The 114300-nt window shown below is 62.3% G+C and carries 99 protein-coding genes and 2 tRNA genes (2 of these 101 running past the window's edge); 39 read left to right on the forward strand and 62 right to left on the reverse strand.

Features of this window, described 5'->3' with window-relative positions; all coding sequences use genetic code 11:
* Positions 1-1185, reverse strand: the 5' portion of a protein-coding gene (locus RVY79_RS10800; RefSeq protein ID WP_317464140.1) for an MFS transporter. It extends 171 nt beyond the left edge of the window; 1185 of the gene's 1356 nt are visible here — the first part of the coding sequence; the start codon lies at positions 1183-1185; the stop codon falls past the left edge of the window.
* A 364-nt stretch (positions 1186-1549) separates the two neighbouring features.
* On the opposite strand from RVY79_RS10800, the gene RVY79_RS10805 reads away from it, so the two are divergent.
* Positions 1550-2128, forward strand: a complete 579-nt coding sequence (locus RVY79_RS10805) for an ANTAR domain-containing response regulator (RefSeq protein WP_317464141.1) — start codon at positions 1550-1552, stop codon at positions 2126-2128.
* Positions 2129-2137: 9 nt separating this feature from the next.
* Positions 2138-3358: a CmpA/NrtA family ABC transporter substrate-binding protein gene (locus tag RVY79_RS10810; protein WP_317464142.1), complete on the forward strand. Its 1221-nt coding sequence runs from the start codon at positions 2138-2140 to the stop codon at positions 3356-3358.
* A 74-nt stretch (positions 3359-3432) separates the two neighbouring features.
* On the opposite strand, the gene RVY79_RS10815 is transcribed toward RVY79_RS10810, so the two are convergent.
* Entirely contained in the window at positions 3433-5031 is a 1599-nt protein-coding gene (locus RVY79_RS10815; RefSeq protein WP_317464143.1) for a peptidoglycan DD-metalloendopeptidase family protein, read from the reverse strand.
* Between the two features lie 267 nt (positions 5032-5298).
* Positions 5299-6147, reverse strand: a complete 849-nt coding sequence (locus RVY79_RS10820; RefSeq protein WP_317464144.1) for a pirin family protein — start codon at positions 6145-6147, stop codon at positions 5299-5301.
* 93 nt (positions 6148-6240) lie between these two features.
* Here RVY79_RS10820 and RVY79_RS10825 point away from each other — a divergent pair, with 93 nt between their 5' ends.
* Both RVY79_RS10825 and RVY79_RS10830 read left to right on the forward strand, forming a co-directional pair.
* The gene (locus tag RVY79_RS10825; protein WP_317464145.1) at positions 6241-7155 is read left to right on the forward strand and encodes a LysR family transcriptional regulator; all 915 of its coding nucleotides are present in this window, start codon (positions 6241-6243) and stop codon (positions 7153-7155) included.
* Between the two features lie 114 nt (positions 7156-7269).
* Positions 7270-8274: a glutathione S-transferase family protein gene (locus RVY79_RS10830; RefSeq protein ID WP_317464146.1), complete on the forward strand. Its 1005-nt coding sequence runs from the start codon at positions 7270-7272 to the stop codon at positions 8272-8274.
* Positions 8275-8301: 27 nt separating this feature from the next.
* On the opposite strand, the gene RVY79_RS10835 is transcribed toward RVY79_RS10830, so the two are convergent.
* A complete protein-coding gene (locus RVY79_RS10835; protein ID WP_317464147.1) occupies positions 8302-8760 on the reverse strand; it encodes a YaiI/YqxD family protein in 459 nt (152 codons plus the stop codon).
* Positions 8761-9155: 395 nt separating this feature from the next.
* On the opposite strand from RVY79_RS10835, the gene RVY79_RS10840 reads away from it, so the two are divergent.
* Positions 9156-10859, forward strand: a complete 1704-nt coding sequence (locus RVY79_RS10840; RefSeq protein ID WP_317464148.1) for a DEAD/DEAH box helicase — start codon at positions 9156-9158, stop codon at positions 10857-10859.
* A gap of 140 nt (positions 10860-10999) precedes the next feature.
* Here RVY79_RS10840 and RVY79_RS10845 read toward each other — a convergent pair whose 3' ends face one another.
* The 3 genes from RVY79_RS10845 to RVY79_RS10855 form a co-directional block, all read right to left on the reverse strand.
* Positions 11000-12577, reverse strand: a complete 1578-nt coding sequence (locus tag RVY79_RS10845; RefSeq protein ID WP_317464149.1) for an aldehyde dehydrogenase (NADP(+)) — start codon at positions 12575-12577, stop codon at positions 11000-11002.
* Positions 12578-12749: 172 nt separating this feature from the next.
* Positions 12750-13769 (reverse strand): TRAP transporter substrate-binding protein, encoded by a 1020-nt coding sequence (locus RVY79_RS10850; protein WP_317464150.1) that lies wholly within the window; start codon positions 13767-13769, stop codon positions 12750-12752.
* Between the two features lie 163 nt (positions 13770-13932).
* Positions 13933-15093, reverse strand: a complete 1161-nt coding sequence (locus tag RVY79_RS10855) for a fumarylacetoacetate hydrolase family protein (RefSeq protein WP_317464151.1) — start codon at positions 15091-15093, stop codon at positions 13933-13935.
* Between the two features lie 367 nt (positions 15094-15460).
* Here RVY79_RS10855 and RVY79_RS10860 point away from each other — a divergent pair, with 367 nt between their 5' ends.
* Positions 15461-17206, forward strand: a complete 1746-nt coding sequence (locus tag RVY79_RS10860; protein ID WP_317464152.1) for an IlvD/Edd family dehydratase — start codon at positions 15461-15463, stop codon at positions 17204-17206.
* 187 nt (positions 17207-17393) lie between these two features.
* On the forward strand, positions 17394-19202 hold the full coding sequence (locus tag RVY79_RS10865) for an IlvD/Edd family dehydratase (protein ID WP_317464153.1): 1809 nt from the start codon (positions 17394-17396) through the stop codon (positions 19200-19202).
* A 128-nt stretch (positions 19203-19330) separates the two neighbouring features.
* On the opposite strand, the gene RVY79_RS10870 is transcribed toward RVY79_RS10865, so the two are convergent.
* Both RVY79_RS10870 and argE read right to left on the reverse strand, forming a co-directional pair.
* Positions 19331-20146, reverse strand: coding sequence for a FadR/GntR family transcriptional regulator (locus RVY79_RS10870; RefSeq protein ID WP_317464154.1), 816 nt, complete (start codon positions 20144-20146; stop codon positions 19331-19333).
* A gap of 68 nt (positions 20147-20214) precedes the next feature.
* Complete coding sequence (argE, locus tag RVY79_RS10875; protein WP_317464155.1) at positions 20215-21375, reverse strand: acetylornithine deacetylase; 1161 nt, start codon at positions 21373-21375, stop codon at positions 20215-20217.
* A gap of 126 nt (positions 21376-21501) precedes the next feature.
* Between argE and wrbA the strand changes: the two genes are divergently transcribed.
* The gene (gene wrbA, locus RVY79_RS10880) at positions 21502-22107 is read left to right on the forward strand and encodes an NAD(P)H:quinone oxidoreductase (protein WP_317464156.1); all 606 of its coding nucleotides are present in this window, start codon (positions 21502-21504) and stop codon (positions 22105-22107) included.
* Between the two features lie 124 nt (positions 22108-22231).
* Here wrbA and RVY79_RS10885 read toward each other — a convergent pair whose 3' ends face one another.
* Genes RVY79_RS10885 through RVY79_RS10895 form a run of 3 tightly spaced genes read right to left on the reverse strand, consistent with a single transcriptional unit; the run spans position 22232 to position 27848 of the window.
* Complete coding sequence (locus RVY79_RS10885; RefSeq protein WP_317464157.1) at positions 22232-23212, reverse strand: alpha/beta hydrolase; 981 nt, start codon at positions 23210-23212, stop codon at positions 22232-22234.
* A gap of 50 nt (positions 23213-23262) precedes the next feature.
* Positions 23263-26568 (reverse strand): AAA family ATPase, encoded by a 3306-nt coding sequence (locus tag RVY79_RS10890; RefSeq protein WP_317464158.1) that lies wholly within the window; start codon positions 26566-26568, stop codon positions 23263-23265.
* A complete protein-coding gene (locus RVY79_RS10895; protein WP_317464159.1) occupies positions 26565-27848 on the reverse strand; it encodes an exonuclease SbcCD subunit D C-terminal domain-containing protein in 1284 nt (427 codons plus the stop codon). Before RVY79_RS10895 ends, RVY79_RS10890 begins: the two co-directional genes overlap by 4 nt.
* A gap of 94 nt (positions 27849-27942) precedes the next feature.
* Between RVY79_RS10895 and nfi the strand changes: the two genes are divergently transcribed.
* Positions 27943-28689, forward strand: a complete 747-nt coding sequence (nfi, locus tag RVY79_RS10900) for a deoxyribonuclease V (RefSeq protein WP_317464160.1) — start codon at positions 27943-27945, stop codon at positions 28687-28689.
* A gap of 53 nt (positions 28690-28742) precedes the next feature.
* On the opposite strand, the gene RVY79_RS10905 is transcribed toward nfi, so the two are convergent.
* From RVY79_RS10905 to RVY79_RS10915, 3 genes are all read right to left on the reverse strand, one after another.
* Positions 28743-29474 (reverse strand): DUF2182 domain-containing protein, encoded by a 732-nt coding sequence (locus RVY79_RS10905; protein WP_317464161.1) that lies wholly within the window; start codon positions 29472-29474, stop codon positions 28743-28745.
* Positions 29475-29495: 21 nt separating this feature from the next.
* On the reverse strand, positions 29496-30101 hold the full coding sequence (locus tag RVY79_RS10910; protein ID WP_317464162.1) for a DUF1326 domain-containing protein: 606 nt from the start codon (positions 30099-30101) through the stop codon (positions 29496-29498).
* Between the two features lie 228 nt (positions 30102-30329).
* On the reverse strand, positions 30330-31805 hold the full coding sequence (locus tag RVY79_RS10915; RefSeq protein WP_317464163.1) for a PLP-dependent aminotransferase family protein: 1476 nt from the start codon (positions 31803-31805) through the stop codon (positions 30330-30332).
* A 91-nt stretch (positions 31806-31896) separates the two neighbouring features.
* Here RVY79_RS10915 and RVY79_RS10920 point away from each other — a divergent pair, with 91 nt between their 5' ends.
* Positions 31897-32640, forward strand: a complete 744-nt coding sequence (locus tag RVY79_RS10920) for a GNAT family protein (protein ID WP_317464164.1) — start codon at positions 31897-31899, stop codon at positions 32638-32640.
* A 10-nt stretch (positions 32641-32650) separates the two neighbouring features.
* Positions 32651-33322, forward strand: coding sequence for an FMN-binding negative transcriptional regulator (locus RVY79_RS10925; protein ID WP_317464165.1), 672 nt, complete (start codon positions 32651-32653; stop codon positions 33320-33322).
* Between the two features lie 182 nt (positions 33323-33504).
* On the opposite strand, the gene RVY79_RS10930 is transcribed toward RVY79_RS10925, so the two are convergent.
* Positions 33505-34410, reverse strand: a complete 906-nt coding sequence (locus tag RVY79_RS10930) for an aldo/keto reductase (RefSeq protein ID WP_317464166.1) — start codon at positions 34408-34410, stop codon at positions 33505-33507.
* Between the two features lie 124 nt (positions 34411-34534).
* Here RVY79_RS10930 and RVY79_RS10935 point away from each other — a divergent pair, with 124 nt between their 5' ends.
* The 3 genes from RVY79_RS10935 (at position 34535) to RVY79_RS10945 (ending at position 37184) form a co-directional block, all read left to right on the forward strand.
* Entirely contained in the window at positions 34535-35104 is a 570-nt protein-coding gene (locus RVY79_RS10935) for a DUF1415 domain-containing protein (protein ID WP_317464167.1), read from the forward strand.
* Positions 35105-35188: 84 nt separating this feature from the next.
* A complete protein-coding gene (locus tag RVY79_RS10940) occupies positions 35189-35620 on the forward strand; it encodes an OsmC family protein (protein WP_246896889.1) in 432 nt (143 codons plus the stop codon).
* 256 nt (positions 35621-35876) lie between these two features.
* A complete protein-coding gene (locus tag RVY79_RS10945; RefSeq protein WP_317464168.1) occupies positions 35877-37184 on the forward strand; it encodes an MFS transporter in 1308 nt (435 codons plus the stop codon).
* 98 nt (positions 37185-37282) lie between these two features.
* Here the strand turns inward: RVY79_RS10945 and RVY79_RS10950 are convergent, their stop codons facing one another.
* From RVY79_RS10950 to bioB, 8 genes are all read right to left on the reverse strand, one after another.
* Positions 37283-37954 (reverse strand): type 1 glutamine amidotransferase, encoded by a 672-nt coding sequence (locus RVY79_RS10950; RefSeq protein ID WP_317464169.1) that lies wholly within the window; start codon positions 37952-37954, stop codon positions 37283-37285.
* Positions 37951-38955 (reverse strand): amidoligase family protein, encoded by a 1005-nt coding sequence (locus RVY79_RS10955; protein ID WP_317464170.1) that lies wholly within the window; start codon positions 38953-38955, stop codon positions 37951-37953. Before RVY79_RS10955 ends, RVY79_RS10950 begins: the two co-directional genes overlap by 4 nt.
* Before the next feature lie 133 nt (positions 38956-39088).
* Positions 39089-40381 (reverse strand): adenosylmethionine--8-amino-7-oxononanoate transaminase, encoded by a 1293-nt coding sequence (gene bioA / locus RVY79_RS10960; protein WP_317464171.1) that lies wholly within the window; start codon positions 40379-40381, stop codon positions 39089-39091.
* 62 nt (positions 40382-40443) lie between these two features.
* Entirely contained in the window at positions 40444-41157 is a 714-nt protein-coding gene (gene bioD, locus RVY79_RS10965; RefSeq protein WP_317464172.1) for a dethiobiotin synthase, read from the reverse strand.
* Positions 41158-41958: a methyltransferase domain-containing protein gene (locus RVY79_RS10970; RefSeq protein ID WP_317464173.1), complete on the reverse strand. Its 801-nt coding sequence runs from the start codon at positions 41956-41958 to the stop codon at positions 41158-41160.
* Complete coding sequence (locus tag RVY79_RS10975; protein WP_317464174.1) at positions 41955-42689, reverse strand: alpha/beta fold hydrolase; 735 nt, start codon at positions 42687-42689, stop codon at positions 41955-41957. The genes RVY79_RS10970 and RVY79_RS10975 overlap by 4 nt, the downstream gene beginning before the upstream one ends.
* Positions 42686-43846 (reverse strand): 8-amino-7-oxononanoate synthase, encoded by a 1161-nt coding sequence (bioF, locus tag RVY79_RS10980; RefSeq protein ID WP_317464175.1) that lies wholly within the window; start codon positions 43844-43846, stop codon positions 42686-42688. The genes RVY79_RS10975 and bioF overlap by 4 nt, the downstream gene beginning before the upstream one ends.
* Positions 43847-43849: 3 nt before the next feature.
* A complete protein-coding gene (gene bioB, locus RVY79_RS10985) occupies positions 43850-44962 on the reverse strand; it encodes a biotin synthase BioB (protein WP_317464176.1) in 1113 nt (370 codons plus the stop codon).
* Between the two features lie 233 nt (positions 44963-45195).
* Between bioB and recC the strand changes: the two genes are divergently transcribed.
* The 4 genes from recC to RVY79_RS11005 are packed head-to-tail and all read left to right on the forward strand — an operon-like array spanning position 45196 to position 55401.
* Complete coding sequence (gene recC / locus RVY79_RS10990) at positions 45196-48828, forward strand: exodeoxyribonuclease V subunit gamma (RefSeq protein ID WP_317464177.1); 3633 nt, start codon at positions 45196-45198, stop codon at positions 48826-48828.
* Positions 48825-52607, forward strand: a complete 3783-nt coding sequence (recB, locus tag RVY79_RS10995) for an exodeoxyribonuclease V subunit beta (protein ID WP_317464178.1) — start codon at positions 48825-48827, stop codon at positions 52605-52607. The genes recC and recB overlap by 4 nt, the downstream gene beginning before the upstream one ends.
* Positions 52604-54571, forward strand: coding sequence for an exodeoxyribonuclease V subunit alpha (recD, locus tag RVY79_RS11000; protein ID WP_317464179.1), 1968 nt, complete (start codon positions 52604-52606; stop codon positions 54569-54571). Before recB ends, recD begins: the two co-directional genes overlap by 4 nt.
* Positions 54568-55401, forward strand: a complete 834-nt coding sequence (locus RVY79_RS11005; RefSeq protein ID WP_317464180.1) for a creatininase family protein — start codon at positions 54568-54570, stop codon at positions 55399-55401. Before recD ends, RVY79_RS11005 begins: the two co-directional genes overlap by 4 nt.
* A gap of 15 nt (positions 55402-55416) precedes the next feature.
* On the opposite strand, the gene RVY79_RS11010 is transcribed toward RVY79_RS11005, so the two are convergent.
* Positions 55417-56571 carry a GTP cyclohydrolase II gene (locus RVY79_RS11010; protein ID WP_317464181.1) on the reverse strand — a complete coding sequence of 385 codons (1155 nt, stop codon included), beginning with the start codon at positions 56569-56571 and terminating at the stop codon, positions 55417-55419.
* A gap of 83 nt (positions 56572-56654) precedes the next feature.
* On the opposite strand from RVY79_RS11010, the gene RVY79_RS11015 reads away from it, so the two are divergent.
* Positions 56655-57500, forward strand: coding sequence for a RibD family protein (locus RVY79_RS11015; protein ID WP_317464182.1), 846 nt, complete (start codon positions 56655-56657; stop codon positions 57498-57500).
* A gap of 4 nt (positions 57501-57504) precedes the next feature.
* Here RVY79_RS11015 and RVY79_RS11020 read toward each other — a convergent pair whose 3' ends face one another.
* The 5 genes from RVY79_RS11020 to RVY79_RS11040 form a co-directional block, all read right to left on the reverse strand.
* On the reverse strand, positions 57505-58485 hold the full coding sequence (locus tag RVY79_RS11020; protein WP_317464183.1) for a lysylphosphatidylglycerol synthase transmembrane domain-containing protein: 981 nt from the start codon (positions 58483-58485) through the stop codon (positions 57505-57507).
* Positions 58472-59338: a methyltransferase domain-containing protein gene (locus tag RVY79_RS11025; protein WP_317464184.1), complete on the reverse strand. Its 867-nt coding sequence runs from the start codon at positions 59336-59338 to the stop codon at positions 58472-58474. The genes RVY79_RS11020 and RVY79_RS11025 overlap by 14 nt, the downstream gene beginning before the upstream one ends.
* Complete coding sequence (locus tag RVY79_RS11030) at positions 59335-60384, reverse strand: glycosyltransferase family 4 protein (RefSeq protein ID WP_317464185.1); 1050 nt, start codon at positions 60382-60384, stop codon at positions 59335-59337. The genes RVY79_RS11025 and RVY79_RS11030 overlap by 4 nt, the downstream gene beginning before the upstream one ends.
* Positions 60381-60779, reverse strand: coding sequence for a 6-carboxytetrahydropterin synthase (locus RVY79_RS11035; RefSeq protein ID WP_317464186.1), 399 nt, complete (start codon positions 60777-60779; stop codon positions 60381-60383). Before RVY79_RS11035 ends, RVY79_RS11030 begins: the two co-directional genes overlap by 4 nt.
* Before the next feature lie 80 nt (positions 60780-60859).
* On the reverse strand, positions 60860-61837 hold the full coding sequence (locus RVY79_RS11040; RefSeq protein ID WP_317464187.1) for a zinc-binding alcohol dehydrogenase: 978 nt from the start codon (positions 61835-61837) through the stop codon (positions 60860-60862).
* A 181-nt stretch (positions 61838-62018) separates the two neighbouring features.
* Here RVY79_RS11040 and RVY79_RS11045 point away from each other — a divergent pair, with 181 nt between their 5' ends.
* Positions 62019-62771: a CDP-alcohol phosphatidyltransferase family protein gene (locus tag RVY79_RS11045; protein WP_317464188.1), complete on the forward strand. Its 753-nt coding sequence runs from the start codon at positions 62019-62021 to the stop codon at positions 62769-62771.
* 68 nt (positions 62772-62839) lie between these two features.
* Here RVY79_RS11045 and RVY79_RS11050 read toward each other — a convergent pair whose 3' ends face one another.
* Positions 62840-63652, reverse strand: a complete 813-nt coding sequence (locus tag RVY79_RS11050) for a helix-turn-helix transcriptional regulator (protein ID WP_317464189.1) — start codon at positions 63650-63652, stop codon at positions 62840-62842.
* Between the two features lie 229 nt (positions 63653-63881).
* Between RVY79_RS11050 and RVY79_RS11055 the strand changes: the two genes are divergently transcribed.
* Both RVY79_RS11055 and RVY79_RS11060 read left to right on the forward strand, forming a co-directional pair.
* Positions 63882-65231, forward strand: a complete 1350-nt coding sequence (locus tag RVY79_RS11055) for a glutamine synthetase family protein (protein WP_317464190.1) — start codon at positions 63882-63884, stop codon at positions 65229-65231.
* A 54-nt stretch (positions 65232-65285) separates the two neighbouring features.
* The gene (locus RVY79_RS11060) at positions 65286-66023 is read left to right on the forward strand and encodes a glutamine amidotransferase-related protein (protein WP_317464191.1); all 738 of its coding nucleotides are present in this window, start codon (positions 65286-65288) and stop codon (positions 66021-66023) included.
* A gap of 69 nt (positions 66024-66092) precedes the next feature.
* Here RVY79_RS11060 and aguA read toward each other — a convergent pair whose 3' ends face one another.
* The 3 genes from aguA to RVY79_RS11075 all read right to left on the reverse strand — a co-directional run bounded on the left by aguA (position 66093) and on the right by RVY79_RS11075 (position 70119).
* Complete coding sequence (aguA, locus tag RVY79_RS11065; protein ID WP_317464192.1) at positions 66093-67205, reverse strand: agmatine deiminase; 1113 nt, start codon at positions 67203-67205, stop codon at positions 66093-66095.
* A gap of 8 nt (positions 67206-67213) precedes the next feature.
* Positions 67214-68635, reverse strand: a complete 1422-nt coding sequence (locus tag RVY79_RS11070; protein WP_317464193.1) for a Na+/H+ antiporter NhaC family protein — start codon at positions 68633-68635, stop codon at positions 67214-67216.
* A gap of 86 nt (positions 68636-68721) precedes the next feature.
* The gene (locus tag RVY79_RS11075) at positions 68722-70119 is read right to left on the reverse strand and encodes an aminotransferase (protein ID WP_317464194.1); all 1398 of its coding nucleotides are present in this window, start codon (positions 70117-70119) and stop codon (positions 68722-68724) included.
* 191 nt (positions 70120-70310) lie between these two features.
* Between RVY79_RS11075 and RVY79_RS11080 the strand changes: the two genes are divergently transcribed.
* The gene (locus RVY79_RS11080; RefSeq protein WP_317464195.1) at positions 70311-71549 is read left to right on the forward strand and encodes a Zn-dependent hydrolase; all 1239 of its coding nucleotides are present in this window, start codon (positions 70311-70313) and stop codon (positions 71547-71549) included.
* Between the two features lie 15 nt (positions 71550-71564).
* Positions 71565-73106 (forward strand): aldehyde dehydrogenase, encoded by a 1542-nt coding sequence (locus RVY79_RS11085; protein ID WP_317464196.1) that lies wholly within the window; start codon positions 71565-71567, stop codon positions 73104-73106.
* A gap of 83 nt (positions 73107-73189) precedes the next feature.
* Here the strand turns inward: RVY79_RS11085 and RVY79_RS11090 are convergent, their stop codons facing one another.
* From RVY79_RS11090 to RVY79_RS11125, 8 genes are all read right to left on the reverse strand, one after another.
* Positions 73190-74020, reverse strand: coding sequence for a helix-turn-helix transcriptional regulator (locus RVY79_RS11090; protein WP_317464197.1), 831 nt, complete (start codon positions 74018-74020; stop codon positions 73190-73192).
* A gap of 6 nt (positions 74021-74026) precedes the next feature.
* Entirely contained in the window at positions 74027-75394 is a 1368-nt protein-coding gene (locus tag RVY79_RS11095) for a glutamine synthetase family protein (protein WP_317464198.1), read from the reverse strand.
* A 55-nt stretch (positions 75395-75449) separates the two neighbouring features.
* The gene (locus tag RVY79_RS11100) at positions 75450-76517 is read right to left on the reverse strand and encodes a spermidine/putrescine ABC transporter substrate-binding protein (protein ID WP_317464199.1); all 1068 of its coding nucleotides are present in this window, start codon (positions 76515-76517) and stop codon (positions 75450-75452) included.
* 44 nt (positions 76518-76561) lie between these two features.
* Entirely contained in the window at positions 76562-77359 is a 798-nt protein-coding gene (locus RVY79_RS11105; protein ID WP_317464200.1) for an ABC transporter permease, read from the reverse strand.
* Entirely contained in the window at positions 77356-78279 is a 924-nt protein-coding gene (locus RVY79_RS11110; protein WP_317464201.1) for an ABC transporter permease, read from the reverse strand. The genes RVY79_RS11105 and RVY79_RS11110 overlap by 4 nt, the downstream gene beginning before the upstream one ends.
* A 10-nt stretch (positions 78280-78289) precedes the next feature.
* Positions 78290-79414, reverse strand: a complete 1125-nt coding sequence (locus RVY79_RS11115; protein WP_317464202.1) for an ABC transporter ATP-binding protein — start codon at positions 79412-79414, stop codon at positions 78290-78292.
* 28 nt (positions 79415-79442) lie between these two features.
* Positions 79443-80732, reverse strand: coding sequence for an FAD-binding oxidoreductase (locus tag RVY79_RS11120; RefSeq protein ID WP_317464203.1), 1290 nt, complete (start codon positions 80730-80732; stop codon positions 79443-79445).
* A 92-nt stretch (positions 80733-80824) separates the two neighbouring features.
* Positions 80825-82051, reverse strand: coding sequence for an NAD(P)/FAD-dependent oxidoreductase (locus RVY79_RS11125; protein ID WP_411161725.1), 1227 nt, complete (start codon positions 82049-82051; stop codon positions 80825-80827).
* 392 nt (positions 82052-82443) lie between these two features.
* Between RVY79_RS11125 and RVY79_RS11130 the strand changes: the two genes are divergently transcribed.
* A complete protein-coding gene (locus RVY79_RS11130; protein ID WP_317464205.1) occupies positions 82444-83469 on the forward strand; it encodes a succinylglutamate desuccinylase/aspartoacylase family protein in 1026 nt (341 codons plus the stop codon).
* A 19-nt stretch (positions 83470-83488) separates the two neighbouring features.
* On the opposite strand, the gene dusA is transcribed toward RVY79_RS11130, so the two are convergent.
* Positions 83489-84505, reverse strand: a complete 1017-nt coding sequence (gene dusA, locus RVY79_RS11135; RefSeq protein WP_317464206.1) for a tRNA dihydrouridine(20/20a) synthase DusA — start codon at positions 84503-84505, stop codon at positions 83489-83491.
* Between the two features lie 250 nt (positions 84506-84755).
* Here dusA and RVY79_RS11140 point away from each other — a divergent pair, with 250 nt between their 5' ends.
* Positions 84756-85733 (forward strand): site-specific integrase, encoded by a 978-nt coding sequence (locus tag RVY79_RS11140; RefSeq protein ID WP_317464207.1) that lies wholly within the window; start codon positions 84756-84758, stop codon positions 85731-85733.
* Positions 85734-86111: 378 nt separating this feature from the next.
* On the opposite strand, the gene RVY79_RS11145 is transcribed toward RVY79_RS11140, so the two are convergent.
* From RVY79_RS11145 to RVY79_RS11210, 14 genes are all read right to left on the reverse strand, one after another.
* On the reverse strand, positions 86112-89276 hold the full coding sequence (locus RVY79_RS11145; protein WP_317464208.1) for a phage tail tape measure protein: 3165 nt from the start codon (positions 89274-89276) through the stop codon (positions 86112-86114).
* Between the two features lies 1 nt (position 89277).
* Complete coding sequence (locus RVY79_RS11150; RefSeq protein WP_317464209.1) at positions 89278-89640, reverse strand: hypothetical protein; 363 nt, start codon at positions 89638-89640, stop codon at positions 89278-89280.
* Between the two features lie 61 nt (positions 89641-89701).
* Complete coding sequence (locus RVY79_RS11155; protein ID WP_317464210.1) at positions 89702-90511, reverse strand: hypothetical protein; 810 nt, start codon at positions 90509-90511, stop codon at positions 89702-89704.
* A 29-nt stretch (positions 90512-90540) separates the two neighbouring features.
* Positions 90541-92994, reverse strand: a complete 2454-nt coding sequence (locus RVY79_RS11160) for a replication endonuclease (protein ID WP_317464211.1) — start codon at positions 92992-92994, stop codon at positions 90541-90543.
* A 154-nt stretch (positions 92995-93148) separates the two neighbouring features.
* On the reverse strand, positions 93149-93355 hold the full coding sequence (locus RVY79_RS11165; protein ID WP_317464212.1) for a hypothetical protein: 207 nt from the start codon (positions 93353-93355) through the stop codon (positions 93149-93151).
* 25 nt (positions 93356-93380) lie between these two features.
* Positions 93381-93662 carry a hypothetical protein gene (locus RVY79_RS11170; protein ID WP_317464213.1) on the reverse strand — a complete coding sequence of 94 codons (282 nt, stop codon included), beginning with the start codon at positions 93660-93662 and terminating at the stop codon, positions 93381-93383.
* 10 nt (positions 93663-93672) lie between these two features.
* Positions 93673-93885: a hypothetical protein gene (locus RVY79_RS11175; RefSeq protein WP_317464214.1), complete on the reverse strand. Its 213-nt coding sequence runs from the start codon at positions 93883-93885 to the stop codon at positions 93673-93675.
* A gap of 12 nt (positions 93886-93897) precedes the next feature.
* Positions 93898-94179, reverse strand: a complete 282-nt coding sequence (locus RVY79_RS11180) for a helix-turn-helix transcriptional regulator (RefSeq protein ID WP_317464215.1) — start codon at positions 94177-94179, stop codon at positions 93898-93900.
* 597 nt (positions 94180-94776) lie between these two features.
* Positions 94777-95046, reverse strand: coding sequence for a hypothetical protein (locus RVY79_RS11185; protein ID WP_317464216.1), 270 nt, complete (start codon positions 95044-95046; stop codon positions 94777-94779).
* Positions 95043-95330, reverse strand: a complete 288-nt coding sequence (locus RVY79_RS11190) for a hypothetical protein (protein WP_317464217.1) — start codon at positions 95328-95330, stop codon at positions 95043-95045. The genes RVY79_RS11185 and RVY79_RS11190 overlap by 4 nt, the downstream gene beginning before the upstream one ends.
* A 12-nt stretch (positions 95331-95342) precedes the next feature.
* On the reverse strand, positions 95343-95603 hold the full coding sequence (locus RVY79_RS11195; RefSeq protein ID WP_317464305.1) for a pyocin activator PrtN family protein: 261 nt from the start codon (positions 95601-95603) through the stop codon (positions 95343-95345).
* Positions 95603-95833: a hypothetical protein gene (locus RVY79_RS11200; RefSeq protein WP_317464218.1), complete on the reverse strand. Its 231-nt coding sequence runs from the start codon at positions 95831-95833 to the stop codon at positions 95603-95605. Before RVY79_RS11200 ends, RVY79_RS11195 begins: the two co-directional genes overlap by 1 nt.
* Positions 95833-96141 (reverse strand): hypothetical protein, encoded by a 309-nt coding sequence (locus tag RVY79_RS11205; protein WP_317464219.1) that lies wholly within the window; start codon positions 96139-96141, stop codon positions 95833-95835. The genes RVY79_RS11200 and RVY79_RS11205 overlap by 1 nt, the downstream gene beginning before the upstream one ends.
* Before the next feature lie 73 nt (positions 96142-96214).
* Positions 96215-96370 (reverse strand): hypothetical protein, encoded by a 156-nt coding sequence (locus RVY79_RS11210; protein ID WP_317464220.1) that lies wholly within the window; start codon positions 96368-96370, stop codon positions 96215-96217.
* 68 nt (positions 96371-96438) lie between these two features.
* Here RVY79_RS11210 and RVY79_RS11215 point away from each other — a divergent pair, with 68 nt between their 5' ends.
* Positions 96439-96789: an Arc family DNA-binding protein gene (locus RVY79_RS11215; RefSeq protein ID WP_317464221.1), complete on the forward strand. Its 351-nt coding sequence runs from the start codon at positions 96439-96441 to the stop codon at positions 96787-96789.
* Positions 96790-96913: 124 nt separating this feature from the next.
* The gene (locus RVY79_RS11220) at positions 96914-97117 is read left to right on the forward strand and encodes a hypothetical protein (protein WP_317464222.1); all 204 of its coding nucleotides are present in this window, start codon (positions 96914-96916) and stop codon (positions 97115-97117) included.
* Positions 97118-97233: 116 nt separating this feature from the next.
* On the opposite strand, the gene RVY79_RS11225 is transcribed toward RVY79_RS11220, so the two are convergent.
* From RVY79_RS11225 to RVY79_RS11240, 4 genes are all read right to left on the reverse strand, one after another.
* Positions 97234-97536 (reverse strand): helix-turn-helix domain-containing protein, encoded by a 303-nt coding sequence (locus tag RVY79_RS11225; protein ID WP_246920768.1) that lies wholly within the window; start codon positions 97534-97536, stop codon positions 97234-97236.
* 10 nt (positions 97537-97546) lie between these two features.
* Positions 97547-97888 (reverse strand): type II toxin-antitoxin system RelE/ParE family toxin, encoded by a 342-nt coding sequence (locus RVY79_RS11230; protein WP_246920771.1) that lies wholly within the window; start codon positions 97886-97888, stop codon positions 97547-97549.
* A 696-nt stretch (positions 97889-98584) separates the two neighbouring features.
* Positions 98585-98878 (reverse strand): hypothetical protein, encoded by a 294-nt coding sequence (locus RVY79_RS11235; protein ID WP_317464224.1) that lies wholly within the window; start codon positions 98876-98878, stop codon positions 98585-98587.
* 91 nt (positions 98879-98969) lie between these two features.
* The gene (locus tag RVY79_RS11240) at positions 98970-99614 is read right to left on the reverse strand and encodes a helix-turn-helix transcriptional regulator (protein WP_317464225.1); all 645 of its coding nucleotides are present in this window, start codon (positions 99612-99614) and stop codon (positions 98970-98972) included.
* Positions 99615-100023: 409 nt separating this feature from the next.
* Here RVY79_RS11240 and RVY79_RS11245 point away from each other — a divergent pair, with 409 nt between their 5' ends.
* From RVY79_RS11245 to RVY79_RS11260, 4 genes are all read left to right on the forward strand, one after another.
* The gene (locus RVY79_RS11245) at positions 100024-100920 is read left to right on the forward strand and encodes a LysR family transcriptional regulator (protein WP_317464227.1); all 897 of its coding nucleotides are present in this window, start codon (positions 100024-100026) and stop codon (positions 100918-100920) included.
* Positions 100921-101001: 81 nt separating this feature from the next.
* Complete coding sequence (gene gltX, locus RVY79_RS11250) at positions 101002-102480, forward strand: glutamate--tRNA ligase (protein WP_317464229.1); 1479 nt, start codon at positions 101002-101004, stop codon at positions 102478-102480.
* A gap of 176 nt (positions 102481-102656) precedes the next feature.
* Positions 102657-102732, forward strand: a tRNA-Ala gene (locus RVY79_RS11255).
* A gap of 15 nt (positions 102733-102747) precedes the next feature.
* Positions 102748-102823, forward strand: a tRNA-Glu gene (locus RVY79_RS11260).
* A 501-nt stretch (positions 102824-103324) separates the two neighbouring features.
* On the opposite strand, the gene gltA is transcribed toward RVY79_RS11260, so the two are convergent.
* On the reverse strand, positions 103325-104611 hold the full coding sequence (gene gltA, locus RVY79_RS11265) for a citrate synthase (RefSeq protein ID WP_317464230.1): 1287 nt from the start codon (positions 104609-104611) through the stop codon (positions 103325-103327).
* Positions 104612-105004: 393 nt separating this feature from the next.
* On the opposite strand from gltA, the gene sdhC reads away from it, so the two are divergent.
* The 7 genes from sdhC to lpdA all read left to right on the forward strand — a co-directional run.
* Positions 105005-105382: a succinate dehydrogenase, cytochrome b556 subunit gene (gene sdhC / locus RVY79_RS11270; RefSeq protein WP_317464231.1), complete on the forward strand. Its 378-nt coding sequence runs from the start codon at positions 105005-105007 to the stop codon at positions 105380-105382.
* Entirely contained in the window at positions 105376-105723 is a 348-nt protein-coding gene (sdhD, locus tag RVY79_RS11275) for a succinate dehydrogenase, hydrophobic membrane anchor protein (protein WP_040244087.1), read from the forward strand. Before sdhC ends, sdhD begins: the two co-directional genes overlap by 7 nt.
* A 3-nt stretch (positions 105724-105726) precedes the next feature.
* A complete protein-coding gene (gene sdhA, locus RVY79_RS11280; protein ID WP_317464234.1) occupies positions 105727-107499 on the forward strand; it encodes a succinate dehydrogenase flavoprotein subunit in 1773 nt (590 codons plus the stop codon).
* A 19-nt stretch (positions 107500-107518) separates the two neighbouring features.
* Complete coding sequence (locus tag RVY79_RS11285) at positions 107519-108223, forward strand: succinate dehydrogenase iron-sulfur subunit (protein WP_317464235.1); 705 nt, start codon at positions 107519-107521, stop codon at positions 108221-108223.
* A 231-nt stretch (positions 108224-108454) separates the two neighbouring features.
* Positions 108455-111289, forward strand: coding sequence for a 2-oxoglutarate dehydrogenase E1 component (locus RVY79_RS11290; protein WP_317464236.1), 2835 nt, complete (start codon positions 108455-108457; stop codon positions 111287-111289).
* Between the two features lie 43 nt (positions 111290-111332).
* Positions 111333-112934, forward strand: coding sequence for a 2-oxoglutarate dehydrogenase complex dihydrolipoyllysine-residue succinyltransferase (gene odhB / locus RVY79_RS11295; RefSeq protein ID WP_317464237.1), 1602 nt, complete (start codon positions 111333-111335; stop codon positions 112932-112934).
* Positions 112935-112992: 58 nt separating this feature from the next.
* On the forward strand, positions 112993-114300 hold the 5' portion of the coding sequence (gene lpdA, locus RVY79_RS11300; protein WP_317464238.1) for a dihydrolipoyl dehydrogenase. 132 nt of this gene lie beyond the right edge of the window; only the first 1308 of its 1440 coding nucleotides appear in the window; the start codon lies at positions 112993-112995; its stop codon lies off the right edge, out of view.

Consider the following 114300-nt stretch of genomic DNA (forward strand, 5'->3'; position numbering starts at 1 on the left):
TTCGCTGCGAAACAGGAAGCCGGCTGCCACGGCGCCGGCATTGCCGCCTGCGCCGACGATGCCGGCGACAGCACCGAGGGCCTTCTTGTTGATGAAGGGGACGACGCCGAAGGTGGCACCTTCGGCCATTTGAGTGAAAAGGCTGAAGACCAGCATGATGCCGATGGCGAGCGCCAGCGTTTGCATCTGGGCGAAGCCCATCAGGGCGACACTTTCACAGAGCATGGCGATGAAAAGCCAGCGTACGCGGCCCTTGAGGCCGCCATGGCGGGCAAAAAGATCCGAGAATATCCCACCCAGGGTGCGCGCGAACAGGTTCATCAGTCCGAATAGCCCGGCGATGAGTCCGGCGGTGGCCAGGTCGAGTTCGAAGTTGTCGAAGAAATAAATGGCCGCGATGTTGTTGATGGTCAGTTCGACACCGAAGCATGCCGCGTAGACGATGAACAGCGCCCAGACACGTACATCCTTCATGGCGGCGCCGAAGCTTTGCGCCATGCCGTGCTCTTTCTCGGCATAGGGGAGTTCTCCGCGCGCCCGCAGCGCATCGAAGTTGCCGTTCGGTGCGTCCTGCGTGAAGAAATAGTAGGCGATGCCGGTCGCGAATAGCACGATACCGGGCACGACCATGGCCAGACGCCAGCCGAGCGCCTCGTTGACGCCGAGCATCAGGACGCCGGCGAAGATCAGCGGCATGAGGATCTGCGTGGTGCCGCCACCCAGGTTTCCCCAGCCCGCCGTGGTGGCGTTGGCGGTGCCGACCACGTTGGGCGCGAACATCACCGAGGTGTGGTACTGGGTGATGACGAAGGAGGCGCCGATCGCGCCAATGGCCAGCCGTGCCAGCAGGAAGGTTTCGAAGTTGTCGGCGAGGCCGATTAGCATCACCGGCAGGGAACCGAGGCACAACAGCCAGGTGTACGCCTTGCGGGGGCCGATTTTGTCGCAGAGAAGCCCGATCACTAGGCGTACCAGGACAGTGATGGCGACCGAGGCAATGATGGTATTACCGATCTGGGTCTTGCTCAGGTCGAGGTCTTCACGCACGACGGCCATCAAGGGGGCGATGCCGAACCAGCCGAAAAAGCAGACGTGGAACGCGAACCACGACATGTGGAAGACACGCATCTGCGGTGTCTTGAGGCTGAAAAGCCGTATCTTGTTGGCTTTGTTGCGGATTTCCATGGCTCATCCTCTAACGTTGGAGTAGCGGAGATCGAACGCGACATCGGCGACCTTCGTCGTGAAGGGCCGGGTCTTGGGGTTCGACGCACTCGTACTCACTTGGCGAGCCTGGTCCACGTCCTGATGTCTCATGAAAAGCAAGAGGTGTGCCAATGAAGCGTGATGTCGTCAAAGGCGTTTTCTGGGGGCGGGTGTCGCGTCTTTGGGCATGCTTTTGGTGCGCCATGAGAGGCGGTCGCACCGTTGTGATGCATCGAAATCGCACCGCCAATGTGCAAGCGCCGTGTGACGTGGCCCGTCAAGGGGCACGTCCTGGCATGTAACCTGCATTGAAAGTCGACAAGCACCCAGCAGAGGAAAGCGCATGACCGTCAAGGTGCTGATCGTGGATGCGCGGCAGGAACGCTCGCGGGCGCTGGAACGAGCGCTGCATGAGGCGGGGTTCGACGTGGTGACACGTGCCGACGAGCATGACGATCTCTACGCCATCATGATGCGCGTCAAGCCGGATGCGGTGATCATTGATGCGGCGCTGCCCAGTCGCGATACCCTGGAGCACATGGGGCAACTGGGTCGCCGCTTTCCCAAGCCGATGATCATGCTTGCCGAGGAAGAAACGCCGAATTTGACGCGCGAAGCGACGAGTGTGGGCGTCAGCGCCTATGTGGTCGAGGACGTGCAGCCGGCGCTGGTGCGTTCGATGGTCAATGTGGCGATTGCCAGCTTCGAAGCGCATCGCGCCCTTAAGGGCGAACTGACCAAGACACAGACCACGCTGGCGCAGCGGCGCACTATCGAGCGCGCCAAGAGCCGATTGATGGAAACGCATGCGTTCAGCGAAGACGCCGCCTATCAGTGGCTACGCAAGCACGCCATGAATCGTCGCTTGACCATTCACGAGGTGGCTCAGGCCGTCTTGGCCAGCGACGATTCCGAGTCGTAGGAGACAATGATGAATGACCCCCAAGCGTCTCGAGACGAGTGGCCCTCGCCCGAGCGCGATACGCTGATCCTGGGCATGTTACCACTCAACGATGCCGCGCCGTTGGTGGTCGCGCGTGAGTGTGGCTTTTTCGCGGCGCATGGGTTGGATGTGACGCTGCAAGTGGAATCGTCGTGGGCCGGTTTACGGGATGCTATGCAGCTTGGGCTCCTCGATGGCGCGCAGATGTTGCCGCTGATGCCGCTGGCCTCGACATTGGGGCTCGATGGACGCCCTACGCCGATGCTCTCGGCGCTGACGCTGAGTCTCGGTGGTAATGCCATCACCGTATCCAATGCGCTGTATGCCAGCATGCGCTCGGCGGATCCCGATGCCATGGCGCGGACGCCGATATCAGCCCGCGCCTTGGGAGCTGTGGTGCGTCAACGACGTGTCGCGGGCGAACCGGCGTTGCGTTTCGCCAGCGTGTATCCGTTTTCCTCGCACCACTATCAATTGCGTTACTGGCTGGCGGAAGGCGGCGTCGATCCCGATCGCGATCTCGATCTGCGCGTAGTGCCCCCGCCCTTGGTGGCGAAGCAACTCGAGGCTGGTTGGCTGGATGGTTACTGTGTCGGCGAGCCCTGGAATACACTCGCGGCACGTCGTGAAAGCGGCCGCGTGCTGATCGGCAGTCATGACATCTGGCAGCACGGGCAGGAAAAGGTCTTCGCGGTGCGCGAGGCATGGGCCGAGGCTTATCCGGCGACGCACCGTGCGGTGCTGCGGGCGCTGCTCGAGGCCTGCGCCTGGCTGGATGCCCCGGCGCAGCGTAACGAGGCGGCTCGCTTGATGTGCGAAAAAGGCTACCTGGACGTGCCGCCTACCGTGGTGGAGGAGAGCATGGCAGCGGAGAGTGGTTCGGTGCCGCATGGCGTGAGTGTCTTCCATCGCCATGCGGCGAATTTCCCCTGGCGATCGCATTTGCGATGGTATGCCGAGCAGATGCGGCGTTGGCAACATCTGGACGTCGCTACGCCGGCGCTAGAGGACTGCTTGTCGCGTTGCGTGCGGCCGGACCTTTTCCGCGAAGCGGCCGATGACCTGGGCCTCAGTTATCCGCTCGTCGATGCCAAAAGCGAAGGCGAACATGCAACTGAATGGTCGCTGGAAGGAAGTCGTGGTGCCATCGCCATGGGCAGCGATCAACTGCTGGGCGGTGGGTGTTTTTCGGGCCGAGACCGAGGCTGAGGAGGGTGAAACGCAAATCGCCCCACCGCTATGGTGGGGCGATTTGTGAGAAGTTGGCGTCCAGGAGGGGCCTCCTAGCCTTCGTCGCCCGGATTCTCGTTGAGAGTACGCACGCTGGCGATGGCCGGCGTATCGCTGTCGCTTTCCAGCTTGGCGAGCAATGGCTTGGACTCTTTCTTGAACGCCGCCAACTGCTTGCCTTCTAGACTCGTGTTCTCGGGCAGCTTGACGCGCATGGCGTCGACCTGGCTATTGTTGACCATGACTTCATAGTGCAGGTGGGGGCCGGTACTGCGCCCGGTGTTACCCGACAGCCCGACCTTCTGGCCCATCGTCACCCGATCGCCTTCCTCGACCAGGCGCTTTGAGAGATGCATGTAGCGGGTCTTGTAGCCATTGTCGTGGCGGATGACCAGGTAATTGCCGGCACCGTTTTTCTGATAGGCTGACTTGATCACGCGACCTGCTGCCGGAGACTCAATCGCTGTGCCGGTGCGTACGGCGAAATCCGTGCCGCGGTGGGGGCTGATTCGCCCGGTGACTGGGTGCTTGCGGCGCAGGTTGAACGACGAACTGATGCGCGGGCGGCCCTCGAACGGGTAACGGTTGAAAGCCGGGTCCAGGCTTTGGCCGTCGGGTGTATAGAAGCGGTCATTGGCACTGTTGCGCACCACGGTCAGGTCCATGCGTTCGCCTTGATACTGGGCGGCGAGAATGCGTGAGTCGAGGCTTTCGCCTTCCAGCATGTCGGACTCGACGAGTACCTGAAAGCGGTCGCCGGCACGCGTGTTGCGGCGGAAATCCAGTTTCTTCGAGAGCAGGTTCGTCAACTGGGCTACTTCGGCGCTGGAAAGGCCGGTGGACTGCGCCGAGAGGGTAAAGCTACCGTTGACCGTACCGGCGAATAGACGCTGGGTGGCTTCGGTTGCCTTGGTGACATTGGAAACGTTGAAGTCGTCTGCGGGGGATTTGCGCTTGATCAGATATCCCTTGCGGGCATTCTTCATGACGCGCAATGCCAGCAGGTCGCCGTCCTCGTCGAGCTTGTAATCGAACGAGCGACCCACTCGCCAGCGTGTCAGGACTTTCTTGTCAGGCATGCTGTCGAGGATATTCATGACCGTGCCGTAGCCTAGCCCAAGCGTGCGTTCGGCAGTGACGGCGAAGGTGTCGCCAGGCTGAACGGTATAGGTTTGCCACTCCGGCACGAAATCCTGCTGTGCGGCGATCTCTCGATCGAGCTCTGGTGAGCCGTCTGGATCGTGCAGCTCTTCGGGATCGATGGAAAAATCTCCGTAGGACGTACCTCCCAAGGTACCATCGTCAGGTTCGTCTTCGGAGAACGATCCCAGCAGTTGCATGGCTGATTCCAGTGCGCTGGTCGCAAGTGAGGAGGAAGCCTGCGTTTCGAAGGCCGGCGCATCGGAGACAGTGTTGTCAGCGGCGTGCGCCTTGTCGATGAAGTCGACATCGACGATCTCCTGGGCCTTGAGCTCACTCAGCGGGATATCGCGAGTGGTCACAGTCTCCAGGGTATCGAGGGCATTGCCCGCCAGCGAGGGCGACGACGAATGAGAATCGCCGACGTCTTGAGTGATCTGGTGAGTGGCTGAGTTGCCACCATTGTCGTCGATGACGGTAACGATTTTGTGCGCGCCCAGCACGGTCACCATGGTGGCGACCGGTAACAAAATTAACTTATGTGTGCGGGGCAGCGAATGAAGAATCCGCAACATGATAAATAGAAGCCATATACGTGAACGTTGAATAGATAAAAGGCATTGAAACGATAACCTATACTAAACGAAATGCCTATCCTGTTCATGTATACAGGTCATGCATACAGCAACGGCAAGCCGGTATTAGCGGCTTGCCTTGTATGCGTGGCTATGTGAGTAATCCCTTACCGGCGCCACGCGATGTACACTAATTGCACAATTTCAGTCGGTCAAGCTGCCGTCTTTATAGGCCTGCATGGCGGCCTCCAGCTCGCTGCGTGAGTTCATCACGAAAGGGCCGTAATGGGCGATCGGTTCGCGATGCGGTGTGCCTCGCAGGAGCAGGGCGCCAGCCTGGCCGTCCGCTTCCAGGGTGAGCGCGTCGCCCGCTTCGAGCACCGCCAGATTGCCAGCGGTTACCGCTTGGTTGCCAATTTTTACCGTTCCCATATAGGTATATACCAGCACGGTCTCATCATCTAGCTGTTTTAGTGACAATATGCCCGAGTCAAGGTGGACATCGGCGACACCGGCATTGCCGGCCAAGGCATCGAGAGGGCCGTCGATGCTGGCTGTGGCGCTTTGCCAGTGACCGCCGAGGGCGACCAGGTGGCTGCCTTGCCCTTCGAGGCGTGGCATTTCCTGCGCGCGTATATCGCGGTATGTGGCCGTGCTCAGCTTGTCGCTTGCCGGCAGGTTGATCCACAACTGAAAGGCGTGGAGACCTTGGTTGTCGGTCAGTGGCATTTCGGAGTGGATCATCCCGCGTCCGGTGTGCATCCATTGCGCATCGCCGGCATGGATGGTGCTGCTGTGTCCAAGATGATCCTCGTGCGTCAGCCCCCCGTGAATGACATAGGTGAGTGTCTGCATGCCCCGGTGTGGGTGTGGCGGAAAGCCGCCGATATAGTCATCGGGCTGATCGGACCCCAGTTCGTCGAGCATCAGGAAGGGATCGAGTCCGCCCTCGAAGTCGTGGAGGCGTTTGATCTTGACACCATCGCCGTCCTGGCTGGGGTGGCTGGAGCGAATGTGCTTGATCTGGCGGTGAGTCTGCGTTGCCTGTGTCATGGTGAATCCTCTTGATGACAATGACTGGTATTTTAGTTCGTATTTTTCGAAAATTAATCGCATATTTTTGCTCTTAACCTTCGAGGAAATCGAATGGCCAACGTCACGTTAGCGCAATGGCGAATGCTCGCCGCCGTGGTCGATCATGGTGGATTCGCGCGTGCCGCCGACGCCGTGCACAAGAGTCCTTCCACACTCAATCACGCGGTTCACAAGCTCGAAGAGCAACTCGGCGTCCAGGTCCTGGAGCCCGTGGGACGCCAGGTGCGCTTGACCGAGGCGGGCGATATGTTGCTACGCCGTGCCCGGCAGTTGCTGGAAAGCGCCGATGCACTGGAAGATGTCGCCGAGCGCTTGGGGGAGGGGCTCGAAGCCGAGGTGGTGATTGCCGTCGATCAGCTCTTTCCGCCGGATGCCCTGGCACAGGCGCTGGACAGTGTGTCGCGGCACTATCCTCATGTTCGTGTTCAACTGCATGAGACCGTGCTCAACGGCGGTGTCGAGATGCTCTACGATGGGCGCGCCGACCTGGTCGTGTCCGGCATCGCCGCCCAGGGTTTCCTGGGCGAGCCGCTGGTCAACGTGGCGTTTCTGGCCGTATCGCATCCGGCGCATCCCTTGCAGCATCTGGGACGTGAACTCGACCTGCGCGATCTGGAGCAGCATCGTCAGTTGGTGGTGCGCGATTCGGCGCTGCGCCAGTCGATGGATGCGGGGTGGCTCAAGGCCGAGCAGCGCTGGACCTTGAGCCATCTGGTGACGTCGGTGGATATGCTGTGCCGTGGACTGGGGTTCGCCTGGATGCCGACGACACGCATTCGCGAGGCGCTGCGGACGGGCAGTCTTGTACCGTTGCCCCTAGCGGTAGGCGGGCGTCGTGAGGCGTCGATGCAGCTTATCTTTCGCGATCGGGATCGTGCTGGTCCGGCCACGCGGGCGCTAGCGGCGGCGTTGCATGCAGCCGTGGCCGATTGCTGCGATGAGCATTCGATAGAAACGAACGGTTAGGCCGCTTTAATGCGCTTGAGCGTCGAATCAATCGATTTATGCTGAGCGGCATCGAGGGTGATCGAGCATCGGTCATCCGCTCATCAAGCATCAGGTCGCGCGCAGGAGGCAAGTATGGGGTTGTTGATCGAGGGTCGTTGGCACGACCAGTGGTATGACACCAAGAAGCACGGCGGTGAATTCGTTCGCGAGTCCGCCCAGTTACGCGACTGGGTGACGCCGGACGGGTCGCCGGGGCCGCAAGGTCAGCCCGGCATCGCGGCCGAGGCAGGGCGTTTTCATCTATATGTGTCGTTGGCCTGCCCGTGGGCGCATCGCACCCTGATCGTGCGTAAGCTCAAGGGGCTCGAGGATTTGGTCGGCGTGTCGCATACCAGTCCGTTGATGCTGGAACAGGGCTGGTCCTATGCCATCGACGAGGGCTCGAGTGGCGATCCACTCAATGGTGTCGATTACCACCATCAGCTCTATACGCTGACCGACGCAGATTATACCGGGCGCGTGACGGTGCCGGCGCTGTGGGATAGGCGTGAAGGGCGTATCGTCAACAACGAGTCTGCTGACTTGGTACGCATGCTGGGCGGGGCGTTCGATGATTTGACTGGCAACCGGCTGGATCTTTACCCGGCGGATCTCCGCGAGACCATCGATGCCGTCAACGCCGACGTCTACGATCACATCAACAACGGCGTTTACAAGGCCGGCTTCGCCACGCAACAGGCGGTCTACGAAAAGCACGTCACGGCGTTGTTCGCGGCACTCGAGCGGCTCGAGGCTCGGCTCGACACGCAGCGCTACCTTGCCGGCGAGTGGTTTACCGAGGCGGACATTCGGCTTTTCACCACGCTAGTTCGCTTCGATGCCGTCTATCACGGGCACTTCAAGTGCAATCTGCGGCGCATCGAGGACTACCCCAACCTGTCGAACTACCTGCGCGAACTGTACCAGTGGCCGGGCATTGCCGAGACGGTGAATTTCGATCATATAAAGCGTCACTATTATTATAGCCACGACACCATCAACCCGACACGCATCGTCCCCCAGGGGCCGTTGCTGGATCTGGAGCGTCCCCATGACCGTGAACGGTTGCCGGGGCAGGGCATTCGCGACGCTCGGTGAAGCCCGACAGACTGCGAGGGCGATGTATCAGCGTCGCTGCTGGGCACGTGTCAGCCAGCGATCGAGCGCATTGGCGAAGGTGCGCCGTTCGACATCGCCATAGGGCGAGGGGCCGCCGGTGTGCTCGCCGCTGGCGCGTAGGGTTTCCATGAAGTCACGCATCTGCACCTGGGCACGGATGCTGTCGCGGGTCAGCGTTTCGCCACGATTGGTGATGACCTCGGCGCCGCGTGCCAGCGCGGCTTCCGCCAGGGGGAGGTCGGCGGTGACGACGAGATCGCCCGGCGCCACTCGGTCGACGATGGCGTCGTCGGCGGCATCGAACCCCCCGGGAACGGCCAGCGCGCTGACCCAGGCCGAGGGCGGCAGGGGCAGGCGGTGATTGGCGACGAAGCGTGTCGGGGTCTGGGTACGTTCGGCGGCACGCACGATGATCTCGCGGGCGTGACGGGGGCACGCGTCGGCATCGATCCACAGCGTCGGCATGGGGAACTCTCTCGATAAGCGAATAGGCTTGATGGATGAATTAAGATTGGGCAAAGCCATTAGTCGATGGTAGTATGCCATTTCCTCGCATGTGTTGACCCCTCCATCCTGTATTCGTCCCTGTGCGATGTGCCTTCCACTCATAATGTGGTTGGGCCTTGAGGACGTTTCTGCGCAAGGCGCATTGCCCGCTCGCTTCGAGCCGGCCGTGAGAGCGCTTGCCGCATCGATGGCGCGCAATGACGCGTAAGGTCGCCACAGCTGTCGCGTATGCGACAGGACGCAGGTGCTGCGACCGGCGCCTTTTGTTTCGATGCCCCAGGCCGAGCGGCCGATGGGCAATGAAGGCGCCTTGAATTTTTCCGCCGGTTCGCTCCGGCTATCCAAGGTGTGACATGACCACGACTCCCGCTGCCTCGTCGACTTTCGCCGAGCTTTCGCTGCCGTCTGTTCTTCTTTCTACGCTCGAATCACTGGGATATGAGACGCCCTCCCTGATTCAGACTAAAACCATTCCTGCGCTACTCGAAGGGCGCGATGTGCTGGGCCAGGCTCAGACCGGTACGGGCAAGACCGCTGCCTTTGCCTTGCCGCTGTTGTCGCGTCTTGACCTCAAGCGTCGTCAGCCACAAGTGCTGGTGCTTGCGCCTACACGTGAGCTGGCGCAGCAGGTTGCCGCTTCTTTCGTCCAGTACGGCCGTGACCTCAAGGGTCTCGAGGTTCTTAGCCTGTGCGGCGGCCAGGAATATCGTGAACAGCTCAGTGGGTTGCGTCGCGGCGCCCAGGTCGTCGTCGGCACACCGGGACGTGTAATTGACCACCTCGACCGTGGCAGCCTCAAGCTCGACGGCCTCAATGCGCTGGTACTCGACGAAGCCGACGAAATGCTGCGCATGGGCTTCATCGATGACGTCAAGCGCGTGGTCTCCGATACGCCGCAAGATGCACAGCGTGTGTTCTTCTCCGCGACCTTGCCTAATGAGATCTCACGCATCGTCGATCATTACCTGGTCGATCCGCTGAGGATCATGATCGAGACCAAGACCAAGACCGCCGAAGGTATCGAGCAGCGGCTGGTACGTATCGAAGGTGGTGCCAAGCTTGAGGCGCTATCGCGCCTGCTCGAGGTCGAGCCGGTAGACGCCGCTATCGCCTTCGTGCGTACGCGTGCTGCCTGCACCACCTTGGTCGAACAGCTATTGCTGCGCGGCGTGAACGCGGCGGCGCTGTCCGGCGACCTTGACCAGAGTCTGCGCGAGCGTACCGTCGAGCGCCTCAAGCGTGGCAAGGTCGATGTCCTCATCGCCACTGACGTTGCCGCGCGCGGTCTCGACGTGCCGCGTATTACGCACGTTTTCAATTATGACCTGCCGCAAGACGGTGAAGCGTATACTCACCGCATCGGGCGGACGGGGCGTGCTGGACGCAAGGGCGTGGCGATCACCTTCGCCGGTGGCCGCGAGCAGCGTCGCGTACGTGACATGGAGCGTGTCACCGGCCAGCCGATGAAGGAAGTCGAGTTGCCCGATGAGTCTGTCATCCGCGCGCATCGTGACGAGTTGTTCCGCAAGCGCGTTCTGGAGACGCTGGAGAGCGGTAGCGACTATCAGCGTGAGCTGATCGAAGGCTTGGTCGATGACGGTTATGATGCCGTCGATCTGGCTTGTGCCATGGCCAGCATGGCGCGTTCGGGCGAAGCTCCCATCGGCCGCTTGCCGAAGCCTGGCGAGCGTCGTTCTCCCCGCCAGGGCGGCGGCCGCGACGACAAACCCAATCGCCGTGATCGTGGGCCAAGTGCCGGCATGACCCGTTACCGTGTATCGGTGGGGCACAAGGATGGCGTCAAGCCCGGTCAACTGGTCGGTGCCTTGGCCAACGAAGGCGGCATCGATGGTGGCAAGATCGGTCGCATCGACATTCGCAACGCCTTCTCCGTGGTCGAATTGCCGAATACGCTGCCGGCAGCCGTGCTCTCACGCATCGGTCAGGCGCGTGTCGCCGGCCGCCCGCTTGAAATCGCCGAGGATCGCGGTGGCCAGGAGCGCGCGCCGCGCCGTAATCGTGATGATGACGACTCCAAGAATCGCTCGCAGGCGTAATCTAGCCACCAACGGCTCACGTATGCCGCCCGTTACCTGACGGGCGGCCATGAAAAATGCCCCATGGCACATTGCTGCCATGGGGCATTTGCGTTGGATAAGGCGCTTCGCCCGGAAGGGCGAAGGCCTACCGAGTGACGTTACCCTTCGCGCTTGCCGTCGACGAGGCGCTTCAGGTTCAAGCCGTTCGCTTCCTTGAGTGCTTCGGGTAGCAGCGAATCGGAGAGGTTCTGATAGCACACCGGACGCAGGAAGCGGAAGATTGCGGCGCTACCCACGGAGGTGGAGCGTGCATCGGACGTGGCCGGGAAGGGGCCACCGTGCACCATGGCATGGCAGACCTCGACACCGGTCGGCCAGCCGTTGGCCATGATGCGGCCGGCCTTGCGTTCCAGTGTGGGTAACAGCTGTGCCGCATCCTGAGTATCGTCTTCGTCCATCTGCAGAGTGGCGGTCAACTGGCCTTCCAGAGCTTCGGCAACGCGTTTCATTTCGTCCAGATCGTTGCAGATCACGACCAATGACGTGGCGCCGAAGACTTCGTCCTGTAGCGATTCGTCGGCTAGAAGGTCCGCCCCTTGCGTGGTGAAGAGACCGGCCTGGCACTGGTTCTCACCTTCGCCGGTTAGGCCACGGCCCACTTCAGTGACCTTGGCGTTACCTGCCAGCTTGGCGACGCCTTGCTCATAGGCTGAATGAATGCCCGGCGTCAGCATGGTGCTTGCGGGCGTGTCCTTGAGCGCCTTGCCAGCCTCCTCGATGAAATTATCCAGCGCCGGACTCTTGACGCCGATCACCAGGCCGGGGTTTGTGCAGAACTGGCCCGCGCCCATGGAAACGGAGCCGACGAAGGATTGCGCGAGGTCGGTACCGCGTGCTTCGAGCGCCTTGGGCATCAGGAAGACGGGGTTGATGCTGCTCATCTCGGCGTAGACCGGGATCGGCTCGGGGCGCGATTGCGCGGCTTGTTGCAGTGCCAGGCCACCTTTGCGTGAACCGGTGAAGCCGACTGCCTTGATGTTGGGATGCTTGACCAGCGCAGTGCCTACCTCGTAACCGGCATCGAAGAGCATGGAGAACACGCCTTCGGGCATGTTGCACTTCTGAGCGGCTTTCTGAATGGCGCGCGCTACCAGCTCGGATGTGCCAGGATGCGCCGCGTGTGCCTTGACGATTACCGGGCAGCCTGCCGCCAGTGCGGAGGCGGTATCACCGCCCGCCACAGAGAAGGCCAGCGGGAAGTTGCTGGCGCCGAAGACCGTGACCGGGCCCAGAGCGATGTGGCGCTGGCGCAAGTCGGGGCGTGGCATCGGCGTGCGCTCGGGCAGGGCCGGGTCGACACGGACGTCGAGCCATTCGCCGGCACGGACGACACTCGCGAAAAGGCGCAACTGGTTACAGGTACGGCCTCGCTCGCCTTCGATACGCGCGACTGGCAGGCCGCTTTCGCTCATGGCGCGCTCGATCAGACCGCCACCCAAGTGCTCGATTTCCTCGGCGATGGTTTCCAGAAACTTGGCTCTTTCTTCCAGTGAGGTTTCCCGATACGCATCGAAGGCATCCCAGGCAAGCTGACAGGCGCGCTCGACCTGCTGGCTATCGGCACTGGTAAACTCGGGCGGCAGGTTCTCGCCACTGGCGGGATCGACTGCCTGAAAGCTGGCGCCGGGGCCGGCTGCAATGTCTTGTCCGATGATCTGCTTGCCTTCCAATATCATTCTTGCCTCCTGGCAGGGTGAACAGGTTAGAAATGGAGATGGTGCGTTCGGAATTCAACAGCGGCATGTCGCCGCCACTCCTTGACAAGAGTGAACGCCAGCCGTCAGGACGCCTGGTGATATCACCAAGCGTCCATGAGACGGTGGCGTTCATCTCTTTTGCCGTTGGGGGTTACAAGAGGCCACGCGTCTTGAGGAATTGGGTCACTGAATCATAGTACTTCTGTGTGATCTCGTTCTTGTCAGCCCAGACTTTCCATTCTTTCTCGGCGGCCTGACGGAACTTCTTGCGTTCTTCGGCGGACAGGTCGACCGGATGAACATCAGGGTCTTGCTTGAGTTTCTCCAGCGTCTTGATATCGGCTTCCTTGAGCTGGGCGATCAGGTCATAGGCCATGGCATCAAAAGCGGTTTCCAGGGTGGTCTTTAGATCCTCCGACAGGCCATCCCAGATCTGCTTGTTGATTGAAACGGCGATCATGGGCATGGAGTGGAAGCCGGGGTACAACGGATACGATGCGAAGTCATGAATACCCTGGGCATCGTTATTGGAGAGCACCGTCGAGTCGGCGGCGTCAATCACACCTTTTTCCAGTGCGGTATAGACTTCAGACCCCGGCAAATTGACGGGGGTCGCACCGATTCTCTCGAAGATGTTGTAAACCATGCCTTGGGGAGCACGAATCTTCAGTCCCTCGAAATCCTTGATTTCGTCGATCTTCACCGTTGAGGGAATGGACTCGAGGGGGAAGGTCGCTGCGGAAATCAGGTGGGTGCCGTAACGCTCTGCCAGCTGATTGTAGATTTTCTCGCCACCTCCATGCTTCATGTATTCGAGGAAGTCGTAGGGGTTGCTCCAGGCACCGACCAGATTCCCCATCATCCCGAACGCCGGGTTTTGCCCGGAGAAGTAGCTGGGATCCGTCATATGGCCTTGCAGAATCCCCGAGGATACCGCCTGCAGTGTTTCTGTGGGACCAACGACGGAGTTAATGGGCATGACTTCAATATTGACCTTGCCATCCGTCATGGTTTCGATCTTGTCGGCCCATTTTTGTTTTATCTTGAAGCTGGGCTCGCCCGATGTTTCCGAAGCCTGAAATTTCCAGTCATATTGCGCTGCCTGTGCGCTGGACATTCCCACCAGCAGGAGGGAGCCGGTAGCGATAAGTACCTGTTTTAGATTGAGCATTTCGATCTCCATTGAAGCTTGTTGTTATCAGTAAATACATGGTGTCGGCATGATGCCGAGCCATAGGCGTTCGCTTGGCGAACCTGGGGTCATGTCGGAAGGGCCTCTTCGGTCCATCCATGAGCAAAATATCGTGTCAGTCGTTTCGCGCCGTCAGGGCGACTCAATTAACACGCATCAGGTAGTTCAGCAGGGCGCCGCTGCCGAACTGCCAGGGCCGGATGCGGTCACTGGTGTCGACGCGATTGACCAGCGCCCCGAGCGTTGGGGTGGCGATGGTCACTACATCCTCGAGGTGGTGGGTGAAGCCGCTGCCTTGGGTATCGCGATCCTGGGTCGGGGCGAATAATGTCCCCAGAAACAGCATGAAGCCGTCTGGATACTGGTGATGGCTGCCGAGTGTCTGGGCGACGAGGTCGAGCGGGTCGCGACTGATCTGGTTCATCGAACTCACCGCATCCAGATGGAAGCCATCCTCACCACGAACATCCAGCGTCACCTCCAGGGCGCGGACACTGTCGATGTCGAAATCATCATCGAACAGGCGCACGAAGGGGCCGATGGCGCAGGAGGCGTTATTGTCCTTGGCCTTGCCCAGCAACAGGGCGCTGCGCCCTTCGACATCGCGCAGGTTGACGTCGTTGCCGAGCGTCGCGCCGCGTACCTGGCCGCGTGAGTCCACCGCCAGCACGACCTCGGGCTCGGGGTTGTTCCACTTTGAGGCTGGATGAATACCGACCCGGTGCCCCAGGCCCACTGCCGACATGGGTTGCGATTTGGTGAACACTTCGGCGTCGGGGCCGATACCGACCTCGAGGTATTGCGACCAGACGTCGAGCTCGACCAGCTTCGCCTTGAGGGCTTGGGCCTCGGCGGAGCCTGGCGTCAAGCGGGAAAGATCGTCGCCGATCAGCGAGGTGACGGTCTCGCGCAATGTCGCGGCCTTCTGACTATCGCCGCGCGCCTGTTCCTCGATCACCCGCTCCAGCATCGATGATGCGAACGTCACTCCGCAGGCCTTGATCGCCTGCAAATCGCAGGGCGCCAGAAGGTGCCAGGTGGCAGGATCGCCCTCGGCGTCGAGCGAAGCTTCCAAGCAGTCGCTGACCTTGAGGAGTGGCGCATCCGGCGCCTGAGCAATGCGCGTTGCCAGGTCGTCGAACTCCAGCAAAGCGCTGAACGTGGGAGCGAGCGTGCTGATATCGTGCAGCATGCCGTCGCGCACGGTGACTAGGCGTGGCCCTTGCACATCAGGGTCCCACATACGGCCGATCAGACGATCGTTGCCGGCGTCCTGGGGGAGAAACGGGTGGAATTCATTCATGGGAGCGCCCTTGGCTTCATCGCGTTAGGGGTAAATGTTGAACATAGATCTCACATGTTCAACATAGACATTCGTATACCCGTTGCCATTGCTCAGGCTGTATTGGGTCGCCGATACAAGGGGCTGGGAGGTCGTGACCGTGCGTATTGAAAGGATGGAATGATCTTTTTATCAGTGTCTTGGCGTGAAATATCGATGAGGACTCGAGGCCGTGACAGCGCTCCCGGCGGGAGATGACAAGAGCGTTCCATTTTTTTGATATTGTCTTGTATATCAATTGAGGTGTTTTTTGACATTATCCGGTTATTAAGAAAGACGTTTATGGTGTCGGCAACGCTAATGCGAATGTCACGAGAAGGAGTCCCTGATGAGTCAGTCCCCCCGCCGACTGCGCAGCGCCGAATGGTTTGGCACCGCCGATAAGAACGGTTTCATGTATCGCAGTTGGATGAAGAATCAGGGCATTCCCGACCATGAATTCCAGGGCAAGCCGATCATCGGTATCTGCAACACCTGGTCGGAGCTCACGCCCTGCAACGCGCACTTCCGCAAGCTCGCCGAACACGTCAAGCAGGGTATTCTCGAGGCGGGCGGCTACCCGGTAGAGTTCCCGGTGTTTTCCAACGGCGAGTCCAACCTGCGGCCCACGGCGATGTTCACTCGCAACCTGGCGAGCATGGATGTCGAGGAAGCGATTCGCGGCAACCCCATGGACGCGGTGGTGCTGCTGGTGGGCTGCGACAAGACCACTCCGGCGTTGCTGATGGGCGCGGCGAGCTGCGATATTCCCACGCTCGTGGTCACTGGCGGACCGATGCTCAACGGCAAGCATGAAGGCAAGGATATCGGCTCGGGCACCGTGGTGTGGAAACTCTCCGAAGAAGTGAAAGCCGGCAAGATCTCGCTGCACGACTTCATGGCTGCCGAGGCGGGCATGTCACGCTCTGCCGGCACCTGCAACACCATGGGCACCGCCTCGACAATGGCTTGCATGGCCGAATCGCTGGGCACCTCCTTGCCGCACAACGCGGCGATCCCGGCGGTGGATTCGCGTCGCTATGTACTGGCCCACCTGTCCGGTAACCGCATCGTCGAGATGGTCCACGAGGATCTCAAGCTCTCCAAGGTGCTGACCAAGCAAGCCTTCGAGAACGCCATTCGCACCAACGCGGCCATCGGCGGTTCGACCAATGCGGTCATTCACTTGCAAGCCATCGCCGGACGCATCGGGGTCGACCTGACGCTGGACGACTGGACGCGCATCGGGCGTGGTACGCCGACCATCGTCGACCTGCAGCCATCGGGGCGCTATCTGATGGAAGAGTTCTACTATGCAGGTGGTTTGCCAGCTGTGCTGCGGCGTCTTGGCGAGGCTGACCGGCTGCCGCACAAGGACGCCCTGACCATCAACGGCAAGACGTTGTGGGAGAACGTGGAGGATGCGCCGCTGTACAACGATGCCGTGATTCGTCCCCTCGATACGCCGTTGCGCGAGGATGGCGGCATGTGCGTGATGCGCGGCAATCTCGCGCCCAACGGCGCTGTCCTCAAGCCCTCCGCGGCGACGCCCGAGCTGATGACGCACCGTGGCCGTGCCGTGGTTTTCGAGAATTTCGATGACTATAAGGCACGCATCAACGATCCCGATCTCGATGTCACCGCCGACGATATCCTGGTGATGAAGAACTGCGGGCCGCGCGGCTATCACGGCATGGCTGAGGTCGGCAATATGGGGCTGCCGTCCAAGCTGCTCGAACAGGGCATCACCGACATGGTGCGCATTTCAGATGCGCGCATGAGCGGCACCGCCTACGGTACCGTGGTTCTCCATGTGGCGCCGGAAGCCGCCGCCGGAGGGCCCCTCGCGGCGGTGCGTAATGGCGACTTGATCGCCCTGGATGCATATGCTGGCACGTTGCATCTAGAGGTCGATGACGCCGAGCTTGCCGCGCGCCTGGCCGAGGCCGATCCCACCGCCGAGTCGACCCAAATTGCCAGCACCGGCGGCTATCGCCAGCTCTATATCGAGCATGTGCTGCAGGCCGATCAAGGCTGCGACTTCGACTTCCTGGTCGGCTGTCGCGGTGCCGAGGTGCCTCGTCACTCGCACTGAGGGCCGGACTAACGAAAAAGAGGGTATGAAAAACGAGAAGGCGGCCGAAATGGGTCGCCTTCTTGCGTTGCGGCGTTGCACGGCGCGGGGAAGCTGAGTCTCTACACCTATCGGAGTATGTTGAACATACTCGCAATATGTTTGACTTACACAGGAGCCGATTGTTCTTTCGAGAGGAGATAACCTGATGTCCGCCGACAATCGCCGCATGACCCCCGACCAACTGCGCTCGCGCTGGTGGTTCGACAACCCCGAGCATCCGGGGACCACGGCGCTGTGTATCGAGCGCTATATGAATTACGGTCTAACCTTGGAGGAACTCAAGAGCGGTAAGCCGATCATCGGCATCGCGCAGTCGGGCTCCGACCTGACGCCTTGCAATCGCCACCATATCGACCTGGTGAAACGCGTCAAGGATGGCATCCGTGCCGCCGGCGGCGTGCCGTTCGAGTTTCCTCTGCATCCCATTCATGAAAACGTGCGCCGACCGACGGCGGCGCTGGATCGCAACCTGGCGTATCTGGGCTTGGTGGAAGTCCTGCATGGCTATCCGTTAGACGGCGTGGTGCTGACCACCGGCTGTGACAAGACCACGCCTGCGTGTCTGATGGCGGCGGCGACGGCCAACATTCCGGCGATCGTGCTCTCCGGTGGGCCGATGCTCAATGGCTGGCGCGGCACCCAAGAACGCGTGGGTTCGGGCACCATCATCTGGGAACTGCGTAAACGTCTCGCGGCAGGGGATATCGGCTATGAGGAATTCCTGTCTCGCGCCACCGATTCGGCGCCTTCCGTGGGTCACTGCAACACCATGGGGACCGCCTCGACGATGAATTCCATGGCCGAGGCGTTGGGTATGAGCCTGCCTGGCTCGGCGATGATCCCGGCGCCCTACAAGGAGCGCTCGATGGTCGCCTACCAGACCGGGACGCGCATCGTCGACATGGTGTGGGAAGACCTGCGTCCGCTGGATATCATTACCCGCGAGGCCTGCGAAAATGCCATCGTGGTGTGTTCGGCGCTGGGCGGGTCCTCGAATGCGCCGGTGCATATCAACGCCATCGCCCGTCACGCGGGGATCGAGTTGACCAACGACGACTGGCAGCGCCTCGGGCATGAAATCCCGTTGCTGGCCAATGTGATGCCGGCGGGGATCTATCTTTCCGAGGAGTTCCACCGGGCCGGTGGTGTGCCCGCAGTGCTCAGCGAGTTGATCAAGGCCGGGCGCCTGCATGGTGACGTGCCAACGGTCAACGGCAAGACATTGGCGGAGAATACGGCCGGGCGTGAAACCCTGGACGACGATATCATTCGCCGCTACGACAACCCGCTGGTGGAAGAGGCCGGCTTCATCAATCTCAAGGGCAATTTGTTCGACTCGGCGTTGATGAAGACCAGCGTGATCGCCAGCGACTTCCGCAAGCGTTTCCTGAGCCAGGCCGACGATCTGGATGCCTTCGAAGGCAAGGTGGCGGTATTCGATGGCTCCGAGGATTATCATGCGCGCATCGACGATCCGTCGCTCGAGATCGACGAGAACACTATCCTGATCATGCGCGGGGCCGGACCGATCGGCCATCCGGGGAGTGCTGAGGTCGTCAACATGCAGCCGCCGGAGGCGCTGATCCGTCAAGGCATTGAATCGCTGCCATGCATCGGCGACGGTCGTCAGTCGGGCACCTCGGGCTCGCCCTCGATCCTCAACGCGGCCCCCGAAGCGGCAGTGGGCGGCGGCCTGGCGCTGCTGGAAACAGGTGACCGGATTCGTATCGATCTCAAGCGCGGCGAAGCCAATCTGCTGGTCGATGACGCCGAGTTGTCGAAACGTCGCCAGGCGCTGGAATCACGCGGCGGTTACATCTATCCGGTGGATCAGACGCCCTGGCAGGAAATTCAGCGCGGCATGGTCGAACAGCTCGATCGCGGCATGACGCTGGGCCCCGCCACCAAGTATCGCGATGTCGCCCGCCAGAGCCCGCCACGCGACAATCACTGAGTCGTCATGACCCAGTACTCACCGCTGAGTACTCATTGCCAAGTACTTAGCCACCCAACCGGGCGTCGCCATGCGACGCCCGACTTGTTTTGCGGGAGCGTGAGTTGAGAGCGCTCGGTCGGTGCGTGTCAGGTTTCGGACAACAGCTCGGCGCTATGTCCAAGCGGTGTGTCGGGGATTTCCAAGCCCAAGGCGCTGGCGGTGCCGGCGAGTACGGCCTGCGAGGCGCGAAAGGCATCGCGTGGCCGGCGTGCGCGAATGCTTTCCATCAGCAGTCGATGGCGCTCCAGACTCTCCGCGGGGTCGCTGGCGCTGACGTTCGAGGTCTCGATCAACAGCAATATAGAGGGTCGCAGAATGTGCGAAAGCTGTGACCAGACGATGTTGTGCGTGGCCTTGAAGATCGCCACATGGAAGGCGATGTCATAGTCGCTATGCAGGCGGCCGTCACGGTTGACAGTGGGATCGTCGAGGTCGCTGCCCATGCCGTTGAAGGCCTCTTCGATGGCGACCAAGTCACGCGCGGTAGCGTGCTTGGCGGCGGTCATGGCGACATAGGGCTCCACGTCGAGACGAAAGGCCAGAATCTCGCGCTGGACACCGGGATTGGGCGCGGCATAGCGCGTCATCCACTCGGTCACTTGAGCATCGAGAATGTTCCACTCCGGGTATTCACGGACCTTCGAGCCGTGCCCTGATATGCGTTCGATGATCCCGGCATCGACCAACTGGCGCAGGTCGCTACGCACCGCCGAGCGATTGAGGGCGAAGCGCGCGCACAGATCGATTTCGCGGGGGACGAAATCGCCTGGCTGATACTCGCCGGAGAAGATTTCCTGTGCCAGCGCCTCAGCGACGCTGGGGCGTTTTCGGGATGGGGTTTGTTTGCTCTTCACGTGACATCGTTCCGAATCATTTCGCTCACGCTGGCATATGTCGAACATTTCGACAAGGCGCCGATGGTCGGTGCCGCGCGCAGCGTGGCTGGTGATATGCGTTGAATACGCTGGCGCTAGCCGGGCGCTACAAGACGCTGCCCAAGCTTAGCCATGAAGGCATCGGCCGCGTCGAGTTGTGCCACTTCCAGGTACTCGTCGGGCTGGTGCGCCTGGGCGATGCTGCCGGGGCCGCAGATGACGGTGGGCAGGCCGGCATGCTGGAATTGACCGGCCTCGGTGGCATAGGCCACGGCTTCGTTGTCGGCGTCATCCAGTAGCGCATGGCAGAGTTCGAGCGCTGGCTGGTTGTCGCGGTCGGCCAGCGCGGGCACGGTCTCGGTCAGGTGCTGGGTATGAATGTCGATCTGGGGCGCGCGTGGGCGTAATTCGCGCATCAGCGTCTCGGCGTAGTGCTGGAAGCGCTCGAACAAGGCCTCGAAGCCGTCCGTCGGCAGGTGGCGGATCTCCCAGTCGAAATGGCACTCGCGGGCCATGATGTTGATCGCCGTGCCACCCTGGATCTTGCCCACGTGCAGGCTGGAGTGGGGCACATTGAAGAGTGGATCGACATGGCCCTCCGCGACCAGCTCCGCCATGATGTCCTCGATACGGGTCACCAGGCGGGCCGCCACATGCACGGCGGAGACGCCTTGGCGTACCTGGCTGGAATGTGCCTCGCGACCGGTCACCGTGGTACGCAGGTTGGTGATGCCTTTCTGGGCCACGACCGGCGCCATCAGCGTGGGTTCACCGACGATCACTGCCGCCGGAGTGGGTGCGTCGGCCATCAAACGCTCGATCAAGCGTGGCGCGCCCAGGCAACCGACCTCCTCGTCGTAGGAAAACGCCAGGTAGATGGGGCGCTGCAAGTCGAGCGCTTGCCACTGCGGTACCTGTGCCAACGCGCTGGCGATGAAGCCTTTCATGTCGCAGCTACCGCGACCGTAGAGACGACCATCGCCCTTGTCGGTTAGCGTGAAGGGATCGCTGCACCAGGGCTGGCCGTCCACCGGTACCACGTCGGTATGCCCGGATAGCACCACGCCGCCCGCCACCTCGGGGCCGATGCGGGTCAGCAGATTAGCCTTGCTGCCGTCATCGTTGGCGATACGAGTACACGGCACGTCATGCTCGGCAAGGTAGGTCTCGATGAAGGCGATCAATTCCAGGTTGGAATGTCGTGACACGGTGTCGAAGCCAATCAGACGTTCGAGCAGGGCAGTGGTATTAGGCATGGCGGTCTCCCCGCGGGATGTTTTGCGCCAGCCTAGCACGCCGATGTCGCGGCACGTCACTTTGACGCTGGCGCGAGCGTGCGTCATCTTGAGAGCGTTCATTCATCCAGTCAGGAGAGCATTCTCGTGAGCAAGATTCTCGTTCTCTATTATTCCAGTTACGGGCACATCGAAACATTGGCCAATGCCGTCGCCGAAGGCGCGCGCGGCGTGGCCGGCACCCAGGTGGACCTGTATCGCGTGGCAGAACTCGTGCCCGCCGACGTCGCCGAAAAATCCGGCTACAAGGCAGACAGCACCGCCGCTGTGCTGGACGATCCCAGCATCTTGGCTGAGTACGATGCGATTCTCGTCGGTACGCCCACGCGTTTCGGCAACATGGCCTCGCAGATGCGCAATTTCTGGGACAAGACAGGCGGCCTCTGGGCCCAGGGCAAGCTGATCGGCAAGCTGGGCGGCGCCTTCACTTCCACCGCCAGTCAGCACGGCGGGCAGGAAACCACCCTGACCTCGATTCATACCACCTTGCTTCACCATGGCATGGCGATCGTCGGTGTGCCGTACTCCTGCGCGGCATTGAGCGAGCTCGAGGAAGTCTCCGGCGGCACGCCCTACGGTGCCACGACCATCGCCGGTGGCGACGGCAGCCGCCAACCCAGCGAAAACGAACTGACCATCGCCCGCTTCCAGGGCCAGCACACCGCTGAAATGGCCGCCAAACTCGCCGGCTGAGCACTACGACGTAGCCAACAACGTCATGCCAAACGCCGTGCCTTCGGGCGCGGCTTTTTAGTGTCAGGGATAGGTACACGAAGTGCGTTTTTTTGACACGTCGCCTAGGTATTACCCCGTCCTACTAAGGGGCAGGCGTTTTTTGCCCGTTCAGTGCCTGGATAGCGGCGACGGTGTCATCGATGGCGTCGGGGTCGAGTATGAGACCGATGTGGTCGATGCCGGGGAGTTGATCGACCGCTACGTCGCTGCCGGCATGTTGAAACACAGAGGCGAACTGATCGGCACGAAAGACCTGGTCGTCTTCGCCCACCAGCACACGCATCGGGCGGTTCGTCGCGCGTAGGGTAGCCCGGTAATCGGGTATCGGCCGGTAATTCTGGGCCAAATTGTACGAGTAGACCGGTGTCAGATCGGCATGCTCGTCGACGGCATAACGTACCACGGGCAGATGGTTGAAGGCGTCGATACCGAACCGATTCAATAGTGTGATGGCGATGTAACGCGGTAAGCCGACGCGGGTCCAGCCGCCACTATCGGCCCGATACGTCGGTGCCTCCTGACTGATGAACGGCGACAGTAGCAGGTAGTTGGAAAACAGTCGCTGGCGTTGACTACCGGCTACCCTGAGTGCGAAGCCACCACCGGAAGAGAAACCCACGAGCGTGCGGGGCGCGACCGGAGTGGCAGCATGCACGAAGTCTTCCAGATCATCCTCGAGTTGTCCCACGTAGGCGATGTCACCGCGGGTTCCGGAGGCGCCGTGTCCGCGAATATCCAGCGCGTATACGGTGTACCCGGCGGCGGCGAACGCCTTGGCCAGCGGGTGCATGCTGCGGCTGTCAGCAGCGGAGCCGTGGAGCAGTACCACGCTGCCATGTGAGGCGCCGGCAGAAGGCGAGTAACGGCGAAAGCCGAGCAGCGTGCCGTCTCGCGCTTGATAGGTGCTGAGTACCGGCAGGTCGCTATTGTCGAGCGTCTTGAATGGCGCATTGATGCCTTCCATGGTTGGTGGCTGGGATGGACCGCCGAAGATAAGCGCCAAGGCGGTAGCGCTCACCAGCCCCACGCTGATTAGCAAGAGCAAGCCGATGGCGAATTTCATGGGCACCTCGTGATTATTTGCTGGCCGATACCAGCGTGCCACGAAATTCCTTATGCATTCACCAACCTCGCTCGACTCGTGCCATTACCCAGTGGCTCGACCTGAATCTGTACCGGGATGCGTTCGTGCATTTCCTGTACATGCGAGATCACGCCGACGCGGCGGCCTAGCGCTTGCAGACCGTCGAGGGCGTCCATGGCGAGTGCCAGGGATTGCGGGTCGAGGCTGCCGAAGCCTTCGTCGATGAACAGTGATTCGATGACGAGTTCGCCGGAGGCCATTGAGGCGAGCCCCAGCGCCAGCGCCAGCGAGACAAGGAAGGTTTCGCCGCCGGAAAGCGAATGCACCGAGCGGCGTTCGTCGCCCATGTCGCGGTCCTCCACCAGCAGGCCCAGCTCGCTGCCGCCGCGAATCAGCTTGTAACGGCGGCTAAGACCCGTCAGATGCGCGTTGGCGTGTTCCAGCAATTGCTCCAGGTTGTAGGCCTGAGCGATGCGCCGGAAGACCTTGCCGTCGGCGGAGCCGATCAGTTCGCTGATGCGGCCCCAGCGACGGTATTCGGCGCGCGCGGCATCGAGCTCGGCTTGCCCTTCGCGCTGGCGCTGACGCTTGCGGTCGTCGTCGCGCAGGGCGTGCTGGGCGTCGTCACGGCGTGCCTGGGCGGCATCGTGCCGGGGCGCCAGAGCACTACGCTCGATGCCAAGCGCCTCTCGGCGCTGGTCGATCCGGGCGTCGACCGCCGCGCCCAATAGGGCGCCTGCGGGTGCGTCATGCTCGGTCAATGCCTGGTCGCGGCGATGCGCGATGAGGGCCTGGCGGCGCTCGGCGAGGGCGGCAGCGGTCTGCTGGCGGGCCTGCTCGGCCTGGGCCAATTCCCGTTCCCGGCGTTCGGCGTCACCCTCGGTTTCGGCGAGTAGCCGCTGCAGGGTGGCGTTGTCCAGCTCGGGATGCGCTTGGCGCCAGGCATCCAACTCACGGGTGAGGGTGTCGATTTCCTGGTTGAGCCGGGTGAGTTGCTCGGCCTCGTAGTGCGACTGCTGGGCAAGCCGCTGGGCTTCCCGCTCACTGTCATGGCATTGGGCAAGCGCCGTATCCCGTGCCTGGCGCGCGCTGGCCTGGCGCGTATCGAGCTGCTGCTGCCAGGCATCCGGCGCGGCATGCTCGCCGAGCAGGGCCTTGAGCCGGGCGGCGATATCGTCGCGCTCGCGGCGTAGCGGAGGCAGACGCGCATCGAGTTCTGTTAGTTCCTTGTCGAGACTGGTGCGTTGGGCGTCGAGTTGCGCCAGTGTCAGCTCGCTCTGGCGCAATGCCTCGTCGAGCGGTGCCAGCTCGGCCTCGGCGCGGGCAAGCGCCTGCAGTGTCTTTTCGTGTTGCGCGCGCTGGGCGTCGCTTGTCTGGCGTTGCTCGGTCAGCCAGGCGTCGCGCCGGTCGTGATCGATGGTGGCAAGCTCGTCATACAGCGGATGTTCGCTGAGCGCCTGGTACGCCTCCTGGCGGCGTTTGTCGGCATCCGCACCGTCCTGGCGTTGCTGCGTGAGAGAGGCGTCAAGCGCGCGGTACTGGCCCAACAGTTCGTCGCGTTGTTGCTGAGCGTGGTCACGCTGCTGCTGGGCGTCCGTCAACTGGCGGTCTTCTTCCGCTTGCTGCGCGGCAAGCTGGGCGGCTTCAGGTGTCTGTGGTGGCTGGTGGCGCCAGGGATGCTCGAGCCCGCCGCACACCGGGCAGGGCTGGCCTTCCTCGAGGGCCACGCGCAAATGCGTGACACTCTCGCTGCGCACCGCGCGGCCGCGTTCGACGAATTCCAGCACGCTGCGATAGTGACGCTCGTGCTCATCGAGGCGCTGGCGCGCGGCCTGGCCTTGGGTGATTAACGCCTCGAGGCGCTTTGCGTCCTGCGTCAAGCGCTCATTGAGCGTGCGCTGGGTGTGCTCGGCACGACAGGCGGTCTGCCAGCGACTTTGCAGCTCGCCGAGTGCCAGGTGACGCCGGGCGGCGTGATCATACGCGCGCTGAACGGCCTGGCGAGCGTCTTCCACGCGGTCGTGCTCGCCCATTAGCTGGCGCAGGGTGGCCTGCCAGTCATCGCGCTGCCGGCGCTGGCGTTGCTGCGTCTCGTGGGCCTCCTGGCGGCGTGCGGTCAGCGCTTGCGCGTCGCGGCGATGCGCGGCGTGCGTTTTGTCGAGCTCGGCCAACTGATGCTCGCGGGTAGCCAATTGCTGTGCCTGTTCGCGGGCCTGGTGCAGTTGAGGTTCGGCTTTGCGGCGTGCCGCGTCGGCGTCTTGAAGGGCCTGTTCGGCCGTGGCATGTGTCTGTTTGGCCTGCTGCTGTGTGGTCTCGGCCTGCGTCAAGGCTTTGCGTGTGTCGGCATGCGTTGCCTCGAGACGCGAGATCTCACCGGGTAGTTCGGCCTGACGCGCCAGACGATGACGTTGAGGCGCGATCAGGCGCTGCCAGTCACGGTCGGCGCGGGCTGGGGCCAGCGTCTGCCAATGCGCCTCGGCAGCGTGGTGCTCGCGCTGCCCTTGGGTGTGAGCATCGCGAAGTTTGGCATCCGTGGCATGCCACTGTGCTTGTGTCTCCAGGCGCCTTGCATGGCGCTGCACGGTGTCGAGTTCGGCTTGGGCGGTCTCGGCGGTCTTTTCGAGCGCGGTGCGGGCCTCGGCCTCGGCAGGCAAGTCGTCGGCGAGCTTGGCGTCCAGCGCATCGACGGCTTTCTTGGCCTGACTGGCGCGGCGATAGGCGGCGACCGAGATCTCGGAGTACTCGGCGGTGCCGGTGAGGCGCTCGAGCAGGTCGCTGCGCTCGTTGTCGTCGGCCTTGAGGAAGGCGGCGAACTCGCTCTGGGCCAGCAGCACGGCGCGGGTAAATTGCTCGAAGCTGAGCCCCAGGCGCTCGGGCAGCAGGCGGTCGAACTCGCGTTTCTGCGTGGTCAGCAGGCGGTCGTCATCCAGATCGGTGAGCGACTGTTCGATCTTCTGCAACTTGCCGTCGGCCTTCTCGCGGGCGCGGCGCACGGCCCAGCGGGCGCGATAGCGGCGGCCGTCGCGGCCCAGGAAGTCGACCTCGGCATGGCCGCTGGCGGTGCCTCGACGCAGTAGGGTCCGCGGGTCGGCGGTATTGAGGGTGGCGTCACCCACGTCGGGCAGCGGGGCGTTCTGGCCAGGGGCCTGGCGCAACCGGGGCGTGCTGCCGTAGAGCGCCAGACACAAGGCGTCGAGCAGCGTGCTCTTGCCGGCGCCGGTGGGGCCGGTGATGGCGAACAGGCCGGCTTCGGCGAGCGGCGCGGTGGTGAAGTCGAGTTCCAGCGGGCCGGGGATCGAGGCCAGATTGGCCAGGCGCAGGGCGAGGATCTTCATGTCGGTGTCTCCTCGTCGTCGAGTACGTCCTGACGCAGCCGGTCGAAGTCGGCGAGCACATCGTCGGCGGGCGGCTCGCCCCAGCGCGCTTGCCAGGTGCGCTCGAACAGCTTGCGCGGGCCGAGCGCCGCCAGGTCGATGCGGGCGGGTGCGTCTTCGGCGGTGACTTTCGGCAGGCGGCGCTCCAGACGCAGCAGGCGCAGTGGCTTGCCGTCGAGTGCCGCGTCTACTCGGGCGCGCAGGTCGGGCATCGGGGCGTCGAGTTCGACGCGTACCTCGAGCCAGGGCCAGCGTTCTCTAGGGAGATCCCGTCCTTGGTCTGTCGATAGCTCGGGCGTATCCACCAGGGCGTCCAGCTCGGCGAGCACGTCGTCGAGTGGCGCCGGGCCGAGGCGGTGCATGGCCACTGGACGCGGGACCGCCAGGCTTTCGACATCGCGCAAGGCTGCGCCGTCGAGCGTGACTTCGACGACTTGGTGGGGATAGGCCACCTCGCTGAAGTCCAGCGGCAACGGACTACCGCTGTAACGGATACGTTCCTCGCCGACCTGCTGAGCGCGATGCAGGTGGCCCAGCGCGACATAGGCGATGTCGGCGGGGAACAACGAGGCTGGGATCGATTCCTCGCCGCCGATGACGATGGGCCGCTCGCTGGCCTCAGAGACCGACGCGCCGTGCAGATGGGCGTGACTCATGGCAATGAGCGCCTGGCCGGGGAGGCGACGTTCGCGCGCCGCGTCGATGAGCTGTTGGTGAACGCGTGTGATGCCTGCGACATAGGTATTGCGCGAGGCGTCGTCGGCCTCGTCGCTACTCAGGGCGGTGTTGCCGGTGACCTCGGCGGGCCGCAGGAAGGGCAGCGCCAGGCACCAGGCGCGAACCTCGCCGTCGGCATCGGTCAGCGGTACCAGCAGGCGCTCGGCGTCGAGTCGTCCGTCGTCGAGCCAGCTCACCCGGCCCAGGGCGTGGGTGTTGAGACGCTGCATCAGGGGTGCGGGCAACTCGATACGGTTGCCGCTGTCGTGGTTGCCGGCGATCATGACGATGGTCAGTTGCGGCAAACGCTGATGTGCCTCGACGATGAAGTCGTAGAGCATCTCCTGGGCGCGCAGCGATGGATTGACGACATCGAAGATATCGCCTGCGATGAGCAGGGCGTCCGGACGTCGCGCTTCGAGCGTCGCCAACAGCCAGTCGAGGAACGCGCGTTGTTCGGTGTGGCGCTCTTGCCCGTGGAAAGTCTGACCGAGATGCCAGTCCGCTGTGTGGATGAGTTTCACGCAGATCTCCTATACCGGAGTGTCAGTCTACCGGTTGCGGGAGGGCGGCCCAATGGGGCCACTGACAAGGAAGAAGGAACCACAAGGAGGCCATATGCCGGATCAGCAAATGTTGCATGAGTGGTCGCTGACCCCTGAGGAGGCCGTGGCACTGCAGCGTCGTCTCGCACCGCGCGTGGTCAGGCACGGCAAACCGGACGCGGTGACCTGTATCGCGGGCGTGGATATCGGCTTCGAGGATGGCGGTGAGACGACGCGGGCGGCGGTCGTGGTGCTCGAATGGCCATCGCTGACGCTGCGCGAGTCGGTGGTGCATCGCGAGCCGACACGCATGCCTTATATCCCGGGGCTGCTGTCGTTTCGCGAGATCCCCGCCGCCCTGGCCGCCTTTGGGCGGCTGGCGTCGTCCCCCGACCTGGTAATGGTCGACGGCCAGGGTATTGCCCACCCACGGCGTCTCGGCGTGGCCTCGCACCTGGGCCTGTGGCTCGATCTGCCGACGATCGGCGTGGGCAAGAGCCGTCTGTGTGGTCAGTTTGGGGAGGTTCCCACGGAGAAGGGTGGTTGGACGCCACTGACCGATCGTAAGCGCGACGAAGACCCCGCAGACGTCACACTCGATGAGCGCGGTCGGGTCACGATAGGGGCGGTATTGCGCTCGAGAGAGAACGTGAAACCGCTGTTCATCTCTAGCGGCCATCATGTTTCCTTGGAAACGGCGTTGGCCTGGGTGACGGCCTGCCTGGGCAAGACCAAGCTGCCCGAGCCGACCCGGCTCGCGGATCGGCTGGCGTCGCGGCGGGGCCGCCGCTTCGTCGAGCCCAATGATTCTTTGTTATAACTGTCTGGATTATCTGTAAGCGGAATTCGCCTGGCCCCAGCCTCATACTCTGCTTACATGATCAGTAGCCAACTGCCGTAGGCCACCAGGACGAGGCCGAGCATGTCGGACAGGCGTTTCCAGGGGGCGATGACCTTTTCCAAGAGGATGATCAGGGTGAGTAGGGCCATCCAGGCCAGGCTCATTATTCCACCGACGAACATCAATGCCATCAGCGCCCAGCAGCAGCCCGCGCAGTAGAGACCGAGCCGCAGACCAGCGGTTAGGGCGCGGTGCCGTTTGGTAGGGAATCCTTCGACGAGCATGCCGAGTGGACTACGACAGCGACGTAGGCAGGCTTGCTTCCATGGCGTCCACTGGAAGGCGCCTGCGGTCATCAGCAGCAATCCGGCGAGCAGGTTACCACTCAGGGCCTGGGAGGTCGTCAGCAGTCCGTGTGTATGGAGCCCCCACTGCGCGGTCGTTGCCAGAGCCGAATAGCCTGCCCAGGCGAGCAGATAACCTAGCGTAAACAGGTAGGGCAGCGTATCGCCCTTGCTTTCTCGTGACCGAGACGCGGCAAACATCAGAATGCCCGGTGCTGCACCCGGCAGCATCATCCCGACCATCATCACCATCCACATGGCGAAGGTGGCCCAGGGGCGGAAGGACATGGCGATATCCATGGCCGGCATCCCCCCGGTCATGTGGATCAGGTGCCACCAGCTCAAGACGATCGCCAGGGCCAGGCATGCCAGGAGCAGGGCGCGACCGTGACGGAGTGTCTGCAGAGAGATGACTTGCATCTCGAGCGCCTCCCGACGACATTACGCCGCCTGGTACTGGAACGGAGAATAGAAGGCGGTACGCCCGCTGAAGCTCCACTCCAGGCCGTGGCCTCGGTGCGAAACGTACTCCGATTGCGCCACCGTGCCGGTGTTGCCTGGCGCCACAGCGAGAGGATGGCCGCTGATGGTGACTTCCTCGCCATTCTGCCCTGCGATGGCGTTCAGCGAGGCGTTGGCGATTTCGCCGACCTCGAGTTGGTGGTGTCGACCCTCGATGTCATAGCGCATCGGCACCGATTCGATCCCCAGAATTTCGCCGATGAATCCGGCCAGGGTGGCCGGGTGTCCTCCGACGGCCCCGCCGAAGATCTTTGCCAAGGCGTCGTGCTGTTGCTGGCTGGCGCTGGCATCGATATAAACCATCACCCTCCAGTCGCCGGCGGTCATGTTTTCCGGGCTGTGCAGCGCCATGGCCAGGTTCAGTCCGTCGAGGGGCAGGCCGTCCATGTTGCCTTGATCGATGTGCCATGCCACCAAGGCATCACAACTGCCTTCCGTGGGATCTCCACCGAACAGGCAAGGACACGCTCCCTTGCAGGTGCAGGCCTCGAAGTAAGTGCCCTTGACCCGCCATTGTGTACTCATGATCGTGCTCCTATTCATCTATTGGGGAGGCATCACGGAAGGCAGTCCTCTTCCCATCAAGAATAGCGCCTGGGCGGTCGGCGTTCCCGAAGGAATCGATGAAAATTTCATGTGAATTGACGCTAGCGGCGCCGTGGCGCCAAGGGTTGAAGGCTTCTCCACGTTGGTGCCCCGTGACTAAACCGACAGGCGAGGGCTAGCGGACTTCGACGATTATCGGCATATGCTTCATGCCAACGCCAGCCACGTTTCGCTGAGCCACCGGCCGGCACGTTCGATCTCGGCCTCAGTCGCGCCGGCATAGCCGAGTACCAACCCCGGCTGACTGGGCGCTTGCAGGTAAAAGCTAGAAAGCGGCGATAGTCGCAGGCCCGCTTGCTTGCCCCGGTGGACCAGTTCGCGCTCCAGTGCATGGCTTTCCAGGTATGCGACCAGGTGCATCCCCGCATGGCCGGACGAGAGTTCGAGCCCGCAGGAAACCGCCGGCGCCAGCGCCTGGCGAAGCGCGGCCTGGCGGTGACGGTAGCACTTGCGCATGCGCGCTACATGGCGGGAGAAATGGCCTTCGCCGATGAAGTCGGCCAGCGCCGCCTGAGCGACATATTGCCCTTCTCGGTGCAGGCGGGCGTTGATGCGCTGGAAGGTCGCCACCAGCGACGGAGGCAGCACCAGATAGCCCAACCGAAGCCCCGGATAGAGGACCTTGCTGAAGGTGCCGACATAGATCACCGGGGCGTTATCCATCAGCCCCTGAAGCGAGGCGATCGGCGCGCTGGTATAGCGGAACTCGCTGTCGTAGTCGTCCTCGATGATCCAGGCACCATGCCGCTGGGCGAGCGCCAACAGCGCAGTGCGACGTGACAGTGACAGGGTCGTGCCGCTGGGGTACTGGTGCGATGGCGTCACGTAGATCAGCTTGGGGGGTGGCGTCTCGGCGGGCAATGACGCGACATTCAAGCCGTCACCGTCGACCGGTACCGGCTGCAGAGCCAGTCCTGCCGAAGCGAAGCAGGCCTGTGCGCCGCCATAGCCGGGCTCCTCCATCCAGACGCTATCCCCGACGTCGGCGAGCAGTCGTGCGATCAGCTCGAAGCCCTGCTGCGCACCCTGAGTGATCAGGATCTGCTCCGGTTGGCAGCGCACCGAGCGCGACAAGCGCAGATAATCGCACAGCGCCTCGCGTAGCGCGCTGACGCCACCTGCATTCTGGTAATCGAACCATTCCACAGGAGCGCGCTGCTGATGGCGTCTAAGCAAGCGCTGCCAGCGCTCGCGGGGAAAACGGTCCAGCGCCGGTACGCCGGGCGCGAAGGCAGTATGACGTTCGCTCGAGGGCGCCGTGAATTCGAGGAGACGTTCGCCGCGTTGCGAGAGCGCCACGGGTCGCGGTGATGGAGCATCGAGGCATTTCTGTGTTCCCCACTGCCAATCGGCAACGAAAACCCCGGCTCCCGGGCGCGATACCAGAAAGCCCTCGGCGATGAGACGGTCGACCGCGACCAGCACGGTGTTGCGTCCCACGCCCAGGCTGGTGGCCAGTTGTCGGGACGAGGGAAGGGCGCTCCCATGGGGCAGTTGGCCCTGCTGGATGCCGCTGCGCAGGGCATCATAAAGACGCTGGTTGAGCGTGCGGTCGTCCGGCTCGGCGAGTTGAAGATTCAACGCCTCCTGAATCCAGAGCCGGTGGGCGTTCGGATCGGTCACTGGTTCCTCACATATCGGTAATATTGGTTCTTATTGAGGGACCATTATGGCGACAGACTAGTGCTTCGTCATATCCTGAGGAAAGTCCTCCATGAGCCAAGCCTATAACGCTTACGGACAGCCGGTCGGCTCGAACCTCGATTGCTGGCAATCGCCGTCGGCGCCTGATGCCGAGCCTCTGGTGGGGCGCTTCTGCCGCGTGGAGCCATTGGATGCGGCGTATCACGCGGCGTCGCTGTGGCAGGCGTGGCGGATGCCGGCTCCGGAATTCGCCAACGATCCCGATGCGCGTGCCCGCTGGACCTATCTCGGCGGTCGTCCGTTCGATGACGAGGCCGGCTGCCAAGCCTGGTTGTCGCGCATGAGTGTGGGGCGGGATCCGCTCTGCTATGCCGTGGTCGATCCCACCGATGGGCAAGCGGCAGGCATGGCGATGTATCTCAATATCGTGCCGACGGATGGGCGAATCGAGATCGGTCATCTCAGCTTCTCGCCCCGCATGGCACGCACGCTGATGTCCAGCGAAGCGCTGATGCTGATGATGGCGCACGCCTTCGACATGGGATATCGCCGCCTCGAATGGAAGTGCGATGCCCTGAACGCGCCCTCGCGCCGCGCCGCCGAGCGACTCGGTTTTCGCTTCGAGGGTGTCTTCCGTCAGCATCGAGTCGTCGCCGGGCGCAACCGCGACACGGCCTGGTTCTCGGTGCTGGATGCTGAGTGGCCGGCGATTCGCGAGTGCCACCGCTGCTGGCTGGCGCCCGAAAACTTCGATACGGCGGGCTGCCAGCGCCAATCGTTATCGTCGATGACTGCCACGATTTCCCCCTCTTGAAGGTCGAGCCATGTATCAGCCGTCTCAGTTTCGCCTCGATGATCGTGCCGAGTGCCGTCGCGCCATTGAATCTGCTCCCTTCGCCACGCTGGTGACTCGGGACTCATCCGGTGCGCTAAGCGCCGATCACTTGCCGCTGTTGCTGACACCGGCAGCGGATGCGCAATCGCCGGATATCCTGCGTGGCCATATAGCGCGAGCCAATCCGCTGGTGTCCTGTCTTGAAAGCCCAGTTGCGGAAAACCCGGCAGAGACGTTCGAGGCGTTGGCGATCTTCCACGGCCCTCAGGCCTATATCACGCCGAGCTGGTATCCGGCCAAGCGGGAGCACGGCAAGGTGGTGCCGACCTGGAATTATCAGGTGGTGCATGCGCATGGCAGATTGCGCCTGATTGATGATCCGCATTGGTTAGTCGAGACGGTGACGGCGCTTACCGAGCGCTTCGAAGGTCAGCGGGAAAGGCCTTGGCGGGTCAGCGATGCGCCCGACGATTATATTGCGGCGATGTGCCGGGCCATCGTCGGCGTCGAGATCACCATCGAGCGCCTGGAAGGCAAACGCAAGGCGAGTCAGCACAAGCCGCTCGAAGAGCGTCAGGCCATTTATGGAGGCTTGCGAGATGAGTATGGCTATAGCGAAGGCGATGCCGTCTGCCTCAGCGGAATGCCGTCCGACGATTGATTCTCCTCGAATGGTCGATGCACCTAGGCATTGTCTGAAAACTGTCTGCGCTCGGCCATACTGCGTTAAAAATCAGCTCGGGCGCGAGTCCGATCAAAATGCTCATTTACAACCCGTAAACTCCGCTTTTTCGCTGATTTTTGCCTTGTCTGACCCTCGCTCGTCGACTTTTCAGACAGTGCCTAGACGATATCCAGCGGCGGTTTGCGCGTCGGCGTGGAGAAGGCGGCGTCCAGCCGCGCGAGACTGGCGTCGTCCAGCGTGAGTCGCATGGCGGCGGCGTTGGCTTCGACGTGGGCGGGCTGCACGGCTTTGGGGATGGCGATGACGTCGCGTTGGCCGTTCACCGGGCGGATCGCCCATGCCAGAAGGACTTGGGCGGGGCTGACGCCGAACTCGTCGGCAATGGCGAGAACCTCGGGGTGACCGAGCTCTTGCCCGCCCTGAGCCAGCGGACAGTAGGCCATGGTCGGCAGGCCGTGTTGGCGCTGCCAGGGCAGCAGACTGTGTTCGATACCCCGCGAGCCGAGATGATAGAGCACTTGGTTGATGGCGCAGGCATCGCCACCGGGCAAGGCATGTAGGGCGTGCATGTCGTCGACGTCGAAGTTGGAGACGCCGTAGCGGCGAATCTTGCCCTGGGCTTGTAGATGCTCGAACGCTCCCAGCGTTTCCTCCAAGGGCACGTTGCCGGGCCAGTGCAGTAGATACAGGTCCAGGTAATCGGTGCCCAGGCGTTTCAGGCTGCGCTCGCAGGCGGCGACGGCGTCGTGGCGGCCAGCGTTCCACGGGTAGACCTTGGAGACCACGAAGGCCTCGTCGCGACGCCCGCGCAGGGCCTCGCCGACGATTTCCTCGGCGCCGCCGTCGGCGTACATCTCGGCGGTGTCGATCAGCGTCATGCCCAGGTCGAGACCGTATTGCAGGGCGTGGACTTCATCGCGGCGCGGAGCGCGGTTCTCGCCCATGTGCCAGCTACCCTGGCCGATGGCGGGCAACGTGACGGCAGGTTCCCGGGCGGTGGCGGCGAGGGTGACGCTAGGTGTTTCGGGGGCGTGTGTTGTGTTGGAAGAAAAGGGCGTGGCCATGTGGATGCCTCCCTAGCATGCGGGAATGGTATGGATGGATGCGGATGCATTCAGGGTGCGCCGACACGGAGAGCACGACAAGTCCGTTATACTGGCAGCCCTTTTCGTTTCAGGATCGATTCACATGTCCGAGCGTCCCTTGGATGCCGATATCATCGCCATGACCCGCGCCTGGGTGGCGAATTTCGTCGTGGCGCATGACGTTTGCCCCTTCGCTGGCCGCGAGGTGCGTCGTGACAGCCTGCGCTATGTCGTGGCGGGCGATGCCGACCCCGAACGTCTTCTGCATACCTTGATCGAGGAATGTCAGCGGCTGGACGCCGAGCCGGCGATCGAAACCACGCTGTTGATCCTGCCGGAAGGGCTGTCCGACTTCGACGACTATCTGGATCTGCTGGGCGTTGCCGAGGCTTTGCTCGAGGCGGAGGGCTACGCGGGGATCTACCAACTGGCGAGCTTTCACCCCGACTATGTTTTTGAGGGCGTCGCGGCCAACGATCCCGCCAATTACACCAATCGCTCGCCCTGGCCGATGTGGCATCTCCTGCGCGAAGCCAGTGTCGAGGCCGCTGTGGCGAATCATCCCGCTCCGGAGTCGATCCCCGAGGATAACGTCGCGGCCTTGCGTGACATGGGCAGCGCTGCACTGGCCGAGCAGTGGGCGGCGTGTCGGCGCGTGCGGGCGAGCGATTGACCCCTTGCCCCCTTGAAGTCCACGACATCACCCATATGGACTATGGTGTAGGGGCATGACGCCCACTCACGACAGGAGGCACGAATGAGTATCGAGAAAACCGGTTCCGCCCATTGGCAAGGCAGTCTCAAGCGCGGCAAGGGGACGGTCTCCACTCAGAGCGGTGCGCTCAAGGACAATCCCTATGGTTTCAATACGCGCTTCGAAGGCGAGCCGGGGACCAATCCCGAGGAATTGATCGCGGCATCCCACGCCAGCTGCTATTCGATGGCGCTGTCGATGATTCTGGGAGAAGCCGGACACGATCCCGACGATGTGCGTACCGAGGCGACCGTGACGCTGGATCAGGACGACAGCGGCTTCAAGATCACCAAGGTGCACCTCGTTACCCGTGCCAAGGTGCCGGGCATCGATCAGTCAGGCTTCGAGGAATCGGCCAACAAGGCCAAGGAAGGTTGCCCGATCTCGCGCGTGCTGAATGCCGAGATCACGCTGGATGCAACGCTCGAAAGCTGATAGCGGTATCGCTTCCGCTTCCCCGGGGCCGGCCTTGCGCCGGCCCTCTTATTATTTGCGACGGTCTTTTTATAGTAAGTACTCTCCCTTGGCGTCGTTGATACTTGACAACGTCGCCGATGCAGTCTTCCCGCGAATCTGTTAGCCTCCTATACGCTCGTCGGTCGGTACCTCCCTCCCTACTTGGGTATCGCGACGCTGGACTGATGTTCATATAACACGATCAAAGATCATTCGACGGAAGACCTCATTCATCATGACTACTTCGCAAGAGACCGATGCGGCCTCGTCGCGCCCGCTGAATCGCCGCGACGTCAAGGTGCTGTCGCTGTCCGCCTTGGGCGGCGCACTGGAGTTTTACGACTTCATCATCTTCGTGTATTTCGCCACGGTGGTGGGGCAGTTGTTCTTTCCCCCCGAGATGCCCGAATGGCTACGCCAGATCCAGACCTTCGGGATCTTCGCTGCCGGCTATCTGGCACGTCCGCTGGGTGGCATCATCATGGCGCACTTCGGCGACCTGCTGGGGCGCAAGAAGATGTTCACCCTGTCGATCTTCCTGATGGCGGTGCCGACGCTGTTGATCGGTTTGATGCCGACCTACGACACCTTGGGCTATGCGGCGCCCCTGCTGCTGGTAGCGCTGCGTATCCTTCAAGGCGCTGCGGTGGGCGGTGAAGTGCCCGGTGCCTGGGTGTTCGTCACCGAGCACGTCAAGCGGCGCCATGTGGGTTTTGCCTGCGGCACGCTGTCCGCTGGCCTGGTGTCGGGGATCCTCATCGGCTCGCTGATGTCGGCGTTCATCAAGACCACTTACAGCGATGCAGAGTTGGCCGCGTACGCCTGGCGGATTCCGTTTCTGATTGGTGGTGTGTTCGGGCTGTTGGCCGTGTACCTGCGTCGCTGGTTGCAGGAGACCCCGGTGTTCGCCGAGATGCAGGAGAAGAAGGCACTGGCCGAGGAGTTGCCGGTCAAGAGCGTCTTGCGTAATCACTTGCCGAGCGTGGTGCTTTCGATGGCCGTCACCTGGATTCTGACCGCCGCCGTCGTGGTGGTGATCCTGATGACGCCGAGCCTACTGCAAAGCCGTTACGGACTGGATGCCTCGCTGGCCAATGTCTATGCCATCCTCGGCGTGGTGGTCGGGTGCCTGGCCTCGGGCTGGAGCGCGGACCGCTTCGGCAGTGGCCCGACCATCGTGCTGTGGGGCTTGCTACTGGCTATCAGCTACTGGGTCATGATGATTACCGTCGGCACGCATCCCGAGTGGCTGACGCCGCTTTACATCGTTTGCGGTTTCGCCGTGGGTATAGTCGGCGTGGTGCCGACGATTGCCGTCAAGTCGTTCCCGGCCATGGTGCGCTTCACGGGGCTGTCGTTCTCGTACAATGTCGCCTATGCCATCTTCGGTGGCTTCACGCCCATCGTGGTGTCGGTACTGATGGCCGTGCACCCCCTGTTTCCGGCGGTCTACGTCGCCGCGCTGGGCGGGTTGGGCATCGTCATCGGGCTCTATCTGATGCGTGTGCCGAACGGTCGGCGACTGGCCGTCATGGCCTCATGAGCCGCTGAGAAGTAGTTGACGAAAGCTGTATGAAGCTCACGACGCCCCGCGATCATTGTGGGGCGTCGTCGTATAAGAGGACACGGCGCGTGCAGAGATCAACGCTTGCGCGCGGCGTCGACGAGGCCTCGAATCAGGCGCTGCTGGGGGCGATTGAAGACGAGGAATTCGGGATGCCACTGCACGCCGATCAGATAGGGGCATTCGGGTGCCTCGATGGCCTGGACCAGGCCGTCGCGGTCGCGTGCCACCACGTGAAGCGTATCGCCGAGTCGATCCACTGCCTGGTGATGGAGGCTGTTGACGCGGCAACGCGAGACGTCGAGCAGGGTATGCAAGCGGCTCCCGGTGGCGATGTCGACCTGCTTGCGAGGCAGTACGGTGCGCTGGCGGCGCACATGATCGTAGGTGGTATAGATATCGCCGATCAGGGTGCCGCCACAGTGCACGTTGATGATCTGCGCGCCTCGGCAGATGCCTAGTACGGGCAACTGCTGAGGCAGAAAGCGCTCGAGCAGCGAGAGTTCTAATTGATCCCGCGCGGGGTCGACACGCACATCGAGTCGCACCTCCCCGCCATCATAGAGCTGGGCGCCGATGTCGTCGCCACCGCCGATCATCAATCCCGTAAGCCCCTCAGGAATCTCGCGCGAGGGCGATAGCCGCACTGGTTGTCCCCCGGCACGCCATACGGCTAGTCGGTCGCATGCCCATGCCATGAAGCTCTTGTGGTCCGAGGTGGTGATGCCGATCAGTGGTCGTGAACTCATTTATCGACCCAGCGTTTCAGTTTGTCTAGCCATTGTCCCATCGTCGATTGCATATGGTGGGCGCGATACGCCTGTATCTGCGTGCGCAGGCTGTGTGGATCGGCGGCCAGGCGTTCGACCATTACCCAACGGTTCCATTCCATGACACTGCCCCATTCGAGCGTATCGAGCTGGGCATTGGGCAGACGATAATGAAAGGTGGGGCGCGGCTTGACCAGGCTTTCCTGAAGTAGAGGATGCGCGGCTTCGGGGGCTAAATGGGCGAACAGGGGACACATGTCGAGTTCACGGTTGCGAGTCGGATTGTCGCGCAGGTAATCGCTGATCAACTGCGTCGGTGTCGGCTCGTAATCGGGATCGAGCACCTTCAAGGCATAGGCCTTGGGGAAGGGGTTGGTATGCGGCAGTATCTCGCGCGTGATGTCGACCCGGATCTGATCGCGCAGCCAGGCTGCGAGGATGATATAGGCCTGCAGGTGCGCGAGGACATTCGCTGTGTCGGTCGCGGGGACTTCGGGGTTGAGATGCAGACCGAAACCATAGAAGACGCTGGCATCGGTACCTTCGGCGCCATGCCGCCGCAAGGCTTCGAAGAGCCTATCGAACGCGCCGAGTTCTGACCACGGAATCGGCGGCGAGACGATCTCGGTGGGCACCAGGCCGGCGACCATTTCGCCGAGCCACTCGCGCGAACGTTGATGAAACTCCACGCGCCATTCGCGCCCCGCTGACGGTGCCTGGCCGGGCACCATTCCATTCGCCTTCATGACGGCGTCGTCGGGGTGGACGTACTTGCTGTCCAGTTCGATGGTGAACTTGCCCCAAGGCGTGCCCTCGACGCTCATGCGGTGGGGGCTTTGCCGTATGATATCGCCACCAAAGCAGTCTGCGACCAGTCGCGCGGCGGTGTATGGCATGAGACCGGCGAATTCGATTTCCACGCCGACCCGCCGTTGGCTTCCCTCGGCGGTGTTCGGGTAGGGAGGCGGCAATGGCTGCACGGATGACTCCTCGCGGAATTCGCGGTGCCGGTGAATGAAAGGGCACATGAGTCCGATAGGTTAACATTGCCGACGGGCGAAAACGTAACCCGGCGCCCACCCGGGGCATGCGGATATTGGGGGAGCAGCGGTATCATCGTGCGCTCGAGACAGTGTTGCGCTCGAAAAACCAACGCTTCATGGCAGCGGTAATATGGCGCAAATCGTGCCTTGAGGTGATGTAGGCCGGCATGGTGTATAGCCAGCGACCGAAGGGACGCAGCCACACGCCCTGTTCCCGGGCGAAGTCGGCCACGCCCTTGAGCGCCTCGGCATCGTGGACCTCGATCACCGCAGTGGCACCCAGCACGCGCACGTCGGCGACATCCGTGTGTGCGCGCAGCGCCTCGTCGTCCACCAACTCCTCGCACAGCACGCCGTTCAGCGCCTGGATGCGGCCCAGGTAGTCGTCTTCCTCGAACACCGCCAGGCTTTCCAGCGCCACCCGACAGGCCAGTGGGTTGCCCATGAAGGTGGGGCCGTGCATGAAGGCGTGCAGCTCGCTATCGCCGATGAAAGTGTCATGCACGCGGTCGGTGGCCAGCGTCGCGGCATGCCCTAGGTAGCCCCCCGTGAGTCCCTTGGAGAGCACCATGATGTCCGGCGTCACAGCGGCGTGGTCGGCGGCGAACATGCGGCCCGTGCGCCCGAAGCCGGTGGCTACTTCGTCGAACACCAGCAGCACGTCGAACTCATCGCACAGCTTGCGAGCGCCGCGGAGGTAATGGGGCGAGGTCATGTTGAGACCGCCGGCTGCCTGCAATAGCGGTTCCATGAGCAGGGCGGCGATCTCGTGATGGTGAGCTTCGAGTACCTCGCGCAGGGCGTCGAGATCGGCCTGCACGGCATCTTCGTCGGCGTCGAACGGGGCAGTGGGCGCCGGGGCGAAGCGATGCTGCGGCAAAAAACCGGCGAACAGCGAATGCATGCCTTCTTCGGGGTCGCAGACCGCCATGCAGCCGGCGGTGTCGCCGTGGTAGGCCTTCATCAGAGACAGCATGCGATGCTTGGTCGGCTGATCCCGAAGGTGGTGGTACTGCACCGCCATTTTCATCGCCACTTCCATACCCACCGAGCCACTGTCGGAGAAAAATACGTGGTTCAGACCTTCCGGTGTGACGCGCACCAGCTCGCGGGCCAGGCGATCGGCGGGCTCGTGGGTCAATCCGCCGAGCATTACGTGGCACAGCGTGTCGGCCTGCTGCTGGATGGCCTCGACCAGCCGCGGATGACGATAGCCGTGAATCATGCACCACCAGGAACAGGTGGCGTCGAGCAGCGACTCGCCGCTTTCCAGAGTGAAACGCGGCCCCTCGCCGCCGACCACCTTGGGTGACGGCGCCTGGGTCTTGAGATGGGCATAGGGGTGCCAGACGGGTGAGGTCATCGTGGTTACTCGCATGTACGTCGTGTGTCGATGGCGTGGTTGTCCACTGACGCTGCCGGTATTCACTCGTCGCCGGGCAGTGCCAGGTGATCGGCGGCGGATGCTGCCCGCATCGCCGGGGTGTCGGCGGTCAGGCGTGGCACGATGCCGAGACAGGGCGCGTTCAGAGTGCGCTCAAGGGTCGCCAGGTTGTCGTGATAGCAGTCCGCGTCGGCGGCCGTGTTGAAGGACAGGCCGGGGTCGGTCAGATTGCCGACCCAGCCGGCCAGTGGCAGGCCGTCGGCGCGAATCGCCTCGGCCGTGAGCCGGGCGTGGTTCAGGCAGCCGAGCTTGAGCCCCACCACCAGGATCACCGGCAGCCCGAGGCGCACCGCCAGGCCGGCGAGGTCCTCGGTGTCGTTGAGCGGCACACGCCAGCCGCCTGCGCCCTCGATCAGCGTTAGCCCGCGTTTCTCGGCCAGCGGGGCGGTGGTGGCCGTGATCAGGTCGTCCAGCGTCGGGGCCTCGCCGACACGCCGTGCGGCCAGATGCGGGGCAATGGCCGGTGCATAGGCGTAGGGGTTGATGGTGGTGTAGGCGGGGGCAGGCTCGCTCTGGGCCCGGAGGGTCAGGGCGTCGATGTTGCGCAGCCCTTGGGGCGTGCTGTCACAGCCGGAGGCCACCGGCTTGAGCCCGAGGGTTGTCCGGCCGTGGCGTTGGGCCAGCGCCAGCAGGCCGCTGGCCACCAGAGTCTTGCCGGCGTCGGTGTCGGTACCGGTAACGAAGTAAGTGGTCATTCAGCGTTCCAGATCGAGGGTCAGCAGGTAATAGGAAACGGGCAATCCGGCATCCGTGCGCAGGTCCTCGTAGCGACGAGTGGCACGTGCCATGTCGGCGCGGGAAAGCCGCGCCCCGACGCGCGCCACCTGGGCGCCGATGCCCTTGATGGACGCCATCACGGCCGACAGGTCGGGATAGTGGAAGCGCTCGGTGTGCGCCGAGATCTCGACGCGCCGAAAGCCGGCCCGATGAGCGGACCGGCGATGGTGAGCGGCATCGCGGAACTCGAGCAGGGCGGTGGGACGCCCCCAGGCCTGACTTATCTCATTGAGGGTGCCTGGGCCCAGGGTGTTGATCAGCGCGCGTTCGCCGGGGCGCAATACCCGGTGAATCTCGCCGAATACCGCGTCGAGATCCGGGCACCATTGGATGGCCAGGTTGGAGACCACCAGGTCGAAGCGTGCGCTCGGCAGCGGTAGGTCGGCGGCATCGGCACATAGCCAGATAGCGGACGCTCCATGGCGCTTGCGGGCCTCGGCGAGCATGCCCGGGGCCAGGTCGAGGCCGCTCACCGTGCAGTCTTCACCATAGTATTGGGCCAGTTCGGCGGTGAGGTCGCCGGGACCGCAGCCCAGATCCAGGACGCTGTCGGCATGCCTCGGCAGCCGTTCGAGCAGCCGTTCGGCCATGGCCTGCTGAGCCTTGGCGCGGTGGGCGTAATGCGGTGCGGCCCGTGAGAAGGCATGCGCGACCCGGGCGCGCCATTCGGCGGCAGCGGTATGGTCGGTCGGCTCGGTGGCGATCGAGGCAGTGTTCATGATGTCGGCTCCGGTCGCTCGGCATCGGACTGGTGCTGCGCGGCGATGTTCGTCAGCCGTGTCGCCAGGTGCTGCGGTTGGCTGAGTAACGGGCAGTGGCCTGCGTTCTCGATACGTCGATCGGCGTGGGCGAGTACGTTCGGGGCCAACAAGGGATCGCGTGTGCCGACCAGCCGATGCACCGGGCAGGAGGCGGCGGCAAGGCGTGAAGTGCTGTCGAGCGTGGCGAGCTGCTCGAGGCCCGCCGCCAAAGTGGTCGCAGACACAGGAACGGCGTCGCCTAGAATCGCACGCAGGCGGCGATGGGCGCTCCTGGGCGACGGTTCACCGCCAAGTTGCCAGCGCAGGAAGTGGCGACGGGTAGCCTCCGGCTTGCGCTGGAAGGCGTCGCGGAAGTGGGCCAAGTCGGCTTCGCTGACGCCTTGCGGATGAAGGAAACGCTCGCCGATCCCGAGCAACACCAAGGCGCGGGGCGGGGGAAGATGCTCGAGCAGGGCGCCGGCCAGCAGCCCGCCGAGCGACCAGCCGACCCAGACGGCGTCGGCCGGCAGGTTGTCGGCCATGGCGTCGGCCAACTCGTTCAGCGACGTCGGATCTGCGAGCGGCAAGCGACCGGCATAGCCGGGCCAGTCCGGTGCCTTGACCTCGAGATCATCTGGCCAATAGGGGGCGAGGGGGCGCCAGATTCGGGCGTCGCAGCCCCAACCGCTGAGCAATATCAACTGCGTCATGAGGCGTCCTCGCGTCGACAGGCATCCAGAGCGCCGAGCAAGGCGTCGAGAGCCGTTGCGTCATGGGCGGCGCTCAAGGTGATCCGCAGGCGTGCCTGGCCGCGCGACACGGTGGGCGGGCGGATGGCACCAACGCGAAACCCGGCTCGGGCCAGGCGTTCGGCCCAGCGCATGACGCGCGCGTTGTCACCCAGCACGATGGGCTGGATGGGCGTGCGGGAGTCGGTCAGCGGCAAGCCGAGTGAGGCGGCCTCGCGGCGGAAGTCGGCGATATGGCGATGGAGGCGGTCGCGACGTTCGGGCTCTTGCTCAAGGATGTCCAAGGCAGTCAGGGTGGCCGCTGCCAAGCCGGGCGGTTGGGCCGTGGTGTAGATGTAGGGGCGGGCGAACTGGATCAGATGGTCGATCAGGGCGGCATCGCCCGCCACGAAGGCCCCGGCACTGCCCAGTGCCTTGCCCAGGGTGCCGACCAGGATCGGCACGTCGTCGACGCCATGGGCGCATCCCACGCAACCGTCGCCATGTTCACCGAGCACGCCGAGGCCATGGGCGTCATCGATCATCAGCCAGGCGCCTTGTCGCTGGCAGGTGTCGGCGAGGCCGGCGATGTCGGCCGTGTCGCCATCCATGCTGAAGACGCCATCGCTGACGACCAGCGCCGGCGCATCCTGGGGCGTGCGCTCCAGCAAGCGCTCGAGATCGGCGAGATCGCGATGGTGGAAGCGCCGCGAGGGTGCCTCGGCCAGGCGGGCACCATCGAGCAACGAGGCGTGATTGAGACGATCCTGGAACACCCTGGTGTGACGGTCGCACAGAGCCTGCAACACGCCGAGGTTGGCCATGTAGCCGGTGGAGAACAGCAGGGCGCGAGGGCGTCCGGTCAACGCGGCCAGACGTTGTTCGAGTCGTTCGTGGACTTCGTGATGCCCGGTGACCAAATGCGAGGCCTTGGCGCCGGCGCCGAAGCGTTTCGCACCCTCGGCCTGAGCCTCGGCCAGACGCGGGTCGCCGGCCAGGCCGAGATAATCGTTGCCGGCGAAGTCGATCAGGGGGTCGGCTTCGTCCAGAGTGGGTCGTTGGCGCCAGCCGCCTTCCGCACGGCGTTGCGTGGCGGCGCTAGCCAGTCGCTTCGACCAGAGGTCCGCGCGTGACATCATGGCTCAGGCCCGGGCGGCATCGTAGAAAAGAGCGTCGTCTCGCTGGCGCTGGGTGGCACGGCTCAGAACGGTTTCGATTTGTTCATCGTCGCTGCGGACCTCGTGCGCGCTTGTTTCGACATGCTCGGGATGCAAGCCGAGCTTGTCGAACAGTGCCCGGTCGCGTTCCACCTGAGGGTTGCCGGTGGTCAGCAGGGTGTCGCCGTAGAAAATGGAGTTGGCACCGGCGAGGAACGCCATGGCCTGAGTCGATTCGTCCATTTGCTCGCGGCCGGCGGACAGCCGCACGTGGCTCGTCGGCATCAGAATGCGCGCCACGGCGATGGCGCGGATGAACTCGAGCGGGTCCAGGTCTTCGACATTCTCCATGGGCGTTCCCGGTACTTTGACCAGCATGTTGATCGGTACCGACTCGGGATGCGGCTCCAGGCGCGCCAGTTGTTGCAGCAGGGCCGCGCGGTCGCGTGGTGCCTCGCCCATGCCGAGAATCCCGCCCGAACAGACCTTCATGCCGGCATCACGGACGTTGGACAGGGTATCCAGGCGGTCGGCGTAGGAGCGGGTGGTGATGATCTCGCCGTAGTATTCCGGCGAGGTATCCAGGTTGTGGTTGTAGTAGTCCAGACCCGCCTCGGCCAACCGGCTCGCCTGATGGGCGTCGACCATGCCCAGGGTCATGCAGGTTTCCAAGCCCAGTTCCTTGACCCGGCCGACCATCTCCATCACCACCCGCAGGTCCTTCTCCCGTGGGCTGCGCCAGGCGGCGCCCATGCAGAAGCGGCTGGCCCCGGCATCCTTGGCCGCCTTGGCTTGCTCCACCACCTTCTCGATCTCGAGCAGCTTTTCCTTGCCGAGCCCGGTGTTGTAGTGGCCGGATTGCGGGCAGTACTTGCAGTCCTCGGGGCAGGCGCCGGTCTTGATCGACAGCAGGGTCGAGACCTGTACGGCATTGGGATCGAAATGCTCCCGGTGCACCTGCTGGGCACGGAACAGCAGGTCGTTGAAAGGCAGCGCGAATAGCGCTTCGATCTCTTCCAAGGACCAGTCGTATCGAATGGCCGTCCGGGGAGTCGCGGAGGGATCGGCCCAAGCGTTGTCGTGTGACTGGGCAGGCATAATATTCTCGCTCTCTGTAAACTTGATTCGTATTAAAAGTTAACCGTGAGGGTACGAGGATGCGCCTATGTGTCAACCTTTTAATAATATAAAGTTAACTGTGGCGGCGCCCACGTTTTCTTGATGGCGGTAGTGTCCAGACGCGTCGGCTTCCTGCACCCGCCGGGGCTCGGGGCCGTCCATACGATGGTGTAAGATACGGCTGGACGTTACCTCGACCGCCGGGAGCATCCATGTTCAGCGTCATACACGCCAATCATCTCGAGGACCTGGGAACCCTGGCGCTCGATGTCATTCGGCGCCATCGCCAACCGCCACTGGTGCCGGAAACCTTCCTCGTGCAATCCAACGGCATGGCGCAGTGGTTGCGTCTGACGCTGGCGGAAGCCGATGGCATCGCCGCCTCGGTGGATTTTCCGCTGCCTTCGAGCTTCGTGTGGCGCGCCTATCGCGCGGTGCTCGGCGATGACATTCCCGAGCAATCGCCATTCGACAAGACGCCCTTGGCCTGGCGTTTGATGCACCTGCTGGAGCGCTGCCTCGATCCGCAGGCCGCGCCCGACGATCCGAGCTGTTACGCGCCACTTCGCGATTACTTGCAGAGCGAGGCGCTGGAGGCCAGCCCCATGCCGGGCGCCGCGCATGAGGCGCGCGAGCGTCGCCGTTGGCATCTGGCGGTGCGCCTCGCCGATCTCTTCGATCAATACCTGATCTACCGGCCCGAATGGATCGAAGCTTGGGAGCGCGGCGAGACCGCGCCTCTGGAATTGCCCGACGACCAGCGATGGCAGCCGGCTCTGTGGCGGGCGCTGATCGAAGATGCTCCGGCGCAGGCGCGCGAGCACCATCGCGCGCGTCTGCACCGGCGTTTTCTCGACGCCGCCCGGCAGCTTCGCGAGCGCCCCCGCGATATGCCGCCACGGCTGTTCGTGTTCGGCATCTCGGCGTTGCCGGCGCAGACGTTGGAGGCCTTGCACGCGCTTTCCGGCGTGGTCGATGTGTTTTTGATGATCGCCAACCCGTGTCGCCACTACTGGGGCGATATCGTTTCCGACCGCGATGCCATCAAGCGCGCCGGGCGGTTATCGGCCCAGGCACGCCACGAACAGGAAACGCGCCACCCCGAGGCGCCGTGGTTGGCCGAACTCGACGAGGAGGCCCTGCACCTGCACGCCAATCCGCTGCTGGCGGGGTGGGGCACCCAGGGTCGCGATTTCATCGTCGGCCTGTACGAATTCGAGAGCGCGCGCGGCTTCGACCTGGAAACCGATGTCTTTCGTGACATGGCGCCCGCGCAGTCGCCGACGCTGTTGCAGCAGTTGCAGCAGGACGTGCTCGAGCTGGCGCACCCTGGCGAGCGCGCCCGACAGGAAGGCGCGCCGAGAACGATCGCCGCGGACGACGACTCCCTGGCCCTGGTCAGCGCTCACTCACCGCTGCGCGAGGTGGAAATCCTCCACGACCGTTTGTTGGCGGCCTTCGAGGACGCCGAGGCGGCGGGCGAGCCGCTGCGGCCTCGCGACATCGTGGTCATGGTGCCGGAGATCGACCGCTACGCGCCCTGCATCGAGGCGGTCTTCGGTCAGTTGCCGCCGTCGCATCCCCGGCATATTCCCTTCACCATCGCCGACCAGGTGGCCAGCGAGGCGCACCCGCTGATGGTGCTGGCCTTGCTGTTGCTCGACTTGCCCGAGCGGCGTCTGACGGTCAGCGAGGTGCTCGATGCGCTGGAAGTGCCCGCCTTTCGAGCCCGCTTCGCCATCGACGAGGCCGAGCTCGAACGGCTGCGCCAGTGGCTGGCCGGCAGCGGTGTGCGCTGGGGGCTGAGTGCCGAGCATCGCCATTCGCTGGGATTCCCCGCGCTGGGCGAGAACAGCTGGCGCTTCGGGCTGTCGCGCATGCTGCTCGGCTATGCCGTGGGTGAACCGGCTTCGACCGGCGCTCAGGGCGAAAGTGATGACTCACTGGGGCGCCCGCCACGCTGGGACTTCCAGGGCATCGTGCCGTATGCCGAGGTGGGCGGCCTCGAGGCCGATCTCGCCGGGCGTGTGGCGGCGTTGCTCGACACTCTGGAAACGCAGTGTGCGGCGTTGAGCGAGCGGCTGTCCCCCGAGGCATGGCTGGGGCGTCTGCAAGCCTTGTTCTCCGCCTGCGTGAGCCCTACCACGGCAGAAGAGCACGATGTCGTGGCGCGTCTCGACGCGGCGCTGGGGCGCTGGTCGCAGCAATGTCGGCAGGCCGGCTTCGAGGCCCCGGTGGGGCTCGGCGTGGTGCGCGATGCACTGCGTGCCGAACTCGACGAGGGCGGTCTCGCGCAGCGCTTTCTGGCCGGCAAGGTCAACTTCGCGACACTGATGCCGATGCGCGCGATTCCCTTTCGTCATGTCTATCTGCTGGGCATGAACGACGGCGACTACCCCCGCGTGCGCCAGCCCCAGGATTTCGATCTGATGGCGACGCGGCCGCGCCCCGGTGATCGTTCGCGTCGCGACGACGACCGTTATCTGATGCTCGAGGCCATGCTTTCGGCGCGCGAACGCCTGACGCTTTCCTGGGTGGGGCGCGACGTGCGCGACAATACCCCGCGCCCGCCGTCGGTGTTGCTCGGCGAGTTGCTCGATACCCTCGAGCAGGGCTGGGACGTGCCGGAGAGCGATGCCGCCGACCGCGCCACCCGGCTGGCGCAGCGTCTGATCGAGACACATCCGCTGCAGCCATTCTCGCGGCGCTACTTCGAGCGCGACGACCCGCGCTTCACCTATGAGTCGAGCTGGGAGGCGCTGTATAGGCCACCCGAGCGCGACGAATCCGTACTGCCACATGCTGCCACGGCGGTCGAATTGCCCAGCGAACCGCTCGGGTTGGGCGATCTACAACGCGTGCTGCGTCGCCCCTGGACGGTTTATCTCGGACGCCTGGGCGTGCATTTCGCCGACGCCCATGTGCCCGACGAGGACAACGAGCCGTTCGCGCCGGACGGCTTGGAAGACCACGGCCTCAAGCGCGAGCTGCTCGAGGGCGCCCGGGATGGTGTGCCGCTTACCGCGGTCGCCGAGCGGCTGCGCATGGCTGGGCGCTTGCCCACGGCCGGTTTCGGCGAGGCCTTGATCGAACCGCGGCTGGCGCGCCTGTCGCGTCAGGTGGAAAGCTGGCGCCGCGAGGTGGCCGAGTGCGTCGCGTCGACGCCGCCGCTGGTGCGTTATGTCGCTGTCCATGAAGCACTGGACGACAAAGCACTCACTCTGGAGGCGCGTCTGGACGGGCTTTTCGCCGCCCCCGAAGAGGCCTTGGCACCTTGGCGGCTGGTGACGCTGGAGCCAGGACACTACGGGCATCTGAAGGTCGAGGGTGAAGGCCCTTATCGTCACGTCGGCAAGTTGCATCGGTTGTATGCTGGTTATCTGCGCTGGCTGCTCGCCAATGCCACGTTGGAGGCGTCGTGCGCCTGGACGGCGATCTTCGAGGATCGCTGCCTGAGCCTTCCGGGTCTGGACAAGGCCAGCGCCGCAGGCGAGCTCGATGGCCTGCTGGCGGCCTGGGCGCGTGCCTATCGAGCACCGTGGCCGGCCATCGACGAGATTGCCAAGGAGGTCTGGAAGCGCTTGCCGCGTGCCGACTGGGTGCCGTTGGCAGCCGGGGAGGCGCCGGATGCCGGCGTGCGCGAGGCGCTCATCGCGCGCTACGAGACCGATGCCTTCGCCGGGCCGGCGGCGCTGCGCGCGAGTGACGGCGCACTGGGGCAACTGTGGCCCGATTTCGCCACCTTCGAGGCAGCGGGCGGCATCGCCGCCTCGCTCATCCAATATGCGCCGCTGATGGACATGCTGGCGCGAATCACCCAGCGGGTACACGGAGGTCGTTCATGACGTCGTCCCGCCATGCCACGCCGCCGGCCGTTCAGCCCTTGGTGCTCGAGACCCTGCCACTGACCGGCTACCACCTGATCGAGGCTAGTGCGGGTACCGGCAAGACCTTCACCCTGGCGGCGCTTTATGTGCGTCTGGTGCTCGGCCCGTTGCCCGGTCGCGAAGAGCACGATTTCCCGCGTCCGCTGTTGCCGCCGGAAATTCTCGTGGTGACCTTTACCGAAGCCGCCACCGCTGAGCTGCGCGGGCGCATTCGTGCGCGTCTCAAGGAGGCCCGTGACTGGTTGCTGGCACCGCAAGAAACGCGTGACGACAAGGTCCTCGCAGCGCTGTTGGGGCCCTTGGTCAAGGCCGGTGACGACGCCCTGGCCGGTGCCGCCAAGCGCCTCGACCAGGCCGCGCGCCTGATGGACGAGGCGGCGATCTTTACCATCCATGGCTTCTGCCAGCGCATGCTGACGCGCCACGCCTTCGATGCCGGCGCGCGTTTCGGTGCCGAGTTGCTGCAGGACGGCTCGGCCTTGTTGACGCGGGTCGTGGAGGACTATTGGCGTTGCCATTTCTATCCCCTCGCGGCGCACTGGCAGCGCGAAATCCGTCGCCGCTGGGAAGGGCCGGAGGCGCTGAGCCGTGCCTTGACGCCGTTGCTCAAGGAAGGCCGGGCGCAGCCGCTGTGGTGGGACGGCGAGTATATCCAGGCGCCCGCGTCGTTGAACGCATTGCTGGAGAGTGCCGAGCGCTCGCTGGCCGCTCGCAGTGAACTGGAAGCCCGGCTGCGCCAAGCGTGGGATCGCGAGGCCATCGCGGCCTGCCTGCAGGACGCCTTCGAGCGCGGCGCCCTCAACAAGCGCAGTTACAAGCCGGAAGAGCTCGAGACACGCCTGGCGGCCTTCGAGCAGTGGCTGACGACCCTCGAAGCGGGTGGCGATGACGACACGACCGACAGCCAGGGCCGCTTCTGGCTGAGCCAGGCCAAACTCGAAGGGGCCACCAAGAAGGGCCACGAGGTGCCGACGCATGCGTTTTTCGCGCTGCTCGATGAGCTGGCCGAGACCGCCACGCCTTTTGATCAGTTGGCGCCGCAAGTGCTGGCCCATGCCCGCGACACGGTGGCAGCAATGTTCGCCGCCGAGAAACGTCGCCAGGGCTGGTGGGAGTTCGGCGATCTGCTGTGCGACCTGGACGCCGCGCTCGACCCCGACGCGGCTCCAGAAGCCGCGCTGCGCCTCGCGGGGCGCATTCGCGGGGCACTACCGGTGGCGCTGATCGACGAGTTTCAGGACACCGATCCGCTGCAGTACCGCATCTTCTCGCGCATTTACCGGGCGCCCGAGGTGGAGGCCACGACCACCCTGCTGATGATCGGCGACCCCAAGCAGGCGATCTACGCCTTTCGTGGTGCCGATATCGACACCTATCTGGCGGCGCGGCGCGAAACCCCGAGTCGCTTCACCCTGGCGCGCAACTTTCGCTCCAGCCACGCCATGGTCGAGGCGGTCAATACGCTGTTCGCGCGCCATCCCGAACCGTTCGGCAGCGATGAGATCCCTTTCATCGAGGTCGAAGCCCAAGGCAAGTCGACACGTCTGGTGGATGCCGATGGCCACGACATGGCGGCGCTCGGCGCCTGGTGGCCGGGTGAGGAACGCCACAGCAAGGCGGATTACCAGACGCGCATGGCAAGCGCCGCGCGTGCCGAGATCCAGCGGATGCTCGAGGGTGGTGCTTATTTTTTAGATAACAGCTCCGACGCTGCCAGCGGCGCCCGGCGTCCGGTGCGGCCCGCGGACATTGCGATTCTGGTGCGCAAGGGCGCCGAGGCATTGGCGGTGCGCCGGGCGCTGGCCGAGGGCGGCATTCGTAGCGTCTATCTCAGTGAGCGCACCAGCGTCTTCGATACCCCGCTGGCCTTCGAGCTGTTGCAGTTGTTCGAGGCGGTGGCGCAGCCGCGCCAGGACGCTCGCCTCAAGGCGGCGCTGGCGACGCGCCTATTGTGCGATACCCCGGCGACGCTGGAAACGTTGCTCGCCGATGAATTGGCCTGGGAGCGCGAAGTCGAGCGTTTCGCCGACTATCATCGCCAGTGGCAGCGGCGCGGTGTGCTGCCCATGCTGCGCGCGGTGATGCGCGACTTCCGGGTCGCCGAACGCTTGGGACAGCGCGACGACGGTGAGCGTGCGTTGACCGACCTGTTGCATCTGGGAGAGCTGGCGCAAACGGTGTCGGCCCGGCTTGATGGTGAGCATGCGCTGTTGCGCTGGTGGCATCGCGCGCTCCTCGAAGGGGCGGCCGAGCTCGATGCCGAAGCCGTCAGCCAGCGGCTGGAAAGCGACGAGGATCTGGTCAAGGTCATCACCATCCACAAGGCCAAGGGCCTCGAGTATCCCATCGTGTTGTTGCCGTTCGTCTGCGATTACCGGCCGGCGACGCCGGATCGCGGCACCGGCTTGCTCGAATGGCGCGATCCGCAAGAGGGCCGGGTCTGGGTGCATGGTGCCGATGACACGCAACTGGCCGCCGCCGAGCAGGCGCGGCTGGACGAAGACGTGCGGCTGCTCTATGTCGCGCTGACGCGGGCCGCGCATGCCTGCCGGCTGGGCGTCGCGCAACTGGGGCGTGGGCGCGGGGCGTCGAGCTGCCTGCACGAGACGGCGCTGGGCCGATTGCTGGGCTGCCAGGCCGATGACGACGGCCATGCTCTGCGCGAACGCTTGGCGGCGGCGCTGAACGTCGAGGCGCTGCCCGAGCCGCCTGACCATCGCCTGCGCCTCGGTGGAACATCCCCGGAAATGGCGCCGGCGCGGCGTTTCACGGGGGGCATCGACGATGACTGGTGGATCGCCTCGTACTCGGCGTTGATCGTCGACGCGCGTCTCGAAACTGGCGGGAGCGCACAGGCGCTGCCCTGGGACGCTCCGGCGACGCTGGATGTCGAGGTTAGCCGCGAGCGCGATCCGGTGCCGCGTCCCGCCGCACGCACGTTGCGTGATTTCCCGCGTGGCCCGCGCCCGGGGACCTTTCTGCATGGCCTGCTGGAAGCGGTGGACTTCGACCGCCTGAGTGAACCGGCTTATCGCGACGAATTGCAGCGCCTGGTCAGTACGCGCCTGCACCTTGGCGGCTTCGACGCCGAGTGGGCGCCGGTGTTGCTCGATTGGTTGTGCCAGGCGCTGCCGGCACCGTTCGCCGGCCACCAGGGCGCGGCGATCCGTCTCGATGGCCTGGCCGCCTGGCGTGCCGAGCTGGAGTTCTGGCTGCCCGCCGAGGATGCCTGGAGTACGCCGCTCGATGCGCTGGTCTGTGCGCTGGAGCCCTTGCCGACGCCGCGCCCCCGGCTGGCGCCGCGCAAGCTCAACGGCATGCTCAAGGGCTTCATCGATCTAGTGTTCGAGGCCGAGGACGGTCGCTGGTACGTCCTCGACTGGAAGTCCAACCATCTGGGTGACGCTCTGGACGACTATCACCACGAGGCGCTGGCCGAGGCCATGGTCGCGCATCGCTACGACCTGCAGTACGTGTTGTACGTGCTGGCATTGCACCGCCTGCTGAAGGCGCGTCTCGAGGATTACGATTACGATACCCACATGGGTGGGGCCTGTTACGTGTTCCTGCGCGGCTTCGATGGCACGCCGGGTCATGGCGTCTTCCAGCGGCGCCCCGAACGGCGCTTGATCGAGGCCCTGGATGCCTGGCTCGCCGGCGACGCGGCGCCCGTCGAGACGCTGCGCCGGGAACATGGCGTCGCCGCGCCTGAGACTGCCCCGGGAGAGAATGCATGAGCGACGCGCAATATTCCTTGACCCTGGAGGCGACCCCGCCTTCGCGCGCGAGATTGTTCGAGAGCCTGACGTGGTGGGAGGCGCTGGGCTGGTTGCGCGCGCTGGATGCCCATTTCGTGCGCTTTCTCGCCGAACACGACGCCCAGGCACCGGCCGAAGTGCTGTTGGCGGCGGCGCTCGCCAGCCATCAATTGGGGCGTGGCCATGTCTGCCTGGCGCTGTCGCGTGCCTTGGCGGCGCCGCGTGACGTGCTTTCGCTGCCGCCGCTGGAAGAAAGCGCGCCGCAGGCCGAGGTGCCGCTTCCCGAGGAGTTCCTGCAGGGGCTGGATAGTGCCGCCTGGGCTGCGCGATTGGCCGCGTCGCCGCTGGTGGCGCCGCCCGGGCCGGGTACCACGCCGCTGGTGCTGGCGGGCGAGCGCTTGTATCTACGCCGCTACTGGTCTGCCGAGCGGGCGGTGGCGACGCATCTCGGCGAGCGCCTGGGGCGGCCCTTGCCGGTGGAGGCGTCGCTGGCCGAGCCCCTGGCGCGGCTGTTTGCCGCGAACGCCGCGCCAGACGACACGCCGGATTGGCAGAAGGTGGCCTGCACGCTGGCGTTACGCAACCGGCTGACGATCATTTCCGGCGGCCCCGGCACCGGCAAGACCACGACCGTGACGCGGCTGCTGGCATTGCTTCAGACGCAGGCGCTGTCGTCGGCGGAGGCGAGCCACGGCCTGCGTATCCAACTGGCTGCACCCACCGGCAAGGCGGCGGCGCGTTTGTCCGAGTCGATTGCCGGCGCGGTGAAGGATCTCGACGTCGGCGATGACGTCAAGGCGGCCTTGCCACGCGAGGCGTTGACGCTGCACCGCCTGCTCGGCGCGCGTCCGGATACGCGGCGCTTTCGCCATCACGCCGGGCATCCGCTGAGTCTCGACCTGCTGGTGGTGGACGAAGCCTCGATGGTGGATCTGGAACTGATGGCCGCGCTGCTCGACGCCATGCCGGCCGAGGCGCGCCTGATTCTGCTCGGCGACAAGGATCAGCTCGCCTCGGTGGAAGCCGGCTCGGTGCTTGGCGATCTCTGCGCCAATGCCCTGGATCAGGGCTATTCGCCTCATGCCTGTGACGTTCTCGAGCGGCTGGCGGGGATCTCGATGACACCCGATGCCGCGTGCTCGCCGCTGGCCGATCACGTGATTATGCTGCGCAAGAGCTACCGCTTCGATGCGCATAGCGGCATCGGCGCCCTGGCGGCGGCGACCAATGCCGGCGACGTCGTGGCGTTTCGCCGCGCGTGGGACGCGGGTTATACGGATATCAACTGGCTGGCGACGGCGCACGGTCAGGTGGCCGTCGAGCGCGCGGCGTTGGCCGGCTATCGCGATCTCTACCGGCGCATCGCGGCAGGCGCCACGGCGGCGGAGGCGCTGGAGCGGCTGGGAGATTTCCAGGTGTTGTGTGCGCTCAAGCGTGGCCCCTGGGGCGTTGAAGGACTCAATGCACGTATCGCCGCACGCCTGTGGCGTGAGGGATTCATCGACGACCATCAGGGCTGGTACGCCGGGCGCCCGGTGATGGTGACGCGCAATGACCCGCAACTGGGGCTCTATAACGGTGACATCGGTATCGTCTTGCCCGACCCCGCGGCGCAGCAGCGTCTGCGGGTGTTCTTCGCGACCGCGGATGACGCGCGGGCGGTGTTGCCTTCGCGTCTCGAGGCCTGCGAGACGGTGTTCGCGATGACGGTACACAAATCGCAGGGCTCCGAGTTCGCCCATGTGTTGTTCGTGTTGCCCGAGCACGCCAACCCGATTCTGACCCGCGAGTTGGTGTATACCGGCATTACCCGCGCCAAGCGCCAATTGACGCTGGCCGGCGGCGACGCGCGGGTCCTGGACAGCGCCTTGCACCGACGCGTGGTACGTGACAGTGGCTTCGCCGACTGGGTGGCAGCGCTGGAACAGGAGGAGACATCATGAGCGCTTCATCGCCTGAACATGCCGCGATCGGTGGCGTCGACTGGGCGTCGCTGAGCAGCCCCGAGCTGGCCCGGCGCGTTGGCCCGGAGAGCGTGGCGTTGTTGCCGCTGGGGGCCATCGAACAGCATGGCGCGCACCTGCCGCTTTCCACCGACGTGGACATCGCCGAGGGCCTGGTCGCGGCGATGCGCGAACGTGTCGCGGCGTCGCGAGATTTGCTGATACTGCCCACCCTGGCGGTGGGGTCGAGCCTCGAGCATGGTGACTTCGCAGGCACCTTGAGTCTGACGCCGGAGACGGCCATCGCGCATCTGGTGGATATCGGCGCCAGCGTGGCGCGTGCGGGGATCCGTCGCCTGGTGCTGTTCAATAGCCATGGCGGCAACAAGGCGGTGGTCGATCTGGCGGCACTCAAGTTGCGCGAGCGCCATGGCTTGCTGGTGGTCAAGGCGAATTACTTTCGCTTCACGCCGCCCGAAGACGCGCTGCCCGCCGAGGAGTTGCGCCACGGGCTGCATGGCGGAGCGCTGGAAACCGCGATGATGATGCATCTGGCGCCGCACAAGGTGCGTCAGGCCGAGCTCGGCGAGGCAGTCTCGCTAGGGGCTCACCAGGAAGGCGCGGGGCGCACGCTGTTGCCCGAGGGCGATGCCGGTTTCGCCTGGATGGCGCAGGATCTGCATCCCAGCGGCGTGGTGGGCAACGCGACCCTGGCCACGCCGGCCTTGGGGGAACGGTTGGTCGCTCATTTCGCCGCGCGCCTGGCGAGCGTGATCGAGGAAGTCCACTGCTTCGATCTGACCCAACTGCGCGAACGTTCCCCGCAGTGAGAGGCGCGCCTCACGTCATTCGAGCGAGCCGGAGGTGTCGCGGCGCGGGGTGTGTCTGTCGCTGACATCGCGGCTTTCGAGTACGTCCTCTAGCCAGTGTCCGGCGCGTTCGGCCTTGGCGCTCAGGTAGCGTCGATTGTGCTCGTTGAGCTTGCCGTAGCAGGCCTCGCGTCCCACCACATCGATGCCACCGAGGCTCATGGCCGCTATCTTTTCGGGGTTGTTGGTCAACAGCGCGATACGTGTGACGGCAAGCTCGGCGAGCATCTGCAGCGCTGCCCGGTACTGCCGCTCGTCCTCGCCGAAACCCAGCACCTGATCGGCATCGACGGTATCCAGCCCGGCATCCTGCAGGCCATAGGCGCGTAGCTTGTTGGCCAGGCCGATGCCGCGTCCTTCCTGGGCGAGATACAACAAGATGCCGCCGCCACGTTCGCTAATGGCCGCCACGCTGGTGCGTAGTTGTTCGCCGCAATCGCAGCGCAGGCTGCCGAACAGATCGCCCGTCAGGCACGCCGAATGCAGACGTACCGGCACGGCGTCTGCCCAGTCGGCGGGGTCGCCGACCAGCACCGCTAGATGCTCGCGCAGGCCGTCGCTTTCACGGAACAGCACGAAACGGGTGTGTTCGGCATCGGCGAGAGGCACGTTGGCTTCGCTGATACGCTTGAGCGAGGTCGTGTCGCCTTCGCCGTAGCGTTGCACGTCGTCGAGTGCTACACCGAGCAGGGTGCCGTCGTCGATGAGCGCGGCCAGGGTCTCGCGCTGCGTCATATCGACCCGGGCGCTGAGCGCGGCGGGGACCAGCAGGCCGCGCCGCATCAAGCCCAACGCAGCCGTTTCCGCCGCCGAGGCGGGTGCGGGCGGATGGACATCCGGAGGTTCGGCGATGGCGGCCATCGCCCAGGCGACGATATCGCTGGCGCGGTGATGCGTGCCGAGTGGCAGGCTTACTGCGTCGACGTCATCGGGGGCAAGCGTCCCCAGTCGGGCGAGGCGATGTGCGGTGATCACCAGGCGGGGCGCATGGCCGGCCATATCGGCGAGCGCAGCCAGGGCGGTGTCGTCGATGCCTTCCAGTGGCTGGATCAAGACGTCGTCTTGCAGGGTGCGCAGCACGACCGGCAGGCCGCGGCGCAAGTCGAAGATCGCACGTTCTACCTGTCTCATGAGCCTCTCCTTGGTTTTTACGCGTCGTAATGCTTCGATGACGTGTCATGACACTTTCGTTGGCACACGGCACGGGAGACCGTATGAGCCCTGCGACACTCGATGTGGCGCTGGCCTGGCAAGGGATTTGCGAGGCTCGGCGCGAGGATTGGGACGCCCATGCGGCGTTGACGCTGGCGAACGGTCGGCTGCGAATCTGGCGCGGCGGCGCCTGGCAGGCCGAGGGCCCGGTCACGGCGGAGGCGACGGCACTGCTCGATAGTCTGCTGCCGAGCAGCGCCACGCCCGGGCATTTCGTCATCGCGCAACTCGGCCAGAGCCTCGATGGACGTATCGCTACGATCACTGGCGCCTCGCACTACGTCACCGGCGAGGCCAGCCGCGTGCATCTTCATCGCCTGCGTGCGCTGGTCGATGCCGTGGTGATCGGGGCGGGTACGGCCTGTGCCGACGATCCGCAACTCACCGTGCGGCATGTGACGGGGAACAACCCGGTACGCGTGATTCTCGACCCCAACGGGCGCGTTCCCGCGACCAGCGGTGTACTCCAGCGTAGTGACGCTCCCACGTTGCATATCACCCGGCACCCGTTGCCGCGCGATACCCTGGGCACGCATGTCGAGTCGCTGGTGCCCGAGAGTGCAGCCGACCTGACGCCCTCGGCGTTGCTCGATACCCTGGCGGCACGCGGTCTTCACCGGGTACTCATCGAGGGTGGCGGACAGACCGTGTCGCGGTTCCTGGCGGATGGTCAGCTTGATCGCCTGCATGTGGTCGTGGCGCCGTTGTTGATCGGTTCGGGGCGCCCGGCGGTGAGCCTGGCCGAGATCGAGACCCTCGACGCCGCTCTGCGTCCGCCGTGTCGCACGTTCGCGATGGGCGACGACACGCTGTTCGATCTGACGCTGCGCCCCGGTCACGTGGGGTAATAAATCATCGTGCATGGCAGTCGCCTCCACGCTTGCTCGTTAGCAGAGCGCCTGTCGGGGTGTCGCGACCCCGGCGCGGGGGACGGCGGCGGCAGAGCAGCCAGGCGCCCGGCAGGCTCGAGACCAGCACGATGACCCCGTAGACCAGTGAAATGGCCACACCCTGAGCGGGGTCCAGCCCGGCGCCCATCCACACCAATGCGGCGGCACTCTCGCGCAACCCCCAGCCGGCGACCGAGAGGGGGATCGCCATGACCATCAGCACCGGCGGGATCAACGGCAACAGGGTGGCGAGGTCGATATCGGCCCCCACGGCACGGGCGGCGATGGCGTAGATGGCGACATAGCTCGCAACCACGCCCAGGGAACTGACGCATTGCCAGAGCCACATGCGCGAGGCGACCAGGGCAGCCCCGAGATCGCCCAGCGTGTCGCCCAGCCAGGCCGGCGGGCGACGATAGCCCCAGATCCCCACTACACCCAATACGACGATCCCCATCGTCAGTCCGCCGGGAATGTCTCCCAGCCGGGAGAGGCCACCGAGCACGCTCTCGCGCAAGTCTGATGAGACCAGGAACCCCGCGATGGCGATCACGGCCAGCATCAGTTGGCCGGAAAGGCGTTCGATGATCACCGCGCGCCAGGCCCGTGGACGGTCGCTGCTCGATCGGGCATGGCGCCAGGCCCGCGAGGCATCGCCGATGACGCCGCCCGGCAGTACCTGGTTGAGAAAGGTAGCCATGTAGTATTCCGCCACGGCGCGGCGTAGCGGCAGCGTCAGCCCCATGCGGCGGGCGGTCAGACGCCAGCGCCAGGCGGAGAGCACTACCTGGGGCACGCTGAGGGCCAATGCCAGCAACAGCCAGCTCGGCGCGGGGGCGACGAAGGCGTCACGCAGCGCTCGCGTGTCGAGTTGCCAGGCGAGCACCCCGATCAGCGCCAGGCTGACGCCCAGGCGTGCGAGGGTGGCGTTAGCGGGACGCATGGGCGGGCTCCGGGGCGGCGAACAGATCGCGGTGCCCGACGTACAGGTCGAGATGGCCCTGATCGAGGGCCTCCCGGCGATGTTGCCGCCAGCGCTCGATACGCCGGCGCTCATGCGGCGCTTGTTCGCGGGCAGCGGCAGCCCAGCCGTCGATCAGGCTCAGCGCCAGGGGACGCTGCGCCGGTGTCAGGCGCCAGGGGCTTGCAGCGTCGATGATATGAAAGCCTCTGGCGGTGAAGGCTTCGACTAATGCCTGGGGGGCCGCGGTGCCCAGCGCGGGGCCGAGGCCTTTGTCGCGGCGTTGATGCGCGGCGAGTACCTCGAGGAGCCAGGCATCTTCGGCATCATTGTCCGCCACGTCATCGGCCTGGAAACGAATCTCGCCGTCCACGCTGAGCGTGATCAGTGCCGCGGCGCGATGAGCCGCGCAGGCGTCGGCCAGGGTCTCTATCCAGGTGGCGCTCACCAGATCGCACAGTGCCGAGGCGGTGACGAGATCGATACCGTCGAACCACGACGCATCGAGCGCATGCAGGTCGCGCTGATGCGTGGTCACGTGGATGGGCGCTCCCGCGTGATCGCGCAAGGCCTGACAACGTTCCACGGCATGAGTAAGCAGAGAATCGTCATGATCGACCAGGTGCCAGTGCTGGGGGCCGGGCAAGCGAGGCGCGAGATAGCGCACATTGGCACCGCTGCCACAGCCAAGATCGAGTAGTTTCCAGGGAACATGGCGCTCATGCGCGGCAAGCCAATCGACGGCGGCCTGCAAGGGCGCCATGGCGCGGGCGTCGTGGTCGGCTTGCTCGCGCCTCGCCAGCCAGGGCTCGCTGAACGTACCGGCGGTGTTCATGCACTACCTCGTTGCAAGGCGGCGGCGAAGGCCGCACCGACTTGCGACCAGTCGCGTAGCGAGGTCCGAGCACGTTCGGCGCCTGCGCGCCATGCTTGACGCTTGCGCGGGTCGCCGAGCATCTCGCGCAGCGCAGCGGCGAGCGCCTCGACATCGCCGGGAGGCACCTTGAGGCCGGCATCGTCGGGCAGAGTATGGGCGAGCGCGCCCCCGGTAGTGGTGACCACGGGGAGGGCATGCGCCAGGGCTTCGCTGACAACCATGCCGTAGCCCTCGTAGTGCGAGGGCAACACGAATATGTCGCTGGCGTGGTAGGCCTCGCCCAGGGCATCGGCGGGTCGCTCACCGAGCAGGTGGATGCGTTCTTCCAGGCCGTGGGCGGCGATACGTGCCCGAACGTGCTCGACATGCGCCGGCGCACGATCCAGACCACCGATGCAGTCGCATGTCCAGGGCAGGTCGGTCAGCGAGGCCAGCGCTTCGACGAGCGCATCATGCCCCTTGCGCGGAGTGACCGTGGCCACGCACAAAAGGTGCGGCACTTCAGCGTTACCACGTGCCGGCGCGGCGCGCATCACGCCGGGTTCGACCACGTGCAAGCGCTCAGGATCCACCTGGAAATCCGCCAGGCGCCGCGCGGTGAAAGGGCTGGTAACGATGACATTGTGCACCGCAGACAGTGCGCGTGTTTCGCTGATCAAGAAGCGTTCGCGTTCGGCGTCGCCGAGACCGGTTTCATCGGCGAGCGGATGGTGAACCAGGGCGGTGAGCGCCAGGCGCTGAGTATGGGCCTCGAGGACGTCGGGCAAGCCACCCATCGCGAGTCCATCGATGATCACATGGGCGCCCTCGGGCCGCGCCGCCAAGGCGTTTTCAAGTGCCTTTTTCGCCGTGGCGTCGGGTTCGGGAAAACGCCCCTCGAGGCCGATGACCTCGACCGGCCAACCGTGTTCGCGCAGGGCCGTGACGACGCGTGCGTCATAGACATAGCCGCCGGTCAACTGTGCGGGATCGCCGGCGACGATCAGGGTCACGGGATGGCTCATATCGCGCCCTCGTAACTCGCCCAGGCGATATGCGATTCATGCAGTGTCACGCCGAGGGCCGTCAGTCCATGCCCGGTCTCGCCGAGTTCGCCTTGGCGGATGGCATGGGCGAGCCGCTCGAAAATCACCTTGGCCATGAACTCGGTCGTGGTGTTGCGCCCCTGGAATTCGGGCACGTCGTCGAGGTTGTTGAAGTTGAGTTCCTTCAGAACGCGGGAAAGCGTCTGGCTGGCCAGGCCGATATCGACGATGAGGTCGTCGCGGTCGAGTTCGGGGCGCTTGAAGGCGACATCGACCACGTAGGTGGCGCCATGCAAGCGCTGTGCAGGGCCGAAGATCTCGCCGTTGAAGCTGTGCGCGATCATGAAGTGGTCTCGAACCGTCAGGCTGAACATCCGTGTGGCTCCTTTTGTATTGCGGTTATGCGTGTTACTGGGTATGCGTGTTAGATGGGTGCCACCGCATGGTGGTGGCGTCACGAATAGCGTATGCGATGACACAGTGCCGGGCGATCCGCGTCGCTGAGCCGTGCCAGGGCGTTGGGTAGGTCAAGGAAGTCGCTTTCAGCGTCGATCAAGGCATCGAGGCGGGCGTCGCGCAGTAGCGTCAGGGCCAGTTGTAGGCGTTGGGCATGACTGCGACGCGCGCGGCGTGACGGGGAGACACCGCCGACCTGGCTGGCACGCAGCGTCAACCGCCGCGAATGAAAAGCCTCGCCGAGGGGCAGTGTGACCTCGTCGCGTCCGAACCAGCTCAGCTCGATGATCTCCGCTTCGTACCCTGCCAGTGCCAGGGCGCTGCGCAAGCCCTGAGGGCTGCCGCTGGCGTTGATCACGATGTCCTGCGCATCTTCGGCATCGTGCGGGTGGCGAAAAGGCAAACCCAATGCGGCGGCCAGTTCGGCCTTTCCGGTATCGATGTCGAGCAGTTGCACGCGTACGCCGGCCGTGTGTTGACACAACCAGGCGACCAGGCTGCCGACCACGCCGGCGCCGATGACGCTGATGCGATCGCCGACGCGTGGAGCGGCATCCCATAGGGCGTTGACGGCGGTTTCCATGTTGGCTGCGAGGACTGCGCGTGCGGCGGGAAGATCCTCGGGTAGGGGGACGACGGCCTCGATGGGAATCACGTAGCGCGTCTGGTGAGGATAGAGACAGAAAATCTCGCGGCCACGCCAGTTCTCTGGCCCTTCCTCGACCACGCCGACGTTGGCATAGCCATATTTGACCGGCCCCGGGAAATCCCCTTCCTGAAAAGGCGCACGCATGCGGGTGTATTCGCTCTCCGGGATCTTGCCTTGAAACACCAGACTTTCGGTGCCGCGGCTGATGGCACTGTAGCGTGTTCTGATCAACAACTCGTGTGCCTGGCGGTTGGGCAAGGCGTGCTGCCTGACCTCGCCGTGGCCCGGTGCCTGCATCCAGAAAGCCTGAGCATTCGCTGCGTGCATGGAAAACCTCCTTCTGTGGCTGCAAGTATCGTTCATGACATCATTCATGTACAGGTATTGTACACAGAGGCATTTATGTACCATTTTATTTTAGGTATCGAGTGCTATCAGCGTAGTGAAAGTCGCGCTGTTGATTGGGTCCTCTGTCATAGTTGAACGCAGACGCTTGGGAGAAAAGGTCATGCGTGACACATCACACCACGCCAGCGGTCGCAGAGCATCGTGGGTACATGGGTTGCCGGCGGTTCTGGAGCTGCTGTTGGGCTTATGCCTGGTCGGGTTGCTGGTGGAAACCCTACAGTGGCATTTGGCGGCACCCCCTGGGCTTGGCTGGATGGTGGGAGGTGTGTATCTGGCGATGGCGGTCATGATCGTATGGGGCTGGCCAGTAGCATTGCGCTGGCTGGGTTGGGCCAATCGTGTGACCTTGCTGCGAGGGGTATTGATCGCCCTGCTTGCCGGCAGCATGGCGTTTCCCGCCTTCATGCAACGTCATACGCTGGAAATGGTCGGGCTGGCATTGTTGGCCTTGTGCTTGGATGGCCTCGATGGTTGGGTGGCCCGGCATACGCACTCTGCCACTGCCTTCGGCGCTCGTTTCGATATGGAGCTGGATGCTTTCTTCATCGCCGTGCTGTGCTGCGCGCTCGTGGTGCTCGACAAGCTGGGCGGTTGGGTGCTGTTATGCGGGGCGCTGCGCTATGGCTTTGTCGTGGCAGGGCTGGTGTGGCACTGGTTGCAACGGCCGCTCCCCCCAAGCTTTCGCCGCCAGTTGGTGTGCGTATGGCAAGTCGCCAGTCTGCTGGTGGCGCTGCTGCCGTTCGTGGCGCCTTTCTGGGCCATGCTCTGTGTGAGCTTGGCGCTGGTATTGCTGATGTACTCGTTCGCGAGTGATGTCGCGTGGCTATATCGCCAACGACGCACGCGTATCTGAGGCCTCTCGGTCCTGGAGGAGGCGTTCGGCTCAACGTAAGATTCAGCTTGTGCGCTTGATCAGCCCGTCTAGTGATGTTCTTCCAGGTGATTCAGGTGGTTGATGAACTGTGTGAAGATTTCCGCCTGAGTGGAGGTGTTCAGTCGCGTATGGATGTTCTTGCGATGCACCTTTACCGTGCCGACGCTGATTTTCAGGTGGTCGGCAATCGCCTGGGAGGAAAAGCCCCGCAGGATCAGATCGGTAATTTCTCGCTCACGCTGAGTCAGAACGCCGCTGGCGAAGGTCCGCAGTGCACGCTTCATGGGGCCGTCGGAGCGGCCGTATTGCAGGAACTCGTCGGACTGGGTCTGCCAGAACTGGCGCATGAGCGCGCTGATGACCGGGTGAAACTCTTGTAAGGCATTCAGTTCGGTCCGCGAAATGCTCTCCAGCGCGGCTTTGCGCCCGAGCGTGATGGCGCAGGTCACTTCGTCATCGAGACGGATCAAGAGGTTGATCTCATCCACCAGCCCGAAGTTCTGGTAGCAGGTTTGATAGTATTCGGTGCTCTTGAACGAATCCGGCATGATGTCGGCAAGTCGCACGATGCCGGGAGATGCGGTGTCCTTGATGGCGTGGAACAGCGGGTCGAGCACATAGGCATGATTGATGTACTGGCGCAGGGTGTCGCTCTGCTCCGCCGGGTCGGAAGGATGGACGAGAATCGGTCGCAGCGATTTCTTGTAGGTCAGTAGCAGAATCGTGTCGAAGAAGCACAGGGTCGACAGGAAGGCCTCCAGCATCATCGGGAAACTGCGTAGTCGCTGATGCTCGATGAGTACGGCCAGGTTTTTCTGCCAACTTTCATTAGTCTGTATCTGATTAACGCGATCTCTCATCGCTTGTCCTTGCTTCTTTTAGGCGGCCGAAAGGGGGCTATCAGGAATTTTACCAAGGCTAAGCCAGATGGGGGACCGGTACCAGCCCGGTTTGCCTTCGGGGCATGTCGGAGGCAGAGATACACGACGTCTGCCACTGGCCGGATACCCCTGGGGTGATAGATACACCACTATCTGGATGGGATATTTTGATGCTCTGATTTTCGAAAAGCACTCAAGAGTCACGCTTATGGCGACGAATAAAAAGCAGGACAAGAACCGCGAGCTGGATCTCTTCATCACGGATTTGAACGGTAATTTACGCGGCAAGCGTATGCCCGCCAGCGGTTTGAAAAAGGTCCGACAGGAAGGGCTCAAACTGCCGCGCTCGGTGGTGGGCTTTGATTTTTGGGGGGCCGATGTTTTGGCCAATGGTCTGGTGTTCGAGACCGGTGACAGCGATGGCATCTGCATGCCTGTCAGTGAAGAGCCAGTTCCGGTGCCATGGTCGGAAGTACCGCGTGACCAGATGCTGGCGATGATGTTCAATCCTGATGGCACGCCTTTCAAGGCCGATCCTCGCCAGGTGCTCAAGCGCATGGTAGATCGCTTCGCCGAAAAAGGGCTGACACCGGTGATGGCCACCGAGCTTGAGTTCTACCTGATGGATGCCGAGTCGGAACGGATCCAGCGGCCGATTCCGCCGGCACTGGCGGATGGGAAAGGGCGTCGCCTGGCTAATACGGAAGGTTATTCCGTTGAGGAAATGGATGGCTTCGAGGCGTTTTTTGCCGATGTGCGCGAAGCCTGCCAGGCGCAGGGCGTCGGCGCGGACACCATCATTGCCGAGATGGGGCCGGGGCAATTCGAGGTTAACCTCAATCATGTGGCCGATCCGCTGCATGCGGGCGACCAGGCGATCCTGTTCAAGCGCCTCGTACGCGGCGTCTCCCGTCGCCATGGCTATGCGGCTACCTTCATGGCCAAACCCTATGTCGAGGAAAGCGGCAACGGCTTTCACGCGCATTTCAGTTTGCTCGACCGCGACGGTCACAATGTCTTCGATGACGGCACTGAGCAGGGTAGTGACCTGCTGCGTCATGCCATTGCGGGGCTGATGCAGTTGATGCCGGAGAGCATGCTGGTGTTTGCGCCGCACCTGAATTCCTATCGTCGCTTCATGCCGGGCGCCTATGCACCGACCCATGCTAGCTGGGGTTACGAGAACCGGACGGTGGCGCTGCGCGTGCCGGAAAGCCCCAATCTAGCGCGGCGGATCGAGCATCGGGTAGCCGGTGCCGATGCCAATCCGTATCTGGTGCTGGCGGTCATTCTCGCCGGTGCGCTGCATGGCATGGAAAACGAACTCGAGCCAGATGCCCCGGTGGAAGGTGATGCCTACACCGAAGAAGATCCCCAATATCCGTTGCCTTGTGAATGGCAGGACGCCATCACTCGCTTCGACCAGAGTGAGAGACTGCGGGAATACCTGGGCGACGAGTTCGTGCGTGTCTATGCGCAAGCCAAACGCCAGGAGTGCAGTCGCCTGAGCGAGCGCATCTCCGATATCGAATACGAGGCCTATCTGGGATTGCTCTGATCCTGGCCAGGCGCTAAAGACAGGCACGGCGCGACCGTGAGTGAGGAATTCGTCATGACGCTGAAAATCGGCATATTGGCCACCGGCACCACGCCGGACAATCTGATCGAAACGCATGGCTCCTACGCCGACATGTTCGTTAACTTGTTCGGGCAAGCGGGCTATGACTTTACCTTCATTACCTTCGATGTCCGCGACGATATCTTTCCCGAATCAGTCGATGCTTGTGATGCCTGGATCATCACCGGCTCAAAATCCAGCGTCTGCGACAAGACGCCCTGGATGGCACGCTTGAAAGCACTGATTCTCGAGATCTACGGCACCGGCCGTCCCATCGTGGGGATCTGCTTTGGCCACCAGATCGTGGCGGAAGCCTTTGGGGCCGATGTCAACCAGTATCCGCAAGGTTGGGGCGTAGGGCTGCATACCTATCAACTGGACAAAAGCGTGCCGGAACTGAGCGCACTGGGGGGCCAATTCACGCTGAATGCAGTGCATCAGGATCAGGTGTTGAGCAAGCCAAAGCAGGCCGAGGTCGTGGCTTCGTCGTCTTTCTGTCCGTTTGCAGCGCTCCAGTACGACAATCGCATCCTGACTCTGCAGGCGCATCCGGAGTTCAACGTGGCGTTCGAAACCCGGTTGCTTCAGTCACGTCGAGACGCCCCGATTCCGGCGGCGGCAACCGACCAGGCGCTGACCAAGCTCCATGAGGCGTCTGCGCGTACGGACTCACTGCAAGTCGCTCACTGGATGGCCGCTTTTTTGCAGCAGGGTTGCTCTTCAACAGAGTAGGCGTCGTCGAGCGTATCTGACATGGCCATCCTGCTGCATAGGCTTGTCGTACGATAGTGCCTGACAGCGTCAGGCCCGGGGCTGCTGTTGGGTGATGCAGTGGATGTTGCCGCCGCCCAGGAGGATCTCGCGGGCATCGACGGCGACCACCCGGCGGTTTGGGAACAATCTCTCGAGGATCATTCGCGCTTCATCGTCGTAGGCCGGATCGAGTTTGGGCATCACCACCACCGCGTTGCCGATATAGAAATTGACGTAGGAGGCGGCCATGCGGTCGCCGGGTTGGCGCGGGCGCGAACTGCTCAGCCGGTCGACGCCGCTGGCTTCGGTCTCGGCGATGGTCAGCGGACCGGGCATCGGCAGCTTGTGCACGGTAAGCCGCCGTCCCCTGGCGTCGGTAGCAGCCTCGAGAATCGCCAGGGCCTCGCGGGAGATGGCTTGCTGTGGATCACTCTCGTCGTCGGTCCAGGTCAGCGCCACCTCGCCGGGGGCGACGAAGCAGCACAGGTTGTCGACGTGGCCGTCGGTTTCGTCCTGGAAACAGCCGCGCGGTAGCCAGATGACCTTTTCGACACCCAGATAGACACACAACAGCCGTTCGATCTCGGCTTTATCGAGATCGGGATTGCGGTTGGGGTTGAGCAGGCACTCCTCGGTGGTAATCAGGGTGCCCTCGCCGTCGACGTGGATCGCGCCACCCTCGAGCACCAGCGGGGTGATGAAGCGTTCGATGCCGAGTATCTCGGCGATCTTCTGGCGGATGCGGCGATCCTTGTCCCAGGGGAAGTAGAGCCCTCCGTTGAGTCCGCCCCAGGCATTGAACTCCCAGTCGACCATTGCCAGGCGACCATCCGGATGCGTCAGGAAGGTCGGCCCAACATCGCGCATCCAGGCGTCGTTATTGGAAAGCTCGATCACCCGAATGTGCATCGGTAACTGGTTGCGGGCGTTTTCGTATTGATCGTCGTTGACGCCGACGAAGAGTGTCTCGCTCTCGGCGATCGCCCGGGCGACGGCGACGAATGCCGCCTGCGCCGGCTTGGCGCCGTAGCGCCAGTTGTCGGGGCGCTGCGGCCAGAGCATCCAGCAGGCGTCGTGCGCGGCGAACTCGGCGGGCATGGAAAAGCCCCGCTCGGCGGGAGTGGCGTTGCGACGCTCAGTCGCGATGTGTGTGTCGTTCATGACGAACCTCAAAGATAGCCTGCTGCCAGGAATACCAGCGTTGCCAGGAAGGCGGCAATAAGTGCATAGGGAAGCTGTGTCAGGGCATGGGCCATCGGCGTGCAGCCGCTGCCCTGGGCCGAGAGTACGGTGGAGTCGCCGTAGAAGCAGGCGTGACTGCCGAAGGCGCTGGCCGAGATCAGCGCGCCGATCACCAGCGGCATCTCGGCGTTAACGCTGCTCGCCAGCGGCAGAACGATGGGCATCGCCACGGCGAAGAGTCCCCAGAACGAGCCAGTGGCGAAGGCCAGGAACGCCATCGTGACGAAGCTCACCGCCGGCAGCAGTTGTGCGGTCATCAAGGGTTGCAGGGTCTGGATCACATACTCGGTGAGTCCCAGACCGTCGTTGACTTCCTTGAGCGTGAAGCCGGCGACCAGCGTCCCCAGCGGCATCAGCATCGACTTGAAGCCCTCGAGCGCGGTATCGAAGGTGGTGTGAAAGCTCATCAGGCGCTGACTGAAGATCAGTACCAGTGTCACGGCCAGGGCCACGATCACCCCGCGCAGGATGTCGATATCGAAATACCAGGTGAAGAAGATCAGGCTGGCGATGGGCAGCAAGAAGTTGAGCAGATGCGGGCGGCGCTGGCCTTCGTCCTCGACTTCCAGGGCGTTTTCCTCGGCCCCGTCGGGCATCACTTGACCGCCGCTGGCGCGCAGCTCGGCTTTCTTCATGGGGCCGATGGCGGGGATCCACCCCATCGCGACCAAGGGCACCACCGCGGCGGCGATCCAGGCGTAGAACATGTAGGGAATCGATTCGATGTAGAGCCCCATACCGCTGCCGGTCACATCGTTTTCTTCGAGCAGCCCGGCGAAGAACACCGCCCAGGTGGAGAAGGGCACCAGGATGCAGATCGGCGCGGCGGTCGAGTCGACGATGTAGGCGAGCATCTCCCGCGAGACCTTGAAGCGGTCGGTGATCTTCTTCATCGAGGCGCTGATCGCCAGGGCATTGAGGTAGTCGTCGACGAAGATGGCCAGACCGAGGACCCAGGTGGTCAGCAGCCCCTGACGCCGGCCGTGGATGCGACGGGTCATGACGTCGCCGAAGGCCAGCACGCCGCCGGTACGCACCAGTAGCGCGATCAGGCTGCCGAACAGCCCACAGACCAGGATGATCCAGGTCACGGTGTCGTTGCCGAGCACCGTGAGTAACGTGTCGGAGGCCTGGGTCACCACGCTTGTCGGATCGATCATCAACATGCCGACCAGGGCGCCGGTCATCAGTGATTCGATGGTGCGGCGGGTGACGATGGCCATGATCAGCACGATGAGGGTGGGAAACAGGCTCCAGAGTCCGTAAGTGTCCATGTAATACTCTTTTGTGATTGTGGTCTCGGGGGCGCGGTAGACCGTCTCGTTGGAAGGCGCTGTAACCCCTTCCATGGGTGCTACATTCGCCGTCCATGGCGAATGACCTTCTACGGGCGGCCTACCTCGGATGCCCCAACGGACAGGTCGAGAATGCTCTTTTACAGGTAACCGTCGGCCTTGAGTGACGCCGTCGCGGCGGTCAGCGCCGCGTCGAGGATGGCCACTACCTCGTCGACCACCTCGCGGGTCCAGATCAGCGGGGGCGACACGATGTTGAGATGGCCCACCGGACGAATGATCAGGCCGCGCTTCTGGGCCTCGAAGGCGACCCTGTCGCCAACCCGTGCCTCCACCGGAAAGAGCGCCTTGGTCTGCTTGTCGGCGACGTTCTCGAGACACATCATGAAATGGCTACCGCGCACGTCGCCCACTGTGGCGTGATGCGACAACGACTGCAGGCGCTCTTCGAGATAGGGGCCTACCGCGCGGACGTTTTCGCAGATCCCCTCGCGCTCGATGATCTCGATGTTCTTGAGCGCCGCTGCGCAGCTCACCGGATGCCCGGAGTAGGTGAAGCCGGTGCTCAGCACGCCGCCCGGCCCCTGCGGGGTGGACAGCACGTCGTAGAGCTCGTCGGAGATCAGCGTCGCGCCCAGCGGCGCATAGCCGGAAGACAGTCCCTTGGCACAATTGATGATATCGGGCTGGGTCTCGAACACCGACTCGGAGGCGAAGAAGTGCCCCAGACGGCCGAAACCGGTCACGACCTCGTCGGCGATGTAGAGGATGTCGTTGGCCCGACACACCGCCTGCATGCCCTTGTGGTAACCCACGGGGGCTACCAGCACGCCGCCGGCGCCCATGATCGGCTCGGCGATGAAGGCGGCGATATTGTCGGCGCCGATCTCGGCGACGGTGTCCTCGAACTCCCGGACTAGGTGGTCGCAGTATTCACTTTCGCTCATGCCTTTGGGGCGGCGGTAACAATTGGCCTCGCTCAGATGGGTGACCAGATGATCGAGAGTATCGAAGTCCCAATTATTGCTCGCGATTCCCGTCAGGGTAGAGGCCAGGTAGGTCGTGCCGTGATAGGCATTGTTGCGTGAAATGATGCGCTTCTTGTTCGGTTTGCCGAGGCGATTGAAGTAGTAATGCACCAGGCGGATGGTGGCATCGTTGGCCGCTGAGCCTCCGCAGCTGTAGAAGACGTGATTGAGATGCGCGGGCGCCAGCTCGGCGAGTTTGTCGGCGAGCAGCGTGGCCGGCACGTTGGAGAGGTTGTTGAAGGTCGAGAAGTAGGCCATGCGCGTGGCCTGCTCGGCCATGGCCTCGCCAATCTCGGCCCGGCCATGGCCGACATTGACGCACCACAGCCCGGCGATGCCGTCGATGAAGCGGTTGCCCTTGGCATCCTGGACGTGGATGCCCTCGCTGTCGGTGATCAGGTCACAGCCTTCCTCGTGAAAGACGCTGAAGTCGGTGAAAGGATGAATGAAGTGATCCTTGTCCTTTTGCCAGAGCGCTTGGGCATCGTGGGGACGGGTTTCGGTGCTCATGGTGTCGTCTCGCAAGTTAAAAGCGGTCATTGCCGTGATAAGTGGCCGCGATGAGTCGTTGTGGTCGGAAAGAGACTAGCGAGGAAAGGGAGGGCGGGAATATATCCTGATAGGGGTATATCGCAACGACCGGTGGGCCGCCTAATGTGTTCAATGGTTCAAACACCTAACAAGCACAAAGGGGGTACCTCATGGCGGTTTCCATTGACGGCCAACGGTTGTGGGACAGCCTGATGGCGATGGCCGAGATCGGTCCTACCGAGAACGGCGGTAGTGGCCGTCTGGCCTTGACCCCAGAGGATGCCGCCGGACGACGCTTGTTGCTCGACTGGTGCGAGTCGCTCGGCTGTACTTGGCGAGTCGATCGCGTCGGCAATATCTTCATTCGCCGTGCCGGCAAGCGCGATGACCTCGATCCGGTGGCCATGGGCAGCCACCTGGATACCCAGCCCAAGGGAGGCCGCTTCGATGGGGTGCTCGGCGTCCTGGCCGGACTCGAAGTGTTCCGTACCCTCGCGGATCAGTGCATCGTGACTGAGCGGCCGCTGGAACTGGTGGTCTGGACCAACGAGGAAGGCAGCCGCTTCGCGCCGGCCATGGTCGCTTCCGGCACCTATGCCGGTGCGTTCAGCGTCGAGTCGACGCTGGCCCGCGAGGACCGCGATGGCGTGACGTTCGGTGAAGCGTTGGCTGACTGCGGGTACGCGGGAGATTCGCCGGTTGGCGAGCCCCGACTGGACAGTTTCTTCGAGCTGCACATCGAACAGGGCCCGGTACTCGAGGAAGAGGGCGAGCCCATCGGCGTGGTGACCGGCGTCCAGGGCATGCGCTGGTTCGACGTGACGCTCTCGGGCCAGTCGGCCCATGCCGGGCCGACCCCCATGCGCTATCGCCGCGATGCTCTGGCGGCAGCGGCGCGCCTGATCGACCGACTGCAGGCCCATGCCCTGGCGGACGATAGCGGCGATACCAAGGTGACCTGCGGTTGTCTAGATATCGTGTCGGCGTCACGCAATGTGGTGCCGGGCGACGTCAAGCTCACTATCGATCTGCGCCATGTGGTAGAGAGCGAACTGAACGCGTTGCAAACGTATTTCGAAGGGCTACTCGCCGACGTGGGCGAGACCTGCGGCGTCACGGTGGCCCAAGAGCGGATATGGGCCTCGCCGGTAGTGGCGTTCGCGCCGGAGTGCGTGGCTGCGGTGGAACGTGGCGCTCTAGAGCATGGCCTGAAATACCGTCGCATGATGAGTGGCGCCGGTCACGACGCCGTCTATGTGTCTCGGGTGGCGCCGACGGCCATGATCTTCATTCCCTGCCGTGACGGTATCAGTCACAACGAGGCTGAATACGCCACGCCGGAACACTGTGCCGCAGGCACTCAAGTGCTTTGCGATGCCATTCTTGAACGCGCCAGTCGCGTGTACTGACCTGGGGAGAACGACATGACTCAATCCAAGACTTCAATTCCCGAAACCCATGCCGATTGGCGGGCACTGGCCGAGCATCTGAGTGTCGAAAAGAGCCTCGAGGCGCGTGCCTATATCGATGATACCTTCGTTGACGCTGTCAGCGGCGAGACTTTCACGAGCCTCAATCCGGCCACCGGCGAGACGCTCGCCAAGGTAGCCAGCTGCGATGCCGCCGACGCCGAGGCAGCGGTGACGGTGGCGCGACGTGCCTTCGAGGGCGGCGCGTGGTCGCGGTTGTCACCGGGCGAACGCAAGGCCGTGCTGCTGCGTCTGGCCGAGCTGATGGAGTTGCACAAGCACGAGTTGGCGCTGCTCGACAGCCTGGACATGGGCAAGCCGGTGTCGAGTGCCATGGGGGACATGGCTGGTGCCATCGGCTGCATTCGTCACCATGCCGAGTCCATCGACAAGCTCTATGGCGAAATCGCGCCCACTGGCGAGGATAGCCTGGGATTGGTACTGCGCGAGCCGCTCGGTGTGGTGGCGTCGATCGTGCCCTGGAACTTCCCGTTGATGATGACGGCTTGGAAGATCGGGCCGGCGCTGGCGGCCGGCAACAGCGTCATCTTAAAGCCCTCGGAGAAGTCGCCGCTGTCAGCGTTGCGTCTCGCCCAACTGACGCGTGAAGCCGGTTTGCCGCGCGGCGTCTTTCAGGTGCTGTCCGGTTTCGGCCACACGGTGGGCAAGGCATTGGCACTGTCGATGGGCGTCGACTGTCTGGCCTTTACCGGCTCCACCGGGGTAGGCAAGCAACTGATGCAGTACGCCGGCCAGTCGAATCTCAAGAAGGTCTTTCTGGAGTGCGGCGGCAAGAGCCCGAATCTGGTCTTCGCCGATTGCAAGGACCTGGACCGAGTGGCCGAGCACGGCGCCGCGGCGATCTTCCACAACCAGGGCGAGGTGTGCATCGCCGGCTCGCGGCTGCTGGTCGAAAACAGCATTCGCGAGCGCTTCGTCGACAAGGTGCTGAGCGCCGCCGAACGCATGCAGCCCGGCGATCCGCTGGACCCGGCGAGCTTCATGGGGGCGATGGTCGATCAGACCCAGTACCAGCGGGTGCTCGACTATATCCGCCAGGGCGTTGAAGAAGGCGCAACGCTACGTACCGGCGGCAAGGCGCTGGACGGCGAGGGGGCGAACGGCCAAGGCCTGTTCATCGGTCCGACGGTATTCGACGGCGTGACCGATAGCATGACCATCGGCCGCGAGGAAATCTTCGGTCCGGTACTGGCGGTGTTCGGCTTCGACACCGAGGAAGAGGCCGTGCGGCTTGCCAACGACAGCGACTATGGTCTGGCAGCAGGCCTGTGGAGCCAGGACATCGATCGCATCATGCGCGTTACGCGACGGTTGCGCTCGGGCCAGGTGTTCGTCAATAACTGGGCGGACATGGACCAGACGGTGCCCTTCGGCGGCGTCAAGCAGTCCGGCAACGGCCGCGACAAGTCCCACCACTCGCTGGAGGAATACTCCGATCTCAAGACGGTGTGGATGACGCTGACGCCCGCGTCGTGAGCATGGCTGCAATGCCACCGAGGAAGGCAAGCAGGCCCAGGGAAGGGCCCCTCATGACGCTATGGTCGAGTTCGTGTTGAGGCCTACTGTTGTTCTGTCTGGCGCCGCGAGACCAGCGCCACGTGGTCGAGGAACAGCCGAAAGAGTTGCGACTGGCTGGAGACCTCGAGGCGCTGATAGAGGTGCTTGCGATGGACTTTGACGGTGCCGTCGCTGATGCCCAGCTCACGGGCCGCCGACTTGGTGGAGTGACCGGCCAGCAGCAGACGCACGATTTCGCGTTCGCGTGCCGTCAGGCGCTCCCGCCCGAAGCTGTCGAAGGCTTCCTCCACCGGTTCCCGCTCGGCCAGGCATTGGTGGAAGCGATGTTCTTGCCACTTCCAGTATTCGCTGAGCAGGACTTCCAGCACTGGCGAGATGTGTCGTAACGCCAGCAGATCCCGGCGGGTAATCCTCGGGGCATCGTCGCGAAACCCCAGTGACACCACCATGACGACGTCAGTATCGACCCTGGCGAACAAGCCGATTTCGTCGCTGAGCCCCAGGGCACGGTAGTAGTGATGATAGTAGTCGCTGCTCTCGAAACGATCCGGGGCCAGCTCGCGCAGCCGGTGCGCGCCGCTCTCCAGCCCGTCATACACGGCCTTGAAGAAGGGGTCCAGCAGAAAGGCCTGGTTCAAATAGCGTTCGATGCCCTGCTCGCGGCGTGTCGGCGGATAATTGTCGTGGATCAGCAGCGGTCGTCGTTGTCCTTTATAGGTATTGATCAGGATGGTATCGAAACCGACCAGCTCGCGCAGCGTCTGCTCCAACAGGAGCGGAAAGCCGCTACCGGCGACGGCCTGGAACAGGCGGGCCAGATGATGGTGCCAGGCCAGGCTGGCTGGATTGGCGAGGTGGTCGGTCGGTGTCACGAAAGCTTAGACCCTAAGTAGCAGGTGCTCGCGCTCCCAGGAACTGATCACCTGGAAGTATTCGCGGTGCTCGGCGCGCTTGACCGCCAGGTAGCTGTTGGTGAAACGTTCGCCGAGGACCTCGGCCAGCGGCTGACAATCGCTCAGCATATCCAGCGCCGGACGGATATCGTCAGGTAGTTTGTGGCCGCCGGACCAGGCCGATCCGATCATCGGCGGGCGTGGCTCGAGCTGTTCGAGCATGCCGAGATAGCCGCAGGCCAGCGAGGCTGCCATGACCAGATAAGGGTTGGCATCGGCCCCCGCCAGGCGGTTCTCGACCCGAGTCGCTTCAGGCGTTGAGACCGGCACCCGCAGGCCCACGGTGCGGTTGTCGGTGCCCCACTCGACATTGGTCGGCGCCGAGCCGCTGGTCTCGGTGCGCATCAGTCGCCGGTAGGAGTTGACGTTGGGCGCCAGCAGCGGCATGGCCGACGGCAGGTAGTGCTGCAACCCGCCGATGAACTGCTGGAACAGCCGGCTGGACTTGCCGTTTTCGCCGGCAAACAGATTGTCACCGGATTCGGCGTCCAACAGGCTCTGATGAAGATGCATCGAACTGCCTGGCTCATTGGCCATCGGTTTGGCCATGAAGGTGGCATACATACCGTGACGGAGTGCCGTTTCGCGCAGGGCGCGCTTGAACATCACCACCTGATCGGCCAGCCGCAGGGGGTCGCCGTGCTGGAAGTTGACCTCCATCTGCCCGGCGCCTTCTTCGTGAATCAGGGTGTCCAGGTCGAGATTCATGGCATCGCAGTAGTCGTACATTTCCTCGAACAGCGGGTCGAACTCGTTGACCGCATCGATGGAGAACGACTGACGGCTGCTTTCCTGGCGACCGTTGCGGCCGATCGGTGGTTCCAGCGGATAGTCGGAGTCGGTGTTGGTCTTGACCAGGAAGAACTCGACCTCGGGCGCGACGATCGGCTTCCAGCCACGCGCCTCGTAGAAGGATAGTACCCGCTTGAGCACGTGGCGGGGGGAAAGCTCCACTGGCTCGCCGGTCAGGTAGTGGCAATCGTGGATGATCTGGGCGGTGGCATCATCGGCCCAGGGCACCAGGAAGATGGCATTAGGATCGGGTACCAGCTCCATGTCCCGTTCGGCAGGATTCCAGAAGTGGATATCATCGTCGTCGGGATAGCCGCCGGTGACGGTCTGGATGAAGATCGAGTCCGGTAGTCGCGGGCGACCACCCCCCAGGTACTTGCCCGCGGGCATGATCTTGCCCTTGAGGATGCCGGTGAGGTCGGTGACCAGGCACTCGACCTCGGTGATGCCGCGAGCTTGAAACCAGTCGTTGAATTCGGGGTGTTCCTGACGGTTACTCATGGGGTTTCCTTGCTCTGCAAATGAGGCCCCGGCCGAGTGGCCGGGGACTGTCGTCTCAGCGTGCCTGGACCTCTGACCACAACTGTTGGAAGATCTGCAGTTGCTCGCCCTCGAGACTGGGTGTGAAGTGCAGCCGTTTCATGTCTTCCTCGGATGGCTGGATCGGGGGCTGGGTCAATATTTCGTCGAGGTAGGGCTGAGCCGCCGCATTGGGGCTGGCGTAGTAGTTGTAGTTGGATAGCTGAGCGCCGATCTTGGCGTCGAGGATGAAGTTGATGAACTTGTGTGCCAGATCAGGATTGGGTGCCTTGGAGGGGATCAGCATGGTGTCCACCCACATTTCGGTACCTTCGTCGGGAATCATGAACTCGATGTTCTTGAACGACTCCGGGTTATCCTGGCTGTAGAACAGGTAGTCGCCGTTGTAGCTCAAAGCGACGTGTGTCACGCCTCGCGCCAGTTGTTGCAGGCTTGGCGTGCCGTCGACGAAGCCGCTGAAGTTGCTACGATTCTTGGTATCGATCAGCAGCTTGGCGGCCTCCTTCCATGCCTGGGTGTCGGTGCAGTCATAGCCGTGGCCTAGATAGGCGCAGGCGCCGCCCATGCTCACCTGGCCATCGCCCATCAGCGCGAAGGGGTGGCTCGGGTTGAGCTTGGGATCGAACATCAGCGACCAGCTCTTGGGTGCATCGGGGAACGTCTCGGTGTTGTACACCAGGCCGGTCACCCCCCACTGGTAGGGCGCCGAGTAGGCGCTCTGTGGGTCATAGCTGGGATTCTTGAACTGTTCCATGACATTGTCCAAGTTGGGGATCTTGGACTTGTCGAGCTTCTGTACCATGCCGGTCTCGATAAGCCGTGGTACGTAGTAATTAGACGGTACGATGATGTCGTACTGCGACACCCCGCCAGCATTCAGCTTGGCGAACATCTCGGGTAACGAGTTGTAGTAGTTCTGAACCACCTCGGCGTCGTATTTCTCCTCGAAGGCCGTGATGATCGCGGGGTCCATGTATTGGGTCCAGTTGAACAGGTAAAGCTTGTTGTCTTCCTGTGCCTGGACGCCGCCGGCCAGCAATAGGCCCCCGAGTGTCGCGGCGATTCTTGTGTTCATTGTTTTCATCGTGTCGCTCTCCTGCGGTGCTACGTTGTGGTGCCAGGGTGCGTCTAGCGGCGTCCCTGACGGTTGAACAGCATACTGAGTATCGCGGCCATGGCCACTGCGCCGATCATCAGGGTGGCGATCGCGTTGATCTCGGGCGTCACCCCCTTCTTGATGGCACTCCAGATATAGATCGGCAATGTGGCGCTTTCCGGTCCCGCCGTGAAGAAACTGATCACGAAATCGTCGATCGACAGCGTAAACGACAGGAAGAAGGCGGAAATCAACGCCGGCTTGATGGTCGGCACCATGAAGTGCACCACGCGCTTGATCGGTGATGCATAGAGGTCCTTGGCGGCCTCGAACAGCGTTGGGTCGAGGCCAACGAAGCGCGAGTAGACGATCAGCGCCACGAAGGGAATCTGAAAAGTCACATGCGCGATGATCATGGTGCCGAGCCCTGGCTGCAGCAGGCCGGTCCAAGCGTGGATCTGTACGAAGAAGGCCATCTCGGAGATGCCGAAGACGATATCCGGCAGCACGATCGGCAGGTAGATCAGCGCTATCAACCAACCCAGCTTGCGGTGGCGATGGCGATACATGCCGTAGCCGATCAGACAACCGATCACCAGCGCGATGATCGAGGAGCTTACCGCCAGTACCAGGCTGTTGCCGAAGGCGTTGATGATCTGCTCGTTGTCGAACAGGCTGCGATACCAGGCCAGCGAGAAGCTTTCAAAAATGGCCGTGCTGTTGGCCGAGTTGAAGGAGAACAGCACGATCACGAACAGTGGCACGTAGAGGAAGAACAGTGTCACCCACCAGATACCGGCGAGGCCGCGTGCAAGCGTACGCTTTCTCATATCACTACCTCCTCACCGCCGCCCAGGCGCTTGCCGATCCGCCGCATGGCGAACAGGCCGATAAACGTCGCGATCAACATCAAGATTGCCCCGGCCGCCCCCAGCGGCCAATTGGAACTTCCGGCGAACTGGTTGGCGACCAGGTTACCGAGCATCATGCCTTTACCGCCGCCGAGCAGCTCGGGAATCACGTACATACCGAAGGCTGGGATGGCCACGAGTACCGTACCAGCCAAAAGCCCTGGCAGGGTCTGCGGGAAGACGGCGTGCCAGAAGGCCCGCACCGGGCTGGCATAAAGGTCCTGAGCGGCCTGCACCTGCGCCGTATCGAGTTTCTCGAAGGCGGCGTACAGCGGCAGCACCATGAACGGCAGGAAGTTGTAGACCAGCCCCAGGGTGACTGCGAAGTTGGAGGGGTAAAGCCCCATATGGGGGCCAATCAGGCCCATTGCATCGGCGAGGTCGGACAGCGGCGTGCCCGGCGCCAGCAGATTCATCCAGCCGAAGGCGCGAATCACCTGGTTGGTCCACGACGGGACGACGACCAGCAGCAGGAGGATCGGCCGCCACTTCTCGCGGCAGGTGGTGATGTAGTAGGCCACCGGGTAGGCGACGATCACCACCAGCACCGTCGACAACAGGGTCTGCCACAGCGAACGCAGCAGGGTGTAGAGGTTGCCCGGGCTCCACCCCAGAAAGCCGAAGCCGGCCAGGCGCTCGAAGGAGTCCAGCGACAAAGGCATCTGCGGCAGGCCATAGGGCCCGTTGGTCATGAAGGCCACGCCCATCAGGTAGGCGCTGGGCAACACCAAGAAGATGAAGATCCAGAACGCCCCCGGGGTCACCGTGAACAGCAGGTGGCGGGTCTCACGGACCATGGCGCGGCTGCGGGCGGTGGGCATTATGCCGGAATAGGACATGTTCGCTTCCTCACTCGCTCAGGGTGACCAGGTCTTCCGGCGCCACCACCACCGTCACCGTCTCGCCCACCTCGGGCAGGTGACGGCCGCGGTTGTTGACCGTCGCCTGCAGGGTGGTGTCGGCGATGGCCAGGCGAAACTCGGCGTGGCTGCCACGATAGAGCCGTTCTTCCACAGTCGCCGTCAGATGGTTGCGACCCTCGACGGCACCAGGTAGTAGATCCAGCGTCTCGGGACGGATCAACAATAGCTCGCCGTCGCCGGCCTCCTCGGCGGTCAACTCTCCGAGTGCCGTGGTCAGGCAATCGTCTTTATGGGCGCTGATCGGATAGAGGTTGTCATGGCCCATGAAGCGCGCCACGAAGGCGTTCACTGGACGCTCGTAGACCTCACGCGGCACGCCTACCTGCTGGATGGTGCCGCCATTGAGCACGGCGATGCGATCGGACATGACCATCGCCTCCTGCTGGTCGTGGGTCACGAACACGAAGGTCATGCCAAGTCGCTTCTGCACGCGCAGTAGTTCTACCTGCAACTGGCTGCGCAGCCCGGCATCCAGTGCCGAGAGTGGCTCGTCGAGCAGCAGCACGTCAGGCTCGCAGATTAGCGCCCGAGCCAGCGCGATGCGCTGGCGCTGGCCGCCGGAGAGCTGGTCGACGTGGCGATCGACAAGGTCACCAAGCTTGATGAAGTCGGCGATCTCGTCGACCTTGGTGTGGCGCTCGGCGGCCGGCATGCCACGCATCTTCAGCCCGAAGGCCAGGTTCTCGCGTACCGAAAGATGCGGGAAGAGCGCATAGGACTGGAAGACGGTATTGACGCTGCGTTGGTGGGGCGGCATGTCGGTGATGTTCTTGCCGCCCACCACCAGCGACCCGGCATCCGGCTCCTCGAGACCGGCGAGGATGCGCAGCAGAGTGGTCTTGCCGCAGCCGGACGGCCCCAGCAAAGTGAAAAATTCGCCGGCCCGGATGTTCAGGTCGACGCCATCCAGGGCTACGGTATCGCGCCCGAAGCGCTTGTGTAGGCCCTGCATCTCGATCGAGGACGCCTTGCGGCTCGCCCGGTCGCGTTCATCGGCGACCGGGCGAGTGCCCGGATGGTCGGCAATCTCCGCCGTCATGTTCTCGCTCATGGGATACCCTCTTTTCTTGTTGATGGCCTCAGAGCCTGTCGCGCAGTTTGTAGAAGTTGGTCGCCAGCACCAGTAAAGGCTTGCGCAGAGAGCGGCCGCCCGGGAACTGGCGATGTGGCATGGCGGCGAAGACGTCGAAGCGCTCGCTCTGGCCGGCAATGGCCTCGGCCATCAGCTTGCCGGCCAGCCCTGCCATCGCCATGCCATGGCCGGAATAGCCCTGGGCATAGTAGAGATTATTGCCTAGGCGGCCGAAGTCAGGAGCCCGGTTGAAAGTGATCGCCACGTCGCCGCCCCAGCGATACTCGATAGGCACGCCCTCGAGCACCGGGAATAACCGGGTTATTTTGGTGTCCATGCGCGCCTGTAGGCGCGGGGGCTCGCGACCGTCGTAGCTGACCTCGCCGCCGTAGATCAGGCGTCGATCGGCGCTGAGCCGGTAGTAGTCGAGCACGAAGTTAGCATCGGCAAGGGCATCGTTTTGCGGTAACACCTGCGCCGCTTGCGCCTCGCTCAGCGGGGCGGTGGCGATCATGTAGTTGGCGGCCCGCATGACGCGGCCTGAGAGTTCCGGGACTAGGCCGCCGTGATAGGCATTGGTGGCCAGCACTACGAAATCGGCTGTCACGCTGCCGTGCTCGGTAGTGACAGTGGCCGGTTGACCGCGATGGATCGTGCGCGCGGCGCTGTGGGGATGCACACGTACACCGGCGCGCTGGGCTGCCCGGGCCAGGCCGAGGGTGTAGTTGAGGGGATGAAGATGGCCACCTTCCCGATCGTACAGGGCCGCTGGATAGGCGTCGGTGACGACGTGCTCGCGCAGGGCATCGCCCTCCAGCCACTCGAGGGATGCGTAGTCGTAGTCACGGGTCATCTGCTCGCGGAAAGCCTCGAGTTCCTTAACGTGACGGGGCTTGATCGCTGCGTGGAGATAGCCCCAGGCCAGTTCACAAGGGATGGCATGGCGCTCGATCAACTCGGCTGTGAGGCGCACGGCCTCGCGGCTCATCTCCCACACCTCGCGGGCTCGGGGCAGCCCCAAGGCCTGCTGGACGGTGGTGATGTCGGTACCCAGCCCTGGCAGGATCTGCCCGCCGCTGCGCCCGGAGGCGCCATGGCCGATATCGCCGGCCTCGAGCAATGTCACCGAGTAGCCACGTTCAGCCAGGTGCAGGGCCGTTGAGCAGCCGGTCACTCCGCCACCGATCACGCACACGTCGCTTCTCGTTTCACCTTCAAGGGGCATGGTGGGTTCGAGTTCGACGGCGATGGAGGCCCGGTACCAAGAAACGGGGGTATCGGAGACGGTACTGCGCATAGATTCCATCCTGTTATTGTTGTTGAAGTATTGACGAGACGACGACAAAACTATTTTCGATATTCATTTCGATGGTTGTTGGTTGTCAACAATCAGATTCCGAGTTTGTCGCGCAGGTTGTAGTACCAGGCCCCCATGGCGGTCAGCGGAACTTGCATGATCCGCCCGCCAGGGAACGAATGCTGGGGCAGGCCGGCGAAAATATCGAAGCGTTCTGCCTGACCCTGAATGGCGTCACTGATTACTTTGCCCGCCAAGTGGGTGCAGGTGATGCCATGGCCGCTGTACCCTTGTGCGTAGTAGATGTTTTTTCCGATGCGGCCGAATTGAGGCAAGCGTGTCAGCGTTAGCAGGAAGTTGCCGGTCCAGGCAAAGTCCACTTTCACGCCCTTGAGTTCCGGAAATGTCCTGAGCATCTTCGGTACGATCAGCGTTTCGACCTTTTCCGGCTCGCGAGCACCGTAGGTGACGCCGCCGCCGTAGATCAGGCGACCATCTCCCGATAGACGGAAATAGTCCAGGAGGTAGTTGCCGTCTTCGACGCAGTTATCTTTCGGCAACAAACGCTGCTGCACACTTTCGGCCAGGGGCTCGGTGGTGATGATCTGGGTGCCGCAGGGTATGGCCTTGGATTTCAGCTTGGGCAGCAGGCCATTGAGATAGGCGTTACCGGCGACCAGTACGTAGTCTGCTTCAACGTCGCCTTCCTCGGTATGTATGATCGGCTTGTCGCCTTCATGAATCCGTAGTGCCGGGGAGTTCTCGTAGATGGTCCCGCCAAGGGACTCCACGGCGGCGGCTTCGCCGAGTACCAGATTCAGTGGATGGAAATGCCCCCCGCTATGATCGATCAGCCCGCCAGCGTAGCGCTGGGTCCCCACGTATTGCTGGATGGCATTCTCGTCGAGCAGCTCCAGTCGCTCGTGGCCGTGGGCTTCCCAGAGCTTCTTTTTCCCGACCAACTCATCGAACTGCTTGCGGTTGCACGCGGCGAAAACACCGCCTTCCTTCAAGTCACACTGGATGTCGTAGTCTTTGACGAAGCGGCGGAGGATGCGGCCGCCCTCGAAGGCCATCCGGCCCATCTCTACGCCGACCTTTTGGCCGTACTGGCGCTCTATGAAGTCGATATCGCGGCTGTAGCTGTTGACGATCTGTCCGCCGTTGCGGCCGGAAGCACCGAAGCCGATGCGGTTGCCTTCCAGGACAACCACTTTGTAGCCTTTCTCGGCCATGTGGAGGGCCGTAGACATGCCGGTAAAGCCGGCACCGACGATGCAGATGTCTGCCTTCACGTGACCCTGCAGTGTCGGACGCATGCGCTTGTCATTCGCTGACGCTGCATAATAGGAATGAGGATGAGACGTTGCCTGCACGGTTTGCTCCCGAAGCGTTGTTGTATCTTACTGGCCTTTATTAAAAGCGGACCAGTTGAGCATTATCTTTGGGGTAACGTTACGAAGGGGCGGCAACCCTGTGATATACCCCCTTGGGTATATTTTAAGAGCATGCCGCCCAACGAGGCTCCACGGGGGCTCAAGAGATGGGCATGCTTCATGTATAGCGTCATGACAGTGATCGAAAGTCTGCGCTGCTGTCATTCCTCGCGCCTTTCATCGACGGCTAAGCAAAGAATCACTTGCATGAATGGGGTATCATGAGGCGCCATGGCGGGTATCAAGAATCCGCCATCTTCGGTATAGGAACACTCATGGCTCGCGCTCCCTTCGAACTCGCCGGTACGCGTATTCCGCCCGGCAGCCGGGCACAAATCGATGTACCGGTGGCCAAGCTTTACACCCATGCACCGCTGCATATTCCCGTCGAGGTCGTTCATGGCCGTCAACCAGGGCCGGTGCTGCTAGTGTGCGGAGCAATTCACGGTGACGAAATCAATGGCGTCGAGATCGTGCGTCGCATGTTGCGTCTGGCGTCGCTATCGCGCTTGCGGGGCACGCTGATCGCGGTGCCCATCGTCAATGTCTTCGGTTTCGTGCAGCAGACGCGTTACTTGCCTGACCGGCGTGACTTGAATCGCTGTTTTCCGGGGAGCGAGGTTGGTTCGCTTGGCTCGCGCGTCGCGTCGCTGTTTCGCGAGCAGATCGTCGACTTGGCGACGCACATCGTGGATTTGCATACCGGGGCGATTCATCGCACCAATCTCCCGCAGGTGCGGGCGCAGTTGAAGAATCGGCCCGCGACACAGTCCATGGCCGAGGCGTTCGGGGTACCGGTGATCCTCAATGCCGAATTGCGCGAAGGGAGCCTACGGGAATATGCGCAGTCGCGTGACGTGCCGGTGCTCACCTATGAAGCCGGCGAGGCGCTGCGTTTCGACGAGTGGGCGATCGCGCCGGGGGTAAGAGGTGTGCAGCGCGTGATGCGTTTGCTGGGCATGTTACCCACCGACCGGCGTCGGCATGCACCCGCCGTTGCGGAGGTCGCCAATGGCTCGAGTTGGGCCCGCTCGCCCATCGACGGCATTCTGCGGCCCCGGGCGCGGTTGGGCGCGCGCGTCGCTCGGGGGGATGTTTTGGGGCGCGTTGCCGATCCTTTCGGTAATGCCGAGCAGGAAGTGCTCGCCAACGCCGATGGCATCGTCATCGGCATGAGCAATCTGCCGCTCGCTAATGAAGGTGAGGCACTATTTCATGTGGCGCGCTTCGATGAAATCGAAGAGGCCGAGAACGCCGTCGAAACCTTCCACTCCGATTTCGAGACACGCCAGGAACTATAGCCTGGCCCGCTGCGTCAGCTCAGGCGACGGCGCTTGCGGTGTCGAACTCGCGCACCTTGGCCAATGCTTCGTCGAATACCTCGAGTCCGGCGCTGTCGCGGTGGGCGTTTTCCGACAGATGGCGCCGAAACTGACGCCCGCCGGGGCAGCCTTGGAACAGGCCGAGCAGGTGACGAGTGACGTGGTTGAGCTTGGCCCCTTCTGCCAGGCGTCCGGCGATGTAGGGGCGGAAAGCACGCGCGGCGGCATGGCGGCTACTCACGGGCGAGGCGCCGCCATAGAAGGCGGCATCGACGCCGGCCAGTAACCAAGGGTTCTGATACGCCTCACGCCCGATCATGACGCTATCCACCTTTTCGAGCTGCGCCTGGCACTCGTCCAGCGTCTTGATACCGCCGTTGATGCCGATATGAAGGTCGGGATACTGCGCCTTGAGACGATGCACGCGTGGGTAATTGAGCGGCGGGACATCGCGATTTTCCTTGGGCGAGAGTCCCTCGAGCCAGGCCTTGCGGGCATGCACGATGAAGACCCCGCAGCCGGCATCGGCGACGCGTTCGATGAAGCGCGCCAGGTCGGCGTCTTCGTCCTGTTCGTCGATGCCGATGCGGCACTTGACCGTGATCGGAATCGAGGCCGCCGCTTGCATGGCGCTGACCGCCGCCGCCACCTTGTCCGGATGCTCCATGAGGCAGGCACCGATCAGGTTGTTCTGTACCCGATCGCTAGGGCACCCCACGTTCAGGTTGACTTCATCGTAGCCCCAGGCCTCGGCGATGGCGGCGCATTCCGCCAGCGCGGCAGGATCGCTACCGCCAAGCTGTAGCGCCACCGGATGCTCCACGTCGCTATACCCGAGAAAGCGCTCGCGCGGCGAGCCATGTAGAATCGCCCCGGTGGTGACCATTTCGGTATACAGCAGCGCCTCACGCGTCAGCGTACGGGCGAACGCACGGTAGTCGCGGGTCGTCCAATCCATCATCGGGGCGATGGAGAAAGTTCTATCTAGCGTTTTGCGCGTTTTCCCAGTGTTCATGGGCTTTCCTGGGCACTAGGCCTTTCCAGATATGTCGATTTATACATGTTTTTTGCTATGTTTTGCATCATGGCTTGCTACGAATCTGCTACGATGCTTCCAGTGAATTTGCTACACGGAAGCGATCTCAATGGCCACGATCAGTAAGCGTAAACGAAAGGACGGGAGTGTCGCATACACCGCCCAAGTCCGCATTATGCGGAAGGGTCAGAAGGCTCACTCCGAGGGGAAGACTTTTCCCAAGAAAGCCATGGCGGAAGAGTGGGCCAAGCGCCGTGAGCTTGAGCTGATGAGCCCCGGTGGGCTTCTCACCGCTAAGTGGCGAGGGGTGAAGTTGGAGGATGCCATCGAGCGTTATCTCCACGAGTTCGCCCAAGGCGCCGGCCGCTCGAAACGGGCCACCATACAGCAGTTGCAGCGCTTCCCCCTTGCGCGAGCCCAAGTTATCGACCTGACGAGTGAGCAGATTGTGGAGCATGCCGTCATGCGCCGTAACAGCGGCATTAAGCCCTCGACGATCAATCAGGACATCACCTGGCTGGGCATCATCCTCAAGACGGCGGCGGCAGCATGGAAGATGCCGGTGGAGCTCAATGAGTTCGAGTCGGCAAAGGTGCTACTACGTAGCAAAGGGCTGATTTCTCGCTCTGGGTCTCGCGATCGGCGGCCTACTGCTGAGGAAGTCGAGTTGATTCGGGCCTACTTCCGTCGCTCGCAGTTGATCCGCCCCAGCGCGATCATCCCCATGGAAGACATCATGGACTTTGCCATCGCTTCCTCGAGGCGTCAGGAAGAGGTCACTCGGCTCATCTGGGAAGATCTCGACGAACAGGCTATGACTTGCTGGGTACGCGATGCCAAGCATCCTCGGCAGAAATGGGGCAACCACAAGCGCTTCAAGCTGACTCGTGAAGCGATGGCCATCATCCAACGGCAGCCTCGGGCCGCAGGTGAGGAGCGGATTTTTCCCTTCAATGGCAAATCTATAGGGACTCGGTGGCGAGCGGCAACGGCTGCCTGTGGCATCGAAGATCTACGCTTCCATGACCTTCGGCATGAGGCAACGTCGCGCTTGTTCGAGGCAGGCTATGAAATCGTCGAGGTTCAGCAATTCACGCTTCACGAAAGCTGGGATGTGTTGAAGCGCTACACACACCTTCGTCCCGAAAACCTTCAGTTGAAGGGTGAGGGCGCCGACATGGTGCTGTCGGCTGAAAGCAGGGCATAAAGAGTGCGCAAATTGCACGCGTTTTCGCCTTCTTGCTCGCCCTGGCCATTTTTTTTGTCCTCGAACTCGCTTGAATGGGCGCCAGGTCTCTGTCGCGCCCGCCGTGACTCCTCCGGCGCCTTCCCTGAGCACCAAAAGTGCATAAATTCGCATAACTCCTTTCAGCCTCAAAAACCTCCTCGAGCCCAGCAACGGCGTGGCCTGGCGCTACGGTGCAATAGTGCATAAAAACCGGCATGTTTAGCGCGCAGGAGGGGCGGGGTGTGTATCGCGCGGCGTGGATCGCAGTGGGGGTGGAGGGGGCTGGGTCAATTATGAAAATGCCCCGCGAAGCTGCGGGGCGAAGAGTCGATCGCGCTTGGTGCTGTCGGTTATCCCTCAGTCGATGTCATGAAACGATGAGCGCCGACGCGCGGCGGCGTCGCGGCTGGCCTCTTTGAGTGCGCGCTCGACCTCGGCGCGCACGTAGCGGGCGAGGGCCTGTTCGTCCATGCCGGGTGATGGGTGAACGTTGATATCGCCCATGGTGATGGTGACACTACCCCCATCTTGGGCTTGCAGCGGTGGCCGGGTGTCGATGGCCGGCGTTTCGATTCGCGGGGCGTTGAGCGTGCCGAGATCAGGCAGTTTCGGGCGCTCGACGCTGGCGCGTAGCGCGGGCATCTCCGGTAGCTGAGGCGCCTGAATATCTGGCGCGGCGGCAGCGGGCAGCGTCGCGGCGCCGAGGGCCATGCCGGCACCGGCACGCTTGAGCTGCCTGGAAACGTTGACCACGCCGCGAAGCGGCCCGTCGGCTCCTCTATCAATGCCTTGTGCCAATCCCTCCATGGTGTGGCCGCCCAGGCGCGCCCATACCCGGCTTGGGCTATGGATCTCCTGATCGTCCTGGAAGATACCCGTGATGAAGTCACCGATGCCGCTCACCTTGTCCTTGAGCGCCTGCCATTTCTCATCGATCCCGCCGATAAGGCCGTCGATCAGGCTGCCGCCCAGGGTGCCGAGCCCAGACCAGGCGGCCTTGATGGCAGCGATGGGTGACCAGTCGAATAGCGCCTTGACCATCTCCCAGGCGGCAGAGGCGTCGGCCTTGGCGAGATCCACAGCGCCGCCGACGATATTGCCGAGCCCAGACCAGGCGGCCTTGATGGCAGCGATGGGTGACCAGTCGAATAGGGTTTTGAACCATTCCCATGCCGCACTAGCCTTGGCCTTGATACCTTCCCACAGTTCGGCAAACCAGCCGCTGATGGCGCCCCAGTTCTTGTAGATGAGGTAGGCGGCGCCGGCGAGTGCCGCCACGGCGGCGACGATGCCGAGGATGATCCACGTCATCGGGTTTGCCAGAAGGGCGATCCCGGCCCGGCCGATGGCGGTGGCCAGCGTGATGAATCCTTTACCCAAGCTTACTAGCGCATTGCCGAGCATTGGCAGTGCTCGTGTTGCCAGCGTGTAGACGTGAATACTGGCTGTTCGCAATATACTCGATAGCCAGCCGCCTGCTCGCCCGATGACGGTAAAACCGCCTTTGGCGAGCTGGGCGAGGCTTTTGCCAGCGCTACCGGCCAAGCTCCCGAGCCATTTGAAACCGCCGCCGAGCTTCTTGATACCTCCCTTGGCGAGCTTACCTAGCTTGCCATTGGCGCCACCGGCTTTGATGCCGAACATCTCCAGCCCCCAGCGCATCGCGGCGATGGGGCCAAGCAGCGACCCCACCACTAACAGAAAGCTTCCGCCCACGGCGACCAGGCCGGCGAGGACGACGGCGACCTTGGCCAAGGTGCCGGCGAGTTCGGGGTTTTCCTTGATCCATCCAGTAACCGCTTTGCTGACGTCGATGATGTCGTCGCGCACGTCTTCCAGGGCGGTCATGAATGGGCCGGATAACGCTCGCAACACGTCCTTGAGTGCCTTGCCGGCGTTGTTGTCCAGCGTGTCAGCCGCGTCGGCGGTAGCGCCGGTGACATCGCCGAGCCGGTCCTTGGTGCCGCCGAGCGCCTTGAGGAACTGCGGGATCTGGTCGACGGAGAGATCTTCGAGGGGCGTGCCGAATAGCGCGATGGCGGTGTTCGCGCGCTTCGCTGGGTCCTCGATGGCGAGGATCGCTTTCGCGGTGGTTTGCATGGCGGCGCGTGCCTGATCGCCACCGCTGGCGACGGCATCTGACATCGCGCTGGCGTTGAGCCCGATGGCGTCGTAGGCCGCGACACTGGCCTTGCTCATGTCCGAACCGCGAATCGTGAATTCCTTCACGGCGTCGCCGGTTTTATCGAGCGCGAAGCGCCCTTTATCGGCAGCGGCGACCAGCAGGCTCATGGCCTCATTGCCGCTGAAACCCAGCGCCCGGAAATTGGTGCCGTATTCTTGGAGGATATCGGGCAACTCATCACGCATCGCCGCCGGGACTTCCTGGAAGCTTTTGGCGATCAGATCAAAGGCGGCCGTGGCGTTGGGAGCGAGCTTATTCTTGACCATGTTCTGGGCGGTTTGAACGCTTTCGGTGATGTCGACCCCGAATACTTCCTGTAGCGTCAACGCCTGGTTGGTGATGCTCTTGATCTTTGATGCGGACTGTTCCTCGAGTGACCCAAACGCTGCGCCGACGGCACCGACGGCGCGCTGGACATCCTGCATGCCGTTGCCGCGTCCGCCGCTGTAGACGTTGTTGATGACTTCACGATACTCGGCGGCTGCGGATTTACCTTCGCCGAATTGTGCGGCGAGACGAGACCCCGCCATTTCGTTGCCGAGTGCCTGGGTGGTCATGGCTGCCATACCGACACCGCCAGTGGCGAGCCCGGTGGCACAGGTACCACGTATGGCGTTACCACGACCGGCCAAACGTTGGTAACGCTTAGCCGCGTCGGCGGCGGCGCGTTGTTTGCGGGCGACGGCACTGAGTTTATCTTTCTGTTTTTCGAGGGTGTCGTTTAGGCGCTCTTCGTCTCCGCGCAACTCGCGAGCCTTGCGACCGAGCTTGTCGGTTCCGATGCCGGCCTCATCGAGCCGACGCTTGACGCCTGAAAGGCGCTCCTGCTGGGTTCGCTGGGTCGTGTTAAGCCGTTCTACTTTGTCGTTTGCTTGTCGGATGCGATCCCGATAGCGCTTGAGTTCGTTACCGGAGCTGTCGGCGGCTTCCTGCTGGGCATTTAGCCGAATGCGCGCCTTCTCCAGCTCATTGGAGAGCTGGGCATTAGGCTCGGTGGTTTTTTGGACGGCCTTGGCCAGGTGATCGTATTCACGCCGGGCGCTTTTCAGTGAGGACTGAATGCGTTCATGGCGGTCTTTCTGCTCGGCTTGCTTTTGGGTGTATTGCTCGGTCTGCTCGGTTAGCTCGCGAATAGCCCGCTGGTTGCCACGCATGGCCCAACGCGTCTGACGATACGCGCTGACATCCTTCTGTTGCTGGTTGAGCGTCTTGAGCTGCTCTTTGCTGGCCTTGAGGGCCTCGGCGGTTTTGCCGCTGCCCTGGGTGATTTTTTTGAGGGGCTTGGTGATCTTGTCGATCGCCTGAAGCTTTACCTGGAGACTTAGATCTTTGGCCATATCATCCGACTCCTTGGGCGACCATTGCCTCGGTGTCCGCGTCAGTTATGGCCTCTAGGTCGAGTCTCAGGCGCTGACGACCCTCAGTGGTGAGGGACTGGAAACCCTCGCCTTCGCTCTTGCTGGGCGGTGGCAGCGAAGTGCCACTTGCCATGCACTCTTGACGTGTCTCCCAAGCATCCAACTGAAGCAGCTCCAGCAGTGTCACGAGTCGATCTCGCATGACTAGCAGGTTCTCACGGACATCTTCCATCCCGGTTTCGCCGGAACGGTCCAGAGAGACTAGGCTTCTTTCGACCTTGAGGTGCGCCTTGCGCAGCCGCTTGCAACGACGGCGGCACTGCATGTAATCCTTGCGGCTCATGGCATCATGTTCTCTTTTCGTGGTGTGGCGATGCTGGGACCGTGCGGCCCCAGCAGTTCCGTCAGGCGGCCTGTTTCTTCAGAATGCATTCCAGCTCGGCCTTGCGGCGGCCGATTTTGATGCCGTTGCCCATCTCTGATACCGGAGCCTCGCAGGGAAGTGGGTCAATCTTCTCCGGGGCGTCGCCAGCCGAGATGCCCTCGCCTTGAATCTGCTGGAGGTGTTTCATAGCGATTTCGCCAACGGCGATAGCCTGGCGACGGTGGATTTCTTTATCGACGGCTGGCCGTGAAGTTTCGGTTAAGTGTCCCCGGATGGCTTTTCCGGGGAAGGAGGACACGTCGAGGCCGTGAGTGGCCATGAACCCCACATCGTTATAAACATCCTTCTCCAGGCGCCCGAAGATGGCTGGTAACGCGCCTAGCAGCTCCTTGCCTTGTCCGGAGGCAAATACCGCTTCAGCGGCTTTGGTAAGCTGTTCGTGCGCTGTGGCGTAGTGGAGTTCCTCGGCAGCTCGGCGATAGGCGGCCCGGGCGCCATGGGTCAGGATTTGATGGTATTCCACCAACGGTGCCTGTTCCTCGATCATGTCACGCTGGTATCTAGTCTGCTCGGCCAGGGAGCGTTCCTGTTCCTGAAACTCGCGAACCTCTTTCGTGGGCTCGCCCTTGGCGGCGCGCATGGCGTCTCGCCATCCGGCGGCAGCGGACTTGGCTTCCGCCTGAGATGCCTGTTCCAGCTTGCTCAACCGGTCGAGCGTCTTGGCGGCGTCTTGAAGCTCTTCGCGTTGCTTCAGGTACTCAGCACGAGCCGTCTCAAGTCGGATTCCGGCCGTGGCTGCGATGCGATATGGGGCGGGGACGATACTCATGGTCTCTTCTCCAGTGATGGTAGTGGTGGTCATGCATGCTGCGTGGAAAAAGGGGTAGTAGGGGCCGGGGCCACCCACAGCCCTGCTGCGATCAATCGCGCCTCCTCGGCGCTCATCTGGCCGCCTCGCGGGCTACGCATACGCTTGCGGTTGATACCGAGCATTAGGCTTGACCAATTTGAGCGTTCCTGACGTTCGGCGGGGGGCTCGAAGAACATCGCGGCCAGGCGAAGGGCAGTCTCGTCGTCGATGCCGAGTCCGCGGCGCTGCTCAGCCTCGGCGCTCGAGATCAGCAGTTGCCACAGGGCCTGCGACTCGGCGGTGACGGGGTTTTGAGGTGCCGGCCCCTGGTCTTCGACCGGCCCAGTGGTTTCCTCGAAGCTTTCCAACTCCGGAGGAAAGTACTCAGGTGCGCCCCATTCTGGCTGCGGGTCGAACTTCTGGTGGAGGGCGGCGCTCAGCTGGTGTTCATACTCCTCGAGGCCTTCCATTTCAGCCCTGACTTCAGTGCTGGCCCGCCATGCTTTGTATCGCTTTTCTTGTTCATGGGCCTCCTGTGGGCCTGGCTGTCGGGGCTCGATATCAGGCCCCGTACAGTTATTCACACGAGTCCAAGGCTCCGCGGCTGCGCCGCTCCGCTGACCACCAGCCCCCGTTGGCTTGATTTCCCAGCGATAGACGCGGGTCATGAAGGATGCTTCCCCGGTCGCGCTGGTGACAGTGATGCCGATGGTTGTCTCGACGGGCTCGCCGTAGATTCCAAGCTTCTCCAGGTCGACGCGGATCTCGCCGCTCTTTGGGTCGACGGCCTCGCCCTTCGGGTCGAGGCGAATCATTCGCCACGGGCGAGCTGGACGCTCGATCATGGGCACGCAAGGACCGCCACACAGCTCCAGAAACTTGTCCCAGCAGCTGCCGTTCGCGGCGCGCCGTAGGTCGTGGAGGATGGCCAGCGCCTCTGGGTCGGGCTTGGTAGCCGCGATCCAGTCTTCGAAACAGGAGGTGGCGAAGGAATCGTCATCGGGATCGCGCAGGCGGCGCAGCTCGCGCCACACCGTCACGCTCGGCAAGCCAAAGAACTGGAACTGCCGGATGCCGTGGACCGATGCCCAGGCAGCGATCCGCGGCGCCGCGACATCCATCGGGCGACCGTACTGGTCGACCTCGTCGCCACGCTGAGTGCAGTTGATGTTTTTGGCGACATACTTGATGACGTAGCCGGCGGCGCTGCCCTTCGCGGGGTCGATATGCTCGAACCTGATACGAATGTGCTCCTTTCCGGCGACCTCCTCGGGGTCGATCGACAGGGCATAGCGGCGGAGGGAGTCCTCCAGTTGCTTGATCTGGTCCTCGGCGACCCACAACAGCATGTGCCAGTGCGGGCATCCGTCATGGTGGGGCTCGACGGTACGAATGCCGTAATAGGCGATACCGTCGCGTTTCAGTTTGGCGCGGGCGCTTGCCCACAGCTTCTGGAGCTGAGCCTGTGCCTCACGCGGGGTCGAACCGTTGTATTTAGGGTTGGACTGTCCGCTTTCTTGCAGTACTGCATGCCAAGCACTAGGCAGGGTCCAGGTGACGAACACCGCACGATGCCCATGGCGATGGGCGAAGGCCTCGGTCTCGCGAATCCGCATCATCGTTTCCTTGAAACGGATGTCGCGGTTGCCCACGCTCTTGGCGGACAGCTCGGCTAGGGTGTACTCCTGTTCGAACTGGTTGACCGCCGTGGTGCCCTCGAGCATCTCCAGGTTCTCGTTCTGACGGCGCTGCCAGCGCTTGAACACCATGTCGCTGACATAGATCCCGGCACGCTTGTGAACTCGGCGGACCATGCGCATGAACTGGTCGAGGCGTCGGTTCGCCAGCGTGCGCAGCTTACGTCGCCACCATGGCGCCGATCCCAACTTGCTCAGCATGACGCGCCGCTGGGCACCGCTCAGGCGGTTGAGCTCGACCACAGGGGCTACGTCCAGGCTGTGCTTGTGGGCGATCTCGAGTCCTTCGCGAAGGCTCTCGACCTCGGCGTCCCGGCTTGTCGGCCACACACGGCGGCGGAAGGTTAACCCGGCGAACCTGGTGTCTGCCGGCAGTGCGAATCGCCAAAAATGTCGGCGACGAGCCTTTGCATAGCCGGCTCGAGCCTTTCGGTGATGGCGTTCTTGGGCCGCGACCATAGCGTCTGCCTTGGCACGCGCGTAGTCCTCTAGAGCCTGATCCTCATGGGTCACGTTGAAAGGGCCGAGCATGAGTTGCTTTTGCATAATGCGAAGCCAGGTATTTGCTTCAGCATTACCTGGAGTGCTGGGGGCACTACGGCCATGGACGGTTGCCACTGCCACAGCACCACAGACAAGGTCGCCGGCGACGGCCTCGAAGCGCTCGAAGATCTGCCGGCGGAACTTCCGGCACTGAGGTGTCCCCATGGTTCGTTCGACTTCACGGGCGGCGCTGACCATCAGCGGCCACTTCATGGTAGTCATGGGCGACCCTCCCAAGGCGCATCGAGGCGGCTCGAGCATTGCGAAAGGTTGCGCAACCTTGGGGCTGTGCTAACCTTGGCGTCGTAATCAAATGCGGTATGGGCCCCCATGGGATTGTGGCGATCCCCGGGGCCTTTTGCGTTTCTGGCCACTACTAAAACCCCTTCCCCTTGGCCAACCGGCTTTTGTTGGCCACGCTGAAACCCTTTGCCGCTGGCGTGCTATGCTCGCCCTTGGTGCGCTGCCAATATCCTTCAGTCCTGATGGCCGCGTTGACCGCCTTCTGTATCGCTGGCCAGTCGCTGGCGTAGAAGGTGATTCGCTCGTTGAGAATGCTCAGGGTGATGACGCGCTTCGCCATGCTGGCTCCTCGCCTTCCGGCATCGTTAGCTTTCAACTGGGTTTACGCTTTGCTCATAGCGCCCACTCATGGGCCGGTCTGCCGCGTAGCGATCGAACCGGGCGATCAACTGCCGGCTATTACCCAGCGGTGATGCCTCGCGCTGCGCGCCGAGGGGGAGGTCCTCCAGCGATACAGCCGGGTCGGCGTCCAACTGCAGGGCATTGGTCACCGCCTGGCTGAGTGCCGCCCATTCGCTGGGATGGATCTTGAGGCTTCCGCCGCCTGGACGGCTCAGAGTCAGCGTCTTGTAGGTTGGGGTGGTCATTGATGTCTCCTTAGCAGTCAGTGAGCTGCGCTGTGGCAATGGCCATGCCCAAGGGGGTGCGGTGGAAGGTCTGACTGCCCTTTGGGCGCGGGATCGTCGACAGCTTCTCGGTTTTCACGCCTGCGCCTTCCAGCCCTTCCTTCAACGACAGGAACATCTCGACGGCTTCGTCTTCGTCGCACTCGTGGTCGACGCCGGCGACGTCTACATGGATAGTTCGCATAGTGGCTCCTAGTCAGATGGGGGTGGCGCTTTGCTGCGCGGAGGCGCCATGACGCTTCCAGGCTCCAGCGCCCTGGTAGTGGACGCGGCGCGCTTTTAGCTCCTGAAACCACGCCGCTACTTCTGTGCTCAGAAAGGCCGTAATATGTGCTGACACCTGGACCGGTTTAGGAAACCGGCCGTTGGCCGCCATGTTGGCTAACGTGCTGCGTGACAAGCCGGTAATCTCCTCGACCTCCGGCCAGCGCATTAGGCGCACCGTTGTCTGCTCTTCAACTCGCTCGTTCTCGTTCATTGCCTCAACACCTCTGGTCGCTCACCGATTTCGCTAATTCCCGCCCCATGCTTCCGCATCGTCCTGACCGGCTGCGTGGTCAGGATTTACTACTTGCTTGTAGGCCCTTGGGACGCCCTGGTGACAAGGGTCGCCGCAAGAGGCCACTAGTACGATCAAGGCGATTTGTGCGAGCGTTACCGCACAAATAAGCGATGCCTTGGCGGGCTTCTGCTCGGCTTTCCCTGCTTTTAGGCACCTTGGCGATAGGTTCGCCCCTGTGAGTCCCACTGACGAGCGGTTGGCGTTGTAGATGGCCGTTTTACAACGCAGCTCTATCGGTCCATCACTCGAAGTCGAATTTATAGGATTGAATGTGCATCCAGGTCGTCATCCGGTGAGGGGCTGCCTGCTACCAGACCGCCGGCCTTGTTGATGAGGGCTACCGTTGTCCATGGCCCCGCCTTTCCGTAAAAGACGTGCACCCCCTGCTGCCGAAGACAACGCTCGACATCGCCGGCTCGTTGATATCCCGTAATTGCTTTCAGGTCGTCGCAGTTGAGTACGCCATGCCGGCACATCGCTTCTGTCCCTATTCGAGAATTGGCTATTGGGTGCTTATCTGGGGCGAAGTCTCCCGTAATGGGACGCGCGGTAGAGGTCCGCCGCATCGGCCGCCAGAATCTGGGCAGCTTGAGCAACGTTGGCCAAGTCGTGACGACGTAGGTGCGTGGCGACCTCCAGGCTGGCGATCGTCTCCAGCATGCCGCGAGCCGCTTCGAGGCGGGCTTCGGCATTGTCGTACAGGGTCTCGGCACTGCATGCTTCATCGACTACCAGCGCGGGCTCGTCGCCTAGCTGGTAGGTCAGTGGAGTTAGCTGGGTCATGAGGCCACCTCCCGGCGTACATCTTCAGCATGCTCGGCGACGAAGCGCCTCATTCCGAAGGCTTCTTCCTCTACGGTGTCGAGACTCTCGACCACTAGGGCAAGTAGGGCCCCGAGTTCTTCTTGGTTGAGCTCTACCGTCGAGACCGAATTGTGTGGCTGACCTTCGACCAGGTCATGGACCAATGCCAACGAGCGACGGGCGTGTTGAAGGCGGGTCAACGTCGATTGATCGAAAGCCCACCAGTCACCCAAGGCGTAGGGGCGTAGAGATTCATGGTTCATAGAGCAGTTGCCTTACTCGTTGACAGCTCGCCATAGCTGGCGCGCTTCTGCTTTGCGTTGGTCGAGGTATTCAGCGAGGTCGCCAGCGCTGACGAGCCACCTAGCTTTCTGGGAGTCTGCGGCGCGATAGGTGGGCACAGGCAGAGCCTGAGCGGCGGCGCGGGCACTGGCTGTGCGCGCGTTAACGCCGAAATAGCGCGGCGCCACCTCCTCGAGCGGGATCTCGGCGCGACCGTCGAATTCGGCGAGCAAGCCAAAGTAGGTAGGTCCCATCACTTGCCCCCCTTTTCGCTGAGTGAGTGGCCAACGTTGTCGAGGTTGTCGGCGATTTCTTGAATGAGTTCGATGTGACTTCGTGTTGCAGCGAGGTCGATGTGACGGCCCATTCGACACTCTTCTTTTAGGGTGCTGGCCAGATGGCGAAGGGCGAGCTGGCTGGTTTTCAACTCGGCGTGGAGCTGATGGCGTAGTCGTGTCTTGGCGGCTTTCAGGTGCGCATCCATCAATGCACCTCCTCAGCCATCGAGGCAGTTGAAGCGTTGGTGTGATTGGGTGTTGTTCCAGGGTGGGGGTCGTCGAGCGGGTAGAGCAGCCGCAGCAGCTCGGTGTGTGTAGCAGGGTCGATGGCGCCGAGCGTCAGGGCCATGCGAGCCATCCCCAGTATCTCTTCAAGCTGCTCTGGTCGACCATTGATTCGATAGGCCACCAGGCGGGCACCAATGGTGTGCACGGCACGTTGATGTGCGGAGACCTGGCGGTAATAGCGGCGGGCGCCGGAATTGCATTCCGGGCGAGAGTTGATAATATCCATGGCGTCTGATCCTTCGCAAAAATGTTCGGACATTGAGGCCCTGGGTGTTGGCGCACCTGGGGTCTCGTCGTTTCTAACTGGCACGCTGTGTGCTGTGTTGCATGACTTCCTTCAGTAGCTGATTGATCAGCCAGGTTTGGGGGCGGTCATCCGCTTTCGCTTTTGTCTCGATCCAGGCTTTCACTGCGGGTTCTAGCCGGATCTTCATTTGTGGGTCTGTTCGTTTCATCGTCAGGTCCTTTCTGCACCTAGTAGGTCCTTTAAAGGTACCTACTAGGTTTGTTGCCGTCAATACCTATGTGGTCCATTATTCACACCATGACGACACAGCAGACCGACCCTCAGTACAAACTTCGCATGCCAGCGGAGTTGCGGGACTCTCTCAAAGAAGCCTCGAAAGCGAATAACCGCTCTATGAACGCAGAAATCGTTGCGCGTCTTCAGCAGAGCTTCGAGGTGGAGCATCGCGAGGCTATGTACGATGATGTGCCGCCCAAACTGATGCTGAAGTTATTGGAAGGCTTCCGTTACCAGCTGATGGAGCAAATCAAGGATGGCACTGCCGAACCAGGCTTTCCTCACTTGGACCCTGACTATGTGGAGATCAAAACGGGTTCGGGTGACGATGACTCCGGCTCTAAGTCTTAGGGAAAAGCCCATCCCGCACATAGCAAAGCGCCGCCCATCTGGGCGGCGCTTTTGTTTGGGCTCGTGCTCGGGACTGGCATTGCCGTAGGCTAGTCGGTGCCGACCTCAACCAGGAGGAAGCGCGATGCGCGCCAGATGTCCGCACTGCAATGAAGGGCTTAAGACTCATCCGGATAAGCTCGACCCGGCTCCGCTCAATGAGGCGACGATAGTGCTTGCACAGTGCGCCAACCCGTTCTGTGGCTGGGGTGGACAACTAAAGATCTCGCTGGAGCGCATCACGAAGTCCAGCCGCTTGGAAGCCGCCACGGAAGTCGCCGACACATAGAAACACTAGCACCCCGCCGACGACGGCCGGCGGGGTGCTATCTTGTTCACACGATTGATGCGGTCAATGGCTTGGTCGCGACTCTTGCTCGCCAGCGGCCCTGATGATGGAGAGGGTTACACGTGGAAGCCGCGGTGTGTACCGTCAGGCATCTCTACATCCAGGCGGACTTTCCCACCAATGGCCTCAACGTAACGCTTGAGGGAGCTCAGCCGGAGATCCTGACCACTTTTCTCCATACCTGCAATAGTCGGCTGTTTGACGCCTAGAGCCTCAGCCATATCCGCTTGCGTCATTTCGACCAACTGGCGAATTTCCGATAGGCGGAGTTCCAGGAGCATTGCATCAGCTTTCGCCTTGGCGCGATTGACGAGCTCCGGATTCTCGTTGGCGACGAGTTGGTTCAGTGTACGAGCCATAGCTTTCACCTCACTTCAGTGATTCCAGGTGGGCAGCGTACTCCCGGTCTGCCACTGGGATCATGTCATCATAGAAACGCTTGTTGCCGCTCTTGTTCCCGGCGCAGAGAAGGACGCCTGTCCGCTGAGGATCGAAGGCGAAGAAGGCCCTTAGGGGCTGGCCCTGGCTCTGAATCCTCAGCTCCTTCATGTTGCGATATTGCGAGCCGTTCACGGTGTCAGCATGAGGACGAGGCAACATCGGCCCTCTTTCCTGCAGCATCAAGAGCGCTGCAAGTACGTTCTCCCGGTTGATGTCGTCCAGTGAGAAGTACCACTCTTCAAACGTCTCGGTCTGCTCTATCGGCCACATTGCTTCATCCTTCACTTATAGGATGAAGGCTATATAGGTTAAATCCTATTGTCAAGCCGACGCGACCTCTGCTCAGATTCCGGCGGGCCGGCTGTTCGAGAGGTTTTGTGGTGAAGGCTACCAGCGACGTTTAGAACAGCCGTGCAGGCGCTGCCCGAGACTCGAAAGGGAAAGTGGATCAAGCCATTTTCTGTGTGGCGTTGCTACGGATTCGCTACAGAATGTCTGAAAGACCCGCCGTTTAGGGCTTTAGTTCCAATCCATCATCGGGGCGATGGAAAACCGGCGGGCCCGCGCTAGCGAGTCTTGCGCTGATTTTTCAAACATTGACGGCCTCCGATGAAAAGGTTGGCTAAGAACGATAGCGGATGCAGTGGCCGCGTATTGTACGTCATACGGGGAAGTGGGCAATATCGCTCCGGACCTGCGTCGAGTTGGCCTGTGTGGGGTAATGACACTTTTGCGGTCTGCGTTACTTTCTGGAACATTAAATTGGCATTGTTTAATGCAGGTTATTTTTACTGCTGGATATCTTCTGCCACGGTGATCATGTCCGCCACGGAAGGGCGGAAAGCAAGGAAGCTAGGTAAAAAGGACGCCTAGGTAAGCATGGAGGCACGGACAGGACGTTCGTGATAACTGCACGGAAATGCAGATTTGCATAAGAACCCGGCCGATTGGTCGGGTTTTTTTGTGTCAGGGTGACGGGGTGCGCTGATCTCGAAGCTCGCGTTGCGAGTCTTCCAGGCGACGCTGTGATTGCTTGAGTTGGCGCTTATTACGTAGACGCTCATCGAAGTGCTCATCGCGACGTTCGCTGCGGTTCAGTGACTGGCGACGCTCGATCATGGTGGCGCGGTCGCTGCTGACGTCACGTTGCAGTTGATTGCGTTGTCGGCTGTCGTTGAGCGAGTCCTGCTGACCATCGTCATCGGCCAACACCGGCCATGCCAGGACGAACAGTGCCACCAGCAGAATGGCTTTCATCATGATGCCTCCCGTCGATGAGGTATGCACTCAGTATGGACCAAGACGTGATCCATTAAATCCTGAGAGGGTCGGAATAATCGGCCAGGAGGCGTCAATCGCTGTCGTCACGTTGTTGCCAGCGCGCCTGAAGGTGCCCCGCGATTCGAAAGGGGAATGGCTGGTCTGGATCGACGGTAGTGTGGTGCGCAGGGTCGGTGATGCGCAACGTCTCCGGCTCCGGCTGGCTCAGGTGCTGGATCGTGAGTGCGTGCCGCCATTCGAGCAGATAAAGCCCTTCTTGCCGGAAGTGCGAGGTGGGCAGAATGGCGGCGATATCACCTTCCTCGAGATAGGCGAATGTCTCGCCTACGCCTGGTGTCACGAGGTAGCACCCTCGAACGAGGGCGTCGATGGCGGTGCCCGAGGCGGGAATAGGGGTGGCGAGCGTGTGCGCTTCCCACGGCACCGGGGGCATGGCGTGTAGTGCCAAGAGACGTGCATTGCCGGGCGCATCCTCGGTGATGCGTTGGGAGGCTGTGGGTGTTGCGACGGCAGTGCTATCTTCGAGTAGTCGTTCGAGCGGGCAATGCAGTGCATCGGCTAACGCGATGAGTCGCTCGTGTCCGACTTGTTTGATCGTGCCGGATTCCCAATAGGAAATCGTGACGTCCGATACGCCGACACGTCTGGCCAAGGCGGCCTTGCTCAAGCCGGCGTCTATCCTTAGCTGCTTGATTCGGGGTCCCAGTGCGTCCATGTAGACATCTCGCCATGAGGTGAACGCGTTAGCATATCCAGCCAATGGCAAAGTATGTTTCGGGTTGGGGGTTATGAACAGCATGCAGTGCGCGTGCCGGACCCATATTGCATTGTGGGGACGGAGAGAATGAGGAAGAAAAGAGCGCCGGCCGTCCCGGAGAACAGCCTGGTGGCGCCAAGAAAAGCTCGTTTCACTGAAGACGCCACACGGCGCAGGAAAGCCGAAGCCGCCTGACGCCGTTAGCGTGCGCGTGGCAATTTCGCTGAGAAAAGGCCACGCATGTCGGGAGCGATACATCGCCTGTCCGAGCGCGGCCAGTATAGGCAGTCGGCCTTTGCGTAATAAGAGGGTACAATCGAAAACTAGTGTTTCTAATTTGGAAACTAGTGGCCGGAGTATCTTCAACGTGACGACACTGGATGCATTGCGTGTCTTCGTCGAGGTCGTTCGTGCGGGCAGTTTTACCGCAGCGGCGCGGCGTCTGAGTATTTCCAAGTCGTTGGCTTCCAAGCGTGTGGCTGCGCTCGAGGATGAGTTGAGCGTCAGCCTGCTCAATCGTTCGACGCGTTCGCTGCGCCTCACGGAAGCGGGACAGATCTATTACGAACATGGATTGCGGGTCATCGAGGAGTTGCAGACGGCGGAGGCGCAGGTGCAGTCGGTGACGTCGCAACCTCGGGGGCAACTCAAGGTCAGTGCCCAGGTGAGCTTTGGCTTCATGTACTTGGCGGCACCGACCACGGCCTTCATGCGCCGCTATCCCGAGATGTCGGTGGAAATCCTGCTCGAGGATCAGCGTTTCGAGCCCATTGATGATTCAGTGGACTTGGCCATTCGCATGGGGCCGATGCCGCCTTCGAGCCTGGTGTCGCGCCCGCTGTGCAAAGTGGTCTATGGCCTGTACGCCGCGCCGGATTATCTGGCCCGCATGGGGCGGCCGCTGCATCCCAAGGACATCGCCGAGTTCGATACCGTGTTCTATGGCAATTACGATCTCGGCGCTCACTGGCGTTTTTCGCTCAATGGGCAGCCGCTGGATATCGAGCCCAATTCGCGCCTGGTGATCAATAATCTGTTGGGCGTCGTCGAAGCGGCCAAGGCGGGATTCGGCTTGGCCTATCTGCCGACATTCGCGGCACGCGCGGCGGTGGAGGAGGGGCAGCTGACACCGCTCTTGCAGCCGTATTGGAATGAGCACGGCAGCATGTTGGTGTTGTTTCGTTCGCGCAAATACCTGCCCGACAAGACCCGTGCCTACCTGGATTTCATCACGGAGTGGTTTCGCGAGCACCTGGCCTTGTGAAGAAGGTGTTGACGGTACTGATGCCGGGGAGGTGCATGCGTATAATGACGCCATCGTCAGTCACCAATGATCGGGAATTTCATGACCGTACGTACACGTATCGCGCCGTCGCCGACCGGCGATCCCCATGTCGGCACGGCCTATATCGCGCTGTTCAACCTATGCTTCGCGCGTCAGCATGGTGGGCAGTTCATCCTTCGCATCGAGGATACGGACCGGGTGCGTTCGACGGCCGAGTCGGAGCAGATGATCCTCGACTCCCTGCGCTGGTTGGGACTCGAGTGGGATGAAGGCCCGGATATTGGCGGTCCTCATGGCCCGTATCGGCAGAGCGAGCGTGGCGATATCTATGCGCAATATGCGCAGCAGCTGCTCGACGCCGGGCATGCGTTCAAGTGCTATCGGACCAGCGAAGAGCTCGATGAGCTGCGTGAGACGCGCAAGGCGGCGGGGCTTCACTTGGCGCTCAAGCCTGCTGATCTAGCGCTTAGCGATGAAGAAGCCGCGCGTCGTGAGCGCGAACAGTGGCCTTACGTGGTGCGCATGAAGGTGCCCAGTGAGGGGAGCTGCGTGGTCAGCGACATGTTGCGTGGTGAGATCGAAGTCGAATGGGCTCAGGTCGATGCCCAGATCCTGCTCAAGTCCGACGGCATGCCGACGTATCACCTTGCCAATGTCGTCGACGACCACCTGATGGGCATCACGCATGTCATGCGCGGCGAGGAGTGGATCAACTCGGCACCCAAGCACAAACTGCTTTATGAGTACTTCGATTGGCCGATGCCGACGTTGTGCCATATGCCATTGCTGCGCAACCCGGACAAGTCGAAGCTCTCCAAGCGCAAGAACCCGACCTCGATCAATTATTATCGACGCATGGGCTTTTTGCCGCAGGCGGTGACCAACTACCTGGGCCGCATGGGCTGGTCGATGCCCGATGACCGCGAGAAGTTTACCCTCGAAGAGATGATGGTGAACTTCGATATCCAGCGTGTGTCGCTGGGTGGGCCGGTGTTCGATCTGGAGAAGCTTACTTGGCTCAACGGCGTCTATATTCGTGAGGATCTAGACGATGCAGCGCTGCTCCAGGCGCTGCGTGAGTGGGCCTTCAACGAGGGTTACGTCCACCAGATCCTGCCACAGGTACGCCCGCGAATCGCGACGCTCTCCGACGTCATGCCGCTGGCCGGGCATTTCTTTTCGGGGGTGCCGCCACTCGAGGCTTCCAGTTTCGAGGGCATTAAGCTCGAGCATGAGGACCTGCTCAAGCTGTTGCAGTTTTTGACCTGGCGCCTGGAAGGCGTCTCCAGCTGGCACAAGGACGCCTTGCTCGACGAGGTCAAGTTCCTGGCCGAGGCATTCGACATGAAGATGAAGGCGTTCCTGGCGCCGGTCTTCATCGCTGTGACGGGGAGCGCGACTTCTACCTCGGTGCTGGATGCCATGGCGATTCTCGGTTCGGATATGACAAGAGCACGTCTGCGCCATGCCACTCAGGTGCTGGGGGGCGTTTCCAAGAAGCAGGCCAAGCGCTTCGAGAAAGAATATCGGGCGCTGTAAGCTTCCGGGCTTCGCCCGGAGCTGGAAGAGCGGCGCTGCGCGCCTGGAAGAAGGAAGAACGCTGCTATGCAGCTTGAAGAGGGAAGAAAACTCCAGATACTGCCTTCCTTCTTCCTTCTCGAAAAATATTGACGAAGCCGGGGGGAGTGAGTATTCTACGCACCGTCTTGAGGCGCGGGGCCTTAGCTCAGTTGGGAGAGCGCAACACTGGCAGTGTTGAGGTCAGCGGTTCGAACCCGCTAGGCTCCACCAAGCTCAAGACTATGCGTCCCATTCGTCTAGTGGTCCAGGACACCGCCCTTTCACGGCGGTAACAGGGGTTCAAACCCCCTATGGGACGCCACTTTTTCTTGCCTATCAGAATCAGCAATGACGATATCGGAGACGCGAAAGCGTCTTTTTTTGTCTCCGCTTCCCGTTCGTTATTAGACGTTTTTATACGTTTTCCCCCTTGACACCTCCGGAACCTTGTCCACTGCCCGCCTGTCTTCACCTTCGTGTTGTGTATAACACCGGCCAAGGCCCGTCATGTTGCGCGTTATTGGAAAAAGTGCTTTTTTTCAACCACTTATGTTAGGTTAAAAATTGACCGATTTGAGCGTAACCGCCTTGTCATGGTGTTTCTGGCGAACTGCCTAAAGGTTTTGAACAGGTTTATCCACAGAAAGTGTGGAAAACGCTCAGCGGCCTCAGGGGAGCAGAAGAACAAGGTTGTGGGAGCGAAAGGTTCCAGGGGCGAGCAGACGGGGGCAAACGCAACGAACCGCCCTGAAGGCGGTCCGTGATGCTTGCGTGCCGTAGTAATCTGGCGAGACGTTGCTCGGCCGGGTTTTTAGCTAGCAAGTTACGTGGCTGGATAGTCCCGCTTGGAATGGCCGATATAGAGCTGACGCGGGCGGCTGATGCGGTAGCTACCGCTAATCATCTCGTTCCAGTGAGACGTCCAGCCAATCGTGCGGGCCATGGCGAAGATGACGGTAAACATGTTGGTTGGAATGCCGATCGCCTTGAGGATGATGCCGGAATAGAAGTCGACGTTCGGGTAGAGCTTGCGCTCGATGAAGTAGTCGTCTTCCAGTGCGATCTGCTCGAGTCGCTTGGCGATCTTGAGCTGTGGGTCGTCGGCCATACCGAGTTCGCCCAATACCTCGTCGCAAGTTTCCTTCATGACCTTGGCACGCGGATCGAAATTGCGATAGACGCGGTGGCCAAAGCCCATCAGCTTGAACGGGTCATCCTTATCCTTGGCACGGTCGATGAAGCGCTGGATGTTCTCCTCGGATTCATCACCGATCTCGTCAAGCATGTTGAGCACGGCTTCGTTGGCGCCCCCATGTGCCGGCCCCCACAGCGCTGCGATGCCGGCGCTGATGCAGGCGAAGGGGTTGGCGCCCGTGGAGCCCGCCAGGCGTACCGTGGAGGTGGAGGCGTTCTGTTCATGGTCGGCGTGCAGCATGAAGATCCGATCCATGGCCTTGGCGAAAACTGGATTGACCTCGTAGCTTTCACACGGGTTGCCGAACATCATGTAGAGGAAGTTTTCCGCGTAATCCAGATCATTGCGCGGATAATTGAATGGCTGGCCGATGTTGTACTTATGGCACATCGCGGCCAGGGTCGGCATCTTGGCGATCAGGCGAATCGCGCTGACACGGCGTTCTTCTTCCTTGGTAATGTCCAGATTGTCGTGGTAGAAGGCGGCCAGGCCACCGACGACGCCGCACAGGATCGCCATCGGGTGAGCGTCGCGACGGAAACCCTTGAAGAAGTTGACGAGTTGTTCGTGGACCATGGTGTGATTTCTAACGGTGGCCGCGAAGTCGTCGTATTGGGCCTTGCTGGGGAGCTCTCCGAAAAACAGCAGATAACAGAGTTCGACGTAATTGGAGTGCTCGGCCAGTTGGCCGATGGGGTAGCCGCGGTGGAGCAATACGCCCGCAGCACCATCGATGTAGGTGATGCCTGATTCGCAGGAGGCGGTGGCGACGAAGCCTGGGTCGTATGTGAACAGGCCTTCGCTGGTCAGGCTGCGGACGTCGATCACATCAGGCCCGACGGTGCCGGAGTAGACAGGGAACTCGATCGTTTTGTCCAACCCTTCTACCGTCAACTGCGCTTTCCTGTCAGCCATTATGGCCTCCTCTTTTTACCTAAGTCTTTGTCTTGCTTGCCATGCCAGCGAAAATAATGCGCCTACTATAGAACCACGCGGTGGATTGTCAATTGGGCCTAGGGCGCCTGTGGCCATGGCGCCGCCGCGCATGGCGTGTCCCAGCGTGGCGATAGAAAAGGGGCGAGCAAGGTTCCTATCTGGAAGTGCCACCCTATTTGACGCGTCCATGGGGATGGCTGCAAGGGCTATCTCATTTGTCATGACACCCCCCGGTCCTTATAATCTTATCCCGCGCGACTGGCAGGAGCATGGCTTGGTCCTGTAATCCCTCGACCAAGACCTCCCCCTCAAACCACCGCCCGCATCGGGTACAGCCCTAGCCGCTGGCGGGCCAAGAGAGTGTGATGAGCCGTGAATAGCAAAAGACCCGTAAACTTAGACCTGACGACGATAAAATTTCCACTTCCCGCATTGACCTCCATTGCCCACCGCGTTACCGGTGTCATCCTCTTCGTAGGGTTGATCTTCGGTTTCTGGGCCCTCGACGCGTCACTCTCGTCTCCCGAAGGATTCGAAGCAGTGCGTGACACCCTCGCCAACAACGTGCTCGCCAAACTGATCGCCTGGGGATTGCTCTCGGCGCTGGGCTTTCACTTCGTGGCCGGCATCAAGCATCTGCTGATGGATGCAGGTATTGGCGTGGATCTAGAGGGTGGACATCGCAAGGCGCAGATCACGGTCGTGATCAGTGCCATCCTGGTGGTTCTGGCAGGAGTCTGGGTATGGTAACCAACATCACGAACCTCGGTCGTAGTGGCCTGTCCGATTGGCTGATTCAGCGCGTCTCGGCCATCATTCTGGCGGTCTATGCCGTTTTCATGGTCCTGTATCTACTGTTCCATCCGGGGCTCGATTACGCCACGTGGAGCGGTCTCTTCTCGCAGACCTGGATGCGCATCTTCTCCCTGCTGGCCTTTATTTCCATCGCGGCGCACGCATGGGTCGGGTTGTGGACGGTGTCCACCGACTATCTCAAGCAGGCGGGTGCACGCTTTGCATTTCAAGCGGTCGTCATGCTGGCCATCTTCGTTTTTCTGGTGTGGGGCGTTCAAGTCCTTTGGGGAGCCTAATCCATGTCCAATATGCGTAGCCTGACATTCGACGCAATCATCATCGGTGGCGGTGGCTCCGGCCTGCGTACCGCGCTCGAGCTGGCCAAGTCTGGCAAGAAGACCGCGGTGCTGTCCAAGGTCTTTCCGACGCGCTCGCACACCGTCTCCGCCCAAGGCGGCATCACCTGTGCCATCGCCTCCGCCGATCCCAATGACGATTGGCGTTGGCACATGTACGACACCGTCAAGGGCGGTGACTATATCGCCGACCAGGATGCCGCTGAGTATTTGTGTTCCGAAGGTCCCAAGGCGGTTTTCGAGCTGGAACACATGGGACTGCCGTTCTCGCGTTTCGATAACGGCCGCATCTATCAACGTCCCTTCGGTGGCCAGTCCAAGGACTTCGGCAAGGGCGGCCAGGCCGCGCGTACATGCGCCGCAGCCGACCGTACCGGCCATGCGTTGCTACATACGCTTTATCAGAACAACCTGAAAAATAATACCGTGTTCCTGAATGAATGGTACGCGGTGGATCTGGTCAAGAATGCCAATGGCGATGTGGTTGGCTGTATCGCCATGTGCATCGAGACCGGCGAAATCGTGCATATCAAGTCCAAGGCGACGGTGTTGGCGACCGGCGGCTCGGGCCGTATCTATGCGTCCACGACCAATGCGCTGATCAATACCGGTGACGGTATCGGCATGGCGCTTCGCGCCGGCTTCCCCATGCAGGACATGGAGATGTGGCAGTTCCATCCCACCGGCATTTACGGGGCGGGTGTCCTGGTCACCGAAGGCTGTCGTGGCGAGGGTGGCTACCTGATCAACAAGGACGGCGAGCGCTTCATGGAGCGTTATGCGCCGAACGCCAAGGATCTGGCCGGCCGCGATGTCGTGGCCCGCGCCATGGTCATGGAAATCCTCGAAGGGCGTGGTTGCGGTGAAAACGGTGATCACGTCATGCTCAAGCTCGATCACCTGGGTGAAGAGGTGCTGGGTAAGCGTCTGCCGGGCATCGTCGAGCTATCCAAGACCTTCGCCCATGTCGATCCCGCCACAGACCCGATTCCGGTCGTGCCGACGTGCCATTACATGATGGGCGGCGTGCCGACCAACGTCCACGGCCAGGCGATCATGCAGGACGCCGATGGCAACGATCAGATCGTCAACGGGTTGTTTGCCTGCGGCGAGGCGGCATGTGTTTCCGTACACGGTGCCAACCGTCTGGGCGGCAATTCACTGCTAGACTTGGTGGTCTTCGGCCGTGCCGCCGGCATGTTCATCGAAGAAGCGCTCAATGAAGGGGTCGATTACCTCGAGGCGGCTCAGTCCGATATTGACAGTGCCATGGCGCGCCTTAACCGCTGGGATGAATCGAGCGGTGGCGAGGCAATTCCTGATCTGCGTGCCGAACTTCAGGAGGTCATGCAGAACGATTTCGGTGTCTTTCGCCAGGAAGATACCATGCAGGAGGGCGTCAAGAAGCTGGCCGATCTCCGCGAGCGTATCGGTAACGCGCATCTGGCCGATAAATCCAATGCCTTCAACACCGCGCGTGTCGAAGCGCTGGAACTCGACAATCTGCTCGAGGTGGCGGAAGCCACGGCAATCTCCGCTCTGGACCGCAAGGAAAGCCGCGGCGCGCATTCGCGCTACGACTATCCGGATCGCGACGACGCCAATTGGCTCAAGCACTCCATGTACTTCCCGGTCGAGAAGCGGCTAGGGCAGCGTGACGTGAACTTTGCGCCGAAGACCGTCGAGACCTTCGAGCCGAAAATTCGCACCTACTAAGGGGTTGTCCAAGATGTCTATGCTTCAGATATCCATTTATCGCTACAACCCGGAAACCGATTCCGTGCCCTACATGCAGGAGTTCGAGCTGGACACGCAGGGCCGCGACATCATGGTTCTCAACGCGCTTGAAATGATCAAGCAGCAGGACAGTTCCATGGCGTATCGGCGTAGCTGCCGCGAAGGTGTTTGCGGTTCCGATGGCATGAACATGAACGGCAAGAATGGCCTGGCTTGCGTCACGCCGTTGTCCGAGGTGGTCAAGGGCAACAAGCTGGTGCTGCGCCCGCTTCCCGGTTTGCCAGTCATCCGTGATCTGGTAGTCGATATGGGGGTGTTCTACAAACAGTACGAGAGCATCCAGCCTTACCTGCAGAACGACACCAATCCACCGGCCACCGAACGTTTGCAGTCGCCGGAAGAGCGCGAAAAACTCGATGGGCTTTACGAGTGCATCCTGTGCGCCTGCTGCTCCACGGCCTGCCCCTCCTTCTGGTGGAACCCGGACAAGTTCGTAGGTCCGGCCGGCTTGCTACAGGCTTATCGCTTCCTCGCCGACTCGCGTGATACCGCAACGCGTGAGCGCCTGGCGCGGCTCGAAGATCCGTTCAGCCTGTTCCGGTGCCGTGGCATCATGAATTGTGTGGCGGTGTGCCCTAAAGGGCTCAATCCGACGCGTGCGATTGGCAAGATTCGTGAGATGTTACTGTCTAATGCCACTTAAATCGCGCCGCGTGGCTTGTTATCATTGGCAACAAGCCTACTCCTGCGGCATGGCGTCGCAGGAGCTGGTCCCGCGACCGTTGTAGCCGGTGCCTGGTGCACCGGCTTTTGACGATAAGTGGACCCCGGCGTCGCATGTGACGCCAACCTGCCCCGCAGGTTCCAAGTGACGCCGGCACGTCCGGGCGTGCCAGCGCCAAGAACACCCATCAGTGCATAGGGTGACCAAGAGATGCAAGAAGGCATAATGGAGTTGATGTGGCGCACTTCCCATGTCAGCGGCGGCAACGCCCACTACGTGGAAGCGCTCTACGAGCAATATCTCGTCGATCCCACTGAGGTTCCCGACGAATGGCGTAACTATTTCGATCAGTTACCTCGTCCGGAAGGCGCCCCCTCTCACGACGTTCCTCTCAGTCCGATTCGAGATCGGTTCTACCAGTTGGCCCAAAACCAGCGTGGCAAACCCGCCGCCAGTGTCGCCGACAGTAGCGAGAACAAGAAGCAGGTCAAGGTTCTCCAACTGATCAACGCATACCGCTTTCGTGGCCATCAGCGTGCCGATATAGACCCGCTGGGGCTGCGCAGCCCGACCCCGATTCCTGATCTGGATCTTTCCTTCCATCAGCTGACCGACGCTGACATGGAGACGTCCTTCCAGACCGGCTCACTGTTCCTGGGCAAGGACCAGGCGCCGCTCAAGGAAATCGTCGATGTCTTGGAGAAGACGTATTGCCGCAGTATTGGCTGCGAGTTCATGCATATCGTCAACACCGATGAGAAGCGTTGGCTGCAGCAACGCTTCGAATCGGTGCGCTCCAAGCCGGACTACAGCGTCGAGGTGCGCAAGCACATCCTCGAGCGTTTGACGGCTGCCGAAGGGCTGGAAAACTATCTCGCGTCCAAGTATCCAGGCACCAAACGCTTCGGCCTGGAAGGCGGTGAGACCTTCATCCCGATGGTTGACGAAATCATCCAGCGGACTGGCAATTATGGCACCAAGGAAGTCGTCATCGGTATGGCGCACCGGGGTCGCCTCAACCTGCTGGTCAACTTGCTGGGCAAGAGCCCGTCGGAACTTATCGACGAGTTCGATGGCAAGAAAGTCATCCAGCAAGGCTCAGGGGATGTGAAGTACCACCAGGGCTTCAGTTCCAACGTCATGACCGAAGGGGGCGAGGTTCACCTAGCATTGGCGTTCAACCCCTCGCACCTCGAGATCGTCTCGCCGGTGGTCGAAGGGTCCGTGCGTGCCCGTCAGGATCGTCGTGAAGACGGCGAGGGCACCAAGGTGCTACCGGTCGTGGTGCATGGCGATGCCGCTTTTGCCGGCCAGGGCGTGGTCATGGAGACATTCCAGATGTCCCAGACTCGCGGCTACAAGACCGGCGGCACCGTGCATATCGTCATCAACAACCAGGTCGGTTTCACCACGTCACGGCCCGATGACGCACGCTCCACGGAGTATTGCACCGATATTGCCAAGATGGTCCAGGCGCCGATCTTCCACGTGAACGGTGATGACCCCGAGGCGGTTGTGCATGCCACCCAGGTGGCCGTCGATTATCGTTACCAGTTCAACAAGGACGTGGTGATCGATCTCGTCTGCTACCGCAAGCGTGGCCACAACGAGGCTGATGAGCCTTCCGGCACCCAGCCGCTGATGTATCAGAAGATCAAGTCGCACAAGAGCTCTCGCGAACTCTATGTGGCGCGCCTTGTACAAGAAGGTATGCTCAGCGATGACGATGCAGCCGCCATGGTCGAGAAATATCGCGATGATCTGGTGGCGGGCAATCACGTTGCCAATGCGCTGGTCAAGGAGCCCAATACCGAGCTATTCGTCGACTGGACGCCTTATCTCGGGCACACCTGGACTGGCGACGCCGATACGTCGATCGACATGACGCGTATGCAGGCACTTGCCGCCAAGATGTGCGAGGTCCCCGAGGAAGTCGAGGTTCAGCGCCAGGTGGCCAAGATCTACGAGGATCGCCGCAAGATGGCCGCTGGTGACCTGGCTATCAACTGGGGCTTTGGCGAGACACTGGCGTATGCCACCTTGCTGGATGAAGGTCATCCGATTCGCTTGACGGGGCAGGACACGGGGCGCGGCACCTTCTCGCACCGCCATGCCGTCGTGCATAACCAGAAAGACGGTTCGACCTATGTACCGCTGGAGTACATCAAGGAAGACCAGCCGAATTTCACTATTCGCGATTCCCTCCTGTCCGAGGAAGCGGCATTGGCGTTCGAGTATGGGTATTCTACGACCGCGCCCAAGGCCTTGATCATTTGGGAAGCCCAGTTCGGCGACTTCACCAATGGAGCGCAGGTGGTGATCGACCAGTTCATCTCCTCCGGTGAGACGAAATGGGGACGGCTTTGCGGTCTCACCATGCTGTTACCGCATGGCTATGAAGGGCAGGGTCCCGAGCATTCCTCGGCGCGGCTCGAGCGTTTCCTGCAACTGTGCGCGGAACACAACATGCAGGTCTGCATGCCGACCACCCCTGCTCAGATTTTCCACCTGCTGCGTCGTCAGGTAATTCGCCCGCTGCGCAAGCCGCTGGTGATCATGTCGCCGAAGAGCCTGCTGCGTCACAAGGAAGCAACGTCGACGCTGGAAGATCTGTCCAACGGCCGTTTCGAAATGGTGTTGCCGGATCAAGGCAAGCGCGATGCAGAGAACGTCAAACGCGTGGTGTTGTGCTCAGGCAAGGTCTATTACGATCTGGCGAACTATCGTGCCGAAAATAGCAACGACGATGTCGCGATCGTGCGTTTGGAACAGATCTATCCTTTCCCCAAGGAAGAGCTGTATGAGGTCTTCAAGACCTACCCGAACCTCGAGCAGGTCGTGTGGTGCCAGGAAGAGCCTCTCAACCAGGGCGCTTGGTATCAGAGCCAGCATCACATGCGTCTGGTAGCCGACATGGTGAAGGAAGGCTTGGGACGTGATCTGAAGTTCGCAGGGCGTCCGGCATCCGCCGCGCCGGCATCCGGCTATATGTCCGTCCATGTTGAACAGCAGCGTCAGCTGGTGGAAGACGCCATTACTGGCTGAGGCGTTCTCCATCGGGATCGAGAGAAAACACTAAGGAAACGACATGGCTACTGAGATCAAAGCGCCGAATTTCCCGGAGTCCGTTGCCGAGGGCACCATCGCTACTTGGCACAAGAAGGTCGGTGACAGCGTTGAACGTGATGAGCTGATTGTCGAGATCGAGACGGACAAGGTCGTTCTCGAAGTCGTGGCGCCGGACGCTGGTACCGTGACCGAAATCAAGGTGGAAGAAGGCGATACGTGCGACTCTGAACAGGTGCTCGGAATGTTGGGCGCCGCGAGTGAAGGTGGCGGCGAAAAGCCCGCCAAGGACTCTAAATCCGCTGAGGGCTCTAAAAAAGAAGAGACCAGCGATAAGCAGGACGCGGCCGCCGCCAAGTCCGACGATGCCAAGCCGGCGGCGTCCGGCAAGCAGCATGACGTCAAGGCGCCGAGCTTCCCGGAATCCGTTCAGGAAGGCACCGTGGCTACCTGGCATAAGCAGGTAGGCGAAGCGGTGAAACGCGACGAAATCCTCGCGGACATCGAGACCGACAAGGTGGTGCTCGAAGTCGTCGCCCCGGCCGATGGTGCCCTGAGCGAGATCAAGGTGCAGGAAGGCGAGCAGGTCGAATCCGAAGCAGTGCTCGCATTGTTCGCCGAAGGCGCTGGCGGTGATGCGGGGGGGGGCGAATCTGCCGCATCCGGCGACACGGCAAGCGAGTCGAAAGACACCGGTGGCAGTGACGAAAAGGTCGGCGACAAGATTCTCGCGCCGGCGGCACGCAAGCTGGTCGCCGAGCATGACCTGGACGTCAACAAGATCGATGGCACCGGCAAGGGCGGTCGCATCCTCAAGGAGGACGTCCAGAAGGCCGTCAAGGACGGTTCCGCCAAGAAAAGTGCCAAGCCCGAGGGCGGTGACGTCAAGGCCGCCGCCGCGCCGGCGCCCGCCGTCGAAGGTGATCGTCCCGAGCAACGCGTGCCGATGAGCCGTTTGCGACAGACCATCGCCAAGCGTCTGGTGCAGGCGCAGCAGACCGCCGCCATGCTGACCACCTATAATGAGGTGGACATGAGTGCGGTGATGAACCTGCGCAGTCAGTACAAGGAAACCTTCCAGAAGGCGCACGATACCAAGCTCGGTTTCATGGGCTTCTTCGTCAAGGCGTGCACCGAGGCACTCAAGCGCTTCCCCGACGTGAACGCATCGATCGATGGCAGCGATATCGTCTATCACGGCTATCAGGACATCGGTGTTGCCGTGTCCACGCCGCGTGGCTTGGTCGTACCGGTACTGCGTGATACCGACAGCATGAAGCTCGCCGATGTCGAGAAGAGCATCGTCGACTTCGGCAAGCGCGGTCGCGACGGCAAGCTCGGCATTGAAGATATGCAGGGCGGTACCTTCACCATCACCAACGGCGGTATCTTCGGGTCGTTGCTGTCGACACCGATCATCAATCCGCCGCAGACCGCGATTCTGGGTATGCACAAGATCCAGGAGCGTCCGATGGCCGTCGATGGCAAGGTCGAGATTCGTCCGATGATGTATCTCGCCATCTCCTATGACCACCGCATGATTGACGGCAAGGACGCGGTGCAATTCCTGGTCACGATCAAGGAACTGCTCGAGGATCCCGCACGTTTCTTGCTCGACGTGTGATGGCTGTCGCCGAACAATGCGTTGCGACTAATTAAATGAATTCGAACAGGATGATTTCATGGCCGATAAATTCGATGTGATCGTTATTGGTGCCGGGCCTGGCGGGTACGTGGCGGCCATTCGCGCTGCTCAAATGGGCCTGAAGACCGCATGCGTCGAGAAGTGGGTCAACAAGGAAGGCAAGACCGTCCACGGGGGCACCTGCCTGAACGTGGGTTGCATTCCCTCGAAAGCCTTGCTGGAAACCTCTCACAAGTTCGTCGAAGCCCGCGATCATTACGCGGAGATCGGCATCGACGTGGGCGAGCCGACTCCCAACATCGCCAAGATGCAGGAGTTCAAGGAAGGCGTCATCGCCAAGAACGTGGGCGGCATCAGCGCGCTGTTCAAGGCCAATGGCGTCACGGCGCTGGAAGGCGCCGGTAAGGTCGTCTCCGCCAAGCAGGTCGAAGTCACCGGTCAAGATGGCGAGACGGCCACCTATGATGCCGAGAACATCGTGATTGCGTCCGGGTCCGTGCCGGTGGAGATTCCGCCGACGCCCTTGACTGAAGGCCTGATCGTCGACTCCAGCGGTGCGCTCGAATTCGACGAAGTGCCCAAGCGTCTCGGCGTGATCGGTGCCGGCGTCATCGGTCTGGAATTGGGCAGTGTCTGGAATCGTCTTGGCAGTGAAGTCACGGTCCTAGAGGCGATGGATGCCTTTCTGCCGATGGTCGACAAGGACATTGCCAAGGAAGGCCAGAAGCTGTTCAAGAAGCAGGGCATGGACATCAAGATGGGGGCTCGCGTGACGGGCTCCGAGATCAAGGATAAAGAAGTCGTGGTCAAGTACTCCGACGCTAACGGCGAGCAGGAGCAGACCTTCGACAAGCTGATCGTGTGTGTGGGACGTCGTCCCTACACCGAGGGCATCCTCAGCGATGATGTCGGCATCAAGCTCGATGAGCGCGGCTGCGTCTTCGTCGATGATGAATGCCGTACCAACGTGCCGGGCGTCTATGCCATCGGTGACGTGGTGCGCGGGCCGATGCTGGCGCACAAGGCCTCTGAAGAAGGCGTGATGGTGGCCGACATCATCGCCGGTCATAAAGCTGAGATGAACTACGATGCGATCCCCAGCGTGATCTATACCTCGCCGGAAGTCGCGTGGGTCGGCATGAACGAGCAGGACGCGAAAGAAGCCGGTATCGAGGTCAAGACCGGTTCCTTCCCGTTCTCCGCCAACGGACGTGCACTGGCCAACAATGCGTCGGAAGGGATGGCCAAGGTCATTGCCGATGCCGAGACCGACCGCATCCTGGGGCTGCACATCATCAGTCAGCATGCCGGGGAACTCATTGCGCAAGGCGTCATCGCTATGGAA

The sequence above is a fragment of the Chromohalobacter sp. HP20-39 genome (genome assembly GCF_033052815.1).
GTDB lineage: Bacteria > Pseudomonadota > Gammaproteobacteria > Pseudomonadales > Halomonadaceae > Chromohalobacter.

Coding starts and splice junctions, on each gene's coding strand:
- RVY79_RS10805 (WP_317464141.1), top strand. CDS start 1,550: ATGACCGTCAAGGTGCTGATCGTGGATGCGCGGCAGGAACGCTCGCGG.
- RVY79_RS10810 (WP_317464142.1), top strand. CDS start 2,138: ATGAATGACCCCCAAGCGTCTCGAGACGAGTGGCCCTCGCCCGAGCGC.
- RVY79_RS10815 (WP_317464143.1), bottom strand. CDS start 5,031: ATGGTGACCGTGCTGGGCGCGCACAAAATCGTTACCGTCATCGACGAC.
- RVY79_RS10820 (WP_317464144.1), bottom strand. CDS start 6,147: ATGACACAGGCAACGCAGACTCACCGCCAGATCAAGCACATTCGCTCC.
- RVY79_RS10825 (WP_317464145.1), top strand. CDS start 6,241: ATGGCCAACGTCACGTTAGCGCAATGGCGAATGCTCGCCGCCGTGGTC.
- RVY79_RS10830 (WP_317464146.1), top strand. CDS start 7,270: ATGGGGTTGTTGATCGAGGGTCGTTGGCACGACCAGTGGTATGACACC.
- RVY79_RS10835 (WP_317464147.1), bottom strand. CDS start 8,760: ATGCCGACGCTGTGGATCGATGCCGACGCGTGCCCCCGTCACGCCCGC.
- RVY79_RS10840 (WP_317464148.1), top strand. CDS start 9,156: ATGACCACGACTCCCGCTGCCTCGTCGACTTTCGCCGAGCTTTCGCTG.
- RVY79_RS10845 (WP_317464149.1), bottom strand. CDS start 12,577: ATGATATTGGAAGGCAAGCAGATCATCGGACAAGACATTGCAGCCGGC.
- RVY79_RS10850 (WP_317464150.1), bottom strand. CDS start 13,769: ATGCTCAATCTAAAACAGGTACTTATCGCTACCGGCTCCCTCCTGCTG.
- RVY79_RS10855 (WP_317464151.1), bottom strand. CDS start 15,093: ATGAATGAATTCCACCCGTTTCTCCCCCAGGACGCCGGCAACGATCGT.
- RVY79_RS10860 (WP_317464152.1), top strand. CDS start 15,461: ATGAGTCAGTCCCCCCGCCGACTGCGCAGCGCCGAATGGTTTGGCACC.
- RVY79_RS10865 (WP_317464153.1), top strand. CDS start 17,394: ATGTCCGCCGACAATCGCCGCATGACCCCCGACCAACTGCGCTCGCGC.
- RVY79_RS10870 (WP_317464154.1), bottom strand. CDS start 20,146: ATGTTCGACATATGCCAGCGTGAGCGAAATGATTCGGAACGATGTCAC.
- argE (WP_317464155.1), bottom strand. CDS start 21,375: ATGCCTAATACCACTGCCCTGCTCGAACGTCTGATTGGCTTCGACACC.
- RVY79_RS10885 (WP_317464157.1), bottom strand. CDS start 23,212: ATGAAATTCGCCATCGGCTTGCTCTTGCTAATCAGCGTGGGGCTGGTG.
- RVY79_RS10890 (WP_317464158.1), bottom strand. CDS start 26,568: ATGAAGATCCTCGCCCTGCGCCTGGCCAATCTGGCCTCGATCCCCGGC.
- nfi (WP_317464160.1), top strand. CDS start 27,943: ATGCCGGATCAGCAAATGTTGCATGAGTGGTCGCTGACCCCTGAGGAG.
- RVY79_RS10905 (WP_317464161.1), bottom strand. CDS start 29,474: ATGCAAGTCATCTCTCTGCAGACACTCCGTCACGGTCGCGCCCTGCTC.
- RVY79_RS10910 (WP_317464162.1), bottom strand. CDS start 30,101: ATGAGTACACAATGGCGGGTCAAGGGCACTTACTTCGAGGCCTGCACC.
- RVY79_RS10920 (WP_317464164.1), top strand. CDS start 31,897: ATGAGCCAAGCCTATAACGCTTACGGACAGCCGGTCGGCTCGAACCTC.
- RVY79_RS10925 (WP_317464165.1), top strand. CDS start 32,651: ATGTATCAGCCGTCTCAGTTTCGCCTCGATGATCGTGCCGAGTGCCGT.
- RVY79_RS10930 (WP_317464166.1), bottom strand. CDS start 34,410: ATGGCCACGCCCTTTTCTTCCAACACAACACACGCCCCCGAAACACCT.
- RVY79_RS10935 (WP_317464167.1), top strand. CDS start 34,535: ATGTCCGAGCGTCCCTTGGATGCCGATATCATCGCCATGACCCGCGCC.
- RVY79_RS10940 (WP_246896889.1), top strand. CDS start 35,189: ATGAGTATCGAGAAAACCGGTTCCGCCCATTGGCAAGGCAGTCTCAAG.
- RVY79_RS10945 (WP_317464168.1), top strand. CDS start 35,877: ATGACTACTTCGCAAGAGACCGATGCGGCCTCGTCGCGCCCGCTGAAT.
- RVY79_RS10950 (WP_317464169.1), bottom strand. CDS start 37,954: ATGAGTTCACGACCACTGATCGGCATCACCACCTCGGACCACAAGAGC.
- bioA (WP_317464171.1), bottom strand. CDS start 40,381: ATGACCTCACCCGTCTGGCACCCCTATGCCCATCTCAAGACCCAGGCG.
- bioD (WP_317464172.1), bottom strand. CDS start 41,157: ATGACCACTTACTTCGTTACCGGTACCGACACCGACGCCGGCAAGACT.
- RVY79_RS10970 (WP_317464173.1), bottom strand. CDS start 41,958: ATGAACACTGCCTCGATCGCCACCGAGCCGACCGACCATACCGCTGCC.
- RVY79_RS10975 (WP_317464174.1), bottom strand. CDS start 42,689: ATGACGCAGTTGATATTGCTCAGCGGTTGGGGCTGCGACGCCCGAATC.
- bioF (WP_317464175.1), bottom strand. CDS start 43,846: ATGATGTCACGCGCGGACCTCTGGTCGAAGCGACTGGCTAGCGCCGCC.
- bioB (WP_317464176.1), bottom strand. CDS start 44,962: ATGCCTGCCCAGTCACACGACAACGCTTGGGCCGATCCCTCCGCGACT.
- recC (WP_317464177.1), top strand. CDS start 45,196: ATGTTCAGCGTCATACACGCCAATCATCTCGAGGACCTGGGAACCCTG.
- recB (WP_317464178.1), top strand. CDS start 48,825: ATGACGTCGTCCCGCCATGCCACGCCGCCGGCCGTTCAGCCCTTGGTG.
- recD (WP_317464179.1), top strand. CDS start 52,604: ATGAGCGACGCGCAATATTCCTTGACCCTGGAGGCGACCCCGCCTTCG.
- RVY79_RS11005 (WP_317464180.1), top strand. CDS start 54,568: ATGAGCGCTTCATCGCCTGAACATGCCGCGATCGGTGGCGTCGACTGG.
- RVY79_RS11010 (WP_317464181.1), bottom strand. CDS start 56,571: ATGAGACAGGTAGAACGTGCGATCTTCGACTTGCGCCGCGGCCTGCCG.
- RVY79_RS11015 (WP_317464182.1), top strand. CDS start 56,655: ATGAGCCCTGCGACACTCGATGTGGCGCTGGCCTGGCAAGGGATTTGC.
- RVY79_RS11020 (WP_317464183.1), bottom strand. CDS start 58,485: ATGCGTCCCGCTAACGCCACCCTCGCACGCCTGGGCGTCAGCCTGGCG.
- RVY79_RS11025 (WP_317464184.1), bottom strand. CDS start 59,338: ATGAACACCGCCGGTACGTTCAGCGAGCCCTGGCTGGCGAGGCGCGAG.
- RVY79_RS11030 (WP_317464185.1), bottom strand. CDS start 60,384: ATGAGCCATCCCGTGACCCTGATCGTCGCCGGCGATCCCGCACAGTTG.
- RVY79_RS11035 (WP_317464186.1), bottom strand. CDS start 60,779: ATGTTCAGCCTGACGGTTCGAGACCACTTCATGATCGCGCACAGCTTC.
- RVY79_RS11040 (WP_317464187.1), bottom strand. CDS start 61,837: ATGCACGCAGCGAATGCTCAGGCTTTCTGGATGCAGGCACCGGGCCAC.
- RVY79_RS11045 (WP_317464188.1), top strand. CDS start 62,019: ATGCGTGACACATCACACCACGCCAGCGGTCGCAGAGCATCGTGGGTA.
- RVY79_RS11050 (WP_317464189.1), bottom strand. CDS start 63,652: ATGAGAGATCGCGTTAATCAGATACAGACTAATGAAAGTTGGCAGAAA.
- RVY79_RS11055 (WP_317464190.1), top strand. CDS start 63,882: ATGGCGACGAATAAAAAGCAGGACAAGAACCGCGAGCTGGATCTCTTC.
- RVY79_RS11060 (WP_317464191.1), top strand. CDS start 65,286: ATGACGCTGAAAATCGGCATATTGGCCACCGGCACCACGCCGGACAAT.
- aguA (WP_317464192.1), bottom strand. CDS start 67,205: ATGAACGACACACACATCGCGACTGAGCGTCGCAACGCCACTCCCGCC.
- RVY79_RS11070 (WP_317464193.1), bottom strand. CDS start 68,635: ATGGAAGGGGTTACAGCGCCTTCCAACGAGACGGTCTACCGCGCCCCC.
- RVY79_RS11075 (WP_317464194.1), bottom strand. CDS start 70,119: ATGAGCACCGAAACCCGTCCCCACGATGCCCAAGCGCTCTGGCAAAAG.
- RVY79_RS11080 (WP_317464195.1), top strand. CDS start 70,311: ATGGCGGTTTCCATTGACGGCCAACGGTTGTGGGACAGCCTGATGGCG.
- RVY79_RS11085 (WP_317464196.1), top strand. CDS start 71,565: ATGACTCAATCCAAGACTTCAATTCCCGAAACCCATGCCGATTGGCGG.
- RVY79_RS11095 (WP_317464198.1), bottom strand. CDS start 75,394: ATGAGTAACCGTCAGGAACACCCCGAATTCAACGACTGGTTTCAAGCT.
- RVY79_RS11100 (WP_317464199.1), bottom strand. CDS start 76,517: ATGAAAACAATGAACACAAGAATCGCCGCGACACTCGGGGGCCTATTG.
- RVY79_RS11105 (WP_317464200.1), bottom strand. CDS start 77,359: ATGAGAAAGCGTACGCTTGCACGCGGCCTCGCCGGTATCTGGTGGGTG.
- RVY79_RS11110 (WP_317464201.1), bottom strand. CDS start 78,279: ATGTCCTATTCCGGCATAATGCCCACCGCCCGCAGCCGCGCCATGGTC.
- RVY79_RS11115 (WP_317464202.1), bottom strand. CDS start 79,414: ATGAGCGAGAACATGACGGCGGAGATTGCCGACCATCCGGGCACTCGC.
- RVY79_RS11120 (WP_317464203.1), bottom strand. CDS start 80,732: ATGCGCAGTACCGTCTCCGATACCCCCGTTTCTTGGTACCGGGCCTCC.
- RVY79_RS11125 (WP_411161725.1), bottom strand. CDS start 82,051: ATGCGTCCGACACTGCAGGGTCACGTGAAGGCAGACATCTGCATCGTC.
- RVY79_RS11130 (WP_317464205.1), top strand. CDS start 82,444: ATGGCTCGCGCTCCCTTCGAACTCGCCGGTACGCGTATTCCGCCCGGC.
- dusA (WP_317464206.1), bottom strand. CDS start 84,505: ATGAACACTGGGAAAACGCGCAAAACGCTAGATAGAACTTTCTCCATC.
- RVY79_RS11140 (WP_317464207.1), top strand. CDS start 84,756: ATGGCGGAAGAGTGGGCCAAGCGCCGTGAGCTTGAGCTGATGAGCCCC.
- RVY79_RS11145 (WP_317464208.1), bottom strand. CDS start 89,276: ATGGCCAAAGATCTAAGTCTCCAGGTAAAGCTTCAGGCGATCGACAAG.
- RVY79_RS11150 (WP_317464209.1), bottom strand. CDS start 89,640: ATGAGCCGCAAGGATTACATGCAGTGCCGCCGTCGTTGCAAGCGGCTG.
- RVY79_RS11155 (WP_317464210.1), bottom strand. CDS start 90,511: ATGAGTATCGTCCCCGCCCCATATCGCATCGCAGCCACGGCCGGAATC.
- RVY79_RS11160 (WP_317464211.1), bottom strand. CDS start 92,994: ATGACTACCATGAAGTGGCCGCTGATGGTCAGCGCCGCCCGTGAAGTC.
- RVY79_RS11165 (WP_317464212.1), bottom strand. CDS start 93,355: ATGGCGAAGCGCGTCATCACCCTGAGCATTCTCAACGAGCGAATCACC.
- RVY79_RS11170 (WP_317464213.1), bottom strand. CDS start 93,662: ATGACCACCCCAACCTACAAGACGCTGACTCTGAGCCGTCCAGGCGGC.
- RVY79_RS11175 (WP_317464214.1), bottom strand. CDS start 93,885: ATGCGAACTATCCATGTAGACGTCGCCGGCGTCGACCACGAGTGCGAC.
- RVY79_RS11180 (WP_317464215.1), bottom strand. CDS start 94,179: ATGAACGAGAACGAGCGAGTTGAAGAGCAGACAACGGTGCGCCTAATG.
- RVY79_RS11185 (WP_317464216.1), bottom strand. CDS start 95,046: ATGACCCAGCTAACTCCACTGACCTACCAGCTAGGCGACGAGCCCGCG.
- RVY79_RS11190 (WP_317464217.1), bottom strand. CDS start 95,330: ATGAACCATGAATCTCTACGCCCCTACGCCTTGGGTGACTGGTGGGCT.
- RVY79_RS11195 (WP_317464305.1), bottom strand. CDS start 95,603: ATGGGACCTACCTACTTTGGCTTGCTCGCCGAATTCGACGGTCGCGCC.
- RVY79_RS11200 (WP_317464218.1), bottom strand. CDS start 95,833: ATGGATGCGCACCTGAAAGCCGCCAAGACACGACTACGCCATCAGCTC.
- RVY79_RS11205 (WP_317464219.1), bottom strand. CDS start 96,141: ATGGATATTATCAACTCTCGCCCGGAATGCAATTCCGGCGCCCGCCGC.
- RVY79_RS11210 (WP_317464220.1), bottom strand. CDS start 96,370: ATGAAACGAACAGACCCACAAATGAAGATCCGGCTAGAACCCGCAGTG.
- RVY79_RS11215 (WP_317464221.1), top strand. CDS start 96,439: ATGTGGTCCATTATTCACACCATGACGACACAGCAGACCGACCCTCAG.
- RVY79_RS11220 (WP_317464222.1), top strand. CDS start 96,914: ATGCGCGCCAGATGTCCGCACTGCAATGAAGGGCTTAAGACTCATCCG.
- RVY79_RS11225 (WP_246920768.1), bottom strand. CDS start 97,536: ATGGCTCGTACACTGAACCAACTCGTCGCCAACGAGAATCCGGAGCTC.
- RVY79_RS11230 (WP_246920771.1), bottom strand. CDS start 97,888: ATGTGGCCGATAGAGCAGACCGAGACGTTTGAAGAGTGGTACTTCTCA.
- RVY79_RS11235 (WP_317464224.1), bottom strand. CDS start 98,878: ATGATGAAAGCCATTCTGCTGGTGGCACTGTTCGTCCTGGCATGGCCG.
- RVY79_RS11240 (WP_317464225.1), bottom strand. CDS start 99,614: ATGGACGCACTGGGACCCCGAATCAAGCAGCTAAGGATAGACGCCGGC.
- gltX (WP_317464229.1), top strand. CDS start 101,002: ATGACCGTACGTACACGTATCGCGCCGTCGCCGACCGGCGATCCCCAT.
- gltA (WP_317464230.1), bottom strand. CDS start 104,611: ATGGCTGACAGGAAAGCGCAGTTGACGGTAGAAGGGTTGGACAAAACG.
- sdhD (WP_040244087.1), top strand. CDS start 105,376: ATGGTAACCAACATCACGAACCTCGGTCGTAGTGGCCTGTCCGATTGG.
- sdhA (WP_317464234.1), top strand. CDS start 105,727: ATGTCCAATATGCGTAGCCTGACATTCGACGCAATCATCATCGGTGGC.
- RVY79_RS11285 (WP_317464235.1), top strand. CDS start 107,519: ATGCTTCAGATATCCATTTATCGCTACAACCCGGAAACCGATTCCGTG.
- RVY79_RS11290 (WP_317464236.1), top strand. CDS start 108,455: ATGCAAGAAGGCATAATGGAGTTGATGTGGCGCACTTCCCATGTCAGC.
- odhB (WP_317464237.1), top strand. CDS start 111,333: ATGGCTACTGAGATCAAAGCGCCGAATTTCCCGGAGTCCGTTGCCGAG.